The organism is Streptomyces sp. AM25 (genome assembly GCF_058146165.1).
In genome coordinates, this window is record NZ_JBKIWN010000006.1 from 1 (window position 1) to 105,898 (window position 105,898).

Annotated in this window: 83 protein-coding genes, 1 tRNA gene, 1 pseudogene and 1 riboswitch; of the genes and pseudogenes, 59 read left to right on the forward strand and 26 right to left on the reverse strand. The window is 72.3% G+C overall.

Features of this window, described 5'->3' with window-relative positions:
• Positions 1-172 precede the first annotated feature (172 nt).
• Both ACLHRZ_RS08980 and ACLHRZ_RS08985 read left to right on the forward strand, forming a co-directional pair.
• Complete coding sequence (locus ACLHRZ_RS08980; RefSeq protein ID WP_490417770.1) at positions 173-862, forward strand: DegT/DnrJ/EryC1/StrS family aminotransferase; 690 nt, start codon at positions 173-175, stop codon at positions 860-862.
• A gap of 51 nt (positions 863-913) precedes the next feature.
• Positions 914-986, forward strand: a tRNA-Thr gene (locus ACLHRZ_RS08985).
• Positions 987-1,045: 59 nt separating this feature from the next.
• Here ACLHRZ_RS08985 and ACLHRZ_RS08990 read toward each other — a convergent pair.
• Positions 1,046-3,718: a SpoIIE family protein phosphatase gene (locus ACLHRZ_RS08990; protein WP_490417771.1), complete on the reverse strand. Its 2,673-nt coding sequence runs from the start codon at positions 3,716-3,718 to the stop codon at positions 1,046-1,048.
• A 213-nt stretch (positions 3,719-3,931) separates the two neighbouring features.
• Here ACLHRZ_RS08990 and ACLHRZ_RS08995 point away from each other — a divergent pair, with 213 nt between their 5' ends.
• The 11 genes from ACLHRZ_RS08995 to ACLHRZ_RS09045 all read left to right on the forward strand — a co-directional run bounded on the left by ACLHRZ_RS08995 (position 3,932) and on the right by ACLHRZ_RS09045 (position 18,869).
• Positions 3,932-9,427 carry a HAMP domain-containing protein gene (locus ACLHRZ_RS08995; protein ID WP_490417772.1) on the forward strand — a complete coding sequence of 1,832 codons (5,496 nt, stop codon included), beginning with the start codon at positions 3,932-3,934 and terminating at the stop codon, positions 9,425-9,427.
• 274 nt (positions 9,428-9,701) lie between these two features.
• Entirely contained in the window at positions 9,702-10,388 is a 687-nt protein-coding gene (locus tag ACLHRZ_RS09000) for a response regulator (protein ID WP_490417773.1), read from the forward strand.
• A gap of 138 nt (positions 10,389-10,526) precedes the next feature.
• Positions 10,527-13,226, forward strand: a complete 2,700-nt coding sequence (locus tag ACLHRZ_RS09005; protein WP_490417774.1) for a DNA translocase FtsK — start codon at positions 10,527-10,529, stop codon at positions 13,224-13,226.
• 218 nt (positions 13,227-13,444) lie between these two features.
• Positions 13,445-14,245 carry a helix-turn-helix domain-containing protein gene (locus ACLHRZ_RS09010; RefSeq protein WP_490417775.1) on the forward strand — a complete coding sequence of 267 codons (801 nt, stop codon included), beginning with the start codon at positions 13,445-13,447 and terminating at the stop codon, positions 14,243-14,245.
• A gap of 116 nt (positions 14,246-14,361) precedes the next feature.
• Entirely contained in the window at positions 14,362-15,855 is a 1,494-nt protein-coding gene (rimO, locus tag ACLHRZ_RS09015) for a 30S ribosomal protein S12 methylthiotransferase RimO (RefSeq protein ID WP_490417776.1), read from the forward strand.
• Positions 15,852-16,478: a CDP-diacylglycerol--glycerol-3-phosphate 3-phosphatidyltransferase gene (gene pgsA, locus ACLHRZ_RS09020; protein WP_490417777.1), complete on the forward strand. Its 627-nt coding sequence runs from the start codon at positions 15,852-15,854 to the stop codon at positions 16,476-16,478. The genes rimO and pgsA overlap by 4 nt, the downstream gene beginning before the upstream one ends.
• Positions 16,475-16,999 carry a CinA family protein gene (locus ACLHRZ_RS09025; protein WP_490417778.1) on the forward strand — a complete coding sequence of 175 codons (525 nt, stop codon included), beginning with the start codon at positions 16,475-16,477 and terminating at the stop codon, positions 16,997-16,999. The genes pgsA and ACLHRZ_RS09025 overlap by 4 nt, the downstream gene beginning before the upstream one ends.
• A gap of 109 nt (positions 17,000-17,108) precedes the next feature.
• Entirely contained in the window at positions 17,109-17,492 is a 384-nt protein-coding gene (locus ACLHRZ_RS09030) for a helix-turn-helix domain-containing protein (protein WP_086566431.1), read from the forward strand.
• Between the two features lie 148 nt (positions 17,493-17,640).
• Positions 17,641-18,111 (forward strand): Dps family protein, encoded by a 471-nt coding sequence (locus tag ACLHRZ_RS09035; RefSeq protein ID WP_490417779.1) that lies wholly within the window; start codon positions 17,641-17,643, stop codon positions 18,109-18,111.
• Positions 18,112-18,327: 216 nt separating this feature from the next.
• Positions 18,328-18,546 carry a hypothetical protein gene (locus ACLHRZ_RS09040; protein WP_490417780.1) on the forward strand — a complete coding sequence of 73 codons (219 nt, stop codon included), beginning with the start codon at positions 18,328-18,330 and terminating at the stop codon, positions 18,544-18,546.
• Positions 18,547-18,602: 56 nt separating this feature from the next.
• Positions 18,603-18,869 carry a hypothetical protein gene (locus ACLHRZ_RS09045; protein WP_490417781.1) on the forward strand — a complete coding sequence of 89 codons (267 nt, stop codon included), beginning with the start codon at positions 18,603-18,605 and terminating at the stop codon, positions 18,867-18,869.
• A gap of 30 nt (positions 18,870-18,899) precedes the next feature.
• Here the strand turns inward: ACLHRZ_RS09045 and ACLHRZ_RS09050 are convergent, their stop codons facing one another.
• The 3 genes from ACLHRZ_RS09050 to ACLHRZ_RS09060 all read right to left on the reverse strand — a co-directional run bounded on the left by ACLHRZ_RS09050 (position 18,900) and on the right by ACLHRZ_RS09060 (position 25,490).
• Complete coding sequence (locus tag ACLHRZ_RS09050; protein ID WP_490417782.1) at positions 18,900-19,709, reverse strand: DNA-formamidopyrimidine glycosylase family protein; 810 nt, start codon at positions 19,707-19,709, stop codon at positions 18,900-18,902.
• An 18-nt stretch (positions 19,710-19,727) separates the two neighbouring features.
• Positions 19,728-24,473 (reverse strand): ATP-dependent helicase, encoded by a 4,746-nt coding sequence (locus tag ACLHRZ_RS09055; RefSeq protein ID WP_490417783.1) that lies wholly within the window; start codon positions 24,471-24,473, stop codon positions 19,728-19,730.
• A gap of 96 nt (positions 24,474-24,569) precedes the next feature.
• Positions 24,570-25,490 (reverse strand): hypothetical protein, encoded by a 921-nt coding sequence (locus tag ACLHRZ_RS09060; protein ID WP_490417784.1) that lies wholly within the window; start codon positions 25,488-25,490, stop codon positions 24,570-24,572.
• An 80-nt stretch (positions 25,491-25,570) separates the two neighbouring features.
• Between ACLHRZ_RS09060 and ACLHRZ_RS09065 the strand changes: the two genes are divergently transcribed.
• The 4 genes from ACLHRZ_RS09065 (at position 25,571) to recX (ending at position 28,950) form a co-directional block, all read left to right on the forward strand.
• Positions 25,571-25,759 (forward strand): DUF3046 domain-containing protein, encoded by a 189-nt coding sequence (locus ACLHRZ_RS09065; protein ID WP_490417785.1) that lies wholly within the window; start codon positions 25,571-25,573, stop codon positions 25,757-25,759.
• A gap of 90 nt (positions 25,760-25,849) precedes the next feature.
• Entirely contained in the window at positions 25,850-27,043 is a 1,194-nt protein-coding gene (locus ACLHRZ_RS09070; RefSeq protein WP_490417786.1) for an AI-2E family transporter, read from the forward strand.
• A gap of 176 nt (positions 27,044-27,219) precedes the next feature.
• Complete coding sequence (gene recA, locus ACLHRZ_RS09075; protein WP_490417787.1) at positions 27,220-28,332, forward strand: recombinase RecA; 1,113 nt, start codon at positions 27,220-27,222, stop codon at positions 28,330-28,332.
• 6 nt (positions 28,333-28,338) lie between these two features.
• On the forward strand, positions 28,339-28,950 hold the full coding sequence (gene recX, locus ACLHRZ_RS09080) for a recombination regulator RecX (RefSeq protein WP_490417788.1): 612 nt from the start codon (positions 28,339-28,341) through the stop codon (positions 28,948-28,950).
• Here the strand turns inward: recX and ACLHRZ_RS09085 are convergent.
• The 8 genes from ACLHRZ_RS09085 to ACLHRZ_RS09120 all read right to left on the reverse strand — a co-directional run bounded on the left by ACLHRZ_RS09085 (position 28,932) and on the right by ACLHRZ_RS09120 (position 35,479).
• The gene (locus tag ACLHRZ_RS09085; protein ID WP_490418050.1) at positions 28,932-29,384 is read right to left on the reverse strand and encodes a rhodanese-like domain-containing protein; all 453 of its coding nucleotides are present in this window, start codon (positions 29,382-29,384) and stop codon (positions 28,932-28,934) included. The genes recX and ACLHRZ_RS09085 overlap by 19 nt on opposite strands.
• 8 nt (positions 29,385-29,392) lie before the next feature.
• The gene (locus tag ACLHRZ_RS09090) at positions 29,393-29,911 is read right to left on the reverse strand and encodes a cupin domain-containing protein (RefSeq protein WP_490417789.1); all 519 of its coding nucleotides are present in this window, start codon (positions 29,909-29,911) and stop codon (positions 29,393-29,395) included.
• Positions 29,912-30,027: 116 nt separating this feature from the next.
• On the reverse strand, positions 30,028-30,117 hold the full coding sequence (locus ACLHRZ_RS09095) for a putative leader peptide (RefSeq protein ID WP_490417790.1): 90 nt from the start codon (positions 30,115-30,117) through the stop codon (positions 30,028-30,030).
• A 32-nt stretch (positions 30,118-30,149) separates the two neighbouring features.
• Positions 30,150-31,829, reverse strand: a complete 1,680-nt coding sequence (locus ACLHRZ_RS09100; RefSeq protein ID WP_490417791.1) for an FAD-dependent monooxygenase — start codon at positions 31,827-31,829, stop codon at positions 30,150-30,152.
• A 221-nt stretch (positions 31,830-32,050) separates the two neighbouring features.
• A complete protein-coding gene (locus ACLHRZ_RS09105; RefSeq protein WP_490417792.1) occupies positions 32,051-32,971 on the reverse strand; it encodes an amino acid ABC transporter permease in 921 nt (306 codons plus the stop codon).
• Positions 32,968-33,618, reverse strand: a complete 651-nt coding sequence (locus ACLHRZ_RS09110) for an amino acid ABC transporter permease (protein ID WP_490417793.1) — start codon at positions 33,616-33,618, stop codon at positions 32,968-32,970. Before ACLHRZ_RS09110 ends, ACLHRZ_RS09105 begins: the two co-directional genes overlap by 4 nt.
• A 30-nt stretch (positions 33,619-33,648) precedes the next feature.
• The gene (locus ACLHRZ_RS09115; RefSeq protein WP_490417794.1) at positions 33,649-34,572 is read right to left on the reverse strand and encodes a glutamate ABC transporter substrate-binding protein; all 924 of its coding nucleotides are present in this window, start codon (positions 34,570-34,572) and stop codon (positions 33,649-33,651) included.
• Positions 34,573-34,702: 130 nt separating this feature from the next.
• Positions 34,703-35,479, reverse strand: coding sequence for an amino acid ABC transporter ATP-binding protein (locus tag ACLHRZ_RS09120; RefSeq protein ID WP_490417795.1), 777 nt, complete (start codon positions 35,477-35,479; stop codon positions 34,703-34,705).
• A 252-nt stretch (positions 35,480-35,731) separates the two neighbouring features.
• On the opposite strand from ACLHRZ_RS09120, the gene ACLHRZ_RS09125 reads away from it, so the two are divergent.
• Together ACLHRZ_RS09125 and ACLHRZ_RS09130 are read left to right on the forward strand one after the other, a co-directional pair.
• Positions 35,732-36,436, forward strand: coding sequence for a response regulator transcription factor (locus ACLHRZ_RS09125; protein ID WP_490417796.1), 705 nt, complete (start codon positions 35,732-35,734; stop codon positions 36,434-36,436).
• Positions 36,437-36,451: 15 nt separating this feature from the next.
• On the forward strand, positions 36,452-37,879 hold the full coding sequence (locus tag ACLHRZ_RS09130; protein WP_490417797.1) for a sensor histidine kinase: 1,428 nt from the start codon (positions 36,452-36,454) through the stop codon (positions 37,877-37,879).
• Here the strand turns inward: ACLHRZ_RS09130 and ACLHRZ_RS09135 are convergent.
• A complete protein-coding gene (locus ACLHRZ_RS09135; protein ID WP_490417798.1) occupies positions 37,858-38,856 on the reverse strand; it encodes a TAXI family TRAP transporter solute-binding subunit in 999 nt (332 codons plus the stop codon). The two genes, ACLHRZ_RS09130 and ACLHRZ_RS09135, sit on opposite strands and share 22 nt — an antisense overlap.
• Before the next feature lie 127 nt (positions 38,857-38,983).
• Here ACLHRZ_RS09135 and miaB point away from each other — a divergent pair, with 127 nt between their 5' ends.
• Positions 38,984-40,477 (forward strand): tRNA (N6-isopentenyl adenosine(37)-C2)-methylthiotransferase MiaB, encoded by a 1,494-nt coding sequence (gene miaB, locus ACLHRZ_RS09140; protein WP_490417799.1) that lies wholly within the window; start codon positions 38,984-38,986, stop codon positions 40,475-40,477.
• A gap of 78 nt (positions 40,478-40,555) precedes the next feature.
• Positions 40,556-41,266 carry a class III extradiol dioxygenase subunit B-like domain-containing protein gene (locus ACLHRZ_RS09145; RefSeq protein WP_490417800.1) on the forward strand — a complete coding sequence of 237 codons (711 nt, stop codon included), beginning with the start codon at positions 40,556-40,558 and terminating at the stop codon, positions 41,264-41,266.
• 58 nt (positions 41,267-41,324) lie between these two features.
• Here the strand turns inward: ACLHRZ_RS09145 and ACLHRZ_RS09150 are convergent, their stop codons facing one another.
• Positions 41,325-41,570 carry an antitoxin gene (locus ACLHRZ_RS09150; RefSeq protein ID WP_490417801.1) on the reverse strand — a complete coding sequence of 82 codons (246 nt, stop codon included), beginning with the start codon at positions 41,568-41,570 and terminating at the stop codon, positions 41,325-41,327.
• A gap of 33 nt (positions 41,571-41,603) precedes the next feature.
• The gene (locus ACLHRZ_RS09155) at positions 41,604-41,858 is read right to left on the reverse strand and encodes a hypothetical protein (RefSeq protein ID WP_490417802.1); all 255 of its coding nucleotides are present in this window, start codon (positions 41,856-41,858) and stop codon (positions 41,604-41,606) included.
• A 183-nt stretch (positions 41,859-42,041) separates the two neighbouring features.
• On the opposite strand from ACLHRZ_RS09155, the gene miaA reads away from it, so the two are divergent.
• The 6 genes from miaA to hflX all read left to right on the forward strand — a co-directional run bounded on the left by miaA (position 42,042) and on the right by hflX (position 50,047).
• A complete protein-coding gene (gene miaA, locus ACLHRZ_RS09160; protein ID WP_490417803.1) occupies positions 42,042-42,980 on the forward strand; it encodes a tRNA (adenosine(37)-N6)-dimethylallyltransferase MiaA in 939 nt (312 codons plus the stop codon).
• 108 nt (positions 42,981-43,088) lie between these two features.
• The gene (locus ACLHRZ_RS09165) at positions 43,089-43,562 is read left to right on the forward strand and encodes a hypothetical protein (protein WP_490418051.1); all 474 of its coding nucleotides are present in this window, start codon (positions 43,089-43,091) and stop codon (positions 43,560-43,562) included.
• A 46-nt stretch (positions 43,563-43,608) separates the two neighbouring features.
• On the forward strand, positions 43,609-44,496 hold the full coding sequence (gene dapF, locus ACLHRZ_RS09170; RefSeq protein ID WP_490417804.1) for a diaminopimelate epimerase: 888 nt from the start codon (positions 43,609-43,611) through the stop codon (positions 44,494-44,496).
• Between the two features lie 173 nt (positions 44,497-44,669).
• Complete coding sequence (locus ACLHRZ_RS09175) at positions 44,670-46,790, forward strand: RelA/SpoT family protein (protein WP_490417805.1); 2,121 nt, start codon at positions 44,670-44,672, stop codon at positions 46,788-46,790.
• A 151-nt stretch (positions 46,791-46,941) separates the two neighbouring features.
• Positions 46,942-48,417 carry a M1 family metallopeptidase gene (locus tag ACLHRZ_RS09180; RefSeq protein ID WP_490417806.1) on the forward strand — a complete coding sequence of 492 codons (1,476 nt, stop codon included), beginning with the start codon at positions 46,942-46,944 and terminating at the stop codon, positions 48,415-48,417.
• Positions 48,418-48,553: 136 nt separating this feature from the next.
• Positions 48,554-50,047 (forward strand): GTPase HflX, encoded by a 1,494-nt coding sequence (gene hflX / locus ACLHRZ_RS09185; protein WP_490417807.1) that lies wholly within the window; start codon positions 48,554-48,556, stop codon positions 50,045-50,047.
• A 72-nt stretch (positions 50,048-50,119) separates the two neighbouring features.
• Here hflX and ACLHRZ_RS09190 read toward each other — a convergent pair whose 3' ends face one another.
• Complete coding sequence (locus tag ACLHRZ_RS09190; RefSeq protein ID WP_490417808.1) at positions 50,120-51,322, reverse strand: trypsin-like serine peptidase; 1,203 nt, start codon at positions 51,320-51,322, stop codon at positions 50,120-50,122.
• Positions 51,323-51,584: 262 nt separating this feature from the next.
• Between ACLHRZ_RS09190 and ACLHRZ_RS09195 the strand changes: the two genes are divergently transcribed.
• From ACLHRZ_RS09195 to ACLHRZ_RS09210, 4 genes are read left to right on the forward strand one after another with little or no spacing between them, the layout of a single operon-like run.
• On the forward strand, positions 51,585-52,826 hold the full coding sequence (locus tag ACLHRZ_RS09195; RefSeq protein ID WP_490417809.1) for an aminotransferase class III-fold pyridoxal phosphate-dependent enzyme: 1,242 nt from the start codon (positions 51,585-51,587) through the stop codon (positions 52,824-52,826).
• 20 nt (positions 52,827-52,846) lie between these two features.
• Complete coding sequence (locus tag ACLHRZ_RS09200; protein ID WP_490417810.1) at positions 52,847-54,778, forward strand: IucA/IucC family protein; 1,932 nt, start codon at positions 52,847-52,849, stop codon at positions 54,776-54,778.
• Positions 54,775-55,581 (forward strand): GNAT family N-acetyltransferase, encoded by an 807-nt coding sequence (locus tag ACLHRZ_RS09205; RefSeq protein ID WP_490417811.1) that lies wholly within the window; start codon positions 54,775-54,777, stop codon positions 55,579-55,581. The genes ACLHRZ_RS09200 and ACLHRZ_RS09205 overlap by 4 nt, the downstream gene beginning before the upstream one ends.
• 59 nt (positions 55,582-55,640) lie before the next feature.
• The gene (locus ACLHRZ_RS09210) at positions 55,641-57,620 is read left to right on the forward strand and encodes an ATP-dependent DNA helicase (protein WP_490417812.1); all 1,980 of its coding nucleotides are present in this window, start codon (positions 55,641-55,643) and stop codon (positions 57,618-57,620) included.
• Positions 57,621-57,753: 133 nt separating this feature from the next.
• On the opposite strand, the gene lexA is transcribed toward ACLHRZ_RS09210, so the two are convergent.
• Positions 57,754-58,539 carry a transcriptional repressor LexA gene (lexA, locus tag ACLHRZ_RS09215; protein WP_171083174.1) on the reverse strand — a complete coding sequence of 262 codons (786 nt, stop codon included), beginning with the start codon at positions 58,537-58,539 and terminating at the stop codon, positions 57,754-57,756.
• A gap of 601 nt (positions 58,540-59,140) precedes the next feature.
• Here lexA and nrdR point away from each other — a divergent pair.
• The 3 genes from nrdR to ACLHRZ_RS09230 all read left to right on the forward strand — a co-directional run bounded on the left by nrdR (position 59,141) and on the right by ACLHRZ_RS09230 (position 63,494).
• Positions 59,141-59,698: a transcriptional regulator NrdR gene (nrdR, locus tag ACLHRZ_RS09220; RefSeq protein WP_490417813.1), complete on the forward strand. Its 558-nt coding sequence runs from the start codon at positions 59,141-59,143 to the stop codon at positions 59,696-59,698.
• A gap of 114 nt (positions 59,699-59,812) precedes the next feature.
• Complete coding sequence (locus ACLHRZ_RS09225) at positions 59,813-62,686, forward strand: vitamin B12-dependent ribonucleotide reductase (protein WP_490417814.1); 2,874 nt, start codon at positions 59,813-59,815, stop codon at positions 62,684-62,686.
• A gap of 202 nt (positions 62,687-62,888) precedes the next feature.
• Positions 62,889-63,494 carry a YdbC family protein gene (locus tag ACLHRZ_RS09230; protein WP_490417815.1) on the forward strand — a complete coding sequence of 202 codons (606 nt, stop codon included), beginning with the start codon at positions 62,889-62,891 and terminating at the stop codon, positions 63,492-63,494.
• 13 nt (positions 63,495-63,507) lie between these two features.
• On the opposite strand, the gene ACLHRZ_RS09235 is transcribed toward ACLHRZ_RS09230, so the two are convergent.
• On the reverse strand, positions 63,508-64,140 hold the full coding sequence (locus ACLHRZ_RS09235; RefSeq protein WP_490417816.1) for a TetR-like C-terminal domain-containing protein: 633 nt from the start codon (positions 64,138-64,140) through the stop codon (positions 63,508-63,510).
• Between the two features lie 107 nt (positions 64,141-64,247).
• On the opposite strand from ACLHRZ_RS09235, the gene abc-f reads away from it, so the two are divergent.
• The 5 genes from abc-f (at position 64,248) to ACLHRZ_RS09260 (ending at position 68,904) form a co-directional block, all read left to right on the forward strand.
• Positions 64,248-65,858 carry a ribosomal protection-like ABC-F family protein gene (gene abc-f / locus ACLHRZ_RS09240; RefSeq protein ID WP_490417817.1) on the forward strand — a complete coding sequence of 537 codons (1,611 nt, stop codon included), beginning with the start codon at positions 64,248-64,250 and terminating at the stop codon, positions 65,856-65,858.
• 49 nt (positions 65,859-65,907) lie between these two features.
• Complete coding sequence (locus ACLHRZ_RS09245) at positions 65,908-66,567, forward strand: histidine phosphatase family protein (protein ID WP_490417818.1); 660 nt, start codon at positions 65,908-65,910, stop codon at positions 66,565-66,567.
• Positions 66,568-66,578: 11 nt separating this feature from the next.
• Positions 66,579-67,472 carry an ADP-ribosylglycohydrolase family protein gene (locus tag ACLHRZ_RS09250; RefSeq protein WP_490417819.1) on the forward strand — a complete coding sequence of 298 codons (894 nt, stop codon included), beginning with the start codon at positions 66,579-66,581 and terminating at the stop codon, positions 67,470-67,472.
• 65 nt (positions 67,473-67,537) lie between these two features.
• Positions 67,538-68,248, forward strand: a complete 711-nt coding sequence (gene rnhB, locus ACLHRZ_RS09255) for a ribonuclease HII (protein ID WP_490417820.1) — start codon at positions 67,538-67,540, stop codon at positions 68,246-68,248.
• A gap of 59 nt (positions 68,249-68,307) precedes the next feature.
• Positions 68,308-68,904 carry a hypothetical protein gene (locus tag ACLHRZ_RS09260; protein WP_490417821.1) on the forward strand — a complete coding sequence of 199 codons (597 nt, stop codon included), beginning with the start codon at positions 68,308-68,310 and terminating at the stop codon, positions 68,902-68,904.
• Positions 68,905-68,966: 62 nt separating this feature from the next.
• On the opposite strand, the gene ACLHRZ_RS09265 is transcribed toward ACLHRZ_RS09260, so the two are convergent.
• On the reverse strand, positions 68,967-69,545 hold the full coding sequence (locus tag ACLHRZ_RS09265; RefSeq protein ID WP_490417822.1) for a hypothetical protein: 579 nt from the start codon (positions 69,543-69,545) through the stop codon (positions 68,967-68,969).
• 241 nt (positions 69,546-69,786) lie between these two features.
• A complete protein-coding gene (locus ACLHRZ_RS09270) occupies positions 69,787-71,952 on the reverse strand; it encodes a RecQ family ATP-dependent DNA helicase (RefSeq protein WP_490417823.1) in 2,166 nt (721 codons plus the stop codon).
• Positions 71,953-72,084: 132 nt separating this feature from the next.
• Here ACLHRZ_RS09270 and ACLHRZ_RS09275 point away from each other — a divergent pair, with 132 nt between their 5' ends.
• From ACLHRZ_RS09275 to ACLHRZ_RS09305, 7 genes and pseudogenes are all read left to right on the forward strand, one after another.
• Entirely contained in the window at positions 72,085-73,524 is a 1,440-nt protein-coding gene (locus ACLHRZ_RS09275; RefSeq protein WP_490417824.1) for a DUF4192 domain-containing protein, read from the forward strand.
• A gap of 64 nt (positions 73,525-73,588) precedes the next feature.
• Positions 73,589-75,676: a glycogen debranching N-terminal domain-containing protein gene (locus ACLHRZ_RS09280; RefSeq protein WP_490417825.1), complete on the forward strand. Its 2,088-nt coding sequence runs from the start codon at positions 73,589-73,591 to the stop codon at positions 75,674-75,676.
• A gap of 89 nt (positions 75,677-75,765) precedes the next feature.
• Complete coding sequence (locus ACLHRZ_RS09285; RefSeq protein WP_490417826.1) at positions 75,766-76,527, forward strand: NUDIX hydrolase; 762 nt, start codon at positions 75,766-75,768, stop codon at positions 76,525-76,527.
• A gap of 218 nt (positions 76,528-76,745) precedes the next feature.
• A complete protein-coding gene (locus ACLHRZ_RS09290) occupies positions 76,746-78,536 on the forward strand; it encodes an ABC transporter ATP-binding protein (protein WP_490417827.1) in 1,791 nt (596 codons plus the stop codon).
• A gap of 231 nt (positions 78,537-78,767) precedes the next feature.
• Complete coding sequence (locus tag ACLHRZ_RS09295; RefSeq protein WP_490417828.1) at positions 78,768-79,706, forward strand: FadR/GntR family transcriptional regulator; 939 nt, start codon at positions 78,768-78,770, stop codon at positions 79,704-79,706.
• Positions 79,707-80,086: 380 nt separating this feature from the next.
• A complete protein-coding gene (locus tag ACLHRZ_RS09300) occupies positions 80,087-81,661 on the forward strand; it encodes an RNA polymerase sigma factor (RefSeq protein ID WP_490417829.1) in 1,575 nt (524 codons plus the stop codon).
• 137 nt (positions 81,662-81,798) lie between these two features.
• Positions 81,799-82,593: pseudogene (locus ACLHRZ_RS09305) on the forward strand (S1 family peptidase); the annotation flags it as partial.
• A 331-nt stretch (positions 82,594-82,924) separates the two neighbouring features.
• Here ACLHRZ_RS09305 and ACLHRZ_RS09310 read toward each other — a convergent pair.
• Positions 82,925-83,155, reverse strand: a complete 231-nt coding sequence (locus tag ACLHRZ_RS09310) for a DUF7455 domain-containing protein (RefSeq protein ID WP_086567216.1) — start codon at positions 83,153-83,155, stop codon at positions 82,925-82,927.
• Between the two features lie 435 nt (positions 83,156-83,590).
• Between ACLHRZ_RS09310 and ACLHRZ_RS09315 the strand changes: the two genes are divergently transcribed.
• The 4 genes from ACLHRZ_RS09315 to ACLHRZ_RS09330 all read left to right on the forward strand — a co-directional run bounded on the left by ACLHRZ_RS09315 (position 83,591) and on the right by ACLHRZ_RS09330 (position 88,286).
• Positions 83,591-85,711 carry a DNA gyrase/topoisomerase IV subunit B gene (locus tag ACLHRZ_RS09315; protein ID WP_490417830.1) on the forward strand — a complete coding sequence of 707 codons (2,121 nt, stop codon included), beginning with the start codon at positions 83,591-83,593 and terminating at the stop codon, positions 85,709-85,711.
• Positions 85,712-85,880: 169 nt separating this feature from the next.
• The gene (locus tag ACLHRZ_RS09320; protein ID WP_490417831.1) at positions 85,881-86,369 is read left to right on the forward strand and encodes a DUF1453 domain-containing protein; all 489 of its coding nucleotides are present in this window, start codon (positions 85,881-85,883) and stop codon (positions 86,367-86,369) included.
• A 28-nt stretch (positions 86,370-86,397) separates the two neighbouring features.
• On the forward strand, positions 86,398-87,561 hold the full coding sequence (locus ACLHRZ_RS09325) for a sensor histidine kinase (protein ID WP_490418052.1): 1,164 nt from the start codon (positions 86,398-86,400) through the stop codon (positions 87,559-87,561).
• Positions 87,558-88,286, forward strand: coding sequence for a response regulator transcription factor (locus ACLHRZ_RS09330; RefSeq protein WP_490417832.1), 729 nt, complete (start codon positions 87,558-87,560; stop codon positions 88,284-88,286). The genes ACLHRZ_RS09325 and ACLHRZ_RS09330 overlap by 4 nt, the downstream gene beginning before the upstream one ends.
• 18 nt (positions 88,287-88,304) lie before the next feature.
• Here the strand turns inward: ACLHRZ_RS09330 and ACLHRZ_RS09335 are convergent, their stop codons facing one another.
• Together ACLHRZ_RS09335 and ACLHRZ_RS09340 are read right to left on the reverse strand one after the other, a co-directional pair.
• Positions 88,305-88,985, reverse strand: coding sequence for a response regulator (locus ACLHRZ_RS09335; RefSeq protein ID WP_490417833.1), 681 nt, complete (start codon positions 88,983-88,985; stop codon positions 88,305-88,307).
• Positions 88,982-90,592: a sensor histidine kinase gene (locus tag ACLHRZ_RS09340; RefSeq protein WP_490417834.1), complete on the reverse strand. Its 1,611-nt coding sequence runs from the start codon at positions 90,590-90,592 to the stop codon at positions 88,982-88,984. Before ACLHRZ_RS09340 ends, ACLHRZ_RS09335 begins: the two co-directional genes overlap by 4 nt.
• Before the next feature lie 326 nt (positions 90,593-90,918).
• Between ACLHRZ_RS09340 and ACLHRZ_RS09345 the strand changes: the two genes are divergently transcribed.
• The 3 genes from ACLHRZ_RS09345 to ACLHRZ_RS09355 all read left to right on the forward strand — a co-directional run bounded on the left by ACLHRZ_RS09345 (position 90,919) and on the right by ACLHRZ_RS09355 (position 93,769).
• The gene (locus ACLHRZ_RS09345) at positions 90,919-91,761 is read left to right on the forward strand and encodes an ABC transporter ATP-binding protein (RefSeq protein WP_490417835.1); all 843 of its coding nucleotides are present in this window, start codon (positions 90,919-90,921) and stop codon (positions 91,759-91,761) included.
• Positions 91,751-92,620, forward strand: coding sequence for an ABC transporter permease (locus ACLHRZ_RS09350; RefSeq protein ID WP_490417836.1), 870 nt, complete (start codon positions 91,751-91,753; stop codon positions 92,618-92,620). Before ACLHRZ_RS09345 ends, ACLHRZ_RS09350 begins: the two co-directional genes overlap by 11 nt.
• Positions 92,621-92,710: 90 nt before the next feature.
• The gene (locus tag ACLHRZ_RS09355) at positions 92,711-93,769 is read left to right on the forward strand and encodes an ABC transporter substrate-binding protein (protein WP_490417837.1); all 1,059 of its coding nucleotides are present in this window, start codon (positions 92,711-92,713) and stop codon (positions 93,767-93,769) included.
• On the opposite strand, the gene ACLHRZ_RS09360 is transcribed toward ACLHRZ_RS09355, so the two are convergent.
• Both ACLHRZ_RS09360 and ACLHRZ_RS09365 read right to left on the reverse strand, forming a co-directional pair.
• Positions 93,733-94,677 (reverse strand): ferredoxin family protein, encoded by a 945-nt coding sequence (locus ACLHRZ_RS09360; RefSeq protein WP_490417838.1) that lies wholly within the window; start codon positions 94,675-94,677, stop codon positions 93,733-93,735. The genes ACLHRZ_RS09355 and ACLHRZ_RS09360 overlap by 37 nt on opposite strands.
• 44 nt (positions 94,678-94,721) lie before the next feature.
• Positions 94,722-95,972 carry a citrate/2-methylcitrate synthase gene (locus tag ACLHRZ_RS09365; protein WP_490417839.1) on the reverse strand — a complete coding sequence of 417 codons (1,251 nt, stop codon included), beginning with the start codon at positions 95,970-95,972 and terminating at the stop codon, positions 94,722-94,724.
• Positions 95,973-96,078: 106 nt separating this feature from the next.
• On the opposite strand from ACLHRZ_RS09365, the gene ACLHRZ_RS09370 reads away from it, so the two are divergent.
• Positions 96,079-97,227 (forward strand): citrate synthase/methylcitrate synthase, encoded by a 1,149-nt coding sequence (locus tag ACLHRZ_RS09370; protein WP_490417840.1) that lies wholly within the window; start codon positions 96,079-96,081, stop codon positions 97,225-97,227.
• Between the two features lie 29 nt (positions 97,228-97,256).
• Positions 97,257-98,312 (forward strand): CobW family GTP-binding protein, encoded by a 1,056-nt coding sequence (locus ACLHRZ_RS09375; RefSeq protein WP_490417841.1) that lies wholly within the window; start codon positions 97,257-97,259, stop codon positions 98,310-98,312.
• A 51-nt stretch (positions 98,313-98,363) separates the two neighbouring features.
• Here the strand turns inward: ACLHRZ_RS09375 and ACLHRZ_RS09380 are convergent, their stop codons facing one another.
• Positions 98,364-100,820 (reverse strand): DNA gyrase/topoisomerase IV subunit A, encoded by a 2,457-nt coding sequence (locus ACLHRZ_RS09380; protein WP_490417842.1) that lies wholly within the window; start codon positions 100,818-100,820, stop codon positions 98,364-98,366.
• 226 nt (positions 100,821-101,046) lie between these two features.
• Here ACLHRZ_RS09380 and ACLHRZ_RS09385 point away from each other — a divergent pair, with 226 nt between their 5' ends.
• The 4 genes from ACLHRZ_RS09385 (at position 101,047) to ACLHRZ_RS09400 (ending at position 105,855) form a co-directional block, all read left to right on the forward strand.
• A complete protein-coding gene (locus ACLHRZ_RS09385) occupies positions 101,047-102,408 on the forward strand; it encodes a M16 family metallopeptidase (protein ID WP_490418053.1) in 1,362 nt (453 codons plus the stop codon).
• Positions 102,409-102,452: 44 nt separating this feature from the next.
• Positions 102,453-103,820: a M16 family metallopeptidase gene (locus ACLHRZ_RS09390; RefSeq protein WP_490418054.1), complete on the forward strand. Its 1,368-nt coding sequence runs from the start codon at positions 102,453-102,455 to the stop codon at positions 103,818-103,820.
• A 205-nt stretch (positions 103,821-104,025) separates the two neighbouring features.
• A riboswitch (cyclic di-AMP (ydaO/yuaA leader) is annotated at positions 104,026-104,181 on the forward strand.
• A 14-nt stretch (positions 104,182-104,195) separates the two neighbouring features.
• Complete coding sequence (locus ACLHRZ_RS09395; protein WP_490417843.1) at positions 104,196-104,999, forward strand: M23 family metallopeptidase; 804 nt, start codon at positions 104,196-104,198, stop codon at positions 104,997-104,999.
• Between the two features lie 139 nt (positions 105,000-105,138).
• Positions 105,139-105,855, forward strand: coding sequence for a GntR family transcriptional regulator (locus tag ACLHRZ_RS09400; protein WP_490417844.1), 717 nt, complete (start codon positions 105,139-105,141; stop codon positions 105,853-105,855).
• The last annotated feature ends 43 nt before the right edge of the window (positions 105,856-105,898 follow it).

Sequence of the window (105,898 nt, forward strand, 5' to 3'; positions counted from 1 at the left end):
GCGCCGATGGTACTGCATGGGGGACCGTGTGGGAGAGTAGGACGCCGCCGAACTATTATTCAAAAAAGCTCTGGTGTTTGAACTTCGGTTCAGACGCCGGAGCTTTTTTGTTTCCGTGATGCCGTGCGGAGCGTCATGTCGTGTTCACGTTGCGCCGTCACTATCCGCAGGTATGGGGACAGAGGAGATCCTGACGGCGGCAGGTGTGGGCTCCGGGGCCGAGGTCGTGGTGCCCTCGTACGCAACTCCCGGTGCGGCAGAGGCCGTTCGGCGCGTGGGTGCCGTGCCGGTTTTCGCGGACATCGATCCCGGCACCTTCTGCCTCGACCCGGTCGCGGTCGAGGCCGTCGTGACCTCGCGCACCGCGGCCGTCGTGGCCGTGTCCCTCTTCGGGCATCCCGCGGATCTGCCGGCCCTTCAACACCTTGGGGGTCAGCGGAAGTTGCTCGTCGTCGAGCATCATGAGTCCGGTGACCCCGAGCCCGGCCCCCCGGATCCCCGCCGGCAGGCCAATGCGGCCTACCTCGACACGCGTCTCACCGGGCTGCTGACTCCGCCCGTGGCTCCGGGAGTTCGCCACCGTTATCACTCCTATGTGGTGCGCGTACCCGGCAACGGCCGCCCGGACCGGGACGCCTTCGCACGGGCGCTTCGCTCACGCGGCGTTCGGTGCCACGTGCCCGTACAGACTCCGGTGCACCGAATGCCTGCGTTCCGGCGGGAGTTGTGGCTTGCCGAGACCGAGCGGGCTGCCGATGTCTGTCTCACTCTGCCCGTGGGGGAGGAGATGTCGCGGCGCGAACTCCAGCGCGTGGTGTCGGCGTGCAATGCGCTCGGCGGACTGCTGCCCGCGGCTGCGTAGTCGGTGGTCAAAAGGCCGTCCGACCGTGGGGTATGCTTTATCTCGTTGCCGGCCCCAATAGCTCAGTCGGCAGAGCGTCTCCATGGTAAGGAGAAGGTCAACGGTTCGATTCCGTTTTGGGGCTCTGAAGAAGAAGGCCCCCGCCATTCGGCGGGGGCCTTCTTCGTATGCGGATCGTGCGGATCAGTCGTCCTGGCGCAGGCGCTGACGCTCCGGCACCCGCATGGCGAGGATGGCCATGTCGTCGGAGGCGGGCTCCGCGGCGAACCGTTCGACCGCCCTGAGCACGCGTGCCGCGACCGCACCCGCCGTCAGGCCCGTGCAGGTCGTCAGGACGTCCGTCAGGCCGTCGTCGCCCAGCATGCGGGTGCCCTCGCGGCGTTCGGTGACGCCGTCCGTGACGCACAGGAGCACGTCGCCCGGCTCCAGGGTGACCGTCTGCTCGTAGAGCTCCAGGTCCTCCATGACGCCCAGCAGCGGCTGGGGTTCGGCGGCGGCCTCCACGGTGCCGTCCTGGCGCAGGCGCAGCGGCAGCGGGTGGCCGGCGCAGACGACCTTCAGCACGGCGCTGCCGTCGTGCTGGGGCCACAGCTCGCCGTAGAGGAGGGTGAGGAAGCGGCTGCGGGCGCCCTCGTCGAGGATCGCCGCGTTGAGCCGCTCCAGGACGGCCGGGCCGCCGAAGCCCTCGCGGGCCAGCAGGCGCAGGGCGTGCCGGGCGAGGCCCGTCACGGCCGCGGCCTCCGGGCCCGTACCGCAGACGTCGCCGATGGCGAAGCCGTAGGCGCCGTCGCGGATGGGGAACAGGTCGTAGAAGTCGCCGCCGACCTCGTTGCCCTCGCCCGCGGCGCGGTAGATGACCTCGACCTCGACCCCGGGGACGTGCGGGAGCTCGGGCGGGAGGAGGCTGCGCTGGAGGCTCTGGCTGATGGCGGTGCGCTCGGAGTAGAGGCGGGCGTTGTCCAGGGCGAGGGCGGCCCGGCGGGAGAGGTCCTCGGCGAGTTCGAGGATCTCCTGGCGGAAGTGGTCGTCGCTGGGCTTGCCGAGGGTGAGCATGCCGATGACGCGGTTGCGGGCGACCAGCGGCAGGACGACGGTCTCGCCGCCGACCGCGGCCGCCGTGGCGAGCGAGGTGCCCGGGCCGGGGATGTGGCCCGTGGCGTCGGCGAGGCCGAGGCTGCGCAGCGAGGAGCGCAGGGCCGCGGAGTGGGCGGCCTCGGAGGGGGCCGACCAGACGCGGGCGCCGGGGGTGTTGACGGGGTCCGGCGGCGGGACCTTGGAGAGCAGGTTCTTGAGGCCGTCGATGCGGTCCTCGTCCTCGTGCAGGACGTAGGAGAGTTCGGGGTCGGAGCTCTGGTCGGCGATCGTGTAGACCGCGCACCAGGTGGCCAGGGTGGGGACCGTCATCTGGGCCATGAGGGCCAGGGTCTGGTCCCGGTCGAGGGTGCCGGCGAGCAGGTCGGAGGCCTCGACGAGGAAGGAGAGCGAGCCGCGGCGCAGCCGCTCCAGCTCGCCGAGGCGGGCGGACTCGACGGCGAGGGCGATGCGGTCGGCGGCGAACTGCAGCCGCAGGGCCTCCTCGTTGCCGTAGCGCCGCGGGGATTCGGCGGCGACGCCCAGCGAGCCCGTCAGGCGGCCCTCCACCTTGAGCGGGACGGTGACGACCGAGCGCATGCCGGTGTTGGCCAGCAGGGGGACGGCGCCGGGGACGGCGCTGAGGTCGTCGTGGACGGCGGGCATCCGGGCCGAGCCGTAGCGGCCGGTGCCGGCCTCGACGGGGACGCGGGCGAACCGCTGGCGGGCGGAGGGCAGGCCGGTGGAGGCGCGGACCTCCAGCTCGGTCTCGTCGTCCGTGGCGAGCAGGAGATAGGCGGAGTCGCCGTCGAGCATGTCGCGGGCGCGCTCGACGGTGCGCTGGAGGAGACCGTCCAGGTCGTCGGGGGCGGGGGAGCCGATGAAGACCTCGAAGGGGTCCGTGGCGGTGCCCCGCTCGGCGGTGGCGGCGTCGGCCGCGGGGGCGCGCTGCGGGCTCTGCAGGACGGCGCGCTCCTCGTCGCGCACGAGCAGGCAGACGGTGGAGGGTGCGCCCTCGGCGTCGCGGACGCGCAGGTGCGAGGCGTAGACGGGGACGACGCGGCCGTCGGCGCCGCGGATCCCGTAGGAGCCCTCCCAGCGGGACAGTCGCAGGGCCTCGGCGATGCCGGTGGAGGTGCCGGGGGTGTGCGGCCAGGCGGCGAGGTCGGTGAGGGGCTTGCCGGTGATCTGGTCGGCGGTGAAGCCGAAGAGTTCGTGGGCGTCGTCGTTCCAGGAGGTGATGCAGCCGGTGCGGTCGATCTGGATGACGGCGACGCGGACCCGGGCGTCGGCCAGCGGCAGGGCCGCGGCGGGCAGGGCGGGGCCGGCGGAGCGGGTGCCCGCGGGGCGGTCCGGCAGGTCGAGGCGAAACCAGACCTTCTTGCGCGTGGACGTGTATTCGACACCCCAGCGGGAGGCCAGTGCGGCGCAGAGCAGCAGGCCGCGGCCGCCCTCGCGGTCGACGCCGCCGAGCCGGCCGGCCGGGCTCTGCAGGGGCAGCTCGCGCTCGGGGTAGCGGTCGGCGACCTCGACGCACACGCCGCCGTCGGCACGGGTGCACAGGACTTCGGCGGCGGTGCCGGCGTGGACGACGGCGTTGGTGACGAGTTCGCTGGTCAGGACGACGGCGTCGTCGATGATGTCCGGGAAGCCCCAGCCCTGGAGGGTGTCCCGGACGAAGGTCCGGGCGGCGGCGACCGAGCGTCCGACCGGCTCGAAGGTGGCGGCTGCCCGCGCGGTGATCACAGGTCTCCTCGTATGCGTCTCGGCGATCTGCTCACGCATGTGCAGCGCCCCTCCATTGCCCTGGCCGGATGCCAGGTTACTTACCCCCGCGCCCCGGGCGGAGGCCGGTGCACAGTGATTCCACCTTGGGGGTATCGGGTGGACTGTGTGCGATGCTGCCGGAGGTTATGACCTGGTTGGGCTGGAGTGAAACACTGGGAAAGCTCGAAGCGGAAGCCCGACGAGGATGATCGACCCAGCGGGAGGGACACGGTGGAGTCTGGCGCAGCGGCGCGGGGCGTGAGCACGCGCGCGAAGGGCGGACGGTCCCGATCCAATGGGACGACGGAGGTGGACACCGCGGCCCTGAACCGGCTGCTGTCGGCGCTGGAGGCCATGCGGGACGGAAACTTCCGCAAGCGTCTGACGGTGTCCGGCGACGGTGCGATGTCCGAGATCGCGGCGGTGTTCAACGAGGTCGCGGACCGTAATCTGCAGCTCACGGGCGAGCTGGCGCGGGTGCGCCGGGTGGTCGGCCGGGAGGGCAAGCTCACCGAGCGGCTGGAGGTCGGCGCGTGCGAGGGGGCCTGGGCGGCCGCCATCGACGCGTCGAACGCCCTGGTCGACGATCTGGTGCGGCCGGTGTCCGAGGTGGGCCGGGTGCTCTCGGCGGTCGCCGAGGGCGATCTGGAGCAGCGGATGGACCTGCGCTCGCAGGGAGCGGACGGTTCCGCGCATCCGCTGCGCGGCGAGTTCCTCAAGGTCGGGCGCACGGTCAACGGCCTGGTCGACCAGCTGTCGGCGTTCACCGACGAGGTGACGCGGGTGGCCAGCGAGGTGGGCACCGAGGGGAAGCTGGGCGGGCAGGCGCGGGTGCGCGGTATGTCCGGCTCCTGGAAGGACTTGACGGACTCCGTCAACACGATGGCGTCCCGGCTCACCGCCCAGGTGCGTGATATCGCGCTGGTGACGACGGCGGTCGCCAAGGGCGACCTCTCCCGGAAGGTCACGGTGCATGTGGCCGGGGAGATGCTGGAGTTGAAGAACACCGTCAACACGATGGTGGACCAGCTCTCCTCCTTCGCCTCCGAGGTCACGCGGGTGGCGCGCGAGGTGGGCACCGAGGGCGAGCTGGGCGGCCAGGCGCAGGTGCCCGGGGTGGCAGGTGTCTGGAAGGACCTGACGGACTCGGTCAATCTGATGGCCGGGAACCTGACGGCCCAGGTGCGCGGCATCGCGCAGGTGACGACGGCCGTCGCGAACGGCGACCTGTCGCAGAAGGTCACGGTCAGCGCGCGCGGCGAGGTGGCGCAACTGGCCGAGACCATCAACCAGATGACCGAGACGCTGCGCACGTTCGCCGACGAGGTGACCCGGGTGGCCAGCGAGGTCGGTGCCGAGGGCCTGCTGGGCGGGCAGGCGCAGGTGCCGGGTGCGGCGGGGATCTGGAAGGACCTCACCGATTCGGTGAACACGGCCTTCCGCAACCTCACGGGCCAGGTGCGGGACATCGCCCAGGTCACGACGGCGGTCGCGAACGGCGACCTGGGGCAGAAGGTCACGGTCGATGTCTCCGGCGAGATGCTGGAGTTGAAGAACACCGTCAATTCGATGGTGGACCAGCTGCAGTCCTTCAGCGGTGAAGTGACCCGTGTGGCACGGGAGATCGGTGTCGAGGGCGAGCTGGGCGGCCAGGCGGCCGTGCCGGGTGCGGCGGGCACGTGGAAGGACCTCACCGACTCGGTGAACACGGCCTTCCGCAACCTCACCGGCCAGGTCCGCAACATCGCGCAGGTGACGACGGCGGTCGCGAACGGCGACCTGTCGCAGAAGGTCACGGTCGACGTCTCCGGCGAGATGCTGCAGCTGAAGAACACCGTGAACACCATGGTGGACCAGCTGTCGTCCTTCGCCGACCAGGTCACGCGGATGGCGCGGGACGTGGGCACGGAGGGCCGGCTCGGCGGTCAGGCCCGGGTGGACGGCGTCAGCGGCACGTGGAAGGAGCTGACGGACTCCGTCAACTTCATGGCGGGCAACCTGACATCGCAGGTGCGGCAGATCGCCCAGGTGACCACGGCTGTGGCGCGCGGTGATCTGTCGCAGAAGATCGACGTGGATGCGCGTGGCGAGATCCTGGAGTTGAAGAACACCATCAACACGATGGTCGACCAGCTCTCGGCCTTCGCGGAGCAGGTGACCCGCGTCGCCCGCGAGGTGGGTACGGACGGCCGGCTCGGCGGTCAGGCGCAGGTGCCGGGTGTGGCGGGCGTGTGGCGCGATCTGACGGACTCCGTCAACGGCATGGCCGGGAACCTGACCGCCCAGGTCCGTAACATCGCCCAGGTCGCCACGGCGGTGGCGCGCGGTGATCTGTCGCAGAAGATCGACGTGGACGCGCGTGGCGAGATCCTTGAGCTGAAGAACACCCTCAACACGATGGTGGACCAGCTCTCCTCGTTCGCCGAGCAGGTCACGCGGGTGGCGCGTGAGGTCGGCACGGAGGGCATCCTGGGCGGCCAGGCCGAGGTGCAGGGGGTGTCGGGCACCTGGAAAGACCTCACCCAGTCCGTGAACTTCATGGCCAACAACCTGACGTCCCAGGTGCGCAACATCGCCGAGGTGACCACGGCGGTGGCCAAGGGCGATCTGTCGAAGAAGATCACGGTCGACGCCAAGGGCGAGATCCTCGAACTCGTCACCACCGTGAACACCATGGTGGACCAGCTGTCGGACTTCGCCGAGCAGGTGACCCGGGTGGCCCGCGAGGTGGGCACCGAGGGCCAGTTGGGCGGGCAGGCGCGGGTGCGGGACGTCACCGGCATCTGGAAGGACCTCAGCGACAACGTCAACCTGATGGCCAACAACCTGACCAGTCAGGTCCGCGGGATCGCGCAGGTGGCCACCGCGGTCGCCAACGGCGACCTGACCAAGAAGGTCGGCGTGGAGGCGCGCGGCGAGGTCGCGCAGCTCGCGGACACGGTCAACATCATGGTCACGACGCTGTCGTCCTTCGCGGACGAGGTGACCCGGGTGGCCCGCGAGGTGGGCACCGACGGCATCCTCGGCGGCCAGGCGCGGGTGCCGGGCGTGAGCGGCACGTGGAAGGACCTCACCGAGTCGGTGAACTCGATGGCGTCCAACCTCACCGGGCAGGTGCGCAACATCGCGATGGTGACGACGGCCATCGCGCAGGGCGACCTGACCAAGAAGATCGACATCGATGCGCGCGGCGAGATCCTCCAGTTGAAGACGACCATCAACACGATGGTCGACCAGCTGTCCTCGTTCGCCGACCAGGTCACCCGGGTGGCGCGGGAGGTGGGCACCGAGGGGCAGCTGGGCGGTCAGGCCCGGGTGCGGGACGTGGACGGCACCTGGCGCGACCTGACGGAGTCGGTGAACGAGATGGCCGGCAACCTGACCCGTCAGGTGCGGGCCATCGCCGAGGTCGCCACGGCCGTGACCCGCGGCGACCTCAACCTGCGGATCGACGTGGACGCGGCGGGCGAGATCCTGGAACTCCAGGACAACATCAACACGATGATCGCCAACCTCCGCGAGACCACGCTCGCCAACAAGGAACAGGACTGGCTCAAGGGCAACCTGGCCCGCATCTCCGGTCTGATGCAGGGCCGCCGCGACCTGGAGGACATCGCCGGGCTCATCATGAGCGAGCTGACCCCGGTGGTCTCCGCGCAGCACGGCGCGTTCTTCCTGGCGATGGCGACGGACCCGCAGGAGGGCGGCAGCGGCGAGGACGCCTACGAGCTGCGGATGCTCGGCTCGTACGGCTACTCGATGGGCGCGATGCCCACCTCCTTCCGGCCGGGCGAGTCGCTGATCGGCACCGCCGCCAAGGAGAAGCGGACCATCCTGGTGGAGAACGTGCCGCCGGGCTACCTGAAGATCGCCTCCGGTCTGGGCGAGGCGCCGCCGGCCCATGTCATCGTGCTGCCGGTGCTGTTCGAGGGCCAGGTCCTGGGCGTGATCGAGCTGGCGTCCTTCCAGCCGTTCGCGCAGATCCAGAAGGACTTCCTCAGCCAGATCGCCGAGATGATCGGAACCAGCGTCAACACCATCAGCGTCAACACCAAGACCGAGGTGCTGCTCAAGCAGTCGCAGGAGCTCACCGAGCAACTGCGCGAGCGGTCGGCGGAGTTGGAGAACCGGCAGAAGGCCCTGGAGATCTCCAACGCCGAGCTGGAGGAGAAGTCCGAGCGGCTGGCGCGGCAGAACCGCGACATCGAGGTGAAGAACACCGAGATCGAGGAGGCCCGGCAGGTGCTCGAGGAGCGTGCCGAGCAGCTCGCGGTCTCGATGCGCTACAAGTCCGAGTTCCTGGCCAACATGTCGCACGAGCTGCGCACCCCGCTCAACTCGCTGCTGATCCTGGCCAAACTGCTCGCCGACAACGCGGAGGGCAATCTCTCCCCGAAGCAGGTCGAGTTCGCCGAGACCATCCACGGCGCGGGCTCGGACCTCCTGCAGCTGATCAACGACATCCTGGACCTGTCGAAGGTCGAGGCGGGCAAGATGGACGTCAGTCCGACGCGCATCGCGCTCGTCCAGCTCGTCGACTACGTGGAGGCCACCTTCCGCCCGCTGACCGCGGAGAAGGGCCTGGACTTCTCCGTGCGCGTCTCGCCGGAGCTGCCGGCCACGCTGCACACCGACGAGCAGCGGCTGCTGCAGGTGCTGCGCAACCTGCTGTCGAACGCGGTGAAGTTCACGGACTCGGGCGCGGTCGAACTGGTCATCAGGCCCGCCGGGGTGGACGTGCCGGACAGCATCCGGGAACAGCTGCTGGAGGCCGGCTCGCTGCGGGACGCCGACGCCGACATGATCGCCTTCTCCGTCACGGACACCGGCATCGGCATCGCGCAGAGCAAGATGCGGGTCATCTTCGAGGCGTTCAAGCAGGCGGACGGCACGACGAGCCGCAAGTACGGCGGTACGGGCCTGGGTCTGTCGATCAGCCGGGAGATCGCCCGGCTGCTCGGCGGTGAGATCCACGCGGCCAGCGAGCCCGGCCGCGGTTCCACCTTCACGCTCTACCTGCCGCTCAACCCCGGCGAGCTGCCGCCCCAGGGCTACCACCCGGAGGCGGGCGGCGCGGTCGCGGCCGTGGAGCCGGGCGGGCTGATGCCCTCCGGGGACGGCGCCGGTCCGCAGTCGCCGGAGCGCGGCGGTGCGGCGGGGCTCTTCCTGCGCCGCCGGCGCGCGGCGCAGGCGGCGGCGGGGCTGCGGCCCGCGCTGCCGGCGTCCGGCCAGCCGGAGACGGCGGTGCCGGGAGCGAGGAGCGCCCGGCCGGCCGCCGGGCACGAGCCATGGCCGGTGGATGCGCACAGTGACGGCCCGGGCGAGGCGGCGCACGGCTTCAGCGGCGGCTTCCACGGCGAGAAGGTGCTGATCGTCGACGACGACATCCGCAACGTCTTCGCGCTCACCAGCGTGCTGGAGCAGCACGGGCTCTCGGTGCTCTACGCGGAGAACGGCCGCGAGGGGATCGAGGTCCTGGAGCAGCACGACGACGTGGTGGTGGTGCTGATGGACATCATGATGCCGGAGATGGACGGCTACGCGACGACGGCCGCGATCCGCAGGATGCCGCAGTTCGCGGGGCTGCCCATCATCGCGCTCACGGCGAAGGCGATGAAGGGCGACCGGGAGAAGAGCATCGACGCCGGGGCTTCCGACTATGTCACCAAGCCGGTCGATACTGATCATCTGCTGACGGTGATGGAGCAGTGGATGCGTGCTGAGTGACAGAAGCTCGTAAGGACTTTGTGCGTTCGCTGACTGACTGTGGCCGATGACGTGTGGGGCCGCGGTATTCGGGGAACCTTCTGGTCCCCTGCCACGTTTCTGCTACGTGCACAGTGACATCGCGGTGACAGGGTGTGGCGACAGGCGGGGTGCGGCTACCATGACCGGCACAAGGGCGGGCGGCGCAAGGAAGCCGTCCCCGGGGGCGGCGCCCGGTGCTTCTCCCGGCTCCGCGAGCCGGGAAGACCCCAAGCCGGGACGAGGAGGACGGGGCATGGTGCAGAAGGCCAAGATCCTCCTGGTCGATGACCGGCCGGAAAATCTGCTGGCGCTGGAGGCCATCCTCTCGGCGCTCGATCAGACACTGGTGCGGGCATCGTCAGGGGAGGAAGCGCTCAAGGCGCTGCTGACGGACGACTTCGCGGTGATTCTGCTGGACGTCCAGATGCCCGGCATGGACGGGTTCGAGACCGCCGCGCACATCAAGCGGCGTGAGCGGACCCGGGACATCCCCATCATCTTCCTCACCGCCATCAACCACGGCCCGCACCACACCTTCCGCGGCTACGCGGCCGGCGCCGTGGACTACATCTCGAAGCCGTTCGACCCCTGGGTGCTGCGCGCCAAGGTCTCGGTGTTCGTCGAGCTGTACATGAAGAACTGCCAGCTGCGCGAGCAGGCCGCCCTGTTGCGCCTGCAGCTGGAGAGCGGCCAGGCCGCCCGGGCCGGTGCGCTGGAGGCTCAGGAGCCCGCCGGGCTGCTGGCCGAGCTCTCCGCGCGGCTCGCCGCCGTCGAGGAGCAGGCCGAGGCCCTCTCCAAACAGCTGGACGAGTCCGCCGACGCGGCGGCGGTCGCCACCGCCGCCCACCTGGAGCGCAAACTCACCGGACTGCGGCGCGCCCTGGACGCGCTGGAGCCCGGCGCGGGCAGCGCCGCCGGCCAGCTCCCCTCGCCGAGCTGACGGGCCGACGGCCCCGCGTCACCGCACCCGCCTCCGCCTTGACGTCCCGTCACCGGCTCAACCACGCCTCGGCGACACGAACGGGTGAACACCCGGGCCCACGTGTCCCATGCGACGGACGACGGTAACCTCGGCACCATGGCCTCACGTACGTCCGGCAAGGGTTCCCAGAGCACGGCGGGCACCTCGAAGCAGCGCGCCGGGCGATCCGGGAGCGCTGCCAAGAAGGCGGCAGCACGCCCCGCGGGCCGTGCCCCCGTGCGCAGGGCGCCCGCGAAGAAGACCGCGCCCAAGTCCGCCCCCCGCCGCGTCGGGCGCGGCGTGGCGAACGGCGTCGGCGCGATGTTCCGCGGCGTCGGCCGCGGCGCCAAGGGCCTGCACCCGGCGCACCGCAAGGACGGCCTGGCGCTGCTGCTGCTCGCCCTCGCCCTCATCGTCGCCGCGGGCACCTGGTCCAACGTCCGCGGGCCCGTGGGCGACCTCGTCAAGATGCTCGTCACCGGCGCCTTCGGCCGGCTCGACGTGGTGATGCCGATACTGCTCGCCTTCATGGCCGTCCGGCTGTTCCGGCACCCCGAGCGCCCCGAGGCGAACGGACGGATCGTCATCGGCCTGTCCGCTCTGGTGGCCGGCGTCCTCGGCCAGGTCCACATGGCCTGCGGGGCACCCGGCCGCGGGGACGGCCTGCACGCCATGCAGGACGCGGGCGGCTTCATCGGCTGGGCGGCCTCCAAGCCCCTGCAGTACACGGTCGGCGACGTCCTCGTGGTGCCGCTGCTCGTGCTGCTCACGGTCTTCGGCCTGCTGGTGGTCACGGCCACCCCGGTCAACGCCATCCCGCGGCGGCTGCGGGACGCGGGGATACGGCTCGGGATCATCGAGCCGCACCCCGGCGAGTACGACGAGTACGTCCCGGAATCGGCGTACGCCGAGGACTGGCGGGAGTCCCCTGCCCGGCGCCCCCGGCGCACCGCCCCCGCGGCGGACGGCTCCGGCCCCGAGCTGGACCGGGCCGAGGAGGAGGCGCTCGGCAAGCGCCGCAAGCCCCGGCGCACTCCCGTGCAGCCGCCCGAGGGCCGCGAGCCGGACGCCGTGGACCTGGCGGCCGCCGCGGCGGCCTCGCTGGACGGCGCCGTGCTGCACGGCGTGCAGCCCTCGCCGCTCGTCGCCGGGCTCAGCAGCGGCATCGCGCAGGACGGCGGCCGTGCGGAGCCGACGGTGCCGGCCACGCGCGGCGTGTCCATGGACAAGGGCAAGCGGTCCGGGGACCAGCGGCCCGGGGCCGTGCCCGACCTCACGAAGCCGGCCCCCGAGCCGCCGTCCGGGCTGCCCGCGCGGGCCGAACAGCTCCAGCTCGCCGGGGACATCACCTACTCCCTGCCCTCGCTCGACCTGCTGGAGCGGGGCGGCCCGGGCAAGACCCGCAGCGCGGCGAACGACGCCATAGTGGCCTCGCTGACCAACGTCTTCGCGGAGTTCAAGGTCGACGCCGCGGTCACCGGCTTCACCCGGGGCCCGACGGTCACGCGCTACGAGGTCGAGCTGGGCCCGGCCGTGAAGGTCGAGCGCATCACGGCCCTCACCAAGAACATCGCCTATGCCGTGGCCTCCCCGGACGTGCGCATCATCAGCCCGATCCCGGGCAAGTCCGCGGTGGGCATCGAGATCCCGAACACCGACCGCGAGATGGTCAACCTCGGCGACGTGCTGCGGCTGGCCGACGCCGCGGGCGACGAGCACCCGATGCTGGTGGCGCTCGGCAAGGACGTCGAGGGCGGCTATGTGATGGCCAACCTGACGAAGATGCCGCACATGCTGGTGGCCGGCGCCACCGGTTCCGGCAAGTCGTCCTGCATCAACTGCCTGATCACCTCGATCATGGTCCGGGCGACCCCCGAGGACGTCCGGATGGTGCTGGTCGACCCCAAGCGCGTCGAGCTGACGGCCTACGAGGGCATCCCGCACCTGATCACGCCGATCATCACCAACCCGAAGCGGGCCGCAGAGGCCCTGCAGTGGGTCGTGCGCGAGATGGACCTGCGCTACGACGACCTCGCGGCCTACGGCTTCCGGCACATCGACGACTTCAACGCCGCCGTGCGCGAGGGCCGCGTCAGCCCGCCCGAGGGCAGCGGACGGGAGCTGCAGCCGTACCCGTACCTGCTGGTCATCGTCGACGAGCTCGCCGACCTGATGATGGTGGCGCCGCGCGACGTCGAGGACTCGATCGTGCGCATCACCCAGCTCGCCCGGGCTGCCGGCATCCATCTGGTGCTGGCCACCCAGCGGCCGTCGGTCGACGTCGTCACCGGCCTGATCAAGGCCAACGTGCCCTCCCGGCTCGCCTTCGCGACCTCCTCGCTCGCCGACAGCCGGGTCATCCTCGACCAGCCCGGCGCCGAGAAGCTCATCGGCAAGGGCGACGGCCTCTTCCTGCCCATGGGCGCCAACAAGCCCATCCGCATGCAGGGCGCCTTTGTGACGGAGGGTGAGGTCGGGGCCGTCGTCAAGCACTGCAAGGACCAGATGGCGCCGGTCTTCCGCGACGACGTGACCGTCGGGTCCGCAAAGAAGAAGGAGATCGACGAGGACATCGGTGACGACCTCGATCTGTTGTGCCAGGCGGCCGAGCTGGTCGTCTCCACCCAGTTCGGGTCGACGTCGATGCTGCAGCGGAAATTGCGTGTGGGATTCGCCAAGGCGGGCAGACTCATGGACCTGATGGAGTCGCGCAACATCGTGGGTCCCAGCGAGGGCTCCAAGGCGCGCGACGTCCTGGTCAAGCCCGACGAGCTGGACGCGGTCCTCGTCGTCATCCGTGGCGGCTCCCCGCAGTGATCCGGTTGTGAAGGGTCTTGGGCCAAGCCGTTTCTCTTGATGCTCTGCGTAGTTGAGAGAGGGGGGTGGGGCGATGTGCCACCGTCGGTGCCACAGAGCTTTCTGATGGCCGAGCATTCTGATGGCCTACAAAGTCCGGCTTTCCGCTTGCCCGACGCTTTCGCATGCCCCCTAGACTGAATCTCCAGCAGGTGGCTGCACGCTCGAAAGGCGCCCACGTGTCCATCGGCAACTCTTCCGAGGACGACCGGCCTTCCGTCGGACGTTCCCTCCAGCAGGCCCGTATCAGTGCAGGACTGACCGTCGACGAGGTCAGTTCGACCACCCGTGTACGCATCCCGATCGTGCATGCGATCGAGCAGGACGACTTCACCCGCTGTGGCGGACACGTCTACGCGCGCGGCCACGTGCGCACCCTGGCGCGAGCCGTCGGTCTGGACCCGGCCGCGCTCGTCGCGCAGTACACCGCCGAGAACGGCGGGCGCCCCTCGCCCACCCCGGCGGCCCCGGTCTTCGAGGCCGAGCGCATCCGCCCCGAGCCCCGGCGCCCCAACTGGACCGCCGCCATGGTCGCCGCGATCGTCGCCGTGGTCGGCTTCGTCGGGTTCACGCTGTTCAACGGCGGGGCCAAGGGACAGAACTCCGCCGACCCGCCCTCCGCCAAGCCGTCCGCGGCCTCCAGTGCCAAGTCCAACCCCGGCAAGGCCACGGACCCCAAGCCGGAGGCGTCCAACAGTGCCATCGCCGGCGCCCCCGCCAACAAGGTCACCGTCAAGCTGACCGCCGAGAACGGGCAGACGTGGATGTCGGCCAAGGACCACGACGGCAAGCTGCTGGACGAGGGCGTGCTCCAGCAGGGGGCGTCCAAGACGTTCACCGACAGCAAGCGGATCGACCTGAAGCTCGGCAACGCCGGAGTCGCACGACTGTTCGTGAATGGCAAGGAGGTCAAGAACCTCGCCGACGGCGGCCAGGTCCAGAGCCTCAGCTACACCAAGGGCGACCCGGCAGCGGGCTGACCAGCGAGGAACCGCATGACGGCACGGTTGCGGAGAGCCCCCGGGTGATCAGGCTCTCCGCGCCTCGCTGCCACTCGGCAGCGGACCCGGTGCCGGGACAAAGTAGGCTGAGCCCTATGCCCGAACGCCGTACCGTCGCTCTTGTCACACTTGGCTGCGCCCGTAACGAGGTGGACTCGGAGGAGCTGGCAGGCCGCTTGGCGGCGGATGGCTGGGACCTCGTGGAGGACGCCGCCGACGCCGATGTGGCCGTCGTCAACACCTGTGGCTTCGTCGAAGCCGCGAAGAAGGACTCCGTCGACGCCCTCCTGGAGGCGAACGACCTCAAGGATCATGGTCGTACCCAGGCCGTCGTGGCCGTCGGCTGCATGGCCGAGCGGTACGGCAAGGAGCTCGCCGACGCCCTGCCCGAGGCCGACGCGGTGCTCGGCTTCGACGACTACACCGACATCTCCGACCGGCTCCAGACCATCCTCTCCGGCGGCATCCACGCCGCCCACACCCCGCGCGACCGGCGCAGACTGCTGCCGATCAGCCCCGCCGAGCGGCAGGCCGCCAGCGCGCCGGCCCTGCCCGGACACGCCCAGGCCCCGGAGGAGAGCGCCCCCGAGGACCTGCCGGAGGGCCTCGCCCCGGCCTCCGGGCCGCGCGCCCCGCTGCGTCGCCGGCTCGGCTCCAGCCCTGTCGCCTCGGTGAAGCTCGCCTCCGGCTGCGACCGGCGCTGCTCCTTCTGCGCCATCCCGTCCTTCCGCGGCTCCTTCATCTCCCGCCGCCCCTCCGACGTGCTCGGCGAGGCGCGCTGGCTGGCGGAGCAGGGGGTGAAGGAGATCATGCTGGTCTCCGAGAACAACACCTCCTACGGCAAGGACCTCGGCGACATCCGCCTGCTGGAGACGCTGCTGCCGGAGCTCGCCGCCCTCGACGGCCTGGAGCGCATCCGCGTCAGCTACCTCCAGCCCGCCGAGATGCGCCCCGGCCTGATCGACGTGCTGACCTCCACGGAGAAGGTCGCGCCCTACTTCGACCTCTCCTTCCAGCACTCCGCCCCCGCCGTGCTGCGCTCGATGCGCCGCTTCGGCGACACCGACCGCTTCCTGGAGCTGCTCGACACGATCCGCTCCAAGGCTCCGCAGGCGGGCGCCCGTTCCAATTTCATCGTCGGCTTCCCCGGCGAGACCGAGGAGGACGTCGCCGAGCTGGAGCGCTTCCTGACCGGGGCCCGCCTGGACGCCATCGGCGTCTTCGGCTACTCCGACGAGGACGGCACCGAGGCGGCCACCTACGAGCACAAGCTGGACCAGGACGTCGTCGACGAGCGCCTGGCGCGCATCTCGCGGCTCGCCGAGGAGCTCACGGCGCAGCGCGCCGAGGAGCGCATCGGCGACACCGTCGAGGTCATCGTCGACCGGGTCGACGAGGAGGACGGCGTCATCGGCCGGGCCGCCCACCAGGCGCCCGAGACCGACGGCCAGGTGCGGCTGACCGGGGATGCGGTGTTCGCCCCGGGCACGCTGGTCGTCGCCAAGGTGGTCGCGAGCGAGGGCGTGGACCTCGTCGCCGAGCCCCTGGCGCTGGCCGCGGGCGGGTGTACCGGGGAGGCCGGCAGATGAGCGGAGTCCCGGCCCCCACTGCGGGAGGCCCTGCCCCCGCGTCGGCCGGGCGCCCGGCGGGCCTGTGGAACATCGCCAACATCCTCACGATGGTGCGGCTGCTCCTCGTGCCCGGGTTCGTCGTGCTGATGCTCCACAACGGCGGTTACGAACCGGCCTGGCGCTCGTTCGCCTGGGCGGCGTTCGCCATCGCCATGATCACCGACCTCTTCGACGGTCACCTGGCCCGCACGTACAACCTGGTCACGGACTTCGGCAAGATCGCCGACCCGATCGCGGACAAGGCGATCATGGGCGCGGCGCTGCTCTGCCTCTCCGCACTGGGGGACCTGCCGTGGTGGGTCACGGGCGTGATCCTCGCCCGCGAGATCGGCATCACGCTCATGCGGTTCTGGGTGATCCGGCACGGAGTCATCCCGGCCAGCCGGGGCGGCAAGCTGAAGACGCTCGCCCAGGGCGTGGGCACGGGGATGTACATCCTGCCGCTCGAAGGGCCGCTGGCCACCTTGCGCTTCTGGGTGATGGCGGTCGCCGTCGTCTTGACCGTGCTGACCGGGCTCGACTACATCCGGCAGGCCGTGGCCCTGCGCCGTGCGGCGCGGACCGGGGGTGCCGCACGGTGAGCGGAGCGGACGCCGGTCACGCCCCCGGGGTGCTCGCCGAGCTGGCCGCGCGCGGGGAGACGCTGGCCGTGGCCGAGTCGCTCACCGGCGGCCTCGTCGCGGCCGGGCTGACCGCGGTGCCCGGGGCCTCGCGGGTGGTGCGGGGGTCCGTCACCGCGTACGCCACCGACGTCAAGCGCGAGGTGCTGGGCGTGGCCGGGCCGCTGCTCGCCGAGCGCGGTGCCGTCGACGCCGAGGTGGCCCGTCAGATGGCCTGCGGCGTACGGGCGTTGCTGGGTGCCGACTGGGGCGTCGCGACCACCGGCGTCGCCGGGCCCGAGCCGCAGGACGGCAAGCCCGTCGGCACGGTCTTCGTGGCCGTCGCCGGCCCGGGCGGCTCCGGGGCCGTCCGGGAGCTCTCGCTGGACGGCGACCGTGCCCGGATCCGGGCCGGGAGCGTCCGGGAAGTCCTCGCGCTGCTGTGGCGCGAACTGACAGGGAACGCGGGGGCAAAGGATACGGAACAGAACGGGGGGAATTGATGTTTGCAGCCCTGAGTGAACACGACATAGCTCCCCGCACGGCCGCACCCCGAGGCGGTACGGTGGGGCGTGAAGGAACCGGATTCGCGGTCCAAGGAGGGAGCCACCGATGATTCTGCTCCGTCGCCTGCTGGGTGACGTGCTGCGTCGGCAGCGCCAACGCCAGGGCCGCACTCTGCGCGAGGTCTCCTCGTCCGCCCGGGTCTCGCTCGGATATCTCTCCGAGGTCGAGCGTGGGCAGAAAGAGGCGTCCTCCGAGCTTCTCTCCGCAATCTGCGACGCTCTGGACGTCAGGATGTCCGAGGTCATGCGCGAGGTGAGTGACGAACTGTCGCTCGCCGAGCTGGCGCAGTCGGCGGCGGCGAGCGAGCCGGTACCCGCGCCGATGCGGCCCATGTTCAATTCGGTGTCCGTGACGTCCGTGACGGGCGTTCCGGGGGAGCGCGTGACCATCAAGGCCCCTGCCGAGGCAGTGGACGTGGTCGCAGCCTGACGGCAGAGCCGTTTCGTGTTCCGGATCCCGGTCGGTACTCCGACCGGGATCCCGGCGTTTCCGGCCGGGTTCCCGCCTTTGTGCCATGGTGGAGAAATCGGGGATGAACGGAAGAGACGGTTTCAACCGCCCTAAAGGGAGGAAACCAATGTCCGTCGTCAAGAGCCCGCTGTCCGAGCCGGACCGCAAAACCGTGGGCGACGCCCTCCAGGGCGCACTCGTCGATCTGGTGGACCTCTCCCTGGTGGCCAAGCAGGTCCACTGGACCGTCGTCGGCCCGCGCTTCCGCTCCATCCACCTCCAGCTCGACGAGGTCGTCGCGAGCGCCCGCACGCACGCGGACACCGTGGCCGAGCGGGCCTCGGCGCTCGGCATCGCGCCGGACGGGCGTGCCGGGACGGTCGGCAGGACCAGCGGCATCGAGACGGTCGGCGGCGGCTGGCACCAGGACACCGACGCGGTGCGCCTGCTCGTCGCCGGGCTCGGCGCCGTGATCACGCGGATGCGCGAGCGCATCCAGGCGACGGCCGACCCGGACCCCGTCACCCAGGACCTCCTCATCGGCCTCACGGGCGACCTGGAGAAGCACCACTGGATGTTCCAGGCGGAGAATGCCTAGGCGCTCCGCTGGGAGTCCGGTAGGTCGTCCGCGGCTACGTCGTGGCTGGTCGCGCCCACACGGCGGAGCCGCATACGGTCACCGCCCCGCTGCCCCTTCGGGGCGCTACCGAACCGCATCGGACTTCGCCGAGCCCGCTGAGAGCGCCTGAACCCCGTCCCCGCCCGTCGGGGCGCCCGGGTGGCGGCCGTGGCGCGGTCACGGTCTCCTGAGGGCATGGACGAGCACCCGGTCATCCGCTTCACGCGCGAGCTGATGGTGGTCTCGGACCTCGACCAGGCGACGGCCGGGGCCTTCGTACGGGCCGTCTACCAGGAGGGCACGCACGACGGGGAGCGTCGGGTGATCGTCGAACTGCACCGGCGGGACCGGACGATCGAGGAGCTGGAGCGCGAGCTCGTACGGTTGCGCGCGGAGGGGCCCGGCGGGGGCTGACGAGGGTCCGCGCGGTGCACCGCGGCCGAAGGGGGAACGGGCCGAAGGAGGCAGCCATGATCCGGCAGCACGCCCGGCGCCGCCGCCGGCCCCGTGGGGCGGCCGGACGGGCGGTCCTGCTCGTGCTGGGCTGCGTCTGGTGGTGGGCCGTTGTGCGGCTGGCCGTCCAGCCCGGGCGGCTCGGGGCCGTGGAGGAGCTGGTGGCCGCCGGGGGGTGGGGGCTGAGTCTGCTGCCGGTGCACTGCGTGCCGCGGAACGGGCGGGAGAACCGGATCGCCGCGGCGTGGGGCCGTCGCCGGTCCGCTGCGCGGCGGCGCCCGTGATCCTTCCGCGTACCGGCCCCACCTGCCCGGTCACCCGTTCGGCCCATCCGGAGCGGGGCCTTCCTGGCAGCGGGGGCACCAGTACGTGGGCCGCTCCCGGCCTGCCTTTCCCTGCACTGCGCTGCCGACCGGGGTGCCGCAGCGGCGGCACGGACGCCCTGCGCGCCCGTACACCCACAGCCGGTGGTCCGGGCGGGGGTCGGCGGTGGTGATGCGGGCGGCGCGGGCCTTGTTGACTTCCAGAAGTTTCTTGGCCAGGGCCGTCAGACGCTCGGGGGACGGCAGCTGCGCGACGGGCAGCCACGGGGAGATCCGCAGCAGGAAGCAGATCTCGGACTTGTAGACATTGCCGATCCCGGCGAGGTTGCGCTGGTCGAGCACGGCGTCGCCGACGGCGCGGGCGGGGTCGGCGAGCAGGCGGCGGACGGCCTCCGCCGCATCCCAGCCGGGGCCGAGCAGGTCGGGGCCCAGGTGGCCGACGACGCCGGCCTCGTCGGCGGTGCGCAGCAGGTCCAGGGCGGGCAGGCGGTAGCCGACGGCGACGGCGGACGCGGTGCCGAGGACCGCGCGGACCTGGTGCTCGGGGCCGCCGTGCCGGCGCTCGCCCGGGGCGTGGATCCGCCAGGAACCGTCCATGCCCAGATGCGAGTGCAGGGTGAGGCCGCCCTCGGCGCGGGCGAGCAGGTGCTTGCCGCGCGGCACCACCTCGGTGATGCGACGGCCGGTCAGGTCGGCCGTCGCCAGGGCGGGGACGCGCAGATCGCACCGGGTCAGCACCTGTCCCGCCAGGGCGCGGTGGAGGTCCCGGGCGGTGCGCCAGACGGTGTCTCCTTCGGGCATGCGGCTGCTCCTCCGGGGTCAGGGCGCGCGCAGGCGCAGGCCCTTGGGGGTGGCGTGGAAGCCCGCGGACTCCAGCAGGGCGCCCAGCGGGGACGTCAGCGCCGGGGCGCCGTTGATGCGCTCCACCGTCACCGTGCCCAGCGCGCCCGCCCGGGCCGCCTCGGCCAGGGCAGCGGTCGCTTCGCGCAGACCCGGGTCCTCGCCGTGCGCCTCCTCGGCACCCTCCTCCTGGGGCCAGGCGAGGACGGTCCTGCCGCCGCGCTCGACGTAGAGCGCGAGGGCTCCGTCGAGCAGGACGACCAGGGAGCCCGCCTTGCGCCCCGGCTTGTGGGAGGCACCGGCGGGCGGATCGGGCCACGTCAGCGCCGCGCCGTAGGCGTTGGCGGGATCGGCCGCGGCGAGCACGACGGCCCGGCGCCGGGCCGGCCGCGCCGGACCCGCGCTCTCCGGGTACCCGGCGCTGCCGCGCTCGCGGGCCGTGCCGACGGCGCGCAGCCGGTCCACCGCGCCGTCCATCGCGAACTGGGCCGCCCCCAGGCCCTCGACGACGTAGCCGCGGCGGGCCTGGCCGCTCTCCTCGAACGCGGACAGCACCCGGTACGCGGCGGAGAACCCGCCCTCGACGCCCTCGGCGGCGACCGCGCCGCGCGTCACCACGCCGTGCCGGTCGAGGAGCGTGCGGGCCAGGGCATGGGCCCGGTGGGTGGGGTCGGGCTCGCGCTCGGGGAGCAGCGACCAGCGGCCCGCGACCGTCGGCGGCCCGCCGCGCGAGGCGGTGGGCCGGGGCACCGCGCCCGTACGGCCGAGGAGGGCGCCGTACCGGCCGCGGGGGACGGGGCGCCGTGCGCGGTGGGCCGTGGAACCGGCCGTGCGGCCCGAGCCGAGGAGGGCGCGGAGCGGGGCGAGCGTGTCGTTGGTGAGCCGGCCGGACCAGGCGAGATCCCAGACGGCCTCGGCGATCCGGGCGTCGGTGCCGGCGGCGTCCCCGCTGTCGGCGCCCGTGGCGCGGACCCGCTCGGCGATCTGCCGGAAGAACAGGCCGTAACCGCCGGAGAGCGCCTCCAGGACGGCTTCGTGCAGCGGCGAGAGCTCCAGGGGGTGCGGCGGGGGCAGCAGCAGGGGCGCCGAGTCGGCGGGCAGCAGCGAGACCCAGCCGTCCTTGCCGGGGAGGGCGCCGGCCCCGGCCCAGACGACTTCCCCCGTCGCGGTGAGCTCGTCGAGCATCGCCGGGGTGTAGTCCGCGACCCGGGCGGGCAGGACGAGCTTCTCCAGCGCCGAGGCGGGGACCGGCGCGCCCTGCAACTGCTCGACGGCGCGCAGCAGTCCGTCGATGCCGCGCAGGCTGCTGTTTCCGACGTGCTGCCACTGGGGGAGGAAGGCGGCGAGCGCGGCGGGCGGCACCGGCTCCATCTCCTGCCGGAGCGCCGCCAGGGAGCGGCGGCGCAGCCGGCGCAGCACCGCGGCGTCGCACCACTCCTGGCCGATGCCCGCGGGGTGGAACTCCCCTTGCACGACCCGGCCGTTCGCCGCCAGGCGGTGCAGCGCGCCGTCGGTCACGGCCGTGCCGAGGCCGAAGCGGGCGGCGGCCCCGGCCGAGGTGAACGGGCCGTGGGTGCGGGCGAAACGGGCCAGGAGATCGCCGAGCGGATCCCTGACCGGCTCCGTGAAGGCCTCGGGGACGCCGACGGGCAGGGCCGTGCCGAGGGCGTCGCGCAGCCGCCCGGCGTCCTCGACGGCCGCCCAGTGCTCCTGGCCGGCGATGCGGACGCGCAGGGCGCGGCGGGCGTCGGACAGCTCCTGCACCCAGGCCGGCTCGGCTCCCCGCGCGGCCAGTTCGGCATCGGTGAGGGGGCCGAGGAGGCGCAGCAGGTCGGCGACGCCCTCGGCGTCCTTGGCCCTGCGGTCCTCGGTGAGCCACTGCAGCTCGCGCTCCAGCTCGGCGAGGACTTCGGCGTCGAGCAGCTCGCGGAGCTCGGCCTGGCCCAGGAGTTCGGCCAGCAGGCGCGAGTCGAGGGAGAGCGCGGCGGCGCGCCGCTCGGCCAGGGGCGAGTCGCCCTCGTAGAGGTACTGGGCGACGTAGCCGAAGAGCAGCGAGCGGGCGAAGGGGGACGGCTCGGGCGTGGTCACCTCGACCAGCCGGACGCGGCGGGCCTCGACGTCCCCCATGAGCTCGGCCAGTCCGGGGACGTCGAAGACGTCCTGGAGGCATTCGCGGACGGCCTCCAGGACGATGGGGAACGAACCGAACTCGCTCGCGACATGCAGCAGTTGGGCGGCGCGCTGGCGCTGCTGCCACAGCGGCGTGCGCCGCCCGGGGTTGCGGCGCGGCAGCAGCAGGGCGCGGGCGGCGCACTCGCGGAAGCGGGAGGCGAACAGGGCCGAGCCGCCCACCTGTTCGGTGACGATCCGGTCGACCTCGGCCTTGTCGAAGGTGACGTCGGCGGCGCCGACGGGGGACTGTTCCGCGTCGTACTCCGTGCCCTGCCGGGCCGGGTCCGCGTCCAGCAGGTCCAGGCCCATCAGGTCGGCGTCGGGCAGACGCAGCACGATGCCGTCGTCGGCGTGCATCACCTGGGCGTCCATGCCGAAGCGCTCGGTGAGCCGGGCGCCCAGGGCCAGCGCCCAGGGGGCGTGCACCTGGGCGCCGAAGGGGGAGTGGACGACGACGCGCCAGTCGCCCAGCTCGTCGCGGAACCGCTCGACGACGATGGTCCGGTCGTCCGGCACGTGGCCGCAGGCGCGGCGCTGCTCGTCGAGGTACGACAGGACGTTGTCCGCGGCCCAGGTGTCGAGCCCGGCGGCGGTGAGGCGCTTGCGGGCCGCCTCGGGGGCGTGGCCGCCGATCTCGCGCAGGAACGCGCCGAGCGCGCGGCCGAGTTCGAGCGGGCGGCCCAGCTGGTCGCCCTTCCAGAACGGCAGCCGGCCGGGGGTGCCGGGGGCGGGGGTGACCAGGACCCGGTCGCGGGTGATGTCCTCGATGCGCCAGGAGGTGGTGCCCAGGGTGAAGACGTCGCCGACGCGGGACTCGTAGACCATCTCCTCGTCCAGCTCGCCGACGCGCCCGCCGCCCTTCTTGGGGTCGGCGCCCGCCAGGAAGACCCCGAAGAGGCCGCGGTCGGGGATCGTGCCGCCGGAGGTGACGGCGAGCCGCTGGGCCCCGGGCCTGCCGGTGACCGTGTTCGCCACCCGGTCCCACACCAGGCGCGGGCGCAGCTCCGCGAAGGCGTCGGACGGATAGCGCCCCGCGAGCATGTCGAGCACGCCGGAGAACGCGGACTCGGGCAGCGAGGCGAAGGGGGCCGCGCGGCGCACCACGGCCAGCAGCTCCTCCACGTCCCACACGTCCATGGCGGCCATGGCCACGATCTGCTGGGCCAGTACGTCCAGCGGGTTGGCCGGCACGCGCAGGGCCTCGATGGACCCCTGGCGCATCCGCTCGGTCACCACGGCGGCCTGCACCAGGTCGCCGCGGTACTTGGGGAAGACGACCCCGGTGGAGACGGCGCCGACCTGGTGGCCCGCGCGGCCGACCCGCTGCAGCCCGGAGGCGACGGACGGGGGCGACTCGACCTGGACGACCAGATCCACCGCGCCCATGTCGATGCCCAGCTCCAGGCTGGAGGTGGCCACGACGGCGGGCAGCCGGCCGGCCTTCAGATCCTCCTCGACCAGCGCGCGCTGCTCCTTGGACACCGAGCCGTGGTGCGCGCGGGCGAGCAGTGCCGGCGCTCCCCTGGCGGCGCCGGACTCGGCCATCAGCTCGGCGGGGGAGTGGTGTTCGGGCAGGGGCTCGCCCGTCGTGCGTTCGTAGGCGATCTCGTTGAGCCGGTTGCACAGGCGCTCGGCGAGGCGGCGCGAGTTGGCGAAGACGATCGTGGAGCGGTGGGCCTGGACGAGGTCGGCGATGCGCTCCTCGACGTGGGGCCACACCGACGGCTTCTCCTTGCCGTCACCGCTCTCCTGCGCGGGCGATCCGCCGAGCTCGCCGAGATCCTCGACCGGCACGACGACGGAGAGGTCGAACTCCTTGCCGGACGGCGGCTGGACGACCTCCACCCGGCGCTGCGGGGACAGGAAGCGGGCCACCTCGTCGACCGGGCGCACCGTCGCGGACAGGCCGATCCGGCGGGCGGGCCGGGGCAGCAGGAGGTCCAGGCGCTCCAGGGACAGGGCGAGATGGGCGCCGCGCTTGGTCCCGGCGACGGCGTGCACCTCGTCGAGGATCACGGTCTCCACGCCCTCGAGCGCCTCCCGGGCCGCGGAGGTGAGCATCAGGAACAGCGACTCGGGCGTGGTGATCAGGATGTCCGGCGGCCGGGTGACCAGCGCGCGGCGCTCGGCGGGCGGGGTGTCGCCGGAGCGGATGCCGACGCGGATCTCCGGCTCGGGCAGGCCCAGGCGCACCGACTCCTGGCGGATGCCGGTCAGCGGGCTGCGCAGATTGCGCTCGACGTCCACTGCGAGCGCCTTGAGCGGGGAGACGTACAGCACGCGGCAGCGCTTGCCGCGCTCGGCGGGCGGCGGCGCGCTCGCCAGCCCGTCCAGGGCGGCGAGGAAGGCGGCCAGCGTCTTGCCGGAGCCCGTGGGCGCGACGACCAGGACGTCCGAGCCCTCCCCGATCGCGCGCCAGGCGCCGGCCTGGGCGGCCGTGGGCGCGGTGAAGGCTCCCGTGAACCATGCCCGGGTCGCGGGGGAGAACGCTGAGAGCGCTGTGAGGGCCGAGGACCGGTCCCCCGCAGTCGCCGACGCTGTGTCGTTCGCCATGCACCCCATCGTGCACCGGGCCACTGACAATGCCCTGTCCGTGCAGGTCGGGGGCGGTTTCCGGGGTGGCGGGCGGGGCCGGGAGGGCGCGTCGCGTCACACGGTGCGGCCGTGGGCGCGCAGGGTGAGGAGGGCGTCGATGGTCGCCCTCGGGCGGCACTCCAGGGCCGTGCCGGGCGCCCACGCACGCCAGTTGACGGGCCAGCCGCCGTCGGTCTCCTGCGCGGCGGCCAGGAAGTCGAGAGAACGTTCCATCTCGGTGTCGGTGAACCAGGACCGGGCCACCGAGCGGGGGGTCCGCGCGAAGTCGTGCGGGAAGTGGTGCTCGCCCGGCGCGTAGCCCTCCGGCAGGGGGTAGTCGGCCGCCCGGCCCGGCTCCAGGACGGCCAGCCGCCGCTCCCGCACGGTGCGGCCCAGCCGCTCGGCGGTGGCCCGGGCACGGTCCCGGTCGGGGACCCCGTCGAGGAAGGCCACGGCCGCCTCGACCTCGTACGGATGGGTCCTGGCGCCGCGCGTGATGGCCTCGACCGCGGCCCAGCAGAAGTCCGTGGCCCGGAACAGCCAGGCGTGCCACACCTCGTTGCGGTGCAGCAGGCCGACCACCGGACCGGTGGCCAGCAGGTCGCTGGGAGGGTCGTCGATCACGGGGATCCAGGGGGCCGCGGGGTAGCCGCGCAGCGACGGGTGGAGCGCGGGCAGCGCACCGTCCGGGGTGGAGACCGCCGTCAGGTAGCGGCAGACGCGCTCGACCCGCCGGTCGCCGCAGCGGCCGATCTCGTCCAGCACGCGCAGCGCGTGCGCGGTGTGCAGCGGCTGGCTCACCGGTCCGCGCAGGTCCGGTTCCAGGGCGTGCCCGTAGCCGCCGTCGTCGCCGAGGTAGGCCGACAGGGCCGACTCGACCGCCTCCGCACTGCCGTCGAGGAAGTGGAACGCGAATCTGCGCTGTTCCAGGACGCGGGCGGTGAGCCAGACGAAGTGCTCGGCACGGGCTGCGGCGGATGCTCCGGAGAGGGCCATGGACAAGACCGTAGGGGGCGCGGCGGCGCCCGGCAGCGGCTCGTGCCCGGCTGCACTCTCAGGGGCGGGATACTGGGTCCATGCGGTTGACGGTCTTCTGGCAGCGGATGGCGGATCATTTCGGCGTGGCGTACGCCGACTCCTTCGCGCGCGATCACGTGATGTCCGAGCTCGGCGGGAGGACCGTGCACCAGGCGCTGGACGCCGGCTGGAACGCCAAGGACGTGTGGCGCGCGGTGTGCCGGGCGATGGAGATCCCCGAGTACTGACACCGGCCGGAGGGGCGACGGCCGGGGGACGGCCGGAGGGACAGCCGGGAGTGTTCGGGGGTATTTCGCCCCGTAGGTCAGACTTGCTCCGTGGCAGCCACCGACGACACCTCCCCGGACGACTCCCGACCGCCCCGGCCCGGCGACGGCGCGCGCATGCCGCGCTGGCTGCCCCGGGCGGTCGTGGTGACGCTCGCCCTGTTCGCCTGCTTCCAGCTCGGCGTCTGGGCCTTCCACCAGCTCCTCGGGCTGCTGGTCGACATCCTGATCGCGTTCTTCCTGGCGCTCGCCGTCGAGCCCGCCGTGGACCGGATGGCCGCGCGCGGCATGCGGCGCGGTGCGGCGACCGGACTGGTCTTCCTCGGCGTCGCCCTGGTGTTCACCGCGTTCTTCGCCATGCTGGGCTCGATGCTCGCCGGGCAGATCCAGAACATCGTGGAGAACTTCCCCGCCTATCTGGATGCAGTGATCGGCTGGCTCAACCGGACGTTCCACACCAGGCTCTCCCGCGTCGAGATCCAGTCGAGCCTGCTGCACTCCGACTGGCTGCAGAAGTACTTGCGCAACAGCGCTGGCGGGGTGCTGGACGTCTCGGCCACCGTCCTCGGCGGACTCTTCCAGCTGCTGACCGTGGCGCTGTTCTCGTTCTACTTCGCGGCCGACGGTCCCCGGCTGCGCCGTGCCCTGTGCTCCGTCCTCCCGCCGCACCGGCAGACCGAGGTGCTGCGCGCCTGGGATCTCGCGGTGGCCAAGACGGGCGGCTACATCTACTCACGCGCTCTGATGGCGCTCGTCTCCGGCGTTGCGCATTACGTCCTGCTGGAAGTTCTGGGCGTGCCCTACGCCCCGGCGCTCGCGATCTGGGTCGGGCTGGTGTCGCAGTTCATCCCGACCATCGGCACCTACCTCGCGGGAGCGCTGCCGATGCTGCTCGCCTTCACCGTCGACCCCTGGTACGCGGTGTGGGTGCTCGTCTTCGTCGTGGTCTACCAGCAGTTCGAGAACTACGTGCTGCAGCCGCGCATCACCGCCAGGACCGTGGACATCCACCCGGCCGTCGCCTTCGGCTCGGTGATCGCGGGCACGGCACTGCTCGGTGCGGTGGGCGCGCTCGTCGCGATCCCCGCGACGGCGACGCTGCAGGCGTTCCTCGGCGCGTACGTGAAGCGGTACGAGCTCGTCGCCGCGGCGGCCGGGGGCGGGACGCGGCGGCCGGGCGGGACGGGGGACGGGGGCCGTCCGCCGGCGCTCGTACGGATGTTCCGGGCGCTCCGGAGGCGGTGATTCCGGACCCGGCGAGGCGCGCTTGACAGCAAAATCGAACATCCATTCTTATGGGTTCCCCCGGGCCGCGGGACCGGGTTTTCCACAGGCCGGGGCGACGCCCGGGCCCGTTGTCAGTGGCAGGCGCTAGCGTCGTGGACGTGAAGCGATCGACTCAAGCAAACCGGGTGGAACCCATGGCAGGCACCGACCGCGAGAAGGCGCTGGACGCCGCGCTCGCACAGATTGAACGGCAATTCGGCAAGGGCGCGGTCATGCGCCTGGGCGAGCGGCCGAACGAGCCGATCGAGGTCATCTCCACGGGATCGACGGCTCTCGACGTGGCCCTCGGCGTCGGCGGGCTGCCGCGCGGCCGTGTGGTGGAGGTCTACGGGCCGGAGTCCTCCGGCAAGACCACCCTCACGCTGCACGCGGTGGCCAACGCCCAGCGCGCGGGCGGCACGGTGGCCTTCGTGGACGCCGAGCACGCCCTCGACCCCGAGTACGCCAAGAAGCTCGGCGTGGACATCGACAACCTGATCCTCTCCCAGCCGGACAACGGCGAGCAGGCGCTGGAGATCGTGGACATGCTGGTCCGCTCCGGCGCTCTCGACCTGATCGTCATCGACTCCGTCGCCGCACTGGTGCCGCGGGCCGAGATCGAGGGCGAGATGGGCGACTCCCACGTCGGCCTCCAGGCCCGGCTGATGAGCCAGGCGCTCCGTAAGATCACCAGCGCGCTGAACCAGTCCAAGACCACCGCGATCTTCATCAACCAGCTCCGCGAGAAGATCGGCGTGATGTTCGGCTCCCCGGAGACCACGACCGGTGGCCGCGCGCTGAAGTTCTACGCCTCGGTGCGCATCGACATCCGCCGGATCGAGACCCTCAAGGACGGCACCGAGGCGGTCGGCAACCGCACCCGCTGCAAGGTCGTCAAGAACAAGGTCGCGCCCCCCTTCAAGCAGGCCGAGTTCGACATCCTCTACGGCCAGGGCATCAGCCGCGAGGGCGGCCTGATCGACATGGGCGTGGAGCACGGCTTCATCCGCAAGGCCGGCGCCTGGTACACGTACGAGGGCGACCAGCTCGGCCAGGGCAAGGAGAACGCCCGCAACTTCCTCAAGGACAACCCCGACCTCGCCAACGAGATCGAGAAGAAGATCAAGGAGAAGCTCGGCGTGGGTGCCCGGCCCGAGGCGCCGGATGCCGAGCCCGGCGCGGACGCCGCCGCGAGCGAGCCCGCCAAGTCCGTCCCGGCCCCGGCCAAGGCCACGGGCAAGGCCGCCAAGGCCACGGCCAAGAGCTAGCCCGCCATGTCCGGAACGAGGACGTGGCGAGCCGGCCGGCCGGAGCCGGATGCGGACGACCGTACGGGCGGCGGCGCCCCCGACCCGTCGAGGGCCGGGGACGGGGCGCCCCCGTCACCGGAGGAGCAGGCGCGGGCGATCTGTCTGCGCCTGCTCACCGGATCCCCCCGCACCCGCAGGCAGCTCGCCGACGCCCTGGCCAAGCGCGGCATACCGGCCGAGGCCGTCGAGGAGGTGCTCTCCCGGTTCGAGGACGTCGGGCTGATCGACGATGCGGCCTTCGCCGGGGCCTGGGTGGAGTCCCGGCACCGCGGCCGCGGGCTGGCCCGCCGTGCCCTGGCGCGCGAACTGCGCACCAAGGGCGTGGACTCCGCGCTGATCGACGAGGCGGTGGGGCAGCTCGACCCCGAGCAGGAGGAGCACACGGCCCGCGAACTGGTCGAGCGCAAGCTGCGCAGCACCCGCGGCATGGACCGCGAGAAGCGGCTGCGCCGGCTCGTCGGGATGCTGGCCCGCAAAGGGTACTCCGAGGGCCTCGCCCTGCGCGTGGTGCGCCGGGCCCTGGAGGAGGAGGGTGAGGACCCCGAGCTGCTCGAGCACTACCTGCCCGGCGACTGACCCCTGCCCGGAAGCCGGTCCCCTTCCGGCGGCGTCCCGTCCCCGGAGGGCCGGAGCCCGGGCGGCTGCACCGGCAGTCCCGCCGCACGCCACGCCCGGAAGCCTCCGGTCACGTCCGTGGCGTGCCGCAGCCCGAGCCGGTGCAGGGAGACCGCCGCCAGGCTGGAGGCGTACCCCTCGTCGCAGATGACGACCACGCGCAGGTCATGGCCGGTGGCCTCGGCCGCGTGGTGGGCGCAGGCCGGGTCCAGCCGCCACTCCAGCTCGTTGCGCTCCACCACCAGCGCCCCCGGGATCGTGCCGTCCCGCTCCCGCAGCGCCGCATAGCGGATGTCGACCAGCAGCCCGCCCCCGGCCTGGACGGCGGCCGCCTCCGCCGGTTCGAGACGGCCGAGCCCCGCCCGGGCCTCGGCCAGCAGTTCCTCCACCTTCATGCCCACCTTCATGCCCACTCCTGTGCCCACTCGATCTGCTCCAGCCTGAGCACCTGCCCACTGCGGTGATAACGCCGCATCATCGGCAGCGGCGGGTAATAGGCGTGCACGGACACCGCGTGTTCCGCCGAGGCGTTGAACACCTGGTGCACATGGTGCGGCCCGAAGGCCCGTCCGTTGCCGCCCTCCAACTGCCGTTCACGGTCGATGCCGTCGGCGAGTTCCAGCAGCTTCCAGCCCTCGGTGGGCAGCCGGGCGGCGAGCGACTGTTCGGTCAGCCGGCCCGCCGCCGCGGCGAAGGCGCCGTACGAACCGCCGTGGTCGTGCCAGCCGGTGCCCGCGCCGGGCGGCCAGCCGATGAGCCACGCCTCGCTGCCGCCCGGTCCGTCCAGGCGGATCCAGGTGCGCCCCTGCGGGTCCAGCGGCAGCGAGGCGACGAGCTCCGCGTCGGCCGCGACGCGGTGCGCGAAGGCGAGAAGTTCCTTGGCCCGAGGCCGACTTGGCAGTGCGTCGGACGCGGCGGGCACGGTGGACGAAGGTACGGGAGAAGACACAGGGACCGTCCTGGGTGATCGCGAAGGAAACGCGCAGCACCCGGCACCCGCAGGGGCGGACGTGCCGGCAGGGCGCGCAGGGGAGCGGATCAACAGGACGGACGACAGATGCAGCCCGCATAGCGGACGAGGTCCAGATGGACCCTCCGCCAGAAGAGCATGCTGCTGCTGTCGGTCATACTCCGGACTCAACCATGACGGAACGGGCGGGTCAACGGTTGGCCGTAGCCTCACTGGCCGCCCCGCCGGCCGTCTCCTCGTGCTCCTCGGGCGTCGGCGCCGCACCGCCCGCCGCTCCGCCCCTGGCGGCGTCCGCGCACGCGTACAGCTCCGCGGGCCGCACCCCGGCCAGTGCCGCCACCAGATGCCCGTCCGGCCGCACCACCAGCACGGTGTGCGCCGCAGCCCCCGGATACCCTTCGGCGACCAGCAGTTCGGCCCGCATGGGCAGCGCGGAGACCGCCGCCGCGAGCCGCGGCATCAGCCCCGCCCCGAGCCAGTGCCGGCGCTCCCACACCCCCGTCCCCGGGGCCACGAGGACCACCAGCAGATCGCCGCCGAGCCGCTCGTGCAACAGCACTTCCGCCCCTTCCGGATCCGTCACCGGCACATCGGCGACCCGCTCGCCCACGCCCGTCCCGACCGGCACGGCCCCCGCGGGCGGTGCGGCCGGCGTCAGGGGCGTACGGGCGTACACCGGCAGCGCACCGAGCGCACCGCGCCCCAAGTGACCCTCGGTGAGGAGGAGATCGTGGGTGCGTGCGGCGCCCGGCACCATCGCGCGCCGCACGGTGCGCCATCCGCCCTCGGCGCGCACCGACGGCAGCGCACGGTCGGCGGCACGCAGACGGGCCACGATCGCCGCGCGCCGCTCCGCCTGGTAGCTGTCGAGCAGCGCGTCCGAGGCGCCGTGGTGCCAGGCGAGCGCCAGCTTCCAGGCGAGGTTGCCGGCGTCCTGCAGCCCCTCGTCCAGGCCCTGGGTGCCCAGGGCCCCCAGCAGGTGCGCGGCTTCCCCGGCGAGGAAGGCGCGCCCGCTGCGCCAGCGGCGCGCGAGGCGGTGGTGCACGGCGTGCACCCCGGTGTCCAGCAGTTCGTACGTCGGCGTCTCGCCGCACCACAGTGCCAACGAGTCGTCGATGTGGGCCAACAGGGTGTCGGGAGTGACCAGTCCGCCGTCCGGCGGCAGCAGCCAGTCGAGCCGCCACACCCCGCCCGGCAGCGGCCGGGCGGTCACCTCGTTGCCGCGGGGAGGCGCACGGTGCAGCACCGCCTCGCCCGGCCATGGCAGTTCGGTGCGCAGGGCGGCGACCGCGAACCGCTCCACGGCCGTGCGGCCGGGGAAGCGGGCACCGGTGAGCTTGCGGACCACCGAGCGGGCGCCGTCGCAGCCGACCAGATAACTCGCCCGCCACGCCGTGCTGTTGTCGCTCCGGGTGCGTGCGGTGATACCGGAGGCGTCCTGCGTCAGGATGGTCAGACGGTGGCCGCGGGCGATCGTCACGCCGTCGGCTCCGGCGAGCGCGGCCTGCAGCTCCCGCATGAGCGCGTGCTGGGGCAGGTGCAGCGGAGACGGTTCTCCGGTCGTTCCGTCGGCGGCCTCGTCCTCCTTCTCGGCGTCCCCCGGGGCCTCGAACGGCACCTGCAGTGTCACGGTCCGGCGGTGCAGGGTCCGCCAGCCCGTCCACCGGCTGCCCTCCGCCGTGGCGCAGCCGAGCCGTTCCAGCAGGGCGGCGGTCTCCGGCCGCAGCACGGCCGTACGGGCCGGGCGCCGCTCCTCGCGGTTCTCCTCCGCGGTCTCGTCCAGGACGACCACGGGGACCTCGTACCGGGCGAGGGCCAGGGCCAGGGTGAGACCGACCGGACCGGCCCCGACGACGATCACCGGGTCCACGGCACGGCCCCCTGACCTGTGCGGCGGCCGGCCGTCCCTGCACCGGCGCGGTGCGTACGGGACGTACAGGGACTGCCAGGGGGAAAACGGTGCGCGATCACAGAACGTATGCAACCCATTGCTGCTGCTTGCGTCAAGTGATCAACGGCTTTGCCGTGGCGCGCCGTAGGTGCGCGCCCCGCCGGTCCGCAGGAACCGACGAGGCGTCAGCGGAGGGCGGATCAGTCGGCCTTGGGGACGTCCGCGCCGGAGGCGCCCTGGCCGCCCCCGGCGGCGCTGTGCCCGGGATCGGCCATGACGACCGCACCGGTGGCGGCCAGGGGAGGCGGAGTGCCCTTGCGTGAGCGCTTCGTGCGCCGTTCGACCCAGGTGGCGACGGACGACAGTGCCAGGCACAGCAGTACGTAGATGGAGCCGAAGACGATGACCATGGGGATGAAGGCGTAGACGCCGTTCACCGGAGGCGTCTGCTGCGCGAAGGATTTGCCGACGAACAGCAGCTCCTCGTACAGGATGATGAAGCCGAGCGAGGTGTCCTTGAGGGTCACCACGAGCTGGCTGATGATCGAGGGCAGCATGGTGCGCACGGCCTGCGGGACGAGCACGGTCGTCATCACCTGGGTCTTGCGCAGCCCGAGCGCGGCGGCGGCCTCGCTCTGGCCCCTGGGCACGGCGTTGATGCCGGAGCGGAAGATCTCGGCCTGTACCGAGCCGTTGTAGAGCGTCAGACCGATGACCAGCGCCCACATGGGGTCGGAGGTGAACACGGCTGCGTACAGCAGGAAGATCATGATGAGCAGCGGCATCGCCCGGAAGAACTCCACGAGCGCGGTGGCCGCCCAGCGCACCGGCTTGTGGTCGGACAGCCGGGCGGTGGCCAGCACGGCACCCAGCACGAGCGACAGGACGGCGGCGATGGCGAAGGTCTTGAGCGTGGTGAGCAGGCCGTCGACGATCCGCTGCTGGGTGTCGGTGTACTCGTAAGCGCTCCACAGCCCGCCCTGGAACTGCCCTGTGGCGTCCAGCCGGTAGACCGCGAAGGAGATCAGACCGAGCAGCGCGACGGTGGCCAGGACCCCGTAGACCCGGTTGCGTGCCCGCGCCTTCGGCCCCGGGACGTCGTAGAGGACGCTGGTGCTCATCGGGCCACCGCCAGACGGTTCTCCAGCAGCCGGAACAGGCCGCTGATGGTGAACGTGATGATGATGTAGCAGAGCGCGATCCACAGGAAGATCACGTAAATGTTGTAGCCCGCCGCGGCGTTGAGCGTCTTCTGTACCGAACCGAGCTCGCTGACGTTGAAGCCCGAGGCGATCGCCGTGTTCTTCGCAAGGGCGATGAGCAGGCTGCCGATGGGGGGTATCGCGGTGCGGGTGGCCTGGGGGAGCACGATCTGTGTCAGCGTCTGGCCGAAGGTCATGCCGATCGAGCGGGCGGCCTCCGCCTGGCCCACCGGTACCGCATTGATACCCGAGCGCACGGCCTCGCAGATGAAGGCCGAGGTGTAGCACCCCAGGGCCAGCACGGCCAGCCAGAAGGAGTCCCAGCCCTTCAGGCCCAGCGCCGGCAGCCCCAGGGTGACCGCCAGGAAGAGCAGCACCAGCGGGGTGTTGCGCAGCAACGTCACCCACCCCGTGCCGAACACCCGCAGCGCGGGCACCGGAGAGACACGGAACGCCGCGACGAGGGTGCCCAGCACCAGGGCCAGCAGCGCGCTGAGCGCCGTCAGTTCGACGGTGCCGAGAAACCCTTCGCGGAACATCGCGAAGTTGTCCGACAGAACGTTCACATCAACTCTCCGGGAATCGCGTACTGCCGGTCAGTACCGCTCGATCGCGGGCGGTGCGGGCGCCGGAGCGCCGGAGAGCCCCAGCGTGGCGTCGTACGCCTTCTTCCAGTCGCCGTTCTTCTCGTGCGCCTCGATGGCCTTGTCCACCGCCTCGCGCAGCGCCGCGTCGTCCTTTTTCAGGCCCACGCCGTAGGGCTCCTTGGAGAACGGCTTGCCGACGACCTTCAGCGCGCCCTTGTTCTCGGCTGCGTAGCCCTTGAGGATCGCGTCGTCCGTCGTGACCGCGTCCACCGTGCCGTTAACGAGGTCCTGGACGCACAGCTGGTAGCCCTGCTGCGCCTTGACCTCGGCCACGCCGTACTTGGGCTCCTTGATGCGCTGGAGCGGCGTCGAGCCGGTCGCCGAGCAGACCTTCTTGCCCTTGAGGTCCTCCGGCCCCTTGATGGAGCTGTCGGCCTTCACCAGCAGGTCCTGGCCGGCGACGTAGTACGGGCCGGCGAAGCCGACTTGCTTCTTGCGCTCGTCGTTGATCGTGTACGTACCGACGTACAGATCGACACCGCCGCTCGCGATCTGCGTCTCCCGGGCCTCCGAAGGCACCGTCTTGAAGGTGATGTGCTTCTCGTCGAACCCCAGATCGGCCGCGATCATCCGGGCGATCTCCACGTCGAAGCCGGTGCGCTTCTTGGTGCCCGGATTCTCGTAACCCAGGCCGGGCTGGTCCGCCTTGGTGCCGATCGTGATGGTCTTTCCCTTGATCTTCTCGAAGACCGACGAACCCTTCACGTCGGCCGAGGTGTTCACCGGATACGTCGGCACTGCCGGGGCCGACGCGCCCCCGGACGCCTTGTCGCCCTTGTCGTCGTTCGGGCTGCCCGACTTGCCGCAGGCGGTCGCGGATACGGCGAGCGCCAGCACCACGACGGCCGCTGCGGCGGTATTGCGGAGCTTCATGAAGAACTTCCTTTGCGTTTGCGGGCGTTGCCCGGCCTTCGGTGCGGCGGGGAGAGGCACAGCGAGGAGAAGCACAAGGGAGGTTTGGAACGGACCGTTCGCAGAAGGACGGAGGGCTCGGACAAAGCGGTCAGTGGTGGAGGATCTTCGACAGGAAGTCCTTGGCCCGGTCGCTGCGGGGGTTGCTGAAGAACTGGTCCGGTCGTGCTTCCTCGACGATGCGGCCGTCGGCCATGAAGACCACCCGGTGTGCGGCGGAGCGGGCGAAGCCCATCTCGTGGGTGACGACGACCATGGTCATGCCGTCCCGGGCGAGCTGCTGCATGACCTCCAGGACCTCGTTGATCATCTCCGGGTCCAGGGCCGAGGTCGGCTCGTCGAAGAGCATCACCTTGGGGCCCATCGCGAGCGCCCGGGCGATGGCCACGCGCTGCTGCTGACCGCCGGACAGCTGTGCGGGGTACTTGTCCGCCTGGCCGCCCACACCCACCCGCTCCAGCAGGGTGTGGGCGGTGGCCTCGGCCTCCTTGCGGTCCTTCCTGCGGACCTTGGTCTGCCCCAGCACCACGTTCTCCAGAACGGTTTTGTGGGCGAAGAGGTTGAAGGACTGGAAGACCATCCCCACGTCCGCCCGCAGCCGCGCCAGCTCCCTGCCCTCCTGGGGCAGCGGACGGCCGTCGATCGTGATGGAGCCCGAGTCCGTGGTCTCCAGCCGGTTGACCGTCCGGCACAGCGTCGACTTGCCCGACCCCGACGGGCCGATGACGACCACGACCTCACCGCGCGCGATGGTCAGATCGATGTCCTGGAGCACGTGCAGCGCGCCGAAGTGTTTGTTGACCTTGTTCAGGACGACCAGTGCATCCGCGGCGGGCGCCGCGTCCTTGGTCACCGATACCTCGCTCATCGGCGTTCCTCGCTCCGTCCTCCTCGGTTGGGGAGGACCCTAATGAGCCGCAACGACCAGCGTCATTACATCTGAGCTGAAATTGAGCATAACGATCCGGCTTCGACCGGGTGTCGTGTGTACACGGGCTCTCCTGCCGTACAGGCGTACCGGCTGCATAACGGAAGGCTTCCGGCGGGCAGAACCCTCTTGACGCACCGGGCATCCATCGGCGTGGATGCGGTGTTGCCGCACCAGCCGCGCGGAGGGCCGATGAGACTGCTGCTCGTGGAGGACGACGACCATGTCGCCGCGGCCCTGTCGGCCGTCCTCGCCCGGCACGGCTTCGACGTCACGCACGCCCGCAGCGGCGAGGAGGCGCTCCAGGCCCTGCTGCCCGCGACGGGCGTGCCGTTCGGGGTCGTCCTGCTCGACCTCGGGCTGCCCGGGCAGGACGGCTTCGAGGTCTGCGACAGGATCCGCAAGCGCACGGCCACGCCCGTCATCATGGTCACGGCCCGGGCGGACACCCGCTCGAAGATCCACGGCCTGAACCTCGGCGCCGACGACTACGTCGTCAAGCCCTACGACACCGGGGAGTTGCTCGCTCGCATCCACGCCGTCGCCCGGCGCACACCGTCCGCCGAGAGTCCTCCGGCCGGGCGGCGCGACCCCGGCGGGCCGAACGCGCTGCGCCTGGGGCCCGTCACCATCGAGGTGCCCACCCGCCGTGTCTCCGTGAACGGCATCGCCGTCCCCCTCACCCGTAAGGAGTTCGACCTGCTGGCGCTGCTCGCCCAGCGTCCCGGAGTGGTCTTCCGGCGCGAGCAGATCATCAGCGAGGTGTGGCGCACCAGCTGGGAGGGGACCGGCCGCACGCTCGAGGTGCACGTGGCCTCGCTCCGCTCCAAGCTGCGGATGCCCGCGCTCATCGAGACGGTCCGGGGCGTCGGCTACCGGCTCGTCGTCCCGGCGTGAGGGCCGTGCCCGCCCGTGCGCACCCGACTTCTGCCGCTGCTCATCGTCCTCATGGCAGGCGTACTGCTCGCCCTCGGCCTGCCGCTCGGCGCCGGCATGGCCGCCGTGCGGCAGCAGCGGGTGGTCGTCGACCGCATCGACGACACCGCCCGCTTCGCCGCGCTCGCACAGTTCGTCACCACCAGCGCCGTCGAACCCGCCGCGGCGGCGGACGAGAGGCTGCGCACCCTGCAGGCCGAACTCGCCCGCTATGAAGACCTCTACGGCATACGGGCCGGTGTCTTCTACCGCAACGGCAAGGCCATGGCCGTCGCCCCCGCCGACTGGTCGGTACCGCCGGCCGGGGAGGGCGGCCAGGCCTTCCAGGAGGCCCTCGCGGGCCGTCGCAGCCACGACCCGCAGCAGGTCTGGCCCTGGCGGCGCAGCCGGCTCACCGTCGCGTCGCCGGTCATCCGGGACGGTGACGTCGTCGCGGTCGTCGTCACCGAGTCGCCCACCGGGCAGCTGCGTTCACGGATCCTGCACAGCTGGCTGGTGCTCGCAGCCGGCGAGATGGCGGCCATGCTGGTGGCGGTCGGGGCGGCCTTCCGGCTCACCGGGTGGGTGCTGCGTCCCGTCCGCACCCTCGACGCGGCGGCCCACGGCATTGCCACGGGCCGGATGAACTCCCGGGTGGCCGCCGACTCCGGACCGCCTGAACTGCGCCGCCTGGCCCGTTCGTTCAACGAGATGGCCGATAACGTCGAGAATGTCCTCGAACAGCAGCGCGCGTTCGTCGCCGACGCCTCGCACCAGCTCCGTAACCCGCTCGCCGCACTGCTGCTGCGCATCGACCTGCTGGCGCTGGACCTTCCTGAGGGCAACGAGGAAGTGGTCTCCGTGCGCACGGAGGGCCGGCGGCTGGCACGCGTGCTGGACGACCTGCTGGACCTCGCGCTGGCCGAGCACACCGCTGCCGATCTGCAGGTGACCGACATCGCCGACCTCGTCCGCGACCGGGTGGACGCCTGGACGCCCGTCGCCCACCAGGAACGCGTCACGCTCGCCTACCGCGGCCCCGTCGCCGTCACCGGCTGGGCCGATCCGATCGCCCTCTCCAGTGCGCTCGACGCGGTCGTCGACAACGCCCTCAAGTTCACGCCTGCGGAGGCCCGTGTCGAGGTCGTCGTGGAGCCCGCGGCCGACCGCGTCACCGTCACCGTCACCGACGAAGGGCTCGGACTGGCCGACGACGAACTCGCCCGCATCGGCGACCGCTTCTGGCGCAGCAGCCGCCACCAGAACGTCTCCGGATCCGGCCTCGGCCTGTCCATCTCGCGCGCCCTCCTGGCCGCGGGCGGCGCCACGCTCTCCTACGCCCACCACGATCCCTGCGGGCTGCAGGCGGCCATCACCCTGCCGCGCACGGCAGGGGAGGACGTTCAGGGCTTGACCGACACGTAATAGCGCCGCGCACCCGCGTGCAGCTGCACGGGGTCGGTGAAGACGGCCGTCCGGAGGTCCACTTTCTGTGCCGCGTGGACGTACATGCCGATGCGGTCACGGCTTCGGATGACCGTCCGGGTGATGCCTTCGGTGAGGTGCGGATCGGTGCTGTCCAGAGTCAGCAGAAGGTTCGCCACCGCGATGGTGTTCACCGGACCGGCGTCGTGCAGCTCCGGATAGGCGTCCACCGGCATCACGGCGGCCCGGTAGAAACGCATCTGAGGGCCCTGAGCATGCAGTGGGCCGATCAGGTCGCCGAGCTGGACCAGCCGGACGGGCGTTCTCCTGCCGAGCTGTCCGATGGTGACGGTGGGCAGCCCGCCCGACCAGAAGAACGCATCCAGCTCACCGCTCTCCAGCATCGCGGGCGCCTTGTCGAGGCCGACCCGCACGGGTGTGACGTCCCTGTCGAAGTCGAGCCGCGCAGCGGCCAGCAGCCGCCGGCTGATCAGCTGGACCCCCGACTCGTCCGCGCCCACTCCGATGCGCAGCCCTCTCAGGTCCCGTACGGACTGCACCGGAGAGTTGTTGCGGACCACGAGGTGTATGTAGTCGTCGTACAGCCGGGCGCACGCGCGCAGCCGTCCGGCACCCGGCTGCCGCTGGTCCTGGTAGGCGGCCACCGCGTCGGAGGCGGCCAGGACGAAATCGGCCCCGCCCGAAGTGAGCAGCCGGATGTTGTCGGGCGAGCCGCGGCTGTAGCGGATGGCGACGTCCAGATCGGGCAGGTCCCGCGCCAGGTCCTCCTTCAGGAGCGTGCCGTACTTCGCGTACACACCGCTCGGTGCGCCCGTCGCAATCGAGATCCGCCCGCCCGGCAGCGGCCGCCGGTCGGACGGCAGTAGCCACCACGCCAGCAGCACGAGCACCGCAGCGGCCACCGCGCCGGTCCTCAGGGGACAGCGCCTGGCCGGATGCGGCGGTCGGGGAGCCATGGGCGGATCCTGCCAGCCCGCCCGGCGGCCGGGAAGGGCGGTGAAGAAGCGGGGGAGAGACGGGGGAGAGGCCGGGCCGCCGGAAGGGGCGAGCTGTCCGGGCGACCACGTACCCTGGTCGATTGAGATGAGTGCGAAGACATACGAGGTGCGCACCTACGGGTGCCAGATGAACGTCCATGACTCCGAGCGGCTGTCCGGCCTGCTGGAGGATGCGGGCTACGTCCGCGCGTCCGAGGGCACCGCCGAGGGTGACGCTGACGTCGTCGTCTTCAACACCTGCGCGGTGCGGGAGAACGCCGACAACAAGCTGTACGGCAATCTCGGCCGGCTGGCCCCGATGAAGGCGAAGCGGCCCGGCATGCAGATCGCCGTCGGCGGCTGCCTCGCCCAGAAGGACCGCGACACCATCGTCAAGCGGGCCCCCTGGGTCGACGTGGTCTTCGGCACGCACAACATCGGCAAGCTGCCCGTCCTGCTGGAGCGCGCCCGCGTCCAGGAAGAGGCACAGGTCGAGATCGCCGAGTCCCTGGAGGCGTTCCCCTCGACGCTGCCGACGCGGCGCGAGAGCGCCTATGCGGCCTGGGTGTCCATCTCCGTCGGCTGCAACAACACCTGCACGTTCTGCATCGTTCCGGCGCTGCGCGGCAAGGAGAAGGACCGCCGCCCCGGCGACATCCTCGCCGAGGTCGAGGCGCTCGTCGCCGAGGGCGTCAGCGAGATCACCCTCCTCGGCCAGAACGTCAACGCCTACGGCTCCGACATGGGCGACCGCGAGGCGTTCTCCAAGCTGCTGCGCGCCTGCGGCCAGATCGAGGGCCTGGAGCGCGTCCGCTTCACCTCGCCCCACCCGCGCGACTTCACCGACGACGTGATCGCCGCCATGGCCGAGACGCCGAATGTGATGCACCAGTTGCACATGCCGCTCCAGTCCGGCTCGGACACCGTCCTCAAGGCGATGCGCCGCTCGTACCGCCAGGAGCGCTTCCTCGGCATCATCGAGAAGGTGCGCGCCGCCATGCCGGACGCCGCCATCTCCACCGACATCATCGTGGGCTTCCCCGGCGAGACCGAGGAGGACTTCGAGCAGACCATGCACGTGGTCCGCGAGGCCCGCTTCGCGAACGCCTTCACCTTCCAGTACTCCAAGCGCCCCGGCACGCCGGCCGCCGAGATGGACGACCAGATCCCCAAGGCGGTCGTGCAGGCGCGCTACGAGCGTCTGGTGGCCCTCCAGGAGGAGATCTCCTGGGAGGAGAACAAGAAGCAGGTCGGCCGCACGCTGGAGGTCATGGTCGCCGAGGGCGAGGGCCGCAAGGACGACGCCACGCAGCGACTGTCCGGCCGGGCCCCCGACAACCGCCTGGTGCACTTCACCAAGCCCGCCGAGCCGGTCCGCCCGGGCGATGTGGTCACCGTCGACATCACCTACGCTGCCCCGCACCACCTCCTCGCCGAAGGCCCTGCCAAGGCCGTGCGCCGCACGCGCGCGGGCGACGCGTGGGAGAAGCGCAACGCTGCGGAGGCCGCCGAGCCGAAGGGCGTGATGCTGGGCATCCCGAGCATCGGCGCCCCTGCCCCCTCCCCGGCCCCGGCCTCCTCGGGCTGCGGCTGCGACTGACCCGCTCCGTCCGAATCCGCCCCGTCGTCCGGCCCGCCCCCGCGGAGCCCGGGCGGCGGGGCGTATATCGTTCCCGGCATGCTCGTCGCCGCTGCCGTGTGCCCCTGTCCGCCATTGCTCGTCCCGGAGGTCGCCGCCGGTGCCGCGGCCGAGCTGGACGGGCTGCGGGCCGCCTGCCTCGACGCCGTGGCCGTGCTCGCCGCGGCCCGGCCCGACCGGCTGGTCGTCGTGGGTCCCGCCGGCCCGGCGGGCCGTGGCACGCACCCGCAGGGCGCGGTGGGTTCGTTCCGGGGCTTCGGCGTGGACGTGCAGGTGCAGCTCGGGGCCGGCGGACCGGCCGGCGAGCGCGAGCTGCCGTTGTCCCTGGCCGTGGCCGCCTGGTTGCTGTGGCGCACGGACTGGTCGGCCGCGCCCGTGGAGGGCCTGGCGGTCGAGGAGCCGCTGGAGCCCGGGCGCTGCCTGGAGCTGGGCCGCGGGCTGGCCGACGGCGCGGCGCGCACGGCCCTGCTGGTGATGGGCGACGGCAGCGCCTGCCGGAGCCTGAAGGCCCCCGGCTATCTCGACGAGCGCGCCCAGCCCTTCGACGCGGAGGCGGCACGCGCCCTGGGAGCCGCCGACACCGCCGCCCTGGCCGCCCTGGACGCCCGGCTGGCCGGCGAGCTGCAGGCCGCCGGACGCGCCCCCTGGCAGGTGCTCGCAGGGGCGGCCGAGGGCGCCGGGCTGCGGGGCGAGCTGCTCCACGACGAGGCGCCCTACGGCGTGGGCTACGTGGTGGCCGCCTGGTCCTGAGGGCGGACATGGCGACGGCCGTGGAGCAGCTGCTCCACGGCCGTCCGCCGACGAGGTATCAGGAGGTTCCGGAGCCCGTGCCGCCGCCCTTCTCGCCGCCCTCGGCGAGCTTGCCGAGAGCGTCCTTGGCCTTGCCCGTGCCGGACTCGATCTGGCTGCTGTACTTGCCCTTGGTCTTCTCGTCGACCGCCTTGGCAGCCTTCTCCAGCCCCTGCTCGATCTTGCCCCCGTGCTGCTGCGCGAGGTCTGCCGCCTTGTCCTTGAGCGGGTCGAGCTTCGCCTTGAGGTTGTCCAACAGACCCATGGGAACCGCCTTCGTCTTTCCTCGTTCAAGCCGTCATTTGCGGGCGCTCTCCCCGGCTTCGCTGTCGGCCGCCTGGTCCGCGGACTGCTGCTTGGGGATGTCCACTCCCTCGGCAGCCTCGCCCTCGGCGCCGTCCTCGGTCTCGGCCGCCTGCTCCGGGGCTGCCTCCTCCGGCTTCGCTTCGGCCGTCTCGGCGGCGTCGGCGGAATCCGCCGTCAGAGTGGCAGCCGCGGCCTCTTCCGTTGACGCCGAGGACGACTTGCGGCGAAACCTTGAAAACACGCCCATATCTACTCCATAACCTTACTGGTGTGAGCGAAATCCCGCGCCGTCCGGAGCGCCTCATTGCGCCGCTCCCGGACACCGGTCCGTGAACCGGCTCTCGGAACCTCGCAACAGGCAACGAGGCCGTCGGCGTCGCGTCACGTCGCTCGTTCGTGGGGCACTCCCGAGGTTTGGGACACTGAACCGGTGAAAAACGCACTTCCCGCACCCCGGGTCATCGCCGTCGTCGGCCCCACGGCGGCCGGCAAGTCCGATCTCGGCGTGGCCCTGGCCCAGCACTTCGGCGGCGAGGTCGTCAACGCCGACTCCATGCAGCTCTACCGGGGCATGGACATCGGCACCGCCAAGCTCACCGAGGCCGAGCAGCAGGGGGTGCCGCACCGCCTGCTCGACATCTGGGACGTCACGGAGACGGCCAGCGTCGCCGAGTACCAGCGCCTGGCTCGCGCGGAGATCGACCGGCTGCTCGCCGAAGGACGCACCCCCGTGCTCGTCGGCGGCTCGGGCCTCTACATCAAGGGCACCATCGACGCCCTCGAGTTCCCCGGCACCGACCCGGCCGTCCGGGCCGGGCTGGAGGCCGAACTGGCGGAGCTCGGCCCCGGCGCCCTGCACGCCCGGCTGGCCGCCGCCGACCCGGATGCCGCCCGCGCGATCCTGCCCGGCAACGGCCGGCGCATCGTGCGCGCCCTGGAGGTCATCGAGATCACCGGCCGGCCCTTCACCGCGAATCTGCCGGGCGAGCGGCCCGTGTACGACGCCGTGCAGATCGGTGTCGACGTCGAGCGTCCCGAGCTGGACGAGCGCATCACGCTGCGGGTGGACCGCATGTGGGAGGCCGGGCTCGTGGACGAGGTGCGCGCGCTGGAGCGCGAAGGACTCCGCGAGGGGCTCACGGCCTCCCGCGCGCTCGGCTACCAGCAGGTGCTCGCCTTCCTCTCGGGGGAGTGCACCGAGGACGAGGCGCGCGCCGAGACCGTTCGCGCCACCAAGAAGTTCGCGCGCCGCCAGGACTCGTGGTTCCGCAGAGACAGCCGGGTCCAGTGGCTGAGCGGCGCCGCCGACCGGCGTGCGGAACTCCCGCAGGAAGCGCTGGCGTTGGTCGAACGGGCGATTACAGCCTGATCACGTGATGGCATCGGGACGCTCCGGGCGACATGACGGACCGTCCGGGCGTGCCATCATCAAGCTTCGATCGAGCCGTGAAGTCCGAATCTGGGAGGGCGCGTGGCGATGGAGGCCGGCCCTCGCGACAGACCGCAGCAACCGCAGCGCAGGGGGCACCCCCCGGTGGCCGGGGGAGAGCCGGAAGCGCTGACGCCGGACGGACCCGAGGACGTGCCCGGCAGCGCACCGGAGAGCACGGTGCCCGCGTCGTTCCGCGAGCTGCGCCCGCAGCGCAGGCTCCGCCTGTGGCAGCTCGCACCGATCGTCGTGCTCGCCGCCGTCGGCTCGCTGATGTTCGCCTTCCCGCTGGCCTTCGAGTTCGGCGACGGCGGCCCCGTCGTCGCCATGCTGGGCCTGCTCCTCAGCTGCTGCGCCGCGGGCTGGGGCGTGATGGCCGCGCGCCGCGTGGGCTACACCTGGCCCGGCCTGCCGCCGCGCGGATCCGGCCGCCGGCCGGACTGGCGGTACGTGGCCATGTACACCGTCATGGTGGCCGTCATGGTCGTGCTCGCCGTCTGGCGGGTGGCCCGCCTGCGCTGACCGCCCGGCCTCGGGTGCTGTCACAGGCGCCTCGTACCATCTAAGGGTGAGCACTGCGCAGATCGCCTTCCTCAAGGGCCACGGCACCGAGAACGACTTCGTGATCGTCCCCGACCACGAGGGCCGCATCGACCTGTCCCCGGCCGACGTCGCCCGGCTGTGCGACCGCCGCGCCGGCATCGGCGCCGACGGCGTCCTGCGGGTCGTCCGGTCCGCCGCGCACCCCGAGGCGCGCGCGATGGCCGCCGAGGCCGAGTGGTTCATGGACTACCGCAACAGCGACGGCAGCGTCGCCGAGATGTGCGGCAACGGCGTCCGCGTCTTCGCCCGCTACCTCGAGCACGCGGGCCTCGCGGAGGCCGGCGACCTCGCGATCGCGACCCGTGCCGGCATCCGGCGGGCCCACATAGCCAAGCCGTCCCCCTCCGGCGAGCCGGGCGGGGTCACCGTCGCCATGGGCCGCGCCCTGCTGCCCGAGGGCGACGTCACCGTCACCGTCGGCGAGCGCAGCTGGCCCGCGCGCAACGTCAACATGGGCAATCCGCACGCCGTCGCCTTCGTCGGCGACCTCGCCGACGCGGGGAACCTGTTCACCGCCCCCGCCGTCGCCCCGGCCGCCGCCTACCCGGACGGCACCAACGTGGAGTTCGTCGTCGACCGCGGCCCGCGCCACGTCGCCCTGCGCGTCCACGAGCGCGGCTCCGGCGAGACGCGCTCCTGCGGCACCGGCGCCTGCGCGGTGATGGTCGCCACCGCCCGCAGGGACGGTGCCGATCCGGCGGTCACCGGCACCCCGGTGACGTACACCGTGGACGTGCCCGGCGGGCGCCTGGTCATCAGCGAGAGCCCCGACGGCACGGTCGAGATGACCGGCCCCGCGGTGATCGTCGCGGAGGGCGTGTTCGACGCCTCCTGGCTGTCGGCCGTCGGCTGACGCCCCTGCACGAACGGCGCCCCGGTACCGGGCTCCGGTGCCGAACTCCCTCGAATGGGTGATCCGTTTCACTCTGGGCGAGAGCGGGTCAGCGGTGCGTGATGGGCTCGGTAGCATCAAGCACCGGTCTGGAGGCGCCAGCCGACCGCCGGTCGACGCTGCCGGAGGTGCCCATGAGCGCAGAGGCCACGAACGCAGGTGCTCCCGGCCGCAGGCGCGGCCGCCGCATCGACTTGAGACGGCTCGGGCGCGCCGCGCTGAGCGGCTCCGGGGCCCGTGGCCGGCTCCCCGACGCCATCGACCACGTCGCCAAGGTCCACCGCAGCCACCACCCCGGCGCCGACCTCGACATCCTGCGGCGCGCGTACGTCCTGGCCGAGTCCTCCCACCGCGGCCAGACCCGCAAGAGCGGTGAGCCGTACATCACCCACCCTCTTGCGGTCACCCTGATCCTGGCCGAACTGGGCGCCGAGACGACGACGTTGACGGCCTCCCTGCTGCACGACACCGTCGAGGACACCGAGGTGACGCTCGATCAGGTGCGGGAGCAGTTCGGCGAGGAGGTCCGCTTCCTGGTCGACGGCGTCACCAAGCTGGAGAAGGTCGACTACGGCGCCGCCGCCGAGCCCGAGACCTTCCGCAAGATGCTCGTCGCCACCGGCAACGACGTCCGCGTGATGTCCATCAAGCTCGCCGACCGGCTGCACAACATGCGCACCCTCGGCGTGATGCGCCCCGAGAAGCAGGCCCGCATCGCCAAGGTCACCCGCGACGTGCTGATCCCGCTGGCCGAGCGGCTGGGCGTGCAGGCGCTCAAGACGGAGCTGGAGGACCTGGTCTTCGCGATCCTGCACCCCGAGGAGTACGCCCGCACCCGCGAGCTCGTCCTGGCCCACGCGGGCTGCCCGGACCCTCTGGAGGCGACAGCCGGCAGCGTACGGGCCGTCCTGCGCGAGGCGGACATCAGCGCCGAAGTCGTCGTCCGCCGCCGCCATTTCGTCTCCGTGCACCGGGTGCGCCTGAAGCGGGGCGAGCTGACCGGGTCCGACCTGGGGCGGCTGCTCGTCCTCGTCGCCGAGGACGCCGACTGCTACGCCGTCCTCGGCGAACTGCACACCTGCTTCACGCCGTTCATCTCGGAGTTCAAGGACTTCATCGCCGCGCCCAAGTTCAACCTCTACCAGTCGCTGCACACGGCGGTGGCGGGCGAGGGCGGCCATGCGGCCGAAGTGCTCATCCGCACGCACCAGATGCACCGTGTCGCCGAGGCGGGCGTCGTCGCCCTGGGCAACCCCTACGCGGCACCGGAGGCGCCCGACGCGGCCGACGGCGAGCGCGCCGACCCCACCCGCCCGGGCTGGCTGTCCCGGCTGCTGGAGTGGCAGCGCGCCACTCCCGACCCGGACACCTTCTGGTCCTCCCTGCGCGACGAGCTGGCCCAGGACCGCGAGATCACCGTCTTCCGCGCCGACGGCGGCACGATCGGCCTCCCGGCAGGCTCCAGTTGCATCGACGCGGCCTACGCGCAGCACGGCGCCGGTGCGCACGGCTGCATCGGCGCCCGCGTCAACGGCCGCCTGGCAACGCTGAGCACGGTCCTGCACGACGGCGACACCCTGCACCTGCTGATGTCCCGGGACGCCTCCTCCGGACCCGCTCCCGACTGGCTCGACCACGCCCGCACCCCGGCGGCCCGTATCGCCATCGGCGGCTGGCTCGCCACCCACCCGCTGCCGGACCCGGCAGCAGCCCCGGCCCCGCCCGTGCCCCCGAAGCCCACTCCGCGCGCCGTCGCCCCTGCGGCCCGCAGACCGGTCGCCGTCGTCGCCGAAGGCGCGGCCCTGGCGGCTGCAAGCGTGCGTCTCGCGGGCTGCTGTACGCCTGTGCCGCCGGACGAGGTGACCGGCTTCGCCGTCCGCGGCGGGGCGGTGACCGTGCACCGTGCGGAGTGCCCTGCAGTGGCCCGGATGGTCACCTCAGGGCGTGAACGGGTGACCGTGCAGTGGCGCACTCCGGACGGCGAGGGCGGCGGCGACTACCGGGTCACCCTGCGGGCCGAATCGTTCAGCAGGCCGCATCTGCTCGCCGACCTGACCGAGGTGATTGCGGCTGAGGGCGCAGCCGTCATCTCCGCCGCCGTCGAGCCGCCGCACGAGCAGCGCGTGCGGCACACCTACACCCTCCAACTGCCGGACGCGGCGCAGCTGCCCGAGCTGATGCGTGCCATGAAGCGGGTGCCGGGGGTCTACGACGTGGAGCGGGCCGGACGGACGGTGGCCACGGCGCCGTTGTGACCCCGGAGCGTGGGGCCGGCGACTCTTCAAGCGTTCTCGGCGGCTCCCTCCGAGTCAACAAATCGTCATACGACCATTTGAGACGCTCGTATGGGTGTGACGGCGTCGTGGCGCCGCCATGCGGTGATCATGCGCTGGTAGCCGTGGACGCATGCCGCACTCACCCGGGACGCCTTCCCGGCGGCGCCGGCGGTTGCGCCGTCGTTCCGCCGCCCTCGTCGTCGCTGCCGCCTTCCTGATCGGTGCGGTCGACCCGCCGGCCGTGGCGGCGGTGGGGGTCGACGACCGGCTGTTCCCGAACCTCGGCAACCCCGGCTACGACGTCACCTCGTACGACCTCTCCTTCGACTACCGGGCCAAGGACCAGCCGCTCGAAGCCGTCACGACGATCGTCGCCAAGGCCACCGCACCGCTGGGCCGCTTCAACCTCGACTTCACCCACGGCACGGTCCGTTCGGTCCAGGTCGACGGCGCGCCCGCAGTCTTCGCCCCCGTTCAGGAGGACGTGGTCGTCGCCCCGGCCCGCGCGGTCCCGCAGGGCGCGACGTTCACCGTCACCGTGCACCACACCAGTGATCCGCGCGGCAACACCGAGGCGGGCTGGGTGCCCACGACCGACGGGCTGGTCATGGCCAATCAGCCCGACGGTGCTCACCGGGTCTTCCCCGGCAACGACCATCCGTCCGACAAGGCGCTGTTCACCTTCCACATCACCGCCCCGAAGGATCTGACCGTGGTGGCCAACGGGCTGGCCGCAGGCCGCACCACACAGGGCGACCGCACGACATGGACGTACCGCACCGTCCACCCCATGGCCACCGAGCTCGCCCAGATCTCCATCGGGCACTACGCCGTGCCCCGGCGCACCGGACCGCACGGACTGCCCGTCCGGGACGTCGTGCCGGCCGAGAGTGCCGGGACGCTGGAGCCCTGGCTGACGAAGACGCCGGACCAGATCGTCTGGATGGAGCGGAAGGCCGGCCCGTACCCCTTCGAGAACTACGGGCTGCTCGTCGCCGACGCGTCCACCGGATTCGAGCTGGAGACACAGACCCTCTCCCTCTTCGAGAGCGGCATGTTCAGCCGGGCCGGCATCCCGCCCTGGTACATCGAATCGATCATGGTGCACGAGCTGGCCCACCACTGGTTCGGCGACAGCGTCAGCCCGCGCACCTGGTCCGACCTCTGGCTGAACGAGGGACACGCCACCTGGTACGAGGCGCTGTACGCCGAGGAGCGCGGAGGCACGAAGCTGGAGGACCGGATGCGGGTCGCCTACCAGCTCTCCGACCAGTGGCGGGTCGAAGGAGGGCCGGTCGCCGTTCCCAAGCCGCCCGTCCAGGGCAGCAAGGAGGGCATCTTCCGGTCGAACGTCTACGACGGCGGCGCGCTGGTGCTCTACGCCCTCCGGCAGCGGATCGGCGCCCCCGCCTTCGAGCGGCTGGAGCGCGAGTGGGTCACCCGGCATGCCGACGGCACGGCCTCGACCGCCGACTTCACCGCCCTCGCCACCGAGGTCTCCGGGCACGACCAGGCGGCGTTCCTGAACACCTGGCTGTACGGCGGGCGGACCCCGCCCATGCCGGGCCATCCGGACTGGAAGGCGGCCACGGCGAAACTCGCGTGACGGTCCGGCGACGGCCATGGGACCATCGACGGGTCGGCGAGGCAGCCGTCCCCGGGAATCTCCGGGGGCCACCGGGCGTTGTCGACGCTGAGAGCTCCCGTCCGGGGGCAGTCACCGATCATCACGTAAGGATCAAATGACCTCCTCTTCTTCCCTTCCCCAGGACCGGCAGAGCCTCCCGGAGAGCCTTCGGGCCGACGCCCTGATGGAAGAGGACGTCGCCTGGAGCCACGAGATCGACGGGGAGCGCGACGGCGATCAGTACGACCGCTCCGAGCGTGCGGCGCTGCGTCGCGTCGCGGGACTCTCCACCGAGCTGGAGGACGTCACCGAGGTCGAGTACCGGCAGCTGCGCCTGGAGCGCGTGGTGCTGGTCGGCGTCTGGACCTCGGGCACGGTCCAGGACGCCGAGAACTCCCTCGCCGAGCTCGCCGCCCTCGCCGAGACCGCGGGCGCTCTCGTCCTGGACGGTGTCGTCCAGCGCCGCGACAAGCCGGACCCGGCCACGTACATCGGCTCCGGCAAGGCGCAGGAGCTGCGGGACATCGTCCTCGAGTCGGGCGCCGACACCGTCGTCTGCGACGGTGAGCTCAGCCCCGGCCAGCTCATCCACCTCGAGGACGTCGTCAAGGTCAAGGTGGTCGACCGCACCGCCCTGATCCTCGACATCTTCGCGCAGCACGCCAAGTCCCGTGAGGGCAAGGCGCAGGTCTCCCTGGCGCAGATGCAGTACATGCTGCCGCGGCTGCGCGGCTGGGGCCAGTCGCTCTCCCGGCAGATGGGTGGTGGTGGCTCCGGTTCGTCCGGCGGCGGCATGGCCACCCGTGGTCCCGGTGAGACCAAGATCGAGACGGACAGGCGGCGGATCCGCGAGAAGATGGCGAAGATGCGCCGGGAGATCGCGGAGATGAAGACCGGCCGTGACATCAAGCGCCAGGAGCGCCGGCGGAACAAGGTCCCGTCGGTCGCCATCGCCGGGTACACCAACGCCGGCAAGTCCTCGCTGCTCAACCGGCTCACCGGTGCGGGCGTGCTGGTGGAGAACGCCCTGTTCGCCACCCTGGACCCGACCGTGCGCCGGGCCGAGACCCCGAGCGGGCGGCTGTACACCCTGGCGGACACCGTCGGCTTCGTCCGGCACCTGCCGCACCATCTCGTCGAGGCATTCCGCTCCACCATGGAGGAGGTCGGCGACTCCGACCTGATCCTGCACGTGGTGGACGGCTCGCACCCCGCGCCGGAGGAGCAGCTGGCCGCCGTGCGCGAGGTCATCCGCGACGTCGGCGCGGTGGACGTGCCGGAGATCGTCGTGATCAACAAGGCGGATGCGGCCGACCCGCTCGTCCTGCAGCGACTGCTGCGCATCGAGAAGCACTCGATCGCGGTGTCGGCGCGGACGGGCGAGGGTATCCAGGAACTGCTCGCGCTGATCGACTCCGAGCTGCCCCGGCCCGCGGTCGAGGTCGAGGCGCTTGTGCCGTACACCCACGGCGCCCTGGTCGCGCGGGCCCACGCCGACGGCGAGGTGCTCTCCGAGGAGCACACCTCGGAGGGCACCCTGCTCAAGGCGCGGGTGCACGAGGAGCTCGCGGCCGAGCTCCGGCAGTACGTCCCGGCGGCCCGTTCCTGAGCGGTCCGACGGAAAAAGGAGGGTCACCCCGACGCGGTCGGGGTGACCCTCCTTCATGTCACCTGCGGGTGACTACTGGTTGGAGAACTTCTGGCTGACGGCGTTGTAGACGCCCTTCGCCTCGGGGCCCAGGTGCGGGCCCGCAAGCCAGGTGCTGTTGGCCGGGCCGATCGAGGTGTTGGAGACCAGCACCGCCTTGCCGTCCGGGCCCTGGGTGAACCAGCCGCCGCCGGACGAACCGCCGGTCATCGTGCAGCCGATGCGGTACATCGTCGGCTGCGCCGCGTCGAGGCTCAGCCGGCCCGGACGGTCGACGCAGTCGTACATCTTCTGACCGTCGAAGGGCGGCGCTGCCGGGTAGCCCCAGGCGCCCATGCTCTGGACCGACTTCACCTGCGGGACGTCGAAGTCGACGGTCAGGGCGTTGCCCACCGTCTCCTCGAGCGACTTGCCGGATCCGGCCTCGGGCTTCACGTGCAGGACGGAGAAGTCGTACGGAGCGCCCGCACCGCCGGTCTCGGCGCCCTGGCCGATCCACTGCGAGGAGGTCTGGGCCCAGTCCGCCCACCACACGCCGTACGGGGCGACGTCCTGCGCGGGGGCGCTGTTGACCTGCGCGCCCGGGAGGCCCTTGTCGTTGTAGGACGGCACGAAGGCGATGTTGCGGTACCAGCCGCCCTTCTGGCCGGCGTGCACGCAGTGGCCTGCGGTCCACACCAGGTTGGACTTGCCGGGGTGCGCCGGGTCCTTGACGACCGTGCCCGAGCAGACCATGTGGCCCTCGGGGCTGTCGAAGAACACCTTGCCGACCGGTGCTGCGTTGTTGTGGTACGGCAGGTCGACGGACTTGGCCTGGACCGGGGACGGCTCGGGGTCGGTGACGCCCTGGTCGCCGGAGGATCCGGGGGCGGTGCCCGGAGCGCTCTGCTTGGCCAGCGTCTTGTCGCTGGAGCGGGCGTCCTTCATCGTGTCGGGCTTCCAGTGGCCCTTGATGACGGGGTTGATGAAGTCCCGGGCCTCACGCAGCCACTGGTCCTTGTCCCAGTTCTTCCAGGCCCCGTCCTGCCACTTCTTCTTCCACTTCTGGATGTCCGCGGCGGAGGTGGGGAGCCCCTTGGGCAGCTGGACGCTGTCGTCACCCTTCTGGCTCGCTGCCGCGCTGGGGTTGTCGCTGCCCGCGGCCTTGTCGTCGGACGGGCCGCATGCGGTGGCGGTCAGCGCCAGCGCGGCGGTGAGGGCGGCCGTGGCCAGGGCCGACCGGCGGTTCGATGGCATGGAGTGGGTCCCCCTGAGGCATCTGTACGTCTTCTTGCGAATGCCCGCCGAATGCGTGCATTTGATGTGAACTTGTCATGCAAAAACCCGGTGAAGGGCAGGGCCCTACTATGCCGGTGCCGTGGGAGACGGGTGCTGCCGGGTCCTCGGTTCCGGTTCGAAGGATCTTGTGCCCGAGCCGTGATCCGCAGCGCGCGGCGTCGTTGGTACGCACGGGGGACAGTCGGCCGGAGACCAGCGGCGGAAGAGAGGACCCGGAGCCGTGGCCTTGACCCAGCTACCGTCTGCGGTGCCGCCCGAGGCGCCGTCGTCCGCGCCGTCTGCCGCTCGTACGTACGCCCGCTCGCTTCCCGTCGTGCCGGTGCGGGCCCGCGGACTGACGATCGAAGGGGCGGACGGCCGCCGCTACCTCGACTGCCTCTCGGGAGCGGGAGCCCTCGCGCTCGGCCACAACCACCCCGTGGTCCTCGAAGCCATCCGCTCCGTGCTCGACTCCGGCGCCCCGCTCCACGCCCCCGGGCTGGCCACCCCCGTCCAAGAGGCCTTCACCGGCGAGTTGTTCGCCACGCTGCCGCGCGGTCTGGCGGAGTCCGGCAGGATCCTGTTCTGTGGGCCGGGCGGCAGTGACGCCCTCGACACCGCGGCCCGGCTCGTGAGGGCGGCAGCAGGGCGGGACGGGCAACTCGTGGCCTGTCGGCCGGAAAGCCCGTACGACTCCACCGCACCCGGCGGAGCCGGACCTGCGGGGATCCTCGTCGAAGCCGTCCAGGGCCGGGACGGCGTGCAGCCCGCACCGGACGCCTGGCTGCGCCGGGTACGGGCGGACGCCACCGCCCGCTCACTCCCGCTCGTCGCCGACGAGACCGAGACCGGAGTCGGCCGCACCGGAGCGTTCTGGGCCGTCGGGCACAGCGGGATCGTTCCCGACGTGATGGTGCTGTCCAAGGCCATCGGCGGCAGCCTCCCGCTCGCCGTCGTCGTCCACCACGACAGCCTCGGCTCCGGGCAACCCGCAGACCCCTCAGGCATTTTCCGCGGCAATCAGCTCGCCATGGCCGCGGGTACGGCCACGATGCGCTACGTCAGAGAGAACGGTCTGGCCGAGCGGGCGGCGGTACTCGGCGAGCGCATGCTGAACGGACTGCGCCCGCTGGCGCGCGCGTACGGATGCGTGCAGGACGTCCGCGGGCGAGGACTGATGATCGGCGTCGCCTGCGGGTACCCGGACGCACCGGACGATGTATCCGGACGCTCAGCCGCACCCGCACAGGCCGCCACTGTGCAACAGGAGTGTCTGAGCCGCGGGCTGATCGTCCAACTGACCGGTCGGCGCACCTCCGAGATCCGCCTCATGCCACCCCTCACCATCACCGACGAACAGGCGGACGCCGTGCTCGACCGGCTGTCCGACGCCATCGCCACGGTCTCCCGCACAAGCCGCCGCATCCCCACCCCCCGAACGCCGAAGGAGGCAGGCGCAGCATCCCCGGCCCGTACGCCGTGATCCATGCACGCCGCACACCCATGAGCGCATCTCCGTACGCCGATGCGGCCACCGTCGGCCATCTCGCGCCGGACGCACAGCCGCCGTCCCCCGCGACGACCGTGCCCCGCCCCGCAGCCCCCCACGACCCCCCGCCGCACGGTGCACCCGACCTCTTGGACCACCCCGACCCGGTCACCGCGGCGGATGCCGCCGCCACCGAGAACCTGCTGCGCTGCTGGGTGCGCGAGAACGGGGTCGCCCAGCCGCACGGCGACACCCTGTACGTGCCGCTCACCGCCAGCGGAACCGTTCTCCACGTGCCGGTGCACTACTGGTCCGTCACCGGGTGGCACCGCTTCGGCGCGCCCGTGCTCGGCGGATGCCCCGACGACGCACCGGCCCTCGACGCCGCCACGCTGGCCGCCCTGCTCGGCCGGGAGGCCGCACACCACGCGGCGCGGACGGACGGGCCCGCCGCGCGGGACGCCGCCGGACTCGTCGGCCGTGTCGTCGACTCGGTGCATCGCACCGCCGGATACCTCGCCGACCGGCGCGCCCGGCCGGCGGACCCGGACACCGGTCACCTCTTCCTGCACTGTGAGCAGTCCCTGATCCTCGGTCATCCGCTCCACCCCGCGCCCAAGAGCCGTGAGGGGCTCGCCGAGTCCGAAGCGGACGACTTCTCGCCGGAGTCCAGAGGATCGTTCCCGCTGCACTGGTTCGCCGTCCACCGCTCCGCGCTGGCCACGGAGTCGGCCTGGACCGAGCGCGGCCGCGGCGTCGACGCCCCCACCCTGACGGCACGGCTCGCCGGACCGGCCCTGGAGGCCGAACTCCCGCCCGACACTGTCGCCTTGCCGCTCCACCCCTGGCAGGCCCGCACTCTGCGCCGCCGCCACGACGTGGCCCGGCTCTTCGCCGAGGGCCTGCTCCACGACCTCGGGGTGAGCGGCGAGCCGTGGTTCCCCACCTCCTCCGTGCGCACCGTGCACCGGCCCGGCGCACCCGCGATGCTGAAGCTCTCCCTCGGCCTGCGCATCACCAACTCGCGCCGGGAGAACCTCCGCAAAGAGCTGCGGCGCGGCGTCGAGGTGCACCGGCTGCTGCGCAGCGGACTCGCCGAGCGGTGGCGCACGGCCTGCACGGGCGGTCTCGGCTTCGATATCGTGCGGGACCCCGCCTGGCTCGCGGTGGACACCCCCGACGGCACGCCGGTGCGCGGGCTGGACGTGGTCGTCCGGCACAACCCCTTCGGCCCCGGGGACGACGCCGCGTGCGTCGCGGGCCTCGTCTCGCCCCGCCCGTGGCCCGGCCGGGCCACGCCCTCCGGACAGCCCGCGGTCTGCTCGCGGCTCGCCCACATCGTCGCGGGCCTGGCCCACCGGACCGGGCGGCCGGCGGGCGCCGTCTCCGCAGAGTGGTTTCTGCGCTATCTGGACGCGATCGTGCGGCCCCTCCTGTGGCTCGACGGCGAGGCGGGCATCGCCCTGGAGGCCCATCAGCAGAACATTCTGGTGCTCCTGGACCGCGACGGCTGGCCCGTCGGCGGGCGCTACCGCGACAACCAGGGCTACTACTTCCGGGCATCCCGGCGGGCGGAACTGGAGCAACGGCTCCCCGGCATCGGCCGTGACAGCGACACGTTCGTCCCCGACGAGGTGGCCGACGAGCGGTTCGCCTACTACCTGGGCGTCAACAACATCCTCGGTGTGATCGGGGCGTTCGGCTCCCAGCACCTCGCCGACGAACGGATCCTGCTCGCCGCCCTCCGCCGCTTCCTGCAGGACACCTGCACCGGGCCCGCCCCCACCCGCTCCTCCCTCCCGGGGCACCTGCTCGGTTCCGCGGCACTGCGCTGCAAGGCCAACATGCTCACCCAACTGCGCGGGCTCGACGAGCTCGTCGGCCCGGTCGAGACGCAGTCGGCGTACGTGACGATCGCCAACCCCCTCGCCCTTCCCGCCGGATGAGCGCCGCGACCCCCGGCCCCGGGGCGAACGGGGCGGACGGCACGACCGGAACCGTCGGCGAGGGCGACACGCTCGAACTGCGCACGGCCGACGCGTTCTCCGACGAGCTGGCCCACGCTCTGACCCGGGAGCTGCAGCACGGACCGGCGCAGCAACAGGACGGGGCATGCGGCGACTTCATCGAACTCGTCGCCTGCGACCGCCCGGGGTCCCCGGCCGCCGGCCGCGGCCCGGAGCTCCTGGACGGCCTGGCCGACTGGGGCCCCGTGAGCACCGAGGCGGGGCCCTTCCAGCTCGTCCCCGTGCGCATCGAGCGCGACCTGCAGCTCGTCGCGCAGTGGATGAACGATCCGGCCGTCGCCGCCTTCTGGGAGCTGGCGGGGCCCGACAGGGCCACCGCGGACCACCTCCGGGCCCAGCTCGACGGCGACGGACGGAGCATCCCCTGCCTCGGCGTCCTGGGCGGCGTCCCCATGAGCTACTGGGAGGTCTACCGCGCGGACCTCGATCCCGTCGCCCGGCACTACCCGGCCCGTCCGCACGACACCGGACTGCACCTGCTGATCGGCAGGGTGGCCGACCGGGGCCGCGGCATCGGCACCCACCTGCTGCGCCGGGTCGCCGACCACGTCCTGGAACACCGGCCCTCGTGCACCCGGGTCGTCGCGGAGCCCGACCTGCGCAACACCCCCTCCGTCGCGGCCTTCCTCGGCGCGGGCTTCCGGCTCACCCGGGAGATCGAGCTGCCGGGCAAGCACGCGGGGCTGATGATCCGCGACCGTGCCCTGCGCGGCCTCCTCTGACCTCGGCCTTCTCCGTTCGGGAGCCCGATGTCACTGCCGCCCTTTAGGCTGGCTGCGCTATGACTGCCTCCTCCTCGCCCTCCCTCACCGACCTGCTGCACGCCGCCGTCTCCGCCGTCGGCGGCACCGAGCGGCCCGGCCAGGCCGCCATGGCGCAGTCCGTGGCGGACGCCATCGCGGACGGTTCCCACCTGCTCGTCCAGGCCGGCACCGGTACCGGCAAGTCGCTCGGCTATCTCGTGCCCGCCCTGGCCCACGGCGAGCGCGTCGTGGTCGCGACGGCGACGCTCGCGCTCCAGCGCCAGCTCGTCGAGCGCGACCTCCCGAGGACGGTCGAGGCGCTGCACCCGCTGATGCGCCGCCGCCCGGAGTTCGCCATGCTCAAGGGCCGGTCCAACTACCTGTGCCTGCACCGGCTGCACGAGGGCGCACCCCAGGACGAGGAGGACGGGCTCTTCGACGTCTTCGAGTCCGCCGCGCCGACGAGCAAGCTCGGCAAGGACCTGCTGCGGCTGCGCGACTGGTCGGACGAGACCGAGACCGGCGACCGCGACGACCTGACCCCGGGCGTCTCCGACCGGGCCTGGTCGCAGGTCTCCGTCACGTCCCGGGAGTGCCTGGGTGCCTCGAAGTGCGCCTACGGTGCCGAGTGCTTCGCCGAGGCGGCCCGAGAGCGGGCCAAGCTCGCCGAAGTGGTCGTCACCAACCATGCGCTGCTCGCCATCGACGCCATCGAGGGCGCCCCGGTCCTGCCGGGCCACGAGGTGCTGATCGTCGACGAGGCCCACGAGCTGGTCTCCCGCGTCACCGGCGTCGCCACCGGCGAGCTCACCCCCGGCCAGGTCAACCGCGCGGTGCGCCGGGCGGCGAAGCTGGTCGACGAGAAGGCCGCGGACGCCCTGCAGACCGCGTCCGAGAGCTTCGAGCGGCTGATGGAGCTGGCCCTGCCCGGCCGCCTGGAGCAGCTCCCCGAGGATCTCGCCCACTGTCTGATGGCCCTGCGCGACGCCGCGCGCACGGTCATCACGGCCATCGGCAACACCCGCGACAAGTCCGTCCAGGACGAGGACGCCGTCCGCAAGCAGGCCCTCGGCGCCGTGGAGAACGTCCATGCGGTCGCCGAGCGCATCGTGCAGGGCTCCGAGTACGACGTCGTCTGGTACGAGCGGCACGACCGCTTCGGGGCCTCGCTGCGCGTGGCGCCGCTCTCGGTCTCCGGCCTGCTGCGCGAGAAGCTCTTCAGTGAGCGCTCGGTGGTCCTCACCTCGGCCACGCTCAAGCTCGGCGGCGACTTCAACGGGGTGGGGGCCTCGCTGGGCCTGGCCCCCGAGGGCGTCGAGGGCGAGGACGTGCCGCAGTGGAAGGGCGTGGACGTCGGCTCGCCGTTCGACTATCCCAAGCAGGGCATCCTCTACGTCGCCCGGCACCTGTCCCAGCCGGGGCGGGAGGGCAGCCGCACCGACATGCTCGACGAACTGGCCGAGCTGATCGAGGCCGCGGGCGGGCGGACGCTGGGCCTGTTCTCCTCGATGCGGGCCGCGCAGGCCGCCGCGGAGGCGCTGCGCGGGCGGCTCGACATGCCGATCCTGCTGCAGGGTGAGGAGACGCTCGGCGAGCTCATCCGCACGTTTGCCGGGGACGCCAGGACGTGCCTGTTCGGCACGCTGTCGCTCTGGCAGGGCGTCGACGTCCCCGGAGTGAACTGCCAGCTCGTGGTGATGGACCGGGTGCCCTTCCCGCGCCCCGACGATCCTCTGATGAGCGCCCGGCAGCGGGCCGTGGAGGAGTCCGGCGGCAACGGCTTCATGGCCGTGGCCGCGACGCACGCGGCGCTGCTGATGGCGCAGGGTGCGGGCCGCCTGGTACGGGCGGCGGGGGACCGAGGGGTGGTCGCGGTGCTGGACCCGCGCCTGGCGACGGCCCGCTACGGATCCTTCCTCCGGGCCTCGATGCCCGACTTCTGGTACACCACGGACCGCAATCAGGTGCGCCGCTCACTGGCGGCCATCGACGCGGCGGCGAAGGCCGCGGAGGGCTAGGCCGTCGGACACGGCCTGGCCAGAATCTGCCCCGGGCCGCCGGGCAGCGGCCCCGGACGGAGCCTCCCTGGCAGCCGTACGAGCGGGCCCCGGAACCGGCGCAGTGGTTCCGGGGCCCGGTCTCTCGGGGCTTTCACACCCGGCGCAGGACGGCCACGACCTTGCCGAGGATGGTCGCCTCGTCGCCGGGGATGGGCTGGTAGGAAGCGTTGTGCGGCAGCAGCCAGACGTGGCCGTCCTCGCGCTTGAAGCGCTTGACGGTGGCTTCGCCGTCGAGCATGGCCGCCACGATGTCGCCGTTCTCCGCGACGGGCTGACGGCGCACCGTCACCCAGTCGCCGTCGCAGATCGCGGCCTCGATCATGGAGTCGCCGACCACCTTCAGGACGAACAGCTCGCCGTCGCCCACGAGTTGGCGGGGGAGCGGGAAGACGTCCTCGACGGACTCCTCGGCCAGGATGGGGCCGCCGGCGGCGATCCGGCCGACGAGGGGGACGTAGGAGGCGGCGGGCTTGCCGGTGGTATCGGTCGGCTGGGTGCTCGGCTGGTCGGAGCCGCGCACCTCGTACGCGCGGGGGCGGTGCGGATCCCTGCGCAGGAAGCCCTTGCGTTCCAGCGCCATCAGCTGGTGGGCCACGGAGGAGGTGCTGGAAAGCCCCACCGCCTGCCCGATCTCGCGCATGGAGGGTGGGTACCCGCGGCGCTGGACGGAGTCCCGGATGACCTCGATGACACGGCGCTGCCGGTCCGTGAGGCCCGAGCTGTCCGCACGGATTCCTGGTGGGCGTCCGGGGAGCGAGCGGGCCGGCTTCTGCCCCTCGGCGTTCATGGCTGCGTCATTCATCGGGTGCGTCTGGTCGAGTCGGTTCTGGGAGCGGTCCTGGGCGGTGATGGTGGCGCTGTCTGCGGTGGTGGTCACGTCGGCCCCTCTCGAGATGTTCTCCCTAGCTGGACAACGGTAGTTGCTTTCGAAAGGTTGCGCCAAACACACGTTCGAGTGAAATATCGAGGATCGGCTGACGCGATCAGGCGGCAGGGTGTACGGGCAGAGATCGATTCCACCCATTACGGTACTCTTCGGTTCGAAGTCCGCCGGTTCGCGGGGACCGCCGACCGGGTGGCTCCGGCTACGGACCGACCCGTTCCGGCCGGGTTGCGGCGGGGTCCGTCCGGGTCTGCGGGCGCTGAGCGCCCGGCGCCGCGGCACCGGGTCCAGTGTGGCATCAGAAGCCGTGCGGACATGCCCCGAGAGCCCCTCGCGTACGCTCGTGTCCTGCCCCCGCGGCGCGACACGCGCTGTGGGTCATTGGCTGCCCGGCACCAGATCTAGTGGTTTGATTGCGGCGGCTACCCACAAGTTGTGGTCGACGGCCCTCCCCCGGTCATTCCCGGTCGTGGTCATCGCCTATGCTGGGGGCTGCTTCGCGGGGCCCCTCCCAGGGCCCGTCGAAGCGGAGATCGTGCACAGTTTTCTCGAGGTTTCTCGGGGTTACCCAGAGGGTGAAGGAGGGTGGAGAGCCATGCACTGCCCCTTCTGCAGGCACCCCGACAGCCGCGTGGTCGACAGCCGGACCACCGATGACGGCTGTTCGATCCGCAGGCGCCGCCAGTGCCCCGACTGCTCCCGCCGGTTCACCACCGTCGAGACCGCGTCGCTGATGGTGATCAAGCGCAGTGGGGTCACCGAGCCCTTCAGCCGCAACAAGGTCATCTCCGGCGTGCGCAAGGCGTGCCAGGGCCGCCCGGTCACCGAGGACGCGCTGGCCCAGCTCGGCCAGCGGGTCGAGGAGGCGGTGCGTGCCACGGGCAGCGCCGAACTCTCCACGCACGACGTCGGGCTCGCCATACTCGGCCCGCTCAAGGACCTCGATCTCGTCGCGTATCTGCGGTTCGCGTCCGTCTACCAGGCCTTCGACTCGCTCGAGGACTTCGAGGCGGCCGTCGCGGAACTCCGCGCTGGCGCCCCCGGTCCCGCGCCGGCCGAATGCTGCGAAGGCTGCGAAGGGCCCGCAACCGATGCTGGCGGCCGCGGCGGGGACACCCCCGGAGTCCCCGCGCCCGCCGTCGCCGCCGACTGAGGCGGCGGCACACCAGACCTGCCCGGAGCGCTCGGCGTTCCCGGGTGACAGACACACGTCGCGCCACGGAAGAAATGGGCGCATGAGGGCGTTTTGCCCGTAGAGGGAGGCGGCATGACAGAGACGACGAGCGGCCCGGCACGAGGTTCCCGCTCCAAGGGAAACAAGGGCGGCAAGGGTCTGCGCATCGAACGCATCCACACCACCCCCGGCGTGCACCCGTACGACGAGGTGGTCTGGGAGCGTCGTGACGTCGTCATGACCAACTGGCGCGACGGCTCGATCAACTTCGAGCAGCGTGGCGTCGAGTTCCCCGACTTCTGGTCGGTGAACGCGGTCAACATTGTCACGAGCAAGTACTTCCGCGGCGCCGTCGGTTCGCCCGAGCGCGAGTCCGGTCTCCGGCAGCTCATCGACCGCGTGGTCCTCACCTACCGCAAGGCCGGTGAGGAGCACGGCTACTTCGCCTCGCCCGCGGACGCCGAGATCTTCGAGCACGAGCTCGCCTACGCCCTGCTGCACCAGGTCTTCAGCTTCAACTCCCCGGTCTGGTTCAACGTCGGCACCAAGCAGCCGCAGCAGGTGTCCGCCTGCTTCATCCTCTCCGTCGACGACTCCATGGAGTCGATCCTCGACTGGTACAAGGAAGAGGGGATGATCTTCAAGGGCGGCTCCGGCGCCGGCCTGAACCTCTCCCGCATCCGCTCCTCCAAGGAGCTGCTCTCCTCCGGCGGCAACGCCTCCGGCCCGGTCTCCTTCATGCGCGGCGCCGACGCCTCCGCAGGAACGATCAAGTCGGGCGGCGCCACCCGCCGCGCGGCCAAGATGGTCGTCCTCGACGTCGACCACCCCGACGTCGAGGCCTTCATCGACACCAAGGTGAAGGAGGAGGAGAAGATCCGCGCCCTGCGCGACGCGGGCTTCGACATGGACCTGGGCGGCGACGACATCACGTCCGTCCAGTACCAGAACGCCAACAACTCGGTCCGAGTGAACGACGAGTTCATGAAGGCCGTCGAGTCCGGCTCCAAGTTCGGCCTGCGTTCCCGCATGACCGGTGAGGTCATCGAGGAGGTCGACGCCAAGGCGCTCTTCCGCAAGATGGCCGAGGCCGCCTGGCAGTGCGCCGACCCGGGCATCCAGTACGACGACACCATCAACCACTGGCACACCTCGCCGGAGACGGGCCGGATCACCGCATCCAACCCGTGCAGCGAGTACATGCACCTGGACAACTCCTCGTGCAACCTCGCCTCGCTGAACCTGATGAAGTTCCTGCGCGACGACGACCAGGGCAACCAGTCGTTCGACGCCGAGCGCTTCGCCAAGGTCGTCGAGCTGGTCATCACGGCGATGGACATCTCCATCTGCTTCGCCGACTTCCCCACCGAGAAGATCGGTGAGACCACCCGCGCCTTCCGCCAGCTGGGCATCGGTTACGCCAACCTGGGCGCCCTGCTGATGGCCACCGGTCACGCCTACGACAGCGACGGCGGCCGCGCGCTCGCCGGTGCCATCACCTCGCTGATGACCGGCACGTCCTACCGCCGCTCCGCCGAGCTGGCCGCGGTCGTCGGCCCGTACGACGGCTACGCCCGCAACGCGGACGCCCACAAGCGCGTCATGCAGCAGCACGCGGACGCCAACACCGTCGCCCGGCGCACGGACGACCTGGACACCCCGGTGTGGGCCGCGGCGACCGAGGCGTGGCAGGACGTGATCCGCCTCGGCGAGAAGCACGGCTTCCGCAACGCCCAGGCCTCGGTGCTCGCCCCCACCGGCACCATCGGTCTGATGATGGACTGCGACACCACGGGCGTCGAGCCGGACCTGGCCCTGGTCAAGTTCAAGAAGCTCGTCGGCGGCGGCTCCATGCAGATCGTGAACAACACGGTCCCCAAGGCGCTCAAGCGTCTGGGCTACCAGCAGGAGCAGATCGAGGCGATCGTCGCCCACATCGCCGAGCACGGCAATGTCCTCGACGCCCCCGGCCTGAAGGCCGAGCACTACGAGGTCTTCGACTGCGCCATGGGCGAGCGCGCGATCTCCGCCATGGGCCACGTGCGCATGATGGCCGCCGCGCAGCCGTTCCTCTCGGGCGCGATCTCCAAGACCGTGAACCTGCCCGAGTCGGCCACCGTCGAGGAGGTCGAGGAGGTCTACTTCGAGGGCTGGAAGACGGGCCTGAAGGCCCTCGCGATCTACCGCGACAACTGCAAGGTCGGTCAGCCGCTCTCCGCCAAGAAGAAGGAGGAGAAGAAGAAGGCCGAGACCGTCCCCGCCGTCGCGGAGAAGGTCGTCGAGTACCGTCCGGTCCGCAAGCGTCTGCCCAAGGGTCGTCCGGGCATCACCACCTCCTTCACGGTGGGCGGTGCCGAGGGCTACATGACCGCCAACTCCTACCCGGACGACGGTCTGGGCGAGGTCTTCCTGAAGATGTCCAAGCAGGGTTCGACCCTCGCGGGCATGATGGATGCCTTCTCCATCGCCGTCTCGGTGGGCCTGCAGTACGGCGTGCCGCTGGAGACCTACGTCTCGAAGTTCACCAACATGCGCTTCGAGCCGGCCGGTATGACGGACGACCCGGACGTGCGGATGGCGCAGTCGATCGTCGACTACATCTTCCGCCGCCTGGCGCTGGACTTCCTGCCCTTCGAGACCCGCTCGGCCCTGGGCATCCACTCCGCCGAGGAGCGCCAGCGTCACCTGGACACCGGTTCGTACGAGCCGGCCGACGAGGAGGTCGACGTCGAGGGCCTGGCGCAGTCCGCGCCGCGCCAGACGGCGGCCCCGAAGCCCGAGGTCCCGGCCCAGCCCGCCGCGGCGGCTCCGGCGCCCAAGCAGGCCCACAACTCCACCGAGCTGGTGGAGATGCAGCTCGGTCTGAACGCGGATGCGCCGCTGTGCTTCTCCTGCGGCACGAAGATGCGCCGTGCGGGCAGCTGCTACCTCTGCGAGGGCTGCGGCTCGACCAGCGGCTGCAGCTGATGCACTGCTGACGGTCCTCGACCGTCGCCCGTCCGATGGCGGAGCCGGCACCTGCCGGCTCCGCCATCGGCGTTCGGCGACCGTGCTGCGAGGGACCGTGGTGCGGGGAGCGAAACGGGCGCCGAGTTGCGCCGGAACGCTCGCGCGGGTGTACTCCTGCGCTCCCTGATGCGGATCACTGCGCGGGCCGTACGATGGCCCGGTGCTGGTCAAGTGGATTCGCTGCACCGTGGTGGACCGCCGGGGCTTCGAGCGGGGGCAGCGGAAGTGGGCGGGGCTGCTCGGTGAACCGGGGTTCCGGGGGCAGGGCGGCGGCTGGAGCCGCGGACGCCCCGATGTGGCGCACCTGTTCGGCTTCTGGGAGAGCCGCGCGTTCTACGACTCCTTCATGGCGCGGTCCCACGACAGGCTGGCTGCCGCCCAGTTCGGCACGTTCAAGAACATCCAGGTGCGGCTGTTCGAGCACCGCTTCGACGTGAAGGTGGGCTTCCGGCCGCAGTTCACGGATGCGGATGTGGTGCGCATCGCCCACTGCCGGGTGCGCCCGGAGCGCATGGAGCACTTCACGCTGATGCAGGAGAAGGTGTGGAACCCGGCGATGGCCGGCTCGCCCGGGATGCTGCGCGGCGTCTTCGGCGAGGCGCCCGGCCCGGAGTTCCTCGTGCTGTCGATGTGGAACTCCGTGGCCGAGCACGGCAAGTACCGCGCGGAGCGGGTGGAGCGGCTCGCACTGCGTGCGCAGACGGAGGCCGATGTCGCGGCGATCACGGGCGACGTCGTGGAGATGGAACCGTCCTGGACGGTGTGAACGCCCGGGCTGCTCAGCCCGGTCCGGCCGGGAAGGCGTATGCACCGGCGCGGACCGCCGCGAGCACTGCGTCGGCGGCCTGATCGGCGCCGGCCGCGTCGATGCCCTCCCGTGTGACGAACAGCCGGAGGAACAGCGGGGCGGAGACGGCCCGGGCGACCGCGCCGGCGTCGGTGCCGGGCGGGGCCTCGCCTCGTGCGACCGCCCGCTCGACGACCGGTGTGCAGCGCGCGAACCGTTGCGTGTAGAAGGCCCGCAGTGCGTCCGCGGCCTGTTCCGACTGGAAGGCGGCGCCGACGAATGCGGTCGGGGCCGCTGCCGCCGCCGGATCGGTGAAGGCGTCCAGCACCTCGCGTGCGAGGGCCCGCAGATCGCCCTGCAGGCTCCCGGTGTCGGGCGCGGTCCAGCCGTCCTCGCCCGCGAGGGCCAGGGCGTCCGCCAGCAGCCCTTCGAGACCGCCCCAGCGGCGGTACAGCGTGGTCTTGTGGACGCCCGAGTGCTCGGCGACGTATTCGACGGTGAGGCCGGGGTAGCCGTGCTCGCCGAGTCCTGCGAGGACGGCGTCGCGGACCGCGGCGCGGGTACGGGCGGTGCGCCCGCCGGGGCGCACCGTGCCCGGGGCCTGGGGGGAGCTCTCCGAAGACAATTGCTACTCCCGTTGCGTTAAGTGGATGGGTCGTGCCACACTCAGATTAACGCAACCCGAGTCGCATTTGGATGCTCCGTCGCCCCTGACCGTCATGGAGGCCGCCCATGCCTGCCCAGCTCTCACTTCACGGAGTGTCCGTGTCCCGAGGGGACAGGCTCCTGCTCGACGGCGTCTCCCTCTCTGTCCGCCCCGGAGAGCGGATCGGCATAGTGGGGGAGAACGGCGCCGGGAAGTCCACGCTGCTCGCGCTCCTCGCGGGCACCGAACAGCCCGACGACGGCAGGGTCGTGACCAGGGCCGACGGCGGCGTGGGCCACCTGCACCAGACCCCCGAGCTGCCCCCGGACCGCACCGTCGGCGACGCCGTCGACGCCGCCCTGTCCGGGCTGCGCGCCATGGAGCGCAGGCTGCGGGAGCTGGAGGGCATGCTCGGCTCCGCCGGCCCCGCGACCCTCACGGAGTACGGGGATCTGCTCGTCGCCTTCGAGGCGCGCGGCGGCTACGAGGTGGATGCCCGCGTGGACAAGGCCCTGCACGGCCTGGGCCTGTCCCATATTCCGCGCGAACGCCGCCTGGGCAGCCTCTCCGGCGGGGAGCAGGCCCGGCTCGGCCTGGCCTGCCTGCTCGCCGCGGCGCCGGAGGTCATGCTCCTCGACGAGCCCACCAACCACCTGGACGGAGCCGCCCTGACCTGGCTCGAGGACACCCTGCGGGCGCACCCCGGCACGGTCGTGGCCGTCTCCCACGACCGGACGTTCCTCCAGCGCGTGGCGACCGCGGTGATCGAGGTCGACGCCGACCGCAGGGCGCTGGTCCGCTACGGCGGCGGCTACGCCGGATTCGTCGCCGAACGGGCGGCCGCCCGCCGCCGCTGGGAGCAGGCGTACGAGCAGTGGTGCGCCGAGACCGAGGCGCTGGGCGAGGCCGCCGCGACGGTGGCACGCCGTGTTGCACCCGGCCGGGCCAGGACGGACGGCAACAAGATGGCGTACGACAGGGACAGGGGACGGGTGCAGTCCTCGGTCTCCGCCCGGATCCGCAACGCACAGGAGCGGCTGCGCCGCCTCCAGGAGCATCCCGTTCCGCGCCCGCCCGATCCCTTGCGCTTCGCCGCCCGTCCCGAGGCGGGCTCGGCGACCGGGTCCCTCGTGGCCCTCGACGGCATTCGGGTCGGGGAGCGGCTCGCGGTGGGCAGCCTCCGTATCGAGGCGGGCGAGCGGCTCCTGGTCCATGGTGCCAACGGCGCGGGGAAGTCCACGTTGCTCAGGGTCATGGCGGGAGCGGAGGCGCCGGACGCCGGCACGGTGGTGCGGCGCGGGCGCATCGGCCACCTCGCCCAGGAGACGACTGCGGGCAGGCCCGCGGAACGCCTGTTGGACGCCTTCCGGCGCGGGCTGCCGGGGACGCCGGATGAGCAGCGGGAACTGCTGGTGTCGTTCGGGCTCTTCCGCGAGCGCGACCTGTACGTGCCCGTCGGCGCGCTGTCCGCGGGGCAGCGCAGGCGCCTGGGCCTTGCCCGGCTCCTCGCCCGTCCGGCGGACCTGTTGCTGCTGGACGAGCCGGCCAACCACCTCGCCCTCGGCCTGGTCGAGGAGCTCGAGCAGGCCCTCGCCGAGTGGACCGGTGCCCTGGTGGTCGTCTCCCACGACCGGACCCTCAGGGAGCGCTTCGCTGGACGCACGTGCGAGATACGCGAGGGCCGGATCGCGGGCTGACACCGGGCTGCGCGCGGCGCGCAGCGGCCGGGCGCTCTAGGGTGGCGGCATGGCACGGCCCCGGCGCATCGTTCTCATCCGGCACGGAGAGTCGGAGGGCAATGTCGACGACACGGTCTACGAGCGGGAGCCGGACCACGCCCTGAGCCTGACCGCGAACGGCCGCCGGCAGGTCGAAGAGACCGGTGTACGGCTGCGCGAGCTCTTCGGGGACGAGCGCGTCTCCGCCTACGTCTCGCCCTACCGCCGCACCCACCAGACCTTCCACCTGTTGAAACTCGACCCGTCCCGGGTCCGGGTCCGGGAGGAGCCGCGCCTGCGCGAACAGGACTGGGGCAACTGGCAGGACCGCGAGGACGTGCGCAGGCAGAAGGCCCGCCGGGACGCCTACGGCCACTTCTTCTACCGCTTCGCGCAGGGTGAGTCGGGCGCCGACGTCTACGACCGGGTGGGCTCCTTCCTGGAGAGCCTGTGGCGCAGCTTCGAGGACCCGAGCCACCCGCCGAACGTCCTGCTCGTCACGCACGGCCTCACCATGAGACTGTTCTGCATGCGCTGGCTGCACTGGACCGTCGCCGAGTTCGAGTGCCTGTCCAACCCGGGCAACGCCGAGACACGGCTGCTGCTGCTCGGAGCCGACGGCCGGTACCACCTCGACCGGCCCTTCGAGCGCTGGTGCACGCCCGAACCGTACGGCTTCACCGGTTAGAGTTCGCTGCGATGAGCGCTGATCGATTCCACCGAGCCCTGGCGAGCCTACGCGGGCTGGCCGTGGGCGACGCCCTCGGCTCCCAGTTCTTCTCTCCCGCCAACTACCCCTCGCTCAAGCGCCGCGAGCTGCCGCCGGGGCCGTGGCGGTGGACCGACGACACCGAGATGGCCTGCTCCGTGCTGGCGGTTCTCGCCGAGCGCGGGCGCATCGACCAGGACGCGCTGGCACGCTCCTTCGCCGAGCGCCACGATGCGGACCGCGGGTACGGCCGGAGGGTCACCGACCTGCTGCACCGGGTCGCTGACGGCGACGACTGGCGGGAGCCGGCAGCGGCCATGTTCAAGGGGCAGGGCTCCTGGGGCAGCGGGGCCGCCATGCGGATCGCCCCGCTCGGCGCCTGGTACGCGGACGACCCCGAGCAGGCCACCCACCAGGCGGAGATCTCCGCCTACACCACGCACCAGCACCGCGAGGCGGTGGCAGGGGCAATGGCCGTGGCGGCCGCCGCCGCGATCGCTGCCGGGGTGGGCGGACCGGCCGGCCCGCAGAGCCTGCTGGACGGGGTGATCGAGCTGGTGCCGAAGAGTGCGGTGCAGGCAGGGCTGCGCCGTGCCCGCGACATGCTCGACTACGGCGATGCCACCACCGTCGCCGCCGTGCTCGGTTGTGGGCGCCGCACCAGCGCCCACGACACCGTGCCGTTCGCGCTGTGGGCCGCAGCCCGCAATCTCGCCTCCTTCGAAGCGGCGTTCTGGACGACGGCCCGGGCCGGCGGCGACGTCGACACCACATGCGCCATCGCCGGGGGAGTCGTCGCGGCTGCGGAACGCGGCGCTCCGCCCGCCGGCTGGCTGGGGCTCACCGAGCCCCTCCCCGACTGGCTCCCCGCGGTCCCGCACTGATCCGGACGGGGAGCCGGGGGCGGGGCGACGCAGGACGCCCCGGGGAGCGTAACCTTGCTGACGCCATGCCCTACCAACCGCCCACCCACAGCGTCGAACGCTCGCTCCGAGCGACGACGGGAGCCAAGATCGTCGCTGGTGTCGACGAGGTCGGCCGCGGTGCCTGGGCCGGTCCGGTCACCGTGTGCGCAGCCGTCACCGGTCTGCGCCGCCCGCCGGACGGCCTCACCGACTCCAAGCTGCTGACCCCCAAGCGCCGCCTGGCGCTCGCCGGGGAGCTGGAGAACTGGGTCACCGCCTACGCCCTCGGCGACGCCTCCCCGCTGGAGATCGACGAGCTGGGCATGACGGCCGCCCTGCGGCTGGCCGCGACCCGTGCCCTGGACGCGCTGCCCGTGCGGCCCGACGTGGTGATCCTCGACGGCAAGCACGACTACCTCGGCGAGCCCTGGAAGGTCCGTACGGTCATCAAGGGCGACCAGTCGTGCGTGGTCGTCGCGGCGGCCTCCGTGATCGCCAAGGTCCGGCGGGACGCCATGATGGCCGAACTGGGCGCCGAGCACGCCGACTTCGGGTTCTGTGACAACGCCGGATATCCCTCGCCGGTGCACCGCGCGGCCCTGGAGGAACTCGGTCCCACCCCGTACCACCGGCTGTCCTGGTCCTACCTGGACGCACTGCCCAAGTGGCAGCACCTGAAGCGGGTTCGGGCTGTTCCGATGCCCCGTACCGGTGCTTCCCTGGAGGTGGGCGGTCAGCTCGGGTTCGACTTCTGACCGGCCCGAAGCGGCACCCGCCGACGCAGCCCGCACCGGCGTTTGATAAACATCAACTCATGCCTCTCATCCCCGAGGAGCCTCAGATTCACGAGAGCGTCCCGGGTCCTCGCGCAGTGGCGGCCGTCGGCCGCACGGCGTCGACCCCCCGTCCTGTCCCTGAACCCGGCCCCCGCCCGATCCCGGTGCGGCCCGGCAACCCCGGCGCCCAGCGCGGCCCGGCAGCGATCCCGTCCCCGCGCACCCCGCAGCGGACGGCCCCGGCGGCCACCCCGCAGCTCCAGCTCATCCCCGCTTCTGCGGAGGGTGCCCTGGACGCCGCGGACGAGGCCGTCGACCTGCTGCTGGACACCGGGCGTGCCCCCGGCGAGGTCCTGGTGCTCACCACCGGCGACCTGCACCCGTGGGCCGCGCACGAGCTGTCCTTCGGCGACGCGTCGTACTGGGCGCAGCACGATGCCGCCGACGACGTCTTCTACGCGGGCGCCGACGCAGAGCGTGTGGCGTCCCGCCCGGTCGTTGTCGTGGCCGTCAACGGCGGTTCGGACTCCGCCGTGACCGCTGCGCTTCCCGCCGCGATGGCCAGGGCCGGCGCCCTGCTGATCGTCTGCGGAGACCCGCAGCGGGTCAACACCCTTCTGGCCCCGGGCGTCTGACGCCCGCGCCGCCGAGGGCCGGGCCGCCCGGCCCTCGGCGGCGCACGGAGTTGCCTGTGCGATCACCGGGCGGCCGTGTGGCGGTGTGCCCCGGGCGCCCCGCCGCCGGCGCTGAGCGGTGCGGCGGCACGCGCCAGGGAACACGGCTGTCGTCCGCTGCGGCCCTCGCCGAGGATGTGCCACCCCGTTGCCGTCAGCGTGATGTACGCGCCGCAGCGCAGCCCGTGCAGGCTGCAGGCATCGCGCAAGCCCCACATCCAGGCACCGTCTTCCTGTGTCCAATGGGCCTCGCCCTCACGGCAGTAGAGCAGTACGGCGGTGCGGACGGGAACGCGCCTGCGCAGGTCGTGCGGGATCACCCGGCGCAGCTGGGCGAGCAGCGCATTGCGCAGCTCCCAGCCGTCGGGCGGGCCCGCATGTCTGACGAAGGAGGCGCTCGCGGCGAGCCGTTCGTCCGGATCGAGCACGGCGATCACAGCCGTGGCCGGTGTGGGCAGGTGGCGGGCATGCAGCCCGGTGACGACCTCGCGCGGGTTGCGCAGCAGCGGGACGCCGCACGCGGCCCACGCGGCGGGCTCGAGGAGCCTGCCCAGACGGGGAACGGGATCGGCCGGGGGAGGCGGAGCCAAGCCGAAGGCCATGCTTCTCCCTTCGTCTGCACGCCCGTGTCGGGGCGGGAGTTCGGGCAGGAACGCACACCGCGGCAGCCGTCCACGAGAGCCGTGGACGGGCGGGAGCGGGGAGCCGGGGGCAATTCTCCCGGGACCGGTGGCTGTGCGGCAACGATCGGCTCCCACCCGTGACCGGTATCGGCGGTCCGCCGACTGAATTCCCCCCTCCGCCCCGCTCACCCCCGGCGGCGTTGCCCGCCTTCGTCCCCACTCATCCCTGCACGGCCAGGACCAGCGGAAACACCCCCTCGGCCCCCGACCGCCGCAACAGCCGCGCGGCGACGGCCAACGTCCAGCCCGAGTCGGTGAAGTCGTCGACCAGGAGTACCGGGCCGCCTGCTGCGGCAAGTGTCTCTGCGAGGGGCGGCGGCACGGCGAGTGCGCCCTCCAGTGCGCGCAGGCGCTGGGCGCTGTTGGAGCGTGGAACCCTGGTGTCCGTGTGGTCGTCGCGGTACTCGACCGTGCCGAGCAGGGGCATGCGGCCGACGGTGGCGATGCGTTCGCCCAGCGACCGGATCAACTGCGGGCGAGTGCGCGAGGCCAGGGTGACGACGCCCACCGGCCGGGCGGGGGCGTCCGGGGCGCCGGACGCCCAACCCCCGGGCCCGCGGGCCCAGTCGGCCAGGACGGTCACCACGGCAGAGGCGACGTCGTCCGGAACGGGGCAGTCCGGTGTCTGGGGTGCGAGCAGCGGCCGCAGGCGGTTGCCCCAGCCGATGTCGGAGAGCCGGCCGAGGGCACGCCCCGGAGCGGCTTGTTCGCCCACAGGAATACGGCCCTTGAGGTCGACACCGACGGCGGGCAGGCCCGTCGGCCACATGCGCCGAGGCTCCACCTCCACACCGGGGCGCCCCAGTTCGCCCCGCGAAGCGCTCACTGCGGCCTCGGACACCTCGGCGGTGAACCGCAGCCCTGCACAGTTGTCGCACCGGCCGCACGGGGCGGCCTGCTCGTCGTCCAACTGCTGCCGCAGGAACTCCATCCGGCAGGCCGTCGTCGTTGCATAGTCGCGCATCGCCTGCTGTTCGGCCGCGCGCTGCTCGGCGACCCAGGCGTAGCGCTGGGCGTCGTACTCCCAGGGACGGCCGGTCGCCGTCCAGCCCCCGCGCACCCTTCGGACGGCACCGTCCACGTCGAGAACCTTGAGCATGGTCTCCAGGCGCGAACGGCGCAGTTCCACCCGGGGTTCCAGTGCGGGGAGGGAGAGTGGGACGTCCGATGCGGCCAGCACGTCGAGAGTGCGCCGCACCTGCTCCTCCGGGGGGAAGGCCAGCGAGGCGAAGTAGTTCCAGATCGCCTCGTCCTCACGGCCGGGCAGCAGCAGCACCTCGGCGTGCTCCACCCCGCGACCGGCGCGGCCCACCTGCTGGTAGTAGGCGATGGGGGAGGAGGGGGAGCCGAGGTGGACCACGAACCCCAGGTCCGGCTTGTCGAAGCCCATGCCCAGCGCGGAGGTGGCCACAAGTGCCTTGACGCGGTTGGCGAGCAGATCCTCCTCGGCCTGCTGGCGGTCGGCGTTCTCGGTCTTGCCGGTGTAGGACGCGACGGTGTGGCCGCGGTGGCGCAGGAATGCCGCTACCTCCTCGGCGGCCGCAACAGTGAGGGTGTAGATGATGCCGGAGCCGGGAAGCTCGTCGAGGTGGTCGGCGAGCCAGGCCAGCCGGTGGGCGGCGTCGGGCAGTCGGAGAACGCCCAGGCTCAGGCTCTCCCGGTCCAGCGGCCCGCGCAGGACGAGCGCCTTCTCCGCCCCCTCGCCCGTGTCCAGCTGCTCGGCGACGTCCGCGGTGACGCGGGCATTGGCGGTGGCCGTCGTGGCCAGCACGGGGACGCCGGGGGACAGCTCGGCGAGCATGGTGCGCAGCCTGCGGTAGTCGGGCCGGAAGTCGTGGCCCCAGTCGGAGATGCAGTGCGCCTCGTCGACGACGAGCAGGCCGGTGGCGGCGGCGAGCTTGGGCAGGACCTGGTCGCGGAAATCGGGATTGTTGAGGCGCTCCGGCGAGACCAGCAGCACATCGACCTCGCCCGCGGCGATCTCGGCCTGCACGGTGTCCCACTCCTCGGTGTTCGAGGAGTTGATCGTGCGCGCCCGGATGCCTGCGCGCGCGGCCGCCTCCACCTGGTTGCGCATGAGCGCCAGCAGCGGGGAGACGATCACCGTGGGCCCGCTGCCGCGCTCGCGCAGGAGCGCCGTGGCCACGAAGTACACCGCGGACTTGCCCCAGCCGGTGCGCTGGACGACGAGGGCACGGCGGCGGTCGGCGACCAGCGCCTCGATCGCTCGCCACTGGTCCTCGCGCAGTCTCGCTGCGCCCGTGGCGTCTCCGACGAGACGGGCGAGGACGGCGTCGGCCGAGGCACGGAGGGCTTCGTTGGTCATGCCCCCATGCAACACGACACCACCGACACCGCGCGAACGCGCTGTCCACAGCCCTCAGCATTAGTAGGACCATATGGCAGGAGTTATCCACAGGGCTGGCGGGCCACGGCGGGCTCACGGGACCCTCGGGTCATGAGCAACCGCGACGAAACATCCCGCCCCTCCGCAGCCTCCGCCGACTCCTCGTCCGCCCCCTGGGATCCCCGGCCGGAAACCCAGATCACCCTCCGCAGCCCGGCCGAACTGGCCGACGCCCTCCCCTATCTGATGGGTTTTCACCCGACCGACAGCGTTGTCATGGTGGCGCTGCACGGCGAGCGCGGCCGCTTCGGCGGGCGGCTCAGGCTCGGCATTCCCGGCAGCCGGGACGAGTGGCCCGACGTGTGCGACCAACTCGCCGAGACCCTGGTCGCGGGCAGTGCCAAGCGGGGTGCCCGGCCCGACGGCATCGTGCTCTTCCTCTGCCGGGACCCGGGCGAGGGGGAGACGGCCCTCGAGGTCATGGAGCGGCTCCAGCCGCTCGCGCAGTGCCTGCGCGTCGCGTGCGGCAGCCTCGACGTGCCGGTCTTCGAGGCGCTGTGCATCTCCGGCGGCCGGTTCTGGTCCTACTGCTGTCCCGACGAACGCTGCTGCCCGCCGGAGGGCGTGCCGCTGGCCCTCCCCGGGACCTCGGTGATGGCGGCGGCCGCCGCCTACGCGGGCATTCAGGTGCGTGGCACGCTGCGGGAGATGGAGGCCCGCTACGCACCGCTCACCGGGGACCGGGCCGAGGCGCAGCTGCGGGCGCTGGACGGGGCCGCCGCCGACCTTGTGCCCCGCATCCTGAGCGGTACGGACTGCGAGACGGTCCGGCAGGAGACGCTGGACCTGGCGCGGCTGCTGCTGGACCGACTCCACGAGGCGGAGCCCGGCGTGCAGAGCACGGAGGCCGATGCGCGGGACGATGCCCTGATCGGCGCCGACGAAGCAGCGGCGGTGATCATCGGCCTGCAGGACCGCGCCGCGCGCGACCGGGCCGCCGAGTGGATGGAGGGTTCGCAGGCCCCGGCGGCGCTGCGGCTCTGGCGGGCTCTCGCCCGCCGCTGCGTGCCGCCGTACGAAGAGCACGCCACGGCGCCGTTCGCCCTGGCCGGCTGGGTGGCCTGGTCCATCGGGGAGCATCCCGAGGCGAGGGTCGCCCTCGGCGGCGCGCTGACCATCGACCCGGGGTACCTCTTCGCCCAGCTGCTGCACCGCGCCTGCAACGAAGGCCTGGACCCGGAGCTCCTGCGCCGCTGCCTCCGCCGGGAGCGGGCCGGCCGGGCACTGGCCGCCGCCGTCGAGGCCGAGGCGGACGGCATCGGGGACGACCGCGCGAGGGCGGGCCGCGCCGGGGGAGCGGCGGAGAGGGCGGGCGCATCCCCGAAGGCAGAGCAGATGGCGGAGCAGACGGCGGAGCAGACGCTGCCCGCCAGGCGGCGTCGTCCTGCGGTGACGGACGGCCCCGGCGGCCCGGCGACGGCCAACGGCCCCGTGGGCAAGGCCCGGCCGCGGCGACGCACCGGGCAGCGCAGCGCGCGGAGCCGGCAGTGACCGCGCTGCGAAACGGCCACCGTGACCTCGGCGGGGCCCGCGCCGTTCACTCGAGTAGCCCGCAATGGCTGTTCGACATCCGGACCGTGATGCCCCCAGGGAGCGCAGACGAGTGCAAGGCATTGCCCCCAACGGTCGGCAGGCCCACCGCCCGCCCGCACCCCGGCGTCCCGGTGGCGGACGTCCTCCCGGACCGGCCCCCGTGCACGGGGCGCTGATCTGTGTCGCACTGCCCGCCCTGGCCATCTCCGAAGAGCACGGGCAGCTGACCGGCCAGGGCCTCGACGGCTTCTACCGGGGCGGGCGGCGCCTGCTCGCGCGGTGCAGGGTGCGGGTCGGGGGCGCCGAGCCGGTGCCCGTGCAAGGGCTCATGGTCACCGCGGGCCGGGCCCGGTTCGTCGGCACGGTACGGACGGCGGCCGACGCGGGGCCGGACCCGGCCGTCACCGTCGAACGGCTGCGGGACGCCGAGGGCACCGAGCGCATCACCCTGCGCAGCGCGGCGGTCCAGGAGGTGCGGCTGGCCCTGGAGGTGTCCCTGGGCACCGACCTCGCCGAGCTGGGAGCCGTGGCGGCGGGGCTGGCCGGGCCGGAGCTTCCCGCCGGGGTGCACGCCTCGGGGCTGCGCTGGTCGGGCCCCGGCGGGCAGGCGGTGGTCACCGCCGACCCCGCGCCCGGCGATGTCCTCGCCTCGGCGGGCCTGTTGTGCTGGGAGATACGGCTGCCGCCCGGTGGCAGCCACAGCGTCGAGCTCCGGGTCCGGCCGGACGTCCCCGGCCGCCCGCAGCCGGCCGGGAGCAACTGCCGTGACCGCGGCGGGGCGTCCCCGTGGAGCGATGCGGAGGCGGAAGGCGACGACCCGCGGGCGGCCGCCCTGCTGGCGGCGAGCCTGGAGGATCTGCGGGCCCTGCTCGTGCGCGACCCCGCGCACCCGGGCGACGCTCACCTCGCCGCCGGCATCCCCTGGCGCTGCGGCCGCCTCTCCCCGGCCGAGGCCCTGTGGGCTGCCCGGATGGCCCTTCCCCTCGGCACCGGGCTCGCTGCAGGGACGCTGCGCACGCTGGCACGCACCCAGCTCGCGGGATCCGGCCCCGACGCCGGCCGCATCCCCGGACCTCTGCGGCACGCCGGGGCCCATGTGCCGCCCGGCTGTACGGGCGTCGAGGCGACGCTGCTCTTCCCGGCGGTCCTGGCCGAGGCCTGGCGGTGGGGGCTTTCTCGGCAGGAGGCGGAGTCGCTCGTGCACGCGGCCGAGCGGTGCCTGGCCTGGCTCCGTGCAGCAGCCGGAGGCGGCGGGTATCTCGCGGACCCGGCGCCCGGCGGCCCCTACCGCTGCGAGGTGCAGGCCCATGCACACCGGGCCGCGCTGCTCGGTGCGGACCTCCTGACGGCGTTCGGCCGGCCCGGTGCCGACGAGCTGCTCGACTGGGCCGCCGGTCTCAGGCGCCGCTTCCGGGAGGACTTCTGGGCCGACGACGTGAGCGGCGGCCGACCGGTGGCCTGCCTCACCCCCGACGGCCGCCGGATACCCCACCTGGGCTGCGCCGCCGCGCACCTGCTCGACACCGGGCTGCTCGGAGAGGGCCGGGCCGCCCCGGGGCTGCTCGACAAGGTGCAGACCGAGCAGTTGGCCCGGTTGTTCGGGGGTCCGGCCCTCGACTCCGGATGGGGCCTGCGCAGCCTCGGTTCGCGGGAGCCCGGGTACAACCCGTTCGGGCACCGGAGCGGCGCCGTGCGGATCCACGAGACGGCTGTGGCCGTCGCGGGCCTCGCGGCGGCCGGATACGAGAACGAGGCGAGCGGGCTGTTGCACGGAGTGGTCGACGCCGCCGAGGCCTTCGGCCACCGGCTGCCGGAGATGTATGCGGGGGAGCAGCGGGCCAGGGGCAGCGTGCCGCTGCCGCATCCCGCCGCCTGCCGCCCTGCGGCCGTCGCCGCCTCGGGTGCGGTCCAGCTGCTGACCGTGCTCGCCGGGGTGCGGCCCGACGTGCCCGGGGGCAGCGTGGCGGTCCGGCCGCTCCGCAGCGCGCCGCTGGGGGCCCTGCGCTTCACCGGGCTGCGCGTCGCCGGGCAGCCCTTCGCCGTCAGGATCAGCAGGCTCGGGCTCGGCATGGTCGAGGAAGCCGCCGACGGCCTGCAGTTGGGGATGTGAGCGCCGTGCGCGCCGTACCGACCGAAGGAGCGCCCGCGGGCATGGCCCAAGAGCCTGTTTATCGTCAGGCAGACGACTATGATCGCGTCATGCCCTACGACCCGTCGGCCTTTCCGCCCTTTGCCGTGACCGTCGACCTGGTCGTGCTGACCGTGCGCCGCCATGCGCTGTGCGCGCTGGCCGTGCGCCGCGGTGAGCCTCCGTTCCAGGGCCGGTGGGCACTGCCCGGCGGGTTCGTGCGGGCCGACGAGGATCTGACCACCGCGGCCGCACGGGAGCTGGCCGAGGAGACCGGCCTGCACGCCCACGACCCCGCGGGCTCCGTGGTTCCCAATGCCGCGCACCTGGAACAGCTCGCCACATACGGCGACCCCAAGCGCGACCCCCGCATGCGGGTGGTCAGCGTGGCGCACCTCGCCCTCGCCCCCGACCTGCCGGCTCCGCGGGCGGGAGGCGACGCGCGCAGCGTCCGCTGGGCGCCGGTGGAGGAGCTGTTGGACCAGGAGACCGGCTACGGGCGCGACGGCGAGCAGGCCGTCCCGCTCGCCTTCGACCACGCCCGCATCCTCGCGGACGGCGTCGAACGGGCCCGCTCCAAGATTGAGTACTCCTCGCTGGCCACCGCGTTCTGCCCACAGGAGTTCACGGTCGGCGAGCTGCGCCGGGTCTACGAAGCGGTGTGGGGGGTCGTGCTGGACCCGCGCAACTTCCACCGCAAGGTCACGGGCACTCCCGGCTTCCTGGTCCCCACCGGCGGCACGACGACGCGTCAGGGCGGGCGCCCGGCACAGCTGTTCCGCGCGGGCGGGGCCACGCTGCTCAACCCGCCGATGCTGCGGCCCGAGGCGTGAGCAGCGGGGCGGGCCGGAGGAGCTCGCCCTGCGAGGCCGTCCTTCCGGGGTGACACACCCCGGAAGAGCCGTCATTGCGTAGCAAATAGGACATACAGGGTTACGGTGCTGCGGTACATCCTCCCGCCCCGCGCGCCGAGCCCGCCGTCGTGACCCCGCCGGTCACCGCTGATCCCGCGCGCCGAGCCGAATCACGTCACGTGCCCGCGAGAGAAGCCATGATCCAGGCCATCGGACTCACCAGCGCCCCCCGCCGCAACAAGCCCCTCGCCGTCGACGACCTCACTTTCGAGGCCCGCCCGGGCCGGGTCACCGTCCTGCTCGGCGAGCCGGGAGCCGGCAAGACCAGCACCCTGCGCCTGATGCTGAGACTCGACCCCGGACGCGGAGTCGCCCTCTTCCGCGGTCGTCCCCTGGATCAGATGCCCCACCCCACCCGGGAGATCGGGATGCTCCTGGGCGACGTCCCCGGCCACCCCGGGCGGACGGCCCGCGGGCACCTGCGCATGCTCAGCGCCGCTGCCGGGGTCCCCGCCGAACGCGCCGACGACGTCCTGGAGGTCGTCGGGCTCAGCGGCCTGGCCGACCAGCGCCTGGGCGGATTCTCCCTCGGCATGGACCGCCGCCTCGGCCTGGCCGCCGCGCTCCTCGGCGATCCCCACACGCTGATCCTCGACGAACCGGCCCACGGCCTCTCCCCCCGCGAGACCGCATGGCTGCACGGAATGCTGCGCGGCTACGCGGCCCAGGGCGGCGCCGTCCTCGTCACCTCGCGCGATGCCTTGGAAGCGGCCCGGCTCGGCGACCAGGTCGTCACCATCGACCACGGCCGGCTGGCCGCGGACCAGGAAGCCGCCGAGTTCGCCGCGTGCCGGCTGCGCCCGCGCGTCGCCGTCCGCTCGCCGCACGCCGCCCGGCTCGCCCACCTCCTCGGCGAGGAAGTCGAGGCGGCGTCGGCGGACACGCAGGCCGGCCCTCCCGTCGAGGTCGCGTTCGACGGCGGCAGCCGGCTCCACGTCTACGGCAGCAACTGTGCGGCCGTCGGCGAGGTCGCGTACCGGCACGGCATCCTGGTGCACCGCCTGACCGAGGAGACCGGCGACATGGGCCCCGTGACCCCGCTGGAGCGCGCCGACGGCCGTACCCCCGAGGCCGCGCGCGGCCCTGCCGGAGACGAGGAACAAGCCACCGACGGCTCCTCGCCCCGCACGCCTCCCCGCCTGCACAAACGGCGGGCCGCGCCCGGTCCCGTCTGGCCGCTGCGCTACGAACTGCGCCGCTCCGCAGGGGTGCGCACCGGCTGGACGGTGGGGACCACGGCCCTGGCTGCCTCCTTGGTCGTCTCCGTGCTGCTCGCCCGTACCGGCAACCCGCCGGCGTTGCGTCTGCTCACCGGCTGGCCGCTCGCGTTTCCGCTCCCGCCGGTCGCCTTCGGCGCCGGCCTGCTGGGCGCGCTCGCCTTCGGGCAGGAGTTCCGCTACCCCGCGCTCGGACCGGACCAGGGCGCCGTTCCGCGCCGCCTGGGGCTGCTGGCAGCCAAGCTGACGGTCACCGCCGCGGCCGCCCTGTTCCTCGCGCTGGCCTCCATCGGTGTCGACGCCGCCGTCCTGCGCCTGCTCTTCGGGGAGCCGGTCGCCGTCCTTCCGGACGACTGGAGTGTCACGCTGACCGGATGGACTGCACTGTCGGTGGGCTGCGCCTGGGCCGGTCTCTTCGCTGCAGGCCTCTTCCGCTCCACCGGGCTGGGGCTGCTGGCCGTCCTCGCAGTGCCGGTACTCGTGGTGCCCATGCTGAGCGGACTGTTCGCCCGGCCCGCAGTGCGTTCACTGACCGGTCTGCCGGAGCGGCTGCGCTCGACGGGCGTCGTCCAGTGGCCGTCCGGGATGGACCAGGGCTTCACGGCAGTGCTGCGGCTGATGTCCCAGCCGGTCGGTTGGGCGCTGATGCTGGCCCTCGCAGGGCTCGGAGGGGCTTACATCCTCACCGTGTTGCGCGGGCGGGTGCGCTGAGGCTGTGCTATGCGAACGAGGTGTACCGGCATCCACGCAGAGTGACAATCGGTCCGGGGGTGCCGGGACCGTGGCCGCGTCACGACCGTGGCAGATGTGCCCACGGAGCCGGGCGAGCAGCGAAGCGATGAGCGGGAGGTTGTGACACTCCGTATTCACTCTGCCGTGAGTCATGCGCCCATATGTCCATTTGGGCGTCAATTGTAAGGTAATGGGCGATCACCCTTTCGTGTGCTTTTCACCAAAGACCTCAAGGGGCCAGAAGGTGTAGCCGACAAAGGAAGCGTGAGTACCCTTGCGCACACCATGATGACCGCGGCTCGCCCCGCCGATTCCGGCCTCGTCGGCCCGGGCGAGCTTGACCGCTACTCCTACGGCGAGGCCCCCGGGCCCGACCGTGGCGCCCCGCCCGCCTGGGAGGGCGAGGCGGAGCTCGGCCGCGCGGGCCGCCGTGCGGCCGGCAGCCGCGGCCGGGGCCTGCACGGCCAGCTCGTCCAGCAGCTGGGCCAGATGATCGTCTCGGGGGATCTGGGCGCCGACCGCCCGCTGGTCCCGGAGGAGATCGGGCAGCGCTTCGAGGTCTCCCGCACCGTCGTCCGTGAATCCCTGCGCGTGCTGGAGGCCAAGGGCCTGGTCAGCGCCCGTCCCAACGTCGGCACGCGAGTCCGCCCGGTCAGCGACTGGAACCTGCTCGACCCGGACATCATCGAATGGCGGGCCTTCGGTCCGCAGCGGGACGACCAGCGTCGCGAGCTGTGCGAGCTGCGCTGGACCATCGAACCGCTCGCCGCACGGCTGGCAGCGGGCCACGGTCGCGAGGACGTCCAGCAGCGGCTGGCCGACATGGCCGAGATCATGGGGCACGCCCTGGCCCAGGGCGACTCGCTCACCTTCTCCCGCGCCGACGCCGAGTTCCACTCCCTCCTGCTGCAGGTCGCCGGCAACCGCATGCTGGAGCACCTCGCGGGCATCGTCTCGGCCGCCCTGCACGTCTCCGGAGCCTCGTCCAGCGGCTGCGACCGGCCCACCGAGGCGGGCGTCGGACAGCACCTGCGGATCGTCGACGCCGTCGGGGCGGGCGACGCGGCCGGAGCGGAGGCGGCGATGCGTCAACTGCTCGTCGCCCACCCGGAGGTCGAGCGCGTCGTCCCCGCGCCGCGCGAGCACTGACCGGGTGGCGGGACCGTACGGACGGGACGGTTCAGCGCGGGATTGCTCATCCGGCGCGCGCGTGCGGCCGTGCGCGCGGGCCGAGTGGGCCGTTCCGCGCGGCTACCGGGGCTCGGAGCGGTGATCTGTCCAATTCGGTGACCTTTCGCTCTGTTATGGGGTGTGACTCGGGCCACGAGGATTGGGCGTAACGCTCTTTGAGGCAGCGCGATGACTAAAGAGGTGGTAGCCGCGGAGGGAATACAGGACTCCCATGAGGCGCTGTGTTGCTCTGCACTACCGCCCGCGCCGTCGGTTCATCCATTGCCGGCGGTCGTCGGAACCGGTCGCCCGAAACGGGGCGGGCCGGAGCCGGAAGCCGTTTCCATCGTTCCGAGAGGTTGTTCGTGTCGGCCAGCACATCCCGTACGCTCCCGCCGGAGATCGCCGAATCCGAGTCTCTGATGGCGCTCATCGAGCAGGGAAAGGCCGAGGGGCAGATCGCCGGCGACGACGTGCGTCGGGCCTTCGAGGCTGACCAGATTCCGCCAACCCAGTGGAAGAACGTACTGCGCAGCCTCAACCAGGTCCTCGACGAGGAGGGTGTGACGCTGATGGTCAGTGCCGCAGAGGCGCCCAAGCGCACCCGCAAGAGCGTCGCAGCGAAGAGCCCGGCGAAGCGCACCGCCACCAAGGCCGTCTCCTCCAAGACGGTCACCTCCCGGCAGGCCTCGCCTGCCGGATCGGCCGTCTCCGCCCCGTCCGCCCAGCCGGGCGCGTACGGGGAGGACGAGACCGACGAGGCCGTGTCGCCCGCCAAGAAGGCCGCCGCCAAGAGGGCAGTGGCCAAGAAGACGGTGGCCAAGAAGACCGCCGCCAAGAAGACGGCGGCCAAGAAGACCGCCGCCAAGAAGGATGCCGACGAGCTGCTCGAGGACGAGCTCCTCGACGAGACCCCCGCCCCGGGCAAGGGTGACGAAGAGGAAGAGTCCGGCGAGAACAAGGGCTTCGTCCTGTCCGACGAGGACGAGGACGACGCCCCCGCGCAGCAGGTCGCGGTGGCCGGTGCCACCGCCGACCCGGTCAAGGACTACCTCAAGCAGATCGGCAAGGTCCCCCTGCTCAACGCCGAGCAGGAGGTCGAGCTCGCCAAGCGCATCGAGGCCGGTCTGTTCGCCGAGGACAAGCTGGCGAACGCCGACAAGCTGGCCCCGAAGCTCAAGCGCGAGCTGGAGATCATCGCCGAGGACGGGCGCCGCGCCAAGAACCACCTCCTGGAGGCCAACCTCCGACTGGTGGTCTCGCTGGCCAAGCGTTACACCGGCCGCGGCATGCTCTTCCTGGACCTCATCCAGGAGGGCAACCTCGGTCTGATCCGCGCGGTGGAGAAGTTCGACTACACCAAGGGCTACAAGTTCTCCACGTATGCGACCTGGTGGATCCGCCAGGCCATCACGCGCGCGATGGCCGACCAGGCCCGCACCATCCGTATCCCGGTGCACATGGTCGAGGTCATCAACAAGCTCGCCCGTGTCCAGCGCCAGATGCTCCAGGACCTGGGCCGCGAGCCCACTCCGGAGGAGCTGGCCAAGGAGCTCGACATGACCCCCGAGAAGGTCATCGAGGTCCAGAAGTACGGCCGTGAGCCGATCTCCCTGCACACCCCGCTGGGCGAGGACGGCGACAGCGAGTTCGGTGACCTCATCGAGGACTCCGAGGCGGTCGTGCCGGCGGACGCGGTCAGCTTCACGCTCCTGCAGGAGCAGCTGCACTCCGTCCTGGACACGCTCAGCGAGCGCGAGGCCGGTGTCGTCTCGATGCGCTTCGGCCTCACCGACGGCCAGCCCAAGACGCTGGACGAGATCGGCAAGGTCTACGGCGTGACCCGTGAGCGCATTCGCCAGATCGAGTCCAAGACGATGTCCAAGCTGCGTCACCCGTCGCGCTCCCAGGTGCTGCGCGACTACCTGGACTGATCCACCCGATCCGGTCTGCGGGCAGGGCTCGGTCCCTCTTCGGAGGGGCCGGGCCCTGCCCGCTTCCGGATGCGGCGACCGCTCGCGGGGACGACGCTGGGTATGCGAAGAACTCCGTTCGGTCAGGAGAGGTGCAAATGCGTGCCCTGAGCTACCCGCTGGTCGGGACGGCCGTGCTGGCCCTGCTGGCCCCCGGCCCCGTCCGGGGGGACGACCGCGGAGTGGTCGGCGGGCAGGCGGTGAGCAGCGCGGACGCGCCCTGGGCGGTGGCTCTGGCGAGCCGTGACCGGTTCGGCCCCATGCGGTCCGGGCAATTCTGCGGCGGGGCGCTGGTGGGGCGTACGACCGTCGTCACGGCGGCGCACTGCCTGAGCCGTGAGGTGCTCGGCGGCGACCCGTCGGATGTGAAGGATCTGCGCGTCATCGTCGGCCGCACCGACCTGCGGACCCGGCTGGGCAGCGAGCTGCCGCCGAAGAGCGTCTGGGTCAACCCGGGCTTCGACCCGGAGACCAATGCGGGGGACATCGCCGTCATCACCCTGGCCACGCCGGTGCCGGAGAACTACCCGATCACCATGGCGAAGGCCGGGGACGGCGCCTACGTCCCCGGTACGTCGGCCGGCGTCTACGGGTGGGGGGACACGATCGGCAACGGCAACTACGCGGACGGGCTGCGGGCGTCCCAGGTGTTCCTGCTGGAGGACGAGCAGTGCCGACGGGTGTATCCGGGCGGTCAGGAGGCCGTGTACCAGCCGTCGTCGATGCTGTGCGCGGGCGTACTGCAGGGCGGGCGGGACGCCTGCCAGGGGGACAGCGGGGGGCCGCTGGTGGCGGAGGGTCGGCTGGTGGGGCTGGTCTCGTGGGGGAGCGGCTGCGCCCTGCCGCAGCATCCGGGGGTGTACACGCGGATCTCGGCCGTGGCCGCCCTGGTGCAGCAGCACAGCACCGACAGTCTGCCGCGGCCGCCTGCCGTCAACCCGCAGCCCGCCGCGCCGCCCCCGGCGATCGCACCGCCGCAGGCCTCGCCGCCGGCCGTGGCGCCTCCTGTGCCGCCTCAGACGGCTGCTCAGGGGCCGCCGCAGCCCGCCCCGCAGGCACAGGCCGCTCAGCAGCCGCAGGGCGCTCAGCCGCCCGGGAAGGCCCTGCGATGAGGGTACGAGAGCGGGCGGCCTCCCCGTGGGGTGGCCGCCCGCGGCTGTCCAGCCCTGGGTGGCGGGACCTCGCTCGTCGTGGAATGCGATGTATCAGCGTTCCGAGAGGGACTCAGTGGTCCTCGTCGGACGCGGACGCCGGGACAGCGGTGAGCCGCTCCGTCTCGTCCTGTATCTCCGCGGCGATCTTCTTGAGTTCTGGCTCGAACTTGCGCCCGTGGTGGGCACAGAAGAGCAGTTCACCGCCGCTCATGAGAACGACGCGCAGGTATGCCTGAGCGCCGCACCGGTCGCAGCGGTCAGCGGCCGTCAGCGGGCTCGCGGGGGTCAGAACAGTAGTCACGTCGCCTCTTCTCTAGCTCGACGAGCTGTCGTACCAGGGTCAACATCCAACCAGGCCGAAAACGTTCCCGCTCGTGGCTTTTCCTCGAAAGTTCCTTCCGAGTCAGCCGGATCTTGACGATTTGGCGGCGAATGAGCCGTATTGCGTGGGCCTACGGTTTCACGTCGCTGGGGGTTGTCGTCCACCCCGGCTGGCTGCCGGGTTGTTCTTGAGGACGTGCCCGGAGCCTAAATGGTTCATGCCTCCAAGGGAACGTGATGTGCACGTCACCCCGGGGAGGTATCGAACAGGTGATCTAAGTCTGGATTAGCATGGCCCTGGTTACGGGTGGCGGCACAAAGGCTCTACCAGGCCTCGGTACCCTCTGAACGGCGACCCGAGCCACCCATGTGCCCGAACGCGGGCCAGACAGAAATTCAGCGAGGAGCGAACCGCGTGACCGCCGAAATGTCCGTGCCGTCCACTGCGCTGCTGACCGGAGCAGACCGGGACGGCTCCAACTACACCGCGCGGCACCTGCTCGTCCTCGAGGGCCTCGAAGCCGTCCGCAAGCGTCCCGGCATGTACATCGGGTCCACGGACAGCCGTGGCCTGATGCACTGCCTGTGGGAGATTATCGACAACTCCGTCGACGAGGCCCTGGGCGGCTTCTGCGACCGCATCGACGTGGTCCTCCACGACGACGGCTCGGTGGAGGTGCGGGACAACGGCCGCGGCATCCCCGTGGACGTCGAGCCCAAGACGGGCCTGTCGGGCATCGAGGTCGTGATGACCAAGCTGCACGCGGGCGGCAAGTTCGGCGGCGGCTCCTACGCCGCCTCCGGCGGTCTGCACGGCGTGGGCGCCTCCGTCGTCAACGCGCTGTCCTCCCGGCTGGACGTCGAGGTCGACCGCAGCAGCCGGACGCACTCGATCAGCTTCCGCCGCGGCGTCCCCGGCATCTTCACCGAGTCCGGCCCGGACGCCCCCTTCGACCCCGCCAGCGGGCTGCTCAAGGGCAAGAAGGTGCCCAAGACCCGCACCGGCACCCGCGTTCGCTACTGGGCGGACCGGCAGATCTTCCTCAAGGACGCCAAGCTCTCCCTGGAGACGCTCTACGGGCGCGCCCGGCAGACGGCGTTCCTGGTGCCCGGGCTGACCATCGTCGTGCGCGACGAGCGGGGCCTGGACGGCGCCGAGGCCACGGAGGAGACGTTCCGCTACGACGGCGGCATCAGCGAGTTCTGCGAGTACCTCGCCCAGGACAAGGCCGTCTGCGACGTGCTCCGGCTGACCGGCCAGGGCACCTTCAAGGAGACCGTCCCCGTCCTGGACGAGCGCGGTCACATGACGCCCACCGAGGTCACCCGCGAGCTCGGCGTGGACATCGCGCTGCGCTGGGGCACGGGCTACGACACCACGGTCAAGTCCTTCGTCAACATCATCGCCACCCCCAAGGGCGGCACGCACGTGGCCGGATTCGAGCGGTCGATCGCCAAGACCGTCAACGAGGTGCTCCGCTCGGCCAAGCTGCTCCGCGTCGCCGAGGACGACGTCGTCAAGGACGACGCCATGGAGGGCCTCACGGCGGTGGTGACCGTGCGGCTGGCGGAGCCGCAGTTCGAGGGCCAGACCAAGGAGGTCCTCGGCACCTCGGCCGCCTCCCGCATCGTGGCGAACGTGGTCGCCAAGGAGCTCAAGGCGTTCCTGGCCTCGACCAAGCGCGACGCGAAGCAGCAGGCCCGGGCGGTCCTGGAGAAGGTCGTCGCGGCCGCGCGCACGCGGATCGCCGCCCGGCAGCACAAGGAGGCCCAGCGGCGGAAGACGGCCCTGGAGTCCTCCTCTCTGCCGGCCAAGCTCGCCGACTGCCGCAGCGACGACGTCGAGCGCAGCGAGCTGTTCATCGTCGAGGGCGACTCCGCGCTGGGCACGGCCAAGCTCGCCCGGAACTCGGAGTTCCAGGCCCTGCTGCCCATCCGCGGCAAGATCCTCAATGTCCAGAAGTCGTCGGTCTCCGACATGCTGAAGAACGCCGAGTGCGGCGCGATCATCCAGGTGATAGGAGCAGGCTCCGGCCGCACCTTCGACATCGACGCGGCGCGCTACGGCAAGGTCATCTTCCTGGCGGACGCCGATGTGGACGGCGCCCACATCCGCTGCCTGCTGCTCACGCTGTTCCAGCGCTACATGAGGCCGATGGTGGAGGAGGGGCGGGTGTTCTCCGCGGTGCCTCCGCTGCACCGGGTCGAGCTCATCAACCCCCGCAAGGGCCAGGACAAGTACATCTACACCTACTCCGACAGCGAGCTGCGGCAGACGCTGCTGGAGCTGGAGCGCAAGAACGTCCGCTACAAGGAGGGCATTCAGCGCTACAAGGGCCTCGGTGAGATGGACGCCGACCAGCTGGCCGAGACCACGATGGACCCGCGCCACCGCACGCTGCGCCGGATCAACATCAGCGACCTGGAGGCCGCGGAGCGCACCTTCGACCTGCTGATGGGCAACGAGGTGGCCCCGCGCAAGGAGTTCATCACCAACTCCGGGGCCACGCTGGACCGCTCGCGCATCGACGCCTGACACCCGGCGGCCGGGCCGGCGTCCACCCCCGGGTGGAGAGGGATCTCCACCCGGGTTCCACCCCGGGCCCACCCGTGCTCCGATTCCCGCCGGGAGCCGGATCCGTAGCGTCGGACGTGTCCTTCCCGCGGTCCTGCCGCGGACGTCCCCGCTCCCCGGAGGCTCCTCCATGTCCGGCCTTGTCGACGTCGCCCTCATCGTCGCCGTCATCGCATTCGTGCTGGTGCGACAGCTGAAGCCGCGCAAACTGGCGCAGGATGCCGGGCGCTGGTGGCTGCTGCCCGCCGTGCTCGTGGTGATGGCGGTGCGCCAGCCGGGGCTGATCGACGCCGGGCACCGGGTGGCCTCGGCCGGTCTGCTGGCCGCCGGGGTGCTGGCCGGGCTCGGCACGGGAGCGGCCTGGGCCTGGACCAGCCGCATATGGACCGATGCTTCGGGAACGGTCTGGGCCAAGGGCGGCAAGGCGACCGCGGCGGTGTGGGCCGGCGGCCTGGTGCTGCGGCTCGTGCTGTACGGGATAGGCACGCTGGCCGGGGTCCACCAGGGCGGGCCGGGCATCATGATCACCGTGGCGGCGCTGCTCCTCGCCCGCACGGGGGTCCTTGCCCACCGGGCCCGGGGGCTGGCCCCGGCGTACCGTGTCCCTGCCGGTGGCTGAGACCGGCGCCGTGGCGGAAGGACCGTACGTGCCGATGCAGAGCTGGACCGTGTGGCCGGCCCGTGAAGCGCTGGCCCCGGTGGGGGTTCCGCAGGCGCGCAGAATGATCTCGTGGGCGGTCCGGATCGTCTTCGTCGGCATGTTCCTGTGGAGCCTGCTGCACCAGGGCGTGTTCCGGGGATGGGGCTACGGGGCCCTCGCCGCGGGTGTCCTGCTCGGCGTCGTCGCGGTCTGGCGGTACCGGCTCACGACGCTCGGGCAGCGGCTGTGGCCGTCGGTCGGGTGGCTGGGCGTGCTGTTCGCGGTCGGTGCGCTCGCCGAGGCCGGCGGGGCGCACCTCGCGGCCACCGGGATGTGGTGCCTGTGCGGGGGTATCGCCATCGAGCGGCTTCCCCTGGCGTACGGGTTCGCCGTCGCGGCCGCCGCCATGGGGACGTACGCCCTGGTGAGTCCGGACAGCCCGGCGGGGACGGCTCTCACGGTGGGGCTGGTGGGGCTCATCGGGTACACGCTGAGGCTGGACGAGGAGGCGCGCGGGGCCGGGTTCCGGCTGCTGGCCCAGGAGCGGGCCGCGCGCAGTGCCGAGGCCGAGTCGGCGGCGCTGGCGGAGCGGGCCCGGATCGCGCGGGAGATCCACGACGTACTCGCGCACAGTCTCTCCGCGCAGATGGTCCACCTGGAGGCGGCGCGTCTGCTGATCGAGGGGCGAGGGGAGCGGGAGCAGATCCTGGAGCGGGTCACCGCGGCCCGGCGCATGGCGCGTTCGGGGCTGGCGGAGACGCGGCAGGCGCTGTCCGCCCTGCGCGGCGAGATCGCTCAGGCGGAGGACTTCCTGCGGGAGGTGGCGGCTGCCGAGGGGGCGGAGCTGGAGGTGACGGGCGAGCCCCGGAGGCTGCCGGCCGAGGCGGGGCTGGCGGTGCGCAGGGTGGCGCAGGAGGCGCTGACCAATGTGCGCAAGCACGCCCCGGGGGCACGGGTGGAGATGAGATTCGCCTATCTGGAGGGTGAGGTGGAGCTGTTGGTCCGTGACAGCGGGGCACGTCGGCCCGTGGGCGGTCTCGCGGTCTCCGGAGCCGGGTACGGTCTGATCGGGATGCGGGAGCGTGCCGAGCTGCTGGGCGGCACGCTGGAGGCCGGGCCGGCCGGGACTGATCAGGAGGGGTTCGTGGTGCGTCTGCGGGTGCCGGCATGACGGGGGGCACGGACGACGGTGCCGTGGGTGAGCAGCGCCGGCGGGCGCGGGTCGTGGTCGCCGACGACCAGACCGTGGTGCGTGAGGGCATCGTGATGCTGCTGGGGTTGTTGCCCGGCATCGAGGTCGTCGGTGCGGCGGCGGACGGTCTGGAGGCGGTGCAACTGGTCGCCGAACAGGCCCCGGACGTGGTGCTGATGGACCTGCGGATGCCCCGCTGCGACGGGGTGGAGGCCACGCGCCGGATCCGCCGGGAGCACCCGGGCACCCAGGTCGTGGTGCTCACGACGTTCGGCGACGACGACTCGCTGTTCCCGGCGCTGCGGGCCGGGGCGCGGGGCTATCTCACCAAGGACGCGGGGGCGGAGGAGATCGTCCGGGCCGTCGAGCAGGTGATGTCGGGGGAGGCGGGGCTGTCGCCGAAGGTGCAGATGCGGCTGCTGGAAAGGCTGTCCACGCCGGTGGCCGAGGTGCCGGGGCCGGCGTCCGCGGCTCCCCGGGAGCTGCCGGACGGGCTGACGGTCCGTGAGGCGGAAGTACTCGCCCTGGTGGCCGACGGGCTGTCCAACACCGAGATCGCCCGGCGGCTGCACGTGAGCACGGCGACGGTCAAGACGCACATCAACAACCTCTTCGCCAAGGCCGGGGTCCGTGACCGCGCCCAGGCCGTGCGCTATGCCTACCACCACGGCATCGCCCGGCCCCCGGGCGCGCAGGTCACCTGAGCGTGCCGGCAGGGGAGTTCAGCTCCGTCCCGCCCAGGTGTAGCGGTGCTCCGGGCGGCCCGTCTCGCCGTAGCGGAGGGTGAGGTCGAGCCGGCCGGACTCCTCGAGCCGTTTGAGGTAGCGCTGGGCCGTGGAGCGGCTGAGGCCCGAGCGTTCGGCGACCTCGTGTGCGGAGAGCGGGGAGGCCGCGTCCGAGAGCACCCGGCGGATCAGGTCCGCCGTCGGGGCGGAGTGGCCCTTGGGCAGGGGAGCGGTGACGGCGGCGGTGCGCAGGGTGCCGAAGATCCGGTCGACCTGGTCCTGTTCGGCCTCCTGAGTGCCCTCCAGGGCCCGGCGCAGCTGGGCGTACGCCTCCAGCTTCACCCGCAGCCCCGCGAAGGTGAACGGCTTGACCAGGTACTGCAGGGCGCCGTAGCGCATGGCGGTGCGCACGGTCGTGATGTCGCGGGCGGCGGTCACCATGATGACGTCCGTGTGGTGGCCGAGCTGGCGGATGTGGCGGACCAGGGACAGGCCCGTCTCGTCGGGCAGGTAGTGGTCGAGGAGCACCAGGTCGACGCCGCCGACCGCGAGTTCGGCCAGTGCCTGGGCCGCGCTGTGGGCGGTGGCACGGACGCGGAAGCCCGGGACGCGGGACACATAGGCGGCGTTGATCTCCGCAACGCGGAAGTCGTCGTCCACGACCAGGACTTCGATCACCGGGCCACCTCCTGCAGCGGTACCGCGACTCCGAGCGCCTCCGGCAGCTCCACCGTGAACACCGCGCCTCCGCCGTCCCGTTCGCCCACCCGGGCCGATCCGCCGTACCGCTCCGCAAGCCGCTGCACCAGCGGGAGCCCCAGCCCCCGCGGCCGGTTCGGGGCGGCCTGTTTGGTGGACCAGCCGTCGGCGAACACCAGCTCCCGCGCCGCGGCGGGGACCCCCGGCCCGTTGTCCGCGACCCGCATCACGACCGTCGTCCCCACCGTCCGCACCTCCACCTCCACGAATGCCCCGGCGCGCCCGGCGGCCGCGTCCAGTGCGTTGTCCACGAGATTGCCCAGCACCGTGACCAGGTCCCCGGGGTCCACCACCTGCTCGGGCAGCTGTGTCGACCGGCTCACCCGCAGGGCCACCCCGTGCTCGGCCGCGACCGCGCTCTTGCCCACCAACAGGGCGCCGACCAGCGGCTCGTGGACCTTTTCGAGGACCTGCTCGGCCGTGGCCCGGTGCGCGCCGGTCACCTCGGCAACGAAGTCCACGGCCTCCTCGTACAGGCCCAGTTCCAGCAGTCCCACGATGGTGTGCATGCGGTTGGCGTGCTCGTGGTCCTGCGCGCGCAGCGCCTCCGCCAGGCCCCGGGTGCCGTCCAGTTCCCGGGCGAGCTGCTCCAGTTCGGTGCGGTCGCGCAGGGTGGCCACGGTGCCGCCGTCGCGGGTCTCCATCCGGTTGGCGACCAGCACCCGCCCGTTCCAGACGGTGAGCAGGTCCGTCCCGGACACCCGTCCCGCCAGCACGTCGGCGGCCCGGCCGGGCGGCAGGACGGCGTCGATCGGCCGTCCGGTGGCCGCGGAGCTGATGCCGAGCAGCCGCTGCGCCTCGTCGTTGACCAGCCGGACCCGGCCGCGCCGGTCGAGTGCGACGACGCCCTCGCGGATGCCGTGCAGCATCGCCTCGCGCTCGTCCAGGAGGGCGGAGATCTCGGAGAGTTCGATGCCGTGCGTCCGGGAGCGCAGCCGCCAGGAGACGGCGAACACGGCCAGTGCGCCGACCGCGAGCGCGGCGCCCGCGTACGTCAGGATGCCGGGCAGCGCCCGGATCAGCCCGCCGCGCACGTCGTCGTAGGCGATGCCCACCGACACGGCACCCACGATGGCGCCCTCGGTGTCGCGCAGCGGCACCTTGCCGCGCGCGGAGCGGCCCAGGCTGCCGTTCTCGACGCCCGTCCACTCGCTTCCGGCGAGCGCGGGCCCCGGGTCGCTGCCGACGTGGCGGCCTATCTCCCCGGGCGTGGTGTGCGACCAGCGGATGCCCCGGGAGTCGACCACCACGACGTAACGGGCGCCGGTGGCCAGGCGGATGCGTTCGGCGGCGGCCTGCACCGGGCCGTCGGGGTCCGGCTGCCCGGCCAGGATGTCGTGGGCGATGCCCGGTTGGGCGGCGGTGGCCTGCGCGATCGCCAGCGCCCGGCGCTTGGCCTGCTCGTCGAGCTGTGCCTCCAGCGGCGCCAGGAGCAGTCCGGTGGTGAGCGCGATGACCCCGGTGGTGATCAGCAGGTGCACGGACAGCACATGGGCGAAGACGCGGCGGGGCCACCGGGGGCGCATGTCGGTCCCTTTCGTCTCGGCACCACCCCGTAGCGGTTGTTGCAGGGTGTCGCGTTCCATCCGTCCTGTTGCGCTGCGATGCAGCGGCATGAACCGAACGTAGCCGGATCACGCCGCTTTGCTCAGCCCCCGTGGCGCTTTGTTGTCCTGACTGTTGTTCTAACGCGCGCAAAACGAGCAGAACAGGGTTCGTGCACTCAAGCCGCACAGTGCTCACAAGGCTGCCCCTGTGCCCTGGGTCACTCCTAGCCTCCACCTCCGGCTGCCCCGCCACGGAGTGCGGGGACGGACGGCCGGTGCAAGGCGCAAGTGCAAGGAGGCGGACGGTGAACAGCGGCAATCTGCCGGGCGGTGTCCCGGCGATCGAGCTGCGCGGTGCGAGCAAGGTGTTCCGGACGCCGTCGGGCGGGGTGCACACGGCCGTGCGCGATCTCGATCTGACCGTCGGGCGGGGCGAGTTCGTGGCCGTCGTGGGTCCCACGGGGTGCGGGAAGTCCACCACGCTCACCCTGGTGAGTGGGCTGGAGGAGCCGACCGAGGGCGAGGTGCTGATCGACGGCGCGCCGGTGGAGGGGATCCGGCCGGAGGTCGGCTTCGTCTTCCAGCAGGACGCGGTCTTCCCCTGGCGGACGGTGCTCTCGAACGTGGCGGCGGGCCCCCGCTTCCGCGGCGTGCCCAAGGCGGAGGCCCGGGCGCGCGCCCGCGACTGGCTCGGCCGGGTCGGGCTCGCGGCCTTCGCCGACCGCTATCCGCACCAGCTCTCCGGCGGCCAGCGCAAACGCGTGGCCCTGGCCCAGACGTTCGTCAACGACCCGGCGATCCTGCTCATGGACGAGCCCTTCTCCGCGCTCGACGTGCAGACCCGCGCGCTGATGTCGGACGAACTGCTGGAGCTGTGGGGCGGTTCCCGCCCCGGTGCACAGGCCGCCTCCGTCGTCTTCGTCACCCACGACCTGGAGGAGGCGATCGCGCTGGCCGACAAGGTCGTGGTGATGACCGCGGGCCCGGCCACCGTCAAGCAGGTCTTCCCCATCGGCCTGCCGCGCCCCCGCAAGGTCGAATCCGTGCGTCTGGAACCGCAGTTCATCGAGATCTACCGGGAGATCTGGGCCTGCCTCGGCGAGGAAGTCCGCATCACCCGCGAAAGGGGTGCCGCCCGTGTCGCCTGAAGCCGTCTCCGCCGCCGCGGCCGTCCGGGGAAGGAGGGAGGGCCGCACCGAGGCCCGGGCGCGGGCCGCCCGGCAGTACCGGCTGCTGGTCCTCGGCGCCCGGGTGCTGCTGCTGGCCGTCGTCCTCGGTGCCTGGGAGGTCCTGGCCCGTACCGAGGTCATCGACCCCTTCAACTTCTCGATGCCGTCCAGGATCTGGGACCAGATCGTCCAGTGGACCACCCACGGCACTGCTCAGGGATCGCTCGGGGAGCAGATCTGGTACACGCTCCAGGAGGCCCTGCTCGGCTGGGTCATCGGTGTGGCGGGCGGCGTGGTGCTCGGCATCGCGCTCGGCCGGGTGCGCTTCCTGGCCGACGTCCTCGGCCCGTACATCAAGGTCCTCAACGCGCTGCCGCGGATCGTGCTGGCCCCGATCTTCGTGATCTGGTTCGGCCTCGGGCCCGCCTCCAAGGTCGCCTCGGCCGTGGTGCTCGTCTTCTTCCCGGTCTTCTTCAACGCCTTCCAGGGCGCCCGCGAAGTGGACCGCAACCTGGTGGCCAACGCCCGCATCCTGGGCGCCAGTCACCGCCAGGTCACCCTGCAGGTCGTGGTCCCGTCCGCCACGTCGTGGATCTTCACCAGCCTGCACGTCAGCTTCGGCTTCGCCCTCATCGGCGCCATCGTCGGCGAATACCTCGGCGCGTCCAAGGGCATCGGGCTGCTGGTCTCGGCCTCCCAGGGTTCCTTCAACACGGCCGGCGTCTACGCGGCGATGGCGATCCTCGCCGTCGTGGCGCTGCTCGCCGAGGGACTGCTGACCTTCGCCGAGAGGCGGCTCTTCCGCTGGAAGCCCGGCGCGCCGGGCGACGCACGCTGAACGGTTCCACCGACCACCCCACCGGCCGGATCCACCCCACCCCCCTGTACGGGCAACTGCCACCGACTTTCTGACCGTGAGGAACGTGTGATGCGTACGTTCGGCAAGTGCACCAAGGTATCCGCGGCGGCCGTCGCGGGGGTGATGTGTCTCGCGCTGTCCGGCTGTGCCGACGACGCGTCGGCCGGCGGCAACGCCGGCAACGACGCGCTCAAGGGCGACGCCGTCAAGATCATGGTGGGCGGCCTGGACAAGGTCATCTACCTGCCGGTGGTGCTCACCCAGCAGCTGGGCTACTTCGAGAAGGAGGGCCTGACGGTCAAGCTGCTGACCGAGCCGGCCGGCGTGCAGGCCACGACCTCCCTCGTCTCCGGGGACGTCCAGGGCGCGGTGGGCTTCTACGACCACACCCTCGACCTGCAGGCCAAGGGCAAGCAGGTGGAGTCCGTGGTGCAGCTGGCGCAGACGCCGGGCGAGGTGGAGATCGTCTCCAAGAAGGCGTCATCCGCGGTCACTTCGCCGAAGGACTTCAAGGGCAAGAAGCTCGGGGTGACCGGACTCGGCTCCTCCACCGACTTCCTGACGAAGTATCTGGCCGTGAAGAACGGGCTGACCACCGGCGACATCACCCCGGTCGCCGTCGGCGCGGGCCAGACGTTCCTCGCCGCACTCCAACAGGGCTCCATCGACGCCGGCATGACCACCGACCCGACCGTCGCCCAGGCCCTCGCCAAGGGCCTCGGCACGGTGCTCGTCGACATGCGCACCCCGGAGGGCTCGCGCGCGGCGCTCGGCGGGCTCTACCCGTCGTCGAGCCTCTACATGAACACCAGTTGGGTGAACAACAACAAGGACACCGTCCAGAAGCTGACCAACGCGCTGGTGAAGACGCTCAAGTGGATGTCCTCGCACTCGCCCGAGGAGATCGCGGCGAAGATGCCCGAGGACTACGCGAAGGGCGGCAAGGAGCTCTACGTCAAGTCCATCGAGAGCACCCTGCCGATGTTCACCAAGGACGGCGTGATGCCCGCCGACGGGCCGAAGACCGTCCTGGAGGTCCTCAAGTCCTTCAACCCCACCGTCAAGGGCGCCTCGGTGGATCTGGAGAAGACCTACACCACGGAGTTCGCCAAGAAGGCCGCGGGCTGAGACCGGGTGAGCGGGGCGACGGACACGACGTCCATCCGGGCCGGCGAGCCCGGCGCCCTGCCGCAGCTCTCCGGGCGCGGCGTCTCGGCCGCGCCCTGTTCGACGACGGCCTGCCAGGCGCGGCCGTCGGCGTGGGCGACGGTGACGGTCCAGCGAGGAGCGGCGCCCTCGGCCGCCGTGACGTCGAGGGCGTCCGCGCGCTCCTCGCCGGTCAGGTCGCGGACGGCCAGCTCGGCGGCCTGGGCGGGCCGCTCCCAGGTGGAGCGGCCCCGGCAGCCCGCGGTCGCGATGCGGCCGTCGTGGGCCGCCTCCAGGGCCTCCTTGACGTCCTGCGCGGTGGCCCGCCCGTACGCGTAGCCGTAGGGGAGGATCATGAGGGTCGGGGCGAAGCGGTGGCCGCCGAGGTGGGTGATCTCCCAGACCTCGCCGCAGCCCGAGGCGGCCAGCTCCGCGGCGAGCGGCCGGCCGAGCAGGGCGCAGCAGCGGTCGCGCCTGCCGTTGGTGCACACGAGGGCGAGCGGATCGCCCTCGTACGGCTCCCACAGACCGCCGTGCCGGCCCGCGCCGAGCGCCGCGAAGTCCAGGCCGGGCAGCTGCGCGGGGTCCGTGATGTCCGCCGTGCGGATCCAGGAGCCGCCGGGTGCGGTGTGCGCGGCGAAGACGCGCCGGCCGGCCGGGTCGTGGCAGTCGGCGTGCCGTCCGGGGCGGCGGATCAGCGCGATCCGCACGCCGGTTCCCGCGGTCGCCTCGTCCAGGGCGCGGCCCACGGCCGGGTCGAGGCGGCTGGAGGCGAGCGCGTCGGCGCCCCACGGCCCGGGCTGCTCGATCAGCAGCCATGTCCGGGCGGTGGCGGCGGTGCCGGCCAGGGGTTCGGCCAGGAGGCGGGAGGCGCTCGCGCAAGTGCTCACATAGGTGAGCCTAACCTGGCCCGGCGGAGTTGCCGTGCCGGACCTCAGGGCAGCGGTTGCGGAGGCCGGGGCCCGCAGTACTCGCCGGACGGGCGCAGCCGCATCGGGCGTTCTGCGTACTCCTCCAGCGCGTGGGCGATCCACCCCGCCGTGCGGGCCACCGCGAACACCGTCTCCCCCGCCTCGGGCGGCATGCCCGCGGAGACGGACAGGACGGCGAGCGCGAGGTCCACGTTGGCGTGCAGGGGCGTGTGCCGGGCGGTGGTCGTCTCGACCTCGCGGGCCGCGGCCAGGGCCTGCGCCGCGGCGGGTACGGACTCCAGCCGGGTGAACAGCGCCTGTGCCCGCGGGTCCGGCCCCGGGTAGAGCCGGTGGCCGAGGCCCGGCACCCGTCGGCCGCCGCGCAGGTGGTCCGCCACCACCGCGGCCGCGCTGCCCCGCTGCAGTACCTCGGTGAGCATCCGGTGTGCCAGGCCGCTGGCCGCGCCGTGCAGCGGGCCGTCGAGGGCGCCGAGCCCGGCCGAGACGACGGCGTACGGGTGGGCCTGCGCCGATGCCGCCACGCGCGCCGCGAGGGTCGACGTGGCGAGGTCGTGGTCGATGAGCAGCACGAGTGCCGCATCCAGTACGCACAGTGAGGCCTCGTCGGGCTTCTGCGCGCTGAGCCGTGACCACAGCCGCCACGCGAGGCGCCCGTCGCCGCGGTGCGGCTGCCCGGCGGGCGGCAGCGCGTCGACCAGCGTCGGGATCAGGCCGCGGGCGGTGCCCAGCACGGCCTCGGGCGACAGGTCGAAGCGCAGCGGATCGGCCGCCGCCGCGGCGATCGCGGCCACCCGCAGCCGGTCGACGGTCCCGCTGTGCGCGGGCAGCGCCGCCACCGCGCTGCGGGCGGCCGCCAGGGTCTCGGCGGGGGAGACGAACCGGACGCCGTGGTGCAGCTCCCCCGTCCACAGCCAGTCGGCGACCTCCTCGTAGCCGTACCGCCCGGCGAGCGCGGTCGCGTCCACGCCGCGGTAGTAGTGCCGGTCCGCGGTGATGAGGGTGACGCCCGTGCGGATCGCGCTCTCGCCGCCGAAGGAGGGCTCGCGGCGGGTGCCGCCGCGGCGCGCCAGCGCCTCGACCTCGCGCGGGTCGAAGGTGCTGCCCCTGCCGCCCGGGCCGCGGCGGGCGGTGAGCCGCCCCCGGCTCACGTACGCGTAGACCGTCTCGGGCTTCACCCCGAGCCGCTCGGCGACCTCGCGCGTGGTCAGCCGCTCCCTGCCCGGGGGTTCCGGTCCCGTCCCTTGATCCACCATGCGCCCACGGTAATCCATGTCCTCATATTGATTCAGTCAATATTGACATCGACGAAGTCAAGCATGGACAGTCGTCATCAAGTTCGAGGAAGCAAGGAGGCACGAGATGACCCTCACCGAGGTGCCCCGCGGGCTCGCGGGCGTCGTCGTCACCGACACCGCCCTGGGCGACGTCCGGGGCGACGAGGGCTTCTACCACTACCGCCAGTACTCGGCCGTCGAGCTCGCGCAGAGCCGCACGTTCGAGGACGTCTGGCACCTGATGTGCCACGGCAGGCTGCCGGACGCGGCGGAGTCCGCGGCCTTCACGGCCCGCACCGCCGCGCTGCGCCGGCTCCCCACGGAGGTCCGCACGGCCCTGCCCGGCATCGCCCGCGCATGCGCCGGGGCGGGCCCGCTCGCCGGACTGCGCGCCGCGCTCTCACTGCTCGGCGGCGCCCACGGGATGCGCCCGCTGTACGACATCGGCCCCGCCGAGCGCTCCACCGACGCCCTGGCCGCCTGCGCCGCCGTGCCCGTCCTGCTCACCGCGCTGCACCGGCTGGGCCGCGGCCTGGAGCCCGTCGAGCCCCGCGACGACCTGCCGTACGCCGCCAACTACCTGTACATGCTCACCGGCGAGGAACCGGACGCGCGGCGCGCCCGTGCCGTCGAGCAGTACCTGATCTCCACCGTCGACCACGGCTTCAACGCCTCGACCTTCACCGCCCGCGTCATCGCCTCCACCGGAGCCGACCTCGCCGCCTGTCTGTGCGGAGCGGTCGGCGCGCTGTCCGGCCCGCTGCACGGCGGCGCCCCCAGCCGGGCCCTGGACACTTTGGACGCCATCGGCACCCCCGGTCGCATCGGCCCCTGGGTCCGCGAACAGGTGCTCGCCGGCGGGCGGATCATGGGCTTCGGGCACCCCGTCTACCGCACCGAGGACCCGCGCTCGCGGATGCTGCGCGGCATCGCGCAGGAATTCGGCGGCCCGCTCGTGGAGTTCGCCGTCGAGGTCGAACGGCAGGTCGAGGAGATCCTGGCGGAGCTCAAGCCGGGGCGCGAGCTGCACATCAACGTGGAGTTCTACGCCGGGGTGGTCATGGAGCTGTGCGGACTGCCCCGGGAGATGTTCACCCCGACGTTCTGTGCGGCCCGGATGGTCGGCTGGAGCGCCAATATCCTGGAGCAGGCGGAGGACTCGAAGATCATCCGCCCGGCGGCCCGCTACGTCGGCCCGCCCCCGCCGCAGCCGGTGCCCGCCGTGCTCGGCTGACGACGCCCGCACGACGAGGAGGCGCCCCCGTGGCCAAGCGACAGATCCCGGTCATCGTGCTCGCAGGATTTCTGGGATCGGGCAAGACCACCCTGCTCAACCACCTGCTGAGCAGAAGCGGGGGCAGCCGGATCGGCGCCGTCGTCAACGACTTCGGCAAGATCGAGATCGATGCCATGAGCATCGCCGGCCAGGTCGACTCCATGGTCTCGCTCGGCAACGGCTGCCTGTGCTGCGCCGTGGACACCAGCGAACTGGACGGATTCCTGGAGAAGCTGGCCCGCCCGTCCGCCCGCCTCGACGTCATCGTCATCGAGGCCAGCGGACTGGCCGAGCCGCAGGAGCTCATCCGCATGATCCTCGCCAGCGAGAACCGGAACATCGTCTACGGCGGCCTGGTCGAGGTGGTCGACGCGGCGGAGTTCGAGCGCACCCGGGCCACCCACCCGGAGCTCGACCGGCACGTGGCCATCGCCGACCTCGTGGTCCTCAACAAGGCCGACCGGGTGGCCGACGAGGCCCGTGACCGGCTCCTGGAGACGCTGGGGGAGATGAGCCCCGGGACGCCCGTCGTCCCGGCCTCCTACGGGCGCGTCGACCCCGGGCTGCTCTTCGACCGCAAGCCGCGCGAGGAGCACTTGGAGGCGGTCCGCCAGCTGTCCTTCGAGGACCTCTGCCACGGAGACCACGGGGACGACGGGGGCCACGGGGACCACGGGCATGATCACCACGGTCACCTCCACGCGGCCTACGAGAGCGTGGAGTTCGTCTCCGACGAGCCCGTGAACCCGCGCCGGCTGATGGAGTTCCTCGACAGCAGGCCGGAGGGGCTCTACCGGATCAAGGGCTTCGTCTATTTCGGCATACCCGGTCACCGGCAGCGCTTCGCCGTTCACGCCGTGGGCGACTTTCTGCGCTTCTACCCGTCGCCGTGGCCGCGCGGGGAGAAGCGTGTCACGCAGTTGGTGATGATCGGGCGGGGGATCGATGCCGGGGCCCTGCGGGAGCGGCTCGATGCGTGCCGGGGGGACGTACCGCAGGACGCCCACAGTATGTGGGGGGTTCTGCGGTACGCGCAGTCCTGATTCGTCGTAGTTGCCCGCGCCCCTTGCGGGGCGCGGGAATTCGCGGAGAACCTACACCGGCCCCGCCACCGAGATCACCGGCTTCGGGAGGGGGACGCCCGAGCCGTCGCGGCGCGGGTCGAGGGGCGGCAGCTCGGCCGGGACGCCGCCCGCCTGCGCGGCGCGGGCCGGTGTGGTGCCAGCCCAGGCCAGGACCAGGCAGTCCTCGCCCTTGAGGAAGCGCTGACAGCGCACGCCGCCCGTCGCCCGCCCCTTGCGCGGGTACTGGTCGAACGGCGTCAGCTTCGCCGAGCCCATCGAGGCCGCGCCGGGCAGGCCGCCGCGGGCGCCGGCCACCGTGAACACCACCGCGTCCTCCGCGGGGTCGACGGCCGTGAACGAGATGACCTTCGCGCCGGACGACAGCTTGATGCCCGCCATGCCGCCCGCCGGACGGCCCTGCGGCCGGACCTGGGAGGCCTGGTAGCGCAGCAGCTGGGCGTCGTCGGTGAGGAAGACCAGATCCTCCTCGCCCGTGCGCAGTTCGACCGCGCCGATGATGCTGTCACCGTCCTTGAGGGTGATGACCTCCAGCTCGTCCTTGTTCGCCGGGTAGTCGGGGACCACGCGCTTGACGACGCCCTGCTCCGTGCCGATCGCCAGGCCGGGCGAGGATTCGTCCAGCGTGGTCAGGCACACCACCCGCTCGCCGTCCTCCAGGGACAGGAACTCGGAGACCGGGGCCCCGCCCGACAGGTTCGGCGCGGCCGCCGTCTCCGGCAGCTGCGGCATGTCGATGACCCGCAGCCGCAGCAGCCGGCCGGTCGAGGTGACGACGCCGACCTCGCCCAGGGCCGTCGCCGGAACCGCCGAGGCGATCACGTCGTGCTTGACGCGCCTGGCCTCCTCGGCGCCCGCGAACGGCTCGCCCGTGGCCGTACGGGCCAGCAGGCCCGTGGAGGAGAGCAGGATCCGGCACGGGTCGTCCGCCACCTGCAGCGGCACCGCGGCCACCGGCGCCCCCGCCGACTCCAGCAGCACCGTGCGCCGGTCGGTGCCGAACTTCTTGGCCACGTCGGCCAGTTCGGCGGAGACCAGCTTGCGCAGCTCGGCGTCGGACTCCAGGATCTCGGTGAGCTCCTGGATCTCGCGGTTGAGCCTGTCCCGCTCCGCCTCCAGCTCGACCCGGTCGAACTTGGTCAGACGGCGAAGCGGAGTGTCGAGGATGTACTGGGTCTGCACCTCGGAGAGCGAGAAACGTTCGATGAGTGAGGCCTTCGCCTCCGCGGCGTTCTCGCTCGATCGAATGATTCTGATGACCTCGTCGATGTCGATGAGCGCCACCAGCAGGCCCTCGACCAGGTGCAGCCGGTCGCGCCGCTTGCCGCGCCGGAACTCGCTGCGCCGGCGGACCACCTCGAAGCGGTGGTCGACGTAGACCTCCAGGAGCTCCTTGAGGCCCAGCGTCAGCGGCTGGCCGTCGACCAGCGCCACGTTGTTGATGCCGAAGGACTCCTCCATCGGCGTCAGCTTGTAGAGCTGCTCCAGCACGGCCTCGGGGTTGAAGCCGTTCTTGACCTCGATGACCAGCCGCAGGCCGTGGGCGCGGTCGGTGAGGTCCTTCACGTCGGCGACGCCCTGGAGCCGCTTGGAGCCGACCAGGTCCTTGATCTTGGAGATGACCTTCTCCGGGCCGACCGCGAAGGGCAGTTCGGTGACGACCAGGCCCTTGCGGCGGGCGGTCACGTTCTCCACGGCGACCGTCGCGCGCATCTTGAACGTGCCGCGGCCCGTCTCGTACGCGTCGCGGATGCCGCTCAGGCCCACGATCCGGCCGCCGGTGGGCAGGTCCGGACCGGGGATGAACTTCATCAGGGTGTCGAGGTCGGCGCCCGGGTGCTTGATCAGGTGCCGGGCGGCGGCGACCACTTCGCCCAGATTGTGCGGGGGCATGTTCGTCGCCATGCCGACCGCGATCCCGGACGAGCCGTTGACCAGCAGGTTGGGGTAGGCGGCGGGGAGGGCGACGGGCTCCTGCTCGCTGCCGTCGTAGTTCGGCGCGAAATCGACGGTGTCCTCGTCGATCGACTCCGTCATCAGCGACGAGGGCGCCGCCATGCGGGCCTCGGTGTACCGCATGGCCGCGGGCGGGTCGTCGTTGCCCAGCGAACCGAAGTTGCCGTGGCCGTCGACCAGGGGCAGCCGCATCGAGAAGGGCTGCGCCATGCGCACCAGGGCGTCGTAGATCGAGGCGTCGCCGTGCGGGTGGAGCTTGCCCATCACTTCGCCGACGACGCGGGCGCACTTCACGTGGCCCCGCTCGGGGCGCAGGCCCATCTCGTTCATCTGGAAGAGAATGCGGCGCTGGACGGGCTTGAGCCCGTCGCGGGCGTCGGGCAGGGCGCGGGAGTAGATGACGGAGTAGGCGTACTCGAGGAAGGAGCCCTGCATCTCGTCGACGACGTCGATGTCGAGGATGCGCTCCTCGAACTCTTCCGGCGGCGGGGTCTTCGTGCTGCGGCGGGCCATCGCGGCTGCGGCTCCTTCGATCGGTTTGCCGGGGCGGGTGTGCTGACGCCGACCATTGTGGACCGCGCCACCGACAACGCCGACCGCGACCCGTCCGCAGGGAGTGAGCGGTCCGGGAACTTCGCCAGAAGCCGACGCGCTTGCATACAGTGACAGGACTGTTCATCACGCGCGCCGCCGCGAGGCACCGCGGGATTTTCGAGCAATCGAAGGGACGTACATGCCCATGGGTCACACGGCCACGCAACAGGCCGGTTCCGGCGGCCTGAAAGCGACCGAGCACCGCCTGGCCAACGGCCTGCGGGTGGTGCTCTCCGAGGATCATCTGACCCCGGTCGCCGCCGTCTGCCTCTGGTACGACGTCGGCTCGCGCCACGAGGTCAAGGGCCGCACCGGCCTCGCCCACCTCTTCGAGCACCTCATGTTCCAGGGCTCCGCCCAGGTCCAGGGCAACGGCCACTTCGAGCTGGTGCAGAACGCGGGCGGCTCGCTCAACGGCACCACCAGCTTCGAGCGCACCAACTACTTCGAGACCATGCCCGCCCACCAGGTCGAGCTGGCCCTGTGGCTGGAGGCCGACCGGATGGGCTCGCTGCTGACCGCCCTGGACGACGAGTCCATGGAGAACCAGCGCGACGTCGTCAAGAACGAGCGCCGCCAGCGCTACGACAACGTGCCCTACGGCACGGCGTTCGAGAAGCTGACGGCCCTGGCCTACCCCGAGGGCCACCCCTACCACCACACGCCCATCGGCTCCATGGCCGATCTGGACGCCGCCTCCCTGGAGGACGCCCGCGCGTTCTTCCGCACGTACTACGCGCCCGGCAACGCCGTGCTGACGGTCGTCGGCGACATCGACCCGGAGCAGACGCTCGCCTGGATCGAGAAGTACTTCGGCTCCATCCCGTCGCACGACGGCAAGCAGCCCCCGCGCGACGGCGCCCTGCCCGACACCATCGGCGAGGAAGTGCGCCAGGTGGTGGTGGAGGAGGTCCCCGCCCGCGCGCTGATGGCCGCCTACCGGCTGCCGCACGACGGCACGCGCGAGTGCGACGCCGCCGACCTGGCGCTGACCATCCTGGGCGGCGGCGAGTCCTCCCGCCTGCACAACCGCCTGGTGCGGCACGACCGCTCGGCCGTCGCCGCCGGCTTCGGCATCCTGCGGCTGGCCGGTGCGCCCTCGCTCGGCTGGCTGGACGTCAAGGCCTCCGGCGGCGTCGAGGTGCCCGCGATCGAGTCGGCCGTCGACGAGGAGCTCGCCCGCTTCGCCCTGGAGGGGCCGACCCCGGAGGAGATGGAGCGCGCGCAGGCCCAGCTGGAGCGCGAGTGGCTGGACCGGCTGGCCACCGTCAGCGGCCGGGCCGACGAACTGTGCCGTTTCGCCGTGCTGTTCGGCGACCCGCAGCTCGCCCTGACCGCCGTGCAGCGCGTCCTGGAGATCACCCCCGAGGAGGTGCAGGCGGTCGCCAAGGCCCGGCTGCACCCGCAGAACCGCGCCGTGCTCGTCTACGAGCCCACCGGCCAGGCCGGCGGCGAGGCAGACGAGACCGCAGACGCACCCGCAACCGAAAGCGAGACGGACCGGTGAGCGACACCGCAGCCGCGAACGGCACGGACACCGCAGCACCCACGATGGAGTTCCACCCCCGGCCCGCGCCGGGCAAGGCGACCCCCTGGGCCTTCCCCGCCCCCGAGCGCGAGGCGCTGCCCAACGGCCTGACGGTGCTGCGCTGTCACCGCCCGGGCCAGCAGGTCGTCGCCGTCGAGGTGAACCTGGACGCGCCCCTGGACGCCGAGCCCGAGGGCCTCGACGGCGTGGCCACCATCATGGCCCGCGCCTTCTCCGAGGGCACCGACAAGCTCAGTGCCGAGGAGTTCACGGCCGAACTGGAGCGCTGCGGCGCCACGTTGGACTCGCACGCCGACCACCCCGGCGTCCGGCTCTCCCTGGAGGTCCCCGCCTCCCGGCTGGCCAAGGCCCTCGGCCTGCTCGCCGACGCCCTGCGCGCCCCGGCCTTCCCCGACGACGAGGTCGAGCGGCTCGTGGGCAACCGCCTGGACGAGATCCCGCACGAGCTGGCCAACCCCGCCCGCCGGGCCGCCATGGCGCTCTCCGCGGAGCTCTTCCCGGCCGGCTCCCGGATGTCCCGGCCCCGCCAGGGCACCCAGGAGACCGTCGAGCGCATCGACGCCGCCGCCGTGCGCGCCTTCTACGAGGCCCACGTGCGCCCGGCCGCCGCCACCGTCGTGGTCGTCGGCGACTTCACCGGCGTCGACCTCGGCCAGGCCCTCGCCGACACCCTCGGCGCCTGGACGGGCGCCGCCGCCGCGCCCCGGCCCGTGCCGCCGGTCGCGGGGGACGACACCGGCCGCGTGGTGATCGTGGACCGCCCCGGCGCCGTCCAGACCCAGCTGCTCATCGGCCGCACCGGCCCGGACCGGCACGACCGCGTCTGGCCGGCCCAGGTGCTCGGCACCTACTGCCTCGGCGGCACCCTCACCTCCCGCCTGGACCGCGTCCTGCGCGAGGAGAAGGGCTACACCTACGGCGTGCGCGCCTTCGGCCAGGTACTGCGCTCGGGGCCGGACGGGACGGGCGCCGCCATGCTCGCCATCAGCGGCTCGGTGGACACCCCCAACACCGGCCCCGCGCTGGAGGACCTCTGGACGGTGCTGCGCACCCTCGCGGCGGAGGGCCTGACGGAGGCCGAGCGGGACGCGGCCGTGCAGAACCTCGTCGGCGTCGCACCGCTCAAGTTCGAGACGGCGGCCGCCGTCGCGGGCACGCTGGCGGACCAGGTCGAGCAGCACCTGCCGGACGACTTCCAGGCGCGGCTGTACGAACGTCTCGCGGACACCGGCACGGTGGAGGCCACGGCGGCCGTCGTGAGCGCCTTCCCGGCCGACCGTCTGGTGACCGTTCTCGTCGGCGACGCTGCGCAGATCGAGGAGCCGGTCCGGGCGCTGGGCATCGGCGAGGTGACCGTGATCTCCGCCTGACGGTTCGTCAGGAATAGCCGCAGCGAGGGAGGCGTGTGGGCCCGCAGGGACTTACACGCCTCCCTTATGTCCAATTTCAGGCAGAGGTTCCACGGTGACGATGTGGCGTACGTCATAAAACCCTGCTTCTGTTTGCCGTTCGAATCTGACGGCGATTAGCGTCGGGGCGGCAGTCCGTCAGGCCGGAACCGCAACCGCGGCTCCCGGACCGCCATCGCCGAGTCCCCGTACGGCGCGAGCCAGGGGAGCCGGGGAACCACCGTTCCCTTGGGGTGAATCGGGTCCCTCTCGCGAGGGAGCCGTAGGAGACCTTCCTGCTCCGAACCCGTCAGCTAACCCGGTAGGCGAGAAGGAAGGAAAGGAAAAAGCCGCAGCATGGCGTTCACCCGTCCCACCGGGAAGCACCGCCGTCCGAGCCGCGCCGTCCGTTCCGGCGCCAATCTCGCGGGCATAGCCACCCTCACCGCAGGCGGCGTGGTCGCAGGTTTCGCCGCACCGGCGATGGCCGCCGCGGACGAGGCGCACCGCACCGAGGACACGGGCCTCACCCAGGCCATCGTGATGAGCGACGCCATCTCCGGCAACGTCGACGCCCAGGCCCAGACGCAGCGCAGCGCGGCGGACGAGGCCAACGTCCGGCACCAGGCCGAGAAGGACGCCAAGCAGCGCGCCGCCGAGGCCAAGAAGCGCGCCGAGGAGGCCCAGCGCAAGGCCGACGCCGAGCGTGCCGAGAAGGAGCGCGCCGCCCGCGAGGAGGAGCGCAAGCGCCTCAACCTCTTCGTGATCCCGATCGACGGCTCCTACGTCTCCACCGCGTACAAGGCCTCCAGCGGCCTGTGGTCCTCCGGCAGCCACACCGGCGTCGACTTCCATGCGGAGTCCGGCACTTCGGTGCACGCCGTGGGCTCGGGCACCATCGTCGAGGCGGGCTGGGGCGGCGCCTACGGCAACAACATCGTCATCAAGATGAACGACGGCACGTACACCCAGTACGGTCACCTGTCGTCCATCGGCGTCTCCGTCGGCCAGACGGTCTCCGCCGGCGAGCAGATCGGCCTCTCCGGCGCGACCGGCAACGTCACCGGACCGCACCTGCACTTCGAGGCCCGTACGGCCCCGACCTACGGCTCGGACATCGACCCGGTCGCCTACCTGCGCGCCCACGGCGTCAGCCTGTAACGGCCCGCTCCGCAGACTTCAGGGACCCCGGCTCCGGCCGGGGTCCTCTGCGTTGTGTGCAGTCCGGCTGGCCAAAACACATCCATGGCGACGGCGGTGCCATCGGAAACCGGATGCGATTGCCATAGAGTCGCCGGACATGAACGATGACGGCGGAGGGACGCGCGAGGGCGGCCGTGTTTCCACGCATGCGGTCTGCACCGCGATCCGCGACGACATCGTTTCCGGCGTCTTCCCGCCCGGCAGCCGGCTCATCGAGGAACTCCTCGCCCGCCGTTACGGCGTCTCCCGGGTCCCCGTGCGCGAAGCCCTGCGCACGCTGGCCTCCGAAGGCTTCGTGACCACCCGCCGGCACGCGGGGGCGTGCGTGGCCGAGCCGACCGCCCAGGAGGCCGCCGACCTGCTCGAAGTACGGGCCCTGCTGGAGCCGTTGGGCGCCGCGCGGGCCGCACAGCGCCGCACGGAGGCGCATCTGAAGGTGCTGCGCGGCCTCGTGCGCCTCGGCCAGGAGCGGGCGCGCGCCGGGCGCACCGGCGAACTGCGGCCGCTGGCCGACTGGTTCGACGAAACCCTCGCCCAGGCCTCCTGCAGCCCCAGCATCACCACGCTGCTCACCCAGCTGCGCCGCAAGATCGCCTGGGTGTACGCGGCCGAGCCGCCGACGCGCCCGGCGGAGACCTGGGAGGCCTACGGGGCCCTGGTGGACGCCGTCGCCCGCGGCGACGCGGAGCGGGCACGGGCGCTGGCCGCCGCCCGCCTGGACCGGGCGCCCGGCGCCTACCGGCTGCGCCGCCCGGTGCGGCAGACCGTGCCGGGCGCGAAACAGCCCGAGAACACGGCGGGCGCCCGCTCCTGACGGCCGCCCGCCGGAAAGAACAGTGGGGGGGGGGGGGGGGGGG

Excerpts from the sequence above, each read along its gene's own strand:
- ACLHRZ_RS09285 (WP_490417826.1), top strand. The coding sequence starts at position 75,766 with ATGCCCTACGACCCGTCGGCCTTTCCGCCCTTTGCCGTGACCGTCGAC.
- ACLHRZ_RS09000 (WP_490417773.1), top strand. The coding sequence starts at position 9,702 with ATGGTGCAGAAGGCCAAGATCCTCCTGGTCGATGACCGGCCGGAAAAT.
- pgsA (WP_490417777.1), top strand. The coding sequence starts at position 15,852 with ATGAGCGGAGTCCCGGCCCCCACTGCGGGAGGCCCTGCCCCCGCGTCG.
- ACLHRZ_RS09040 (WP_490417780.1), top strand. The coding sequence starts at position 18,328 with ATGGACGAGCACCCGGTCATCCGCTTCACGCGCGAGCTGATGGTGGTC.
- ACLHRZ_RS09135 (WP_490417798.1), bottom strand. The coding sequence starts at position 38,856 with ATGGCTCCCCGACCGCCGCATCCGGCCAGGCGCTGTCCCCTGAGGACC.
- ACLHRZ_RS09380 (WP_490417842.1), bottom strand. The coding sequence starts at position 100,820 with ATGGCCCGCCGCAGCACGAAGACCCCGCCGCCGGAAGAGTTCGAGGAG.
- ACLHRZ_RS09085 (WP_490418050.1), bottom strand. The coding sequence starts at position 29,384 with ATGAAGGTGGAGGAACTGCTGGCCGAGGCCCGGGCGGGGCTCGGCCGT.
- miaB (WP_490417799.1), top strand. The coding sequence starts at position 38,984 with ATGAGTGCGAAGACATACGAGGTGCGCACCTACGGGTGCCAGATGAAC.
- ACLHRZ_RS09320 (WP_490417831.1), top strand. The coding sequence starts at position 85,881 with ATGTCCGGCCTTGTCGACGTCGCCCTCATCGTCGCCGTCATCGCATTC.
- ACLHRZ_RS09005 (WP_490417774.1), top strand. The coding sequence starts at position 10,527 with ATGGCCTCACGTACGTCCGGCAAGGGTTCCCAGAGCACGGCGGGCACC.
- ACLHRZ_RS09390 (WP_490418054.1), top strand. The coding sequence starts at position 102,453 with ATGGAGTTCCACCCCCGGCCCGCGCCGGGCAAGGCGACCCCCTGGGCC.
- ACLHRZ_RS09150 (WP_490417801.1), bottom strand. The coding sequence starts at position 41,570 with ATGGGTCTGTTGGACAACCTCAAGGCGAAGCTCGACCCGCTCAAGGAC.
- ACLHRZ_RS09105 (WP_490417792.1), bottom strand. The coding sequence starts at position 32,971 with ATGAGCACCAGCGTCCTCTACGACGTCCCGGGGCCGAAGGCGCGGGCA.
- ACLHRZ_RS08980 (WP_490417770.1), top strand. The coding sequence starts at position 173 with ATGGGGACAGAGGAGATCCTGACGGCGGCAGGTGTGGGCTCCGGGGCC.
- recA (WP_490417787.1), top strand. The coding sequence starts at position 27,220 with ATGGCAGGCACCGACCGCGAGAAGGCGCTGGACGCCGCGCTCGCACAG.
- ACLHRZ_RS09165 (WP_490418051.1), top strand. The coding sequence starts at position 43,089 with ATGGAGGCCGGCCCTCGCGACAGACCGCAGCAACCGCAGCGCAGGGGG.
- ACLHRZ_RS09200 (WP_490417810.1), top strand. The coding sequence starts at position 52,847 with ATGAGCGCATCTCCGTACGCCGATGCGGCCACCGTCGGCCATCTCGCG.
- ACLHRZ_RS09205 (WP_490417811.1), top strand. The coding sequence starts at position 54,775 with ATGAGCGCCGCGACCCCCGGCCCCGGGGCGAACGGGGCGGACGGCACG.
- ACLHRZ_RS09395 (WP_490417843.1), top strand. The coding sequence starts at position 104,196 with ATGGCGTTCACCCGTCCCACCGGGAAGCACCGCCGTCCGAGCCGCGCC.
- ACLHRZ_RS09030 (WP_086566431.1), top strand. The coding sequence starts at position 17,109 with ATGATTCTGCTCCGTCGCCTGCTGGGTGACGTGCTGCGTCGGCAGCGC.
- ACLHRZ_RS09340 (WP_490417834.1), bottom strand. The coding sequence starts at position 90,592 with ATGCGCCCCCGGTGGCCCCGCCGCGTCTTCGCCCATGTGCTGTCCGTG.
- ACLHRZ_RS09260 (WP_490417821.1), top strand. The coding sequence starts at position 68,308 with ATGCCTCTCATCCCCGAGGAGCCTCAGATTCACGAGAGCGTCCCGGGT.
- ACLHRZ_RS09370 (WP_490417840.1), top strand. The coding sequence starts at position 96,079 with ATGACCCTCACCGAGGTGCCCCGCGGGCTCGCGGGCGTCGTCGTCACC.
- hflX (WP_490417807.1), top strand. The coding sequence starts at position 48,554 with ATGACCTCCTCTTCTTCCCTTCCCCAGGACCGGCAGAGCCTCCCGGAG.
- rnhB (WP_490417820.1), top strand. The coding sequence starts at position 67,538 with ATGCCCTACCAACCGCCCACCCACAGCGTCGAACGCTCGCTCCGAGCG.
- ACLHRZ_RS09180 (WP_490417806.1), top strand. The coding sequence starts at position 46,942 with ATGCCGCACTCACCCGGGACGCCTTCCCGGCGGCGCCGGCGGTTGCGC.
- ACLHRZ_RS09125 (WP_490417796.1), top strand. The coding sequence starts at position 35,732 with ATGAGACTGCTGCTCGTGGAGGACGACGACCATGTCGCCGCGGCCCTG.
- nrdR (WP_490417813.1), top strand. The coding sequence starts at position 59,141 with ATGCACTGCCCCTTCTGCAGGCACCCCGACAGCCGCGTGGTCGACAGC.
- ACLHRZ_RS09145 (WP_490417800.1), top strand. The coding sequence starts at position 40,556 with ATGCTCGTCGCCGCTGCCGTGTGCCCCTGTCCGCCATTGCTCGTCCCG.
- ACLHRZ_RS09095 (WP_490417790.1), bottom strand. The coding sequence starts at position 30,117 with ATGACCGACAGCAGCAGCATGCTCTTCTGGCGGAGGGTCCATCTGGAC.
- ACLHRZ_RS09115 (WP_490417794.1), bottom strand. The coding sequence starts at position 34,572 with ATGAAGCTCCGCAATACCGCCGCAGCGGCCGTCGTGGTGCTGGCGCTC.
- ACLHRZ_RS09060 (WP_490417784.1), bottom strand. The coding sequence starts at position 25,490 with ATGGCCCTCTCCGGAGCATCCGCCGCAGCCCGTGCCGAGCACTTCGTC.
- ACLHRZ_RS09035 (WP_490417779.1), top strand. The coding sequence starts at position 17,641 with ATGTCCGTCGTCAAGAGCCCGCTGTCCGAGCCGGACCGCAAAACCGTG.
- ACLHRZ_RS09120 (WP_490417795.1), bottom strand. The coding sequence starts at position 35,479 with ATGAGCGAGGTATCGGTGACCAAGGACGCGGCGCCCGCCGCGGATGCA.
- ACLHRZ_RS09270 (WP_490417823.1), bottom strand. The coding sequence starts at position 71,952 with ATGACCAACGAAGCCCTCCGTGCCTCGGCCGACGCCGTCCTCGCCCGT.
- ACLHRZ_RS09365 (WP_490417839.1), bottom strand. The coding sequence starts at position 95,972 with ATGGTGGATCAAGGGACGGGACCGGAACCCCCGGGCAGGGAGCGGCTG.
- recX (WP_490417788.1), top strand. The coding sequence starts at position 28,339 with ATGTCCGGAACGAGGACGTGGCGAGCCGGCCGGCCGGAGCCGGATGCG.
- ACLHRZ_RS09290 (WP_490417827.1), top strand. The coding sequence starts at position 76,746 with ATGATCCAGGCCATCGGACTCACCAGCGCCCCCCGCCGCAACAAGCCC.
- ACLHRZ_RS09265 (WP_490417822.1), bottom strand. The coding sequence starts at position 69,545 with ATGGCCTTCGGCTTGGCTCCGCCTCCCCCGGCCGATCCCGTTCCCCGT.
- rimO (WP_490417776.1), top strand. The coding sequence starts at position 14,362 with ATGCCCGAACGCCGTACCGTCGCTCTTGTCACACTTGGCTGCGCCCGT.
- ACLHRZ_RS09175 (WP_490417805.1), top strand. The coding sequence starts at position 44,670 with ATGAGCGCAGAGGCCACGAACGCAGGTGCTCCCGGCCGCAGGCGCGGC.
- ACLHRZ_RS09155 (WP_490417802.1), bottom strand. The coding sequence starts at position 41,858 with ATGGGCGTGTTTTCAAGGTTTCGCCGCAAGTCGTCCTCGGCGTCAACG.
- ACLHRZ_RS09065 (WP_490417785.1), top strand. The coding sequence starts at position 25,571 with ATGCGGTTGACGGTCTTCTGGCAGCGGATGGCGGATCATTTCGGCGTG.
- ACLHRZ_RS09330 (WP_490417832.1), top strand. The coding sequence starts at position 87,558 with ATGACGGGGGGCACGGACGACGGTGCCGTGGGTGAGCAGCGCCGGCGG.
- ACLHRZ_RS09050 (WP_490417782.1), bottom strand. The coding sequence starts at position 19,709 with ATGCCCGAAGGAGACACCGTCTGGCGCACCGCCCGGGACCTCCACCGC.
- ACLHRZ_RS08990 (WP_490417771.1), bottom strand. The coding sequence starts at position 3,718 with ATGCGTGAGCAGATCGCCGAGACGCATACGAGGAGACCTGTGATCACC.
- ACLHRZ_RS09400 (WP_490417844.1), top strand. The coding sequence starts at position 105,139 with ATGAACGATGACGGCGGAGGGACGCGCGAGGGCGGCCGTGTTTCCACG.
- ACLHRZ_RS09225 (WP_490417814.1), top strand. The coding sequence starts at position 59,813 with ATGACAGAGACGACGAGCGGCCCGGCACGAGGTTCCCGCTCCAAGGGA.
- ACLHRZ_RS09245 (WP_490417818.1), top strand. The coding sequence starts at position 65,908 with ATGGCACGGCCCCGGCGCATCGTTCTCATCCGGCACGGAGAGTCGGAG.
- ACLHRZ_RS09280 (WP_490417825.1), top strand. The coding sequence starts at position 73,589 with ATGGCTGTTCGACATCCGGACCGTGATGCCCCCAGGGAGCGCAGACGA.
- ACLHRZ_RS09045 (WP_490417781.1), top strand. The coding sequence starts at position 18,603 with ATGATCCGGCAGCACGCCCGGCGCCGCCGCCGGCCCCGTGGGGCGGCC.
- ACLHRZ_RS09250 (WP_490417819.1), top strand. The coding sequence starts at position 66,579 with ATGAGCGCTGATCGATTCCACCGAGCCCTGGCGAGCCTACGCGGGCTG.
- ACLHRZ_RS09210 (WP_490417812.1), top strand. The coding sequence starts at position 55,641 with ATGACTGCCTCCTCCTCGCCCTCCCTCACCGACCTGCTGCACGCCGCC.
- ACLHRZ_RS09355 (WP_490417837.1), top strand. The coding sequence starts at position 92,711 with ATGCGTACGTTCGGCAAGTGCACCAAGGTATCCGCGGCGGCCGTCGCG.
- ACLHRZ_RS09385 (WP_490418053.1), top strand. The coding sequence starts at position 101,047 with ATGGGTCACACGGCCACGCAACAGGCCGGTTCCGGCGGCCTGAAAGCG.
- abc-f (WP_490417817.1), top strand. The coding sequence starts at position 64,248 with ATGCCTGCCCAGCTCTCACTTCACGGAGTGTCCGTGTCCCGAGGGGAC.
- ACLHRZ_RS09190 (WP_490417808.1), bottom strand. The coding sequence starts at position 51,322 with ATGCCATCGAACCGCCGGTCGGCCCTGGCCACGGCCGCCCTCACCGCC.
- ACLHRZ_RS09055 (WP_490417783.1), bottom strand. The coding sequence starts at position 24,473 with ATGGCGAACGACACAGCGTCGGCGACTGCGGGGGACCGGTCCTCGGCC.
- ACLHRZ_RS09275 (WP_490417824.1), top strand. The coding sequence starts at position 72,085 with ATGAGCAACCGCGACGAAACATCCCGCCCCTCCGCAGCCTCCGCCGAC.